At 64.3% G+C, this 115,343-nt stretch carries 85 protein-coding genes, 1 tRNA gene and 1 pseudogene (2 of these 87 only partly in view); 39 read left to right on the top strand and 48 right to left on the bottom strand.

Going from position 1 to position 115,343, the window contains the following annotated elements; genetic code table 11:
* From NFG57_RS09000 to NFG57_RS09015, 4 genes are all read left to right on the top strand, one after another.
* Nucleotides 1-9,371, top strand: the 3' portion of a protein-coding gene (locus NFG57_RS09000) for a tandem-95 repeat protein (protein ID WP_348815989.1). Its footprint begins 1,258 nt before the window's first position; 9,371 of the gene's 10,629 nt are visible here — the last part of the coding sequence; its start codon lies beyond the left edge, outside the window; its stop codon occupies nucleotides 9,369-9,371.
* Nucleotides 9,372-10,005: 634 nt separating this feature from the next.
* The gene (locus tag NFG57_RS09005; RefSeq protein ID WP_348815990.1) at nucleotides 10,006-13,938 is read left to right on the top strand and encodes a retention module-containing protein; all 3,933 of its coding nucleotides are present in this window, start codon (nucleotides 10,006-10,008) and stop codon (nucleotides 13,936-13,938) included.
* Nucleotides 13,939-13,979: 41 nt separating this feature from the next.
* Nucleotides 13,980-14,858 (top strand): hypothetical protein, encoded by an 879-nt coding sequence (locus NFG57_RS09010; protein ID WP_348815991.1) that lies wholly within the window; start codon nucleotides 13,980-13,982, stop codon nucleotides 14,856-14,858.
* Nucleotides 14,859-14,886: 28 nt separating this feature from the next.
* Complete coding sequence (locus NFG57_RS09015; RefSeq protein WP_348815992.1) at nucleotides 14,887-15,552, top strand: type I secretion C-terminal target domain-containing protein; 666 nt, start codon at nucleotides 14,887-14,889, stop codon at nucleotides 15,550-15,552.
* A 209-nt stretch (nucleotides 15,553-15,761) separates the two neighbouring features.
* Here the strand turns inward: NFG57_RS09015 and NFG57_RS09020 are convergent, their stop codons facing one another.
* The 4 genes from NFG57_RS09020 to queC form a co-directional block, all read right to left on the bottom strand.
* The gene (locus NFG57_RS09020) at nucleotides 15,762-16,067 is read right to left on the bottom strand and encodes a YkgJ family cysteine cluster protein (protein ID WP_124804677.1); all 306 of its coding nucleotides are present in this window, start codon (nucleotides 16,065-16,067) and stop codon (nucleotides 15,762-15,764) included.
* Between the two features lie 133 nt (nucleotides 16,068-16,200).
* The gene (locus NFG57_RS09025; RefSeq protein WP_124804678.1) at nucleotides 16,201-17,046 is read right to left on the bottom strand and encodes a 6-carboxytetrahydropterin synthase; all 846 of its coding nucleotides are present in this window, start codon (nucleotides 17,044-17,046) and stop codon (nucleotides 16,201-16,203) included.
* Nucleotides 17,046-17,699: a 7-carboxy-7-deazaguanine synthase gene (gene queE / locus NFG57_RS09030; RefSeq protein ID WP_348815994.1), complete on the bottom strand. Its 654-nt coding sequence runs from the start codon at nucleotides 17,697-17,699 to the stop codon at nucleotides 17,046-17,048. Before queE ends, NFG57_RS09025 begins: the two co-directional genes overlap by 1 nt.
* Complete coding sequence (queC, locus tag NFG57_RS09035; RefSeq protein ID WP_108133779.1) at nucleotides 17,692-18,423, bottom strand: 7-cyano-7-deazaguanine synthase QueC; 732 nt, start codon at nucleotides 18,421-18,423, stop codon at nucleotides 17,692-17,694. The genes queE and queC overlap by 8 nt, the downstream gene beginning before the upstream one ends.
* A 235-nt stretch (nucleotides 18,424-18,658) precedes the next feature.
* Between queC and yegQ the strand changes: the two genes are divergently transcribed.
* Entirely contained in the window at nucleotides 18,659-19,975 is a 1,317-nt protein-coding gene (gene yegQ, locus NFG57_RS09040; protein WP_348815995.1) for a tRNA 5-hydroxyuridine modification protein YegQ, read from the top strand.
* Between the two features lie 98 nt (nucleotides 19,976-20,073).
* On the top strand, nucleotides 20,074-20,484 hold the full coding sequence (locus tag NFG57_RS09045; RefSeq protein WP_045990888.1) for an SRPBCC family protein: 411 nt from the start codon (nucleotides 20,074-20,076) through the stop codon (nucleotides 20,482-20,484).
* Nucleotides 20,485-20,547: 63 nt separating this feature from the next.
* Here the strand turns inward: NFG57_RS09045 and NFG57_RS09050 are convergent, their stop codons facing one another.
* The 9 genes from NFG57_RS09050 to NFG57_RS09090 form a co-directional block, all read right to left on the bottom strand.
* The gene (locus tag NFG57_RS09050; protein ID WP_348815996.1) at nucleotides 20,548-22,053 is read right to left on the bottom strand and encodes a diguanylate cyclase; all 1,506 of its coding nucleotides are present in this window, start codon (nucleotides 22,051-22,053) and stop codon (nucleotides 20,548-20,550) included.
* Nucleotides 22,054-22,363: 310 nt separating this feature from the next.
* Nucleotides 22,364-22,600, bottom strand: a complete 237-nt coding sequence (locus NFG57_RS09055) for a DUF2789 domain-containing protein (RefSeq protein WP_045994332.1) — start codon at nucleotides 22,598-22,600, stop codon at nucleotides 22,364-22,366.
* Nucleotides 22,601-22,698: 98 nt separating this feature from the next.
* On the bottom strand, nucleotides 22,699-23,745 hold the full coding sequence (locus NFG57_RS09060) for an asparaginase (protein ID WP_124804683.1): 1,047 nt from the start codon (nucleotides 23,743-23,745) through the stop codon (nucleotides 22,699-22,701).
* A gap of 43 nt (nucleotides 23,746-23,788) precedes the next feature.
* Entirely contained in the window at nucleotides 23,789-25,018 is a 1,230-nt protein-coding gene (locus NFG57_RS09065; RefSeq protein ID WP_045994330.1) for an MFS transporter, read from the bottom strand.
* Nucleotides 25,019-25,100: 82 nt separating this feature from the next.
* Nucleotides 25,101-25,601, bottom strand: a complete 501-nt coding sequence (locus tag NFG57_RS09070; RefSeq protein ID WP_045994329.1) for a hypothetical protein — start codon at nucleotides 25,599-25,601, stop codon at nucleotides 25,101-25,103.
* Nucleotides 25,602-25,696: 95 nt separating this feature from the next.
* Nucleotides 25,697-27,043, bottom strand: coding sequence for a DEAD/DEAH box helicase (locus tag NFG57_RS09075; RefSeq protein WP_124804684.1), 1,347 nt, complete (start codon nucleotides 27,041-27,043; stop codon nucleotides 25,697-25,699).
* 218 nt (nucleotides 27,044-27,261) lie between these two features.
* Nucleotides 27,262-27,843: an ABC-type transport auxiliary lipoprotein family protein gene (locus NFG57_RS09080; protein ID WP_045994327.1), complete on the bottom strand. Its 582-nt coding sequence runs from the start codon at nucleotides 27,841-27,843 to the stop codon at nucleotides 27,262-27,264.
* 82 nt (nucleotides 27,844-27,925) lie between these two features.
* Complete coding sequence (gene pqiB / locus NFG57_RS09085) at nucleotides 27,926-29,614, bottom strand: intermembrane transport protein PqiB (protein WP_108133774.1); 1,689 nt, start codon at nucleotides 29,612-29,614, stop codon at nucleotides 27,926-27,928.
* Nucleotides 29,611-31,026 carry a paraquat-inducible protein A gene (locus tag NFG57_RS09090; protein WP_348816169.1) on the bottom strand — a complete coding sequence of 472 codons (1,416 nt, stop codon included), beginning with the start codon at nucleotides 31,024-31,026 and terminating at the stop codon, nucleotides 29,611-29,613. Before NFG57_RS09090 ends, pqiB begins: the two co-directional genes overlap by 4 nt.
* Nucleotides 31,027-31,220: 194 nt before the next feature.
* Here NFG57_RS09090 and NFG57_RS09095 point away from each other — a divergent pair, with 194 nt between their 5' ends.
* From NFG57_RS09095 to NFG57_RS09120, 6 genes are all read left to right on the top strand, one after another.
* The gene (locus NFG57_RS09095) at nucleotides 31,221-32,210 is read left to right on the top strand and encodes a calcium/sodium antiporter (protein ID WP_108133773.1); all 990 of its coding nucleotides are present in this window, start codon (nucleotides 31,221-31,223) and stop codon (nucleotides 32,208-32,210) included.
* Nucleotides 32,211-32,516: 306 nt separating this feature from the next.
* On the top strand, nucleotides 32,517-33,926 hold the full coding sequence (locus tag NFG57_RS09100; protein WP_348815997.1) for a cytochrome ubiquinol oxidase subunit I: 1,410 nt from the start codon (nucleotides 32,517-32,519) through the stop codon (nucleotides 33,924-33,926).
* Nucleotides 33,927-33,930: 4 nt separating this feature from the next.
* Nucleotides 33,931-34,929, top strand: a complete 999-nt coding sequence (gene cydB / locus NFG57_RS09105; protein WP_348815999.1) for a cytochrome d ubiquinol oxidase subunit II — start codon at nucleotides 33,931-33,933, stop codon at nucleotides 34,927-34,929.
* 115 nt (nucleotides 34,930-35,044) lie between these two features.
* The gene (gene cydD / locus NFG57_RS09110) at nucleotides 35,045-36,709 is read left to right on the top strand and encodes a thiol reductant ABC exporter subunit CydD (protein ID WP_348816170.1); all 1,665 of its coding nucleotides are present in this window, start codon (nucleotides 35,045-35,047) and stop codon (nucleotides 36,707-36,709) included.
* Nucleotides 36,693-38,498: a thiol reductant ABC exporter subunit CydC gene (gene cydC, locus NFG57_RS09115; RefSeq protein WP_348816001.1), complete on the top strand. Its 1,806-nt coding sequence runs from the start codon at nucleotides 36,693-36,695 to the stop codon at nucleotides 38,496-38,498. The genes cydD and cydC overlap by 17 nt, the downstream gene beginning before the upstream one ends.
* 47 nt (nucleotides 38,499-38,545) lie before the next feature.
* Nucleotides 38,546-39,541, top strand: a complete 996-nt coding sequence (locus NFG57_RS09120) for an adenosine deaminase (protein WP_348816003.1) — start codon at nucleotides 38,546-38,548, stop codon at nucleotides 39,539-39,541.
* Between the two features lie 139 nt (nucleotides 39,542-39,680).
* Here the strand turns inward: NFG57_RS09120 and NFG57_RS09125 are convergent, their stop codons facing one another.
* From NFG57_RS09125 to xdhA, 6 genes are all read right to left on the bottom strand, one after another.
* A complete protein-coding gene (locus tag NFG57_RS09125; protein ID WP_348816004.1) occupies nucleotides 39,681-40,643 on the bottom strand; it encodes a cytochrome-c peroxidase in 963 nt (320 codons plus the stop codon).
* 663 nt (nucleotides 40,644-41,306) lie between these two features.
* Nucleotides 41,307-42,353, bottom strand: a complete 1,047-nt coding sequence (locus NFG57_RS09130) for a rhodanese-related sulfurtransferase (RefSeq protein ID WP_348816006.1) — start codon at nucleotides 42,351-42,353, stop codon at nucleotides 41,307-41,309.
* Nucleotides 42,354-42,505: 152 nt separating this feature from the next.
* Nucleotides 42,506-43,801: a guanine deaminase gene (guaD, locus tag NFG57_RS09135; protein ID WP_253029032.1), complete on the bottom strand. Its 1,296-nt coding sequence runs from the start codon at nucleotides 43,799-43,801 to the stop codon at nucleotides 42,506-42,508.
* Nucleotides 43,802-44,071: 270 nt separating this feature from the next.
* Nucleotides 44,072-44,911 (bottom strand): xanthine dehydrogenase accessory protein XdhC, encoded by an 840-nt coding sequence (xdhC, locus tag NFG57_RS09140; RefSeq protein WP_045994320.1) that lies wholly within the window; start codon nucleotides 44,909-44,911, stop codon nucleotides 44,072-44,074.
* Nucleotides 44,908-47,316, bottom strand: coding sequence for a xanthine dehydrogenase molybdopterin binding subunit (gene xdhB / locus NFG57_RS09145; protein WP_348816008.1), 2,409 nt, complete (start codon nucleotides 47,314-47,316; stop codon nucleotides 44,908-44,910). Before xdhB ends, xdhC begins: the two co-directional genes overlap by 4 nt.
* Nucleotides 47,300-48,778, bottom strand: coding sequence for a xanthine dehydrogenase small subunit (gene xdhA / locus NFG57_RS09150; protein ID WP_348816009.1), 1,479 nt, complete (start codon nucleotides 48,776-48,778; stop codon nucleotides 47,300-47,302). Before xdhA ends, xdhB begins: the two co-directional genes overlap by 17 nt.
* A gap of 364 nt (nucleotides 48,779-49,142) precedes the next feature.
* Between xdhA and NFG57_RS09155 the strand changes: the two genes are divergently transcribed.
* Nucleotides 49,143-49,814, top strand: a complete 672-nt coding sequence (locus tag NFG57_RS09155; protein WP_253556219.1) for a TetR/AcrR family transcriptional regulator — start codon at nucleotides 49,143-49,145, stop codon at nucleotides 49,812-49,814.
* Between the two features lie 266 nt (nucleotides 49,815-50,080).
* On the opposite strand, the gene NFG57_RS09160 is transcribed toward NFG57_RS09155, so the two are convergent.
* Complete coding sequence (locus NFG57_RS09160) at nucleotides 50,081-51,508, bottom strand: NCS2 family permease (protein ID WP_249742876.1); 1,428 nt, start codon at nucleotides 51,506-51,508, stop codon at nucleotides 50,081-50,083.
* Nucleotides 51,509-51,807: 299 nt separating this feature from the next.
* Here NFG57_RS09160 and hrpB point away from each other — a divergent pair, with 299 nt between their 5' ends.
* The 3 genes from hrpB (at nucleotide 51,808) to NFG57_RS09175 (ending at nucleotide 56,017) form a co-directional block, all read left to right on the top strand.
* Nucleotides 51,808-54,387, top strand: a complete 2,580-nt coding sequence (gene hrpB, locus NFG57_RS09165; protein ID WP_348816011.1) for an ATP-dependent helicase HrpB — start codon at nucleotides 51,808-51,810, stop codon at nucleotides 54,385-54,387.
* 121 nt (nucleotides 54,388-54,508) lie between these two features.
* Nucleotides 54,509-55,441 (top strand): glutaminase, encoded by a 933-nt coding sequence (locus NFG57_RS09170; RefSeq protein ID WP_204248984.1) that lies wholly within the window; start codon nucleotides 54,509-54,511, stop codon nucleotides 55,439-55,441.
* A 108-nt stretch (nucleotides 55,442-55,549) separates the two neighbouring features.
* Nucleotides 55,550-56,017, top strand: coding sequence for a YchJ family protein (locus NFG57_RS09175; RefSeq protein ID WP_222516871.1), 468 nt, complete (start codon nucleotides 55,550-55,552; stop codon nucleotides 56,015-56,017).
* 214 nt (nucleotides 56,018-56,231) lie between these two features.
* On the opposite strand, the gene hutU is transcribed toward NFG57_RS09175, so the two are convergent.
* The 3 genes from hutU to hutI form a co-directional block, all read right to left on the bottom strand.
* Nucleotides 56,232-57,923, bottom strand: a complete 1,692-nt coding sequence (gene hutU, locus NFG57_RS09180) for a urocanate hydratase (protein ID WP_108133753.1) — start codon at nucleotides 57,921-57,923, stop codon at nucleotides 56,232-56,234.
* 36 nt (nucleotides 57,924-57,959) lie between these two features.
* The gene (hutG, locus tag NFG57_RS09185; RefSeq protein ID WP_222516870.1) at nucleotides 57,960-58,943 is read right to left on the bottom strand and encodes a formimidoylglutamase; all 984 of its coding nucleotides are present in this window, start codon (nucleotides 58,941-58,943) and stop codon (nucleotides 57,960-57,962) included.
* A 106-nt stretch (nucleotides 58,944-59,049) separates the two neighbouring features.
* Entirely contained in the window at nucleotides 59,050-60,261 is a 1,212-nt protein-coding gene (gene hutI / locus NFG57_RS09190; protein ID WP_348816012.1) for an imidazolonepropionase, read from the bottom strand.
* Nucleotides 60,262-60,967: 706 nt separating this feature from the next.
* Here hutI and NFG57_RS09195 point away from each other — a divergent pair.
* Nucleotides 60,968-62,290 carry a YjiH family protein gene (locus NFG57_RS09195; protein WP_222516868.1) on the top strand — a complete coding sequence of 441 codons (1,323 nt, stop codon included), beginning with the start codon at nucleotides 60,968-60,970 and terminating at the stop codon, nucleotides 62,288-62,290.
* A gap of 85 nt (nucleotides 62,291-62,375) precedes the next feature.
* Here the strand turns inward: NFG57_RS09195 and hutC are convergent, their stop codons facing one another.
* Nucleotides 62,376-63,083 (bottom strand): histidine utilization repressor, encoded by a 708-nt coding sequence (hutC, locus tag NFG57_RS09200; protein ID WP_222516867.1) that lies wholly within the window; start codon nucleotides 63,081-63,083, stop codon nucleotides 62,376-62,378.
* Nucleotides 63,084-63,250: 167 nt separating this feature from the next.
* Here hutC and NFG57_RS09205 point away from each other — a divergent pair, with 167 nt between their 5' ends.
* Nucleotides 63,251-63,952 (top strand): DUF938 domain-containing protein, encoded by a 702-nt coding sequence (locus NFG57_RS09205; protein ID WP_222516866.1) that lies wholly within the window; start codon nucleotides 63,251-63,253, stop codon nucleotides 63,950-63,952.
* 61 nt (nucleotides 63,953-64,013) lie between these two features.
* Here NFG57_RS09205 and NFG57_RS09210 read toward each other — a convergent pair whose 3' ends face one another.
* From NFG57_RS09210 to NFG57_RS09225, 4 genes are all read right to left on the bottom strand, one after another.
* The gene (locus NFG57_RS09210; protein WP_222516865.1) at nucleotides 64,014-64,964 is read right to left on the bottom strand and encodes an NAD(P)-dependent oxidoreductase; all 951 of its coding nucleotides are present in this window, start codon (nucleotides 64,962-64,964) and stop codon (nucleotides 64,014-64,016) included.
* A gap of 61 nt (nucleotides 64,965-65,025) precedes the next feature.
* Complete coding sequence (locus NFG57_RS09215) at nucleotides 65,026-66,318, bottom strand: TRAP transporter large permease (protein ID WP_045994308.1); 1,293 nt, start codon at nucleotides 66,316-66,318, stop codon at nucleotides 65,026-65,028.
* Between the two features lie 6 nt (nucleotides 66,319-66,324).
* The gene (locus NFG57_RS09220; protein WP_348816013.1) at nucleotides 66,325-66,837 is read right to left on the bottom strand and encodes a TRAP transporter small permease; all 513 of its coding nucleotides are present in this window, start codon (nucleotides 66,835-66,837) and stop codon (nucleotides 66,325-66,327) included.
* A 141-nt stretch (nucleotides 66,838-66,978) separates the two neighbouring features.
* Entirely contained in the window at nucleotides 66,979-67,953 is a 975-nt protein-coding gene (locus NFG57_RS09225) for a TRAP transporter substrate-binding protein (protein ID WP_348816014.1), read from the bottom strand.
* Nucleotides 67,954-68,120: 167 nt separating this feature from the next.
* Between NFG57_RS09225 and NFG57_RS09230 the strand changes: the two genes are divergently transcribed.
* The gene (locus NFG57_RS09230) at nucleotides 68,121-69,161 is read left to right on the top strand and encodes a LacI family DNA-binding transcriptional regulator (protein WP_348816015.1); all 1,041 of its coding nucleotides are present in this window, start codon (nucleotides 68,121-68,123) and stop codon (nucleotides 69,159-69,161) included.
* A 60-nt stretch (nucleotides 69,162-69,221) separates the two neighbouring features.
* On the opposite strand, the gene NFG57_RS09235 is transcribed toward NFG57_RS09230, so the two are convergent.
* The 7 genes and pseudogenes from NFG57_RS09235 to NFG57_RS09265 all read right to left on the bottom strand — a co-directional run bounded on the left by NFG57_RS09235 (nucleotide 69,222) and on the right by NFG57_RS09265 (nucleotide 75,107).
* On the bottom strand, nucleotides 69,222-69,491 hold the full coding sequence (locus NFG57_RS09235; protein ID WP_348816016.1) for a hypothetical protein: 270 nt from the start codon (nucleotides 69,489-69,491) through the stop codon (nucleotides 69,222-69,224).
* Nucleotides 69,492-69,653: 162 nt separating this feature from the next.
* On the bottom strand, nucleotides 69,654-70,907 hold the full coding sequence (locus NFG57_RS09240; protein ID WP_108133744.1) for a TRAP transporter large permease: 1,254 nt from the start codon (nucleotides 70,905-70,907) through the stop codon (nucleotides 69,654-69,656).
* Nucleotides 70,904-71,404, bottom strand: a complete 501-nt coding sequence (locus tag NFG57_RS09245) for a TRAP transporter small permease (protein WP_348816017.1) — start codon at nucleotides 71,402-71,404, stop codon at nucleotides 70,904-70,906. Before NFG57_RS09245 ends, NFG57_RS09240 begins: the two co-directional genes overlap by 4 nt.
* Entirely contained in the window at nucleotides 71,405-72,442 is a 1,038-nt protein-coding gene (locus NFG57_RS09250; RefSeq protein WP_108133743.1) for a TRAP transporter substrate-binding protein, read from the bottom strand.
* Between the two features lie 406 nt (nucleotides 72,443-72,848).
* Nucleotides 72,849-73,094 (bottom strand): annotated as a pseudogene (locus tag NFG57_RS09255) (type II toxin-antitoxin system YafQ family toxin); the annotation flags it as partial.
* Nucleotides 73,095-73,121: 27 nt separating this feature from the next.
* Nucleotides 73,122-73,379, bottom strand: coding sequence for a type II toxin-antitoxin system RelB/DinJ family antitoxin (locus NFG57_RS09260; protein WP_045994821.1), 258 nt, complete (start codon nucleotides 73,377-73,379; stop codon nucleotides 73,122-73,124).
* Between the two features lie 108 nt (nucleotides 73,380-73,487).
* A complete protein-coding gene (locus tag NFG57_RS09265) occupies nucleotides 73,488-75,107 on the bottom strand; it encodes a glucan biosynthesis protein D (RefSeq protein ID WP_348816018.1) in 1,620 nt (539 codons plus the stop codon).
* A 268-nt stretch (nucleotides 75,108-75,375) separates the two neighbouring features.
* Between NFG57_RS09265 and NFG57_RS09270 the strand changes: the two genes are divergently transcribed.
* Both NFG57_RS09270 and NFG57_RS09275 read left to right on the top strand, forming a co-directional pair.
* Nucleotides 75,376-76,437, top strand: coding sequence for an HlyD family secretion protein (locus NFG57_RS09270; RefSeq protein ID WP_348816019.1), 1,062 nt, complete (start codon nucleotides 75,376-75,378; stop codon nucleotides 76,435-76,437).
* Nucleotides 76,427-77,554, top strand: a complete 1,128-nt coding sequence (locus tag NFG57_RS09275; protein WP_348816020.1) for a DUF2955 domain-containing protein — start codon at nucleotides 76,427-76,429, stop codon at nucleotides 77,552-77,554. The genes NFG57_RS09270 and NFG57_RS09275 overlap by 11 nt, the downstream gene beginning before the upstream one ends.
* A gap of 184 nt (nucleotides 77,555-77,738) precedes the next feature.
* Here NFG57_RS09275 and NFG57_RS09280 read toward each other — a convergent pair whose 3' ends face one another.
* Entirely contained in the window at nucleotides 77,739-79,004 is a 1,266-nt protein-coding gene (locus tag NFG57_RS09280) for a beta-propeller fold lactonase family protein (RefSeq protein ID WP_348816021.1), read from the bottom strand.
* A 522-nt stretch (nucleotides 79,005-79,526) separates the two neighbouring features.
* Here NFG57_RS09280 and NFG57_RS09285 point away from each other — a divergent pair.
* The 10 genes from NFG57_RS09285 (at nucleotide 79,527) to NFG57_RS09330 (ending at nucleotide 93,005) form a co-directional block, all read left to right on the top strand.
* Entirely contained in the window at nucleotides 79,527-80,558 is a 1,032-nt protein-coding gene (locus NFG57_RS09285; RefSeq protein ID WP_348816022.1) for a LacI family DNA-binding transcriptional regulator, read from the top strand.
* A 660-nt stretch (nucleotides 80,559-81,218) separates the two neighbouring features.
* Nucleotides 81,219-82,472, top strand: a complete 1,254-nt coding sequence (locus tag NFG57_RS09290) for a Gfo/Idh/MocA family oxidoreductase (protein WP_348816023.1) — start codon at nucleotides 81,219-81,221, stop codon at nucleotides 82,470-82,472.
* A gap of 129 nt (nucleotides 82,473-82,601) precedes the next feature.
* Nucleotides 82,602-84,329, top strand: a complete 1,728-nt coding sequence (gene araD, locus NFG57_RS09295) for an L-arabinonate dehydratase (protein WP_348816024.1) — start codon at nucleotides 82,602-82,604, stop codon at nucleotides 84,327-84,329.
* Nucleotides 84,330-84,408: 79 nt separating this feature from the next.
* Nucleotides 84,409-85,338, top strand: coding sequence for an SMP-30/gluconolactonase/LRE family protein (locus NFG57_RS09300; RefSeq protein WP_348816025.1), 930 nt, complete (start codon nucleotides 84,409-84,411; stop codon nucleotides 85,336-85,338).
* Nucleotides 85,339-85,357: 19 nt separating this feature from the next.
* Nucleotides 85,358-86,140: an aldolase/citrate lyase family protein gene (locus NFG57_RS09305; RefSeq protein WP_287164525.1), complete on the top strand. Its 783-nt coding sequence runs from the start codon at nucleotides 85,358-85,360 to the stop codon at nucleotides 86,138-86,140.
* A 61-nt stretch (nucleotides 86,141-86,201) separates the two neighbouring features.
* On the top strand, nucleotides 86,202-86,966 hold the full coding sequence (locus NFG57_RS09310; RefSeq protein ID WP_348816026.1) for an SDR family oxidoreductase: 765 nt from the start codon (nucleotides 86,202-86,204) through the stop codon (nucleotides 86,964-86,966).
* A 351-nt stretch (nucleotides 86,967-87,317) separates the two neighbouring features.
* Nucleotides 87,318-89,168 (top strand): 3D-(3,5/4)-trihydroxycyclohexane-1,2-dione acylhydrolase (decyclizing), encoded by a 1,851-nt coding sequence (gene iolD, locus NFG57_RS09315; RefSeq protein WP_348816027.1) that lies wholly within the window; start codon nucleotides 87,318-87,320, stop codon nucleotides 89,166-89,168.
* A gap of 67 nt (nucleotides 89,169-89,235) precedes the next feature.
* On the top strand, nucleotides 89,236-90,384 hold the full coding sequence (locus NFG57_RS09320) for a Gfo/Idh/MocA family oxidoreductase (RefSeq protein WP_348816029.1): 1,149 nt from the start codon (nucleotides 89,236-89,238) through the stop codon (nucleotides 90,382-90,384).
* A 50-nt stretch (nucleotides 90,385-90,434) separates the two neighbouring features.
* Entirely contained in the window at nucleotides 90,435-91,343 is a 909-nt protein-coding gene (locus NFG57_RS09325) for a TIM barrel protein (RefSeq protein WP_045994832.1), read from the top strand.
* Between the two features lie 156 nt (nucleotides 91,344-91,499).
* On the top strand, nucleotides 91,500-93,005 hold the full coding sequence (locus NFG57_RS09330; RefSeq protein WP_083970647.1) for a sugar porter family MFS transporter: 1,506 nt from the start codon (nucleotides 91,500-91,502) through the stop codon (nucleotides 93,003-93,005).
* A 135-nt stretch (nucleotides 93,006-93,140) separates the two neighbouring features.
* Here the strand turns inward: NFG57_RS09330 and NFG57_RS09335 are convergent, their stop codons facing one another.
* The 11 genes from NFG57_RS09335 to NFG57_RS09385 form a co-directional block, all read right to left on the bottom strand.
* Entirely contained in the window at nucleotides 93,141-94,409 is a 1,269-nt protein-coding gene (locus tag NFG57_RS09335; protein WP_348816030.1) for a Y-family DNA polymerase, read from the bottom strand.
* The gene (gene umuD, locus NFG57_RS09340) at nucleotides 94,406-94,855 is read right to left on the bottom strand and encodes a translesion error-prone DNA polymerase V autoproteolytic subunit (RefSeq protein WP_348816032.1); all 450 of its coding nucleotides are present in this window, start codon (nucleotides 94,853-94,855) and stop codon (nucleotides 94,406-94,408) included. Before umuD ends, NFG57_RS09335 begins: the two co-directional genes overlap by 4 nt.
* A gap of 217 nt (nucleotides 94,856-95,072) precedes the next feature.
* A complete protein-coding gene (locus NFG57_RS09345) occupies nucleotides 95,073-95,462 on the bottom strand; it encodes a DUF2442 domain-containing protein (RefSeq protein WP_348816033.1) in 390 nt (129 codons plus the stop codon).
* 89 nt (nucleotides 95,463-95,551) lie between these two features.
* Nucleotides 95,552-96,547 carry an ion transporter gene (locus NFG57_RS09350; RefSeq protein ID WP_348816034.1) on the bottom strand — a complete coding sequence of 332 codons (996 nt, stop codon included), beginning with the start codon at nucleotides 96,545-96,547 and terminating at the stop codon, nucleotides 95,552-95,554.
* 210 nt (nucleotides 96,548-96,757) lie between these two features.
* On the bottom strand, nucleotides 96,758-98,980 hold the full coding sequence (gene recD, locus NFG57_RS09355) for an exodeoxyribonuclease V subunit alpha (RefSeq protein ID WP_348816035.1): 2,223 nt from the start codon (nucleotides 98,978-98,980) through the stop codon (nucleotides 96,758-96,760).
* Nucleotides 98,977-102,981, bottom strand: coding sequence for an exodeoxyribonuclease V subunit beta (gene recB / locus NFG57_RS09360; protein WP_348816036.1), 4,005 nt, complete (start codon nucleotides 102,979-102,981; stop codon nucleotides 98,977-98,979). Before recB ends, recD begins: the two co-directional genes overlap by 4 nt.
* A complete protein-coding gene (gene recC, locus NFG57_RS09365) occupies nucleotides 102,978-106,703 on the bottom strand; it encodes an exodeoxyribonuclease V subunit gamma (RefSeq protein ID WP_348816037.1) in 3,726 nt (1,241 codons plus the stop codon). Before recC ends, recB begins: the two co-directional genes overlap by 4 nt.
* A 272-nt stretch (nucleotides 106,704-106,975) precedes the next feature.
* The gene (locus NFG57_RS09370) at nucleotides 106,976-107,110 is read right to left on the bottom strand and encodes a hypothetical protein (RefSeq protein ID WP_348816038.1); all 135 of its coding nucleotides are present in this window, start codon (nucleotides 107,108-107,110) and stop codon (nucleotides 106,976-106,978) included.
* Between the two features lie 382 nt (nucleotides 107,111-107,492).
* Nucleotides 107,493-107,714, bottom strand: coding sequence for a hypothetical protein (locus tag NFG57_RS09375; protein WP_124804712.1), 222 nt, complete (start codon nucleotides 107,712-107,714; stop codon nucleotides 107,493-107,495).
* A 220-nt stretch (nucleotides 107,715-107,934) separates the two neighbouring features.
* The gene (locus NFG57_RS09380; RefSeq protein WP_108133728.1) at nucleotides 107,935-108,294 is read right to left on the bottom strand and encodes a hypothetical protein; all 360 of its coding nucleotides are present in this window, start codon (nucleotides 108,292-108,294) and stop codon (nucleotides 107,935-107,937) included.
* Nucleotides 108,295-108,872: 578 nt separating this feature from the next.
* Nucleotides 108,873-108,949: transfer RNA gene (locus tag NFG57_RS09385), tRNA-Pro, on the bottom strand.
* Between the two features lie 205 nt (nucleotides 108,950-109,154).
* Here NFG57_RS09385 and NFG57_RS09390 point away from each other — a divergent pair.
* The 7 genes from NFG57_RS09390 (at nucleotide 109,155) to NFG57_RS09420 (ending at nucleotide 115,087) form a co-directional block, all read left to right on the top strand.
* Entirely contained in the window at nucleotides 109,155-109,508 is a 354-nt protein-coding gene (locus tag NFG57_RS09390; protein ID WP_045991507.1) for a CidA/LrgA family protein, read from the top strand.
* Nucleotides 109,508-110,236, top strand: a complete 729-nt coding sequence (locus NFG57_RS09395) for an LrgB family protein (protein ID WP_045991506.1) — start codon at nucleotides 109,508-109,510, stop codon at nucleotides 110,234-110,236. Before NFG57_RS09390 ends, NFG57_RS09395 begins: the two co-directional genes overlap by 1 nt.
* Before the next feature lie 75 nt (nucleotides 110,237-110,311).
* Nucleotides 110,312-110,485, top strand: coding sequence for a DUF2970 domain-containing protein (locus NFG57_RS09400; protein WP_083970217.1), 174 nt, complete (start codon nucleotides 110,312-110,314; stop codon nucleotides 110,483-110,485).
* 135 nt (nucleotides 110,486-110,620) lie between these two features.
* Nucleotides 110,621-111,733 (top strand): cytochrome c oxidase subunit II, encoded by a 1,113-nt coding sequence (gene coxB, locus NFG57_RS09405; RefSeq protein WP_253556447.1) that lies wholly within the window; start codon nucleotides 110,621-110,623, stop codon nucleotides 111,731-111,733.
* A gap of 211 nt (nucleotides 111,734-111,944) precedes the next feature.
* Nucleotides 111,945-113,576: a cytochrome c oxidase subunit I gene (gene ctaD, locus NFG57_RS09410; RefSeq protein WP_045991505.1), complete on the top strand. Its 1,632-nt coding sequence runs from the start codon at nucleotides 111,945-111,947 to the stop codon at nucleotides 113,574-113,576.
* 15 nt (nucleotides 113,577-113,591) lie between these two features.
* A complete protein-coding gene (locus tag NFG57_RS09415) occupies nucleotides 113,592-114,227 on the top strand; it encodes a cytochrome c oxidase assembly protein (protein WP_083970215.1) in 636 nt (211 codons plus the stop codon).
* Nucleotides 114,224-115,087 (top strand): cytochrome c oxidase subunit 3, encoded by an 864-nt coding sequence (locus NFG57_RS09420; protein WP_045991504.1) that lies wholly within the window; start codon nucleotides 114,224-114,226, stop codon nucleotides 115,085-115,087. The genes NFG57_RS09415 and NFG57_RS09420 overlap by 4 nt, the downstream gene beginning before the upstream one ends.
* A gap of 21 nt (nucleotides 115,088-115,108) precedes the next feature.
* On the opposite strand, the gene NFG57_RS09425 is transcribed toward NFG57_RS09420, so the two are convergent.
* On the bottom strand, nucleotides 115,109-115,300 hold the full coding sequence (locus NFG57_RS09425) for a DUF2909 family protein (protein ID WP_045991503.1): 192 nt from the start codon (nucleotides 115,298-115,300) through the stop codon (nucleotides 115,109-115,111).
* Between NFG57_RS09425 and NFG57_RS09430 the strand changes: the two genes are divergently transcribed.
* On the top strand, nucleotides 115,299-115,343 hold the start of the coding sequence (locus tag NFG57_RS09430; protein WP_348816040.1) for an SURF1 family protein. Its footprint extends 711 nt past the window's final position; 45 of the gene's 756 nt are visible here — the first part of the coding sequence; it begins with the start codon at nucleotides 115,299-115,301; its stop codon lies off the right edge, out of view. The genes NFG57_RS09425 and NFG57_RS09430 overlap by 2 nt on opposite strands.

Genomic DNA, 115,343 nt, shown 5'->3' on the forward strand with positions numbered 1-115,343 from the left:
TCACCGGTGACTACGGCAGCCTGACGGTGAACACCGACGGCAACTGGTCGTACACCCTGACAAGCAGCGCGAGTCAGGACGACAAGGACAAAACGGGTCTGGACGATAGCCTGGCCGAGACCTTCGGCGTGCGGGTGGTGGACAGCGATGGCGATACCTCCGACCCGGCCAATCTCACTATCGACATCGGTGACGATGGCCCGAGTGCGGTGGCCGACACTACCAGCACCGCCGAGGACACGGCGGTCAGCTACAACGTGCTCAACAACAGTGATGACACCAGCGACACTCAGGGTGCCGATGGTGCCACCCTGACCACCGCCGCTCTGCGCAATCCGAGCCAGGGCAGCGTGAGCTTTACCAGCGATGGCAGCGTCACCTTTACCCCGGCGGCGGGCTTCGAAGGCAAGGCGGTCATCGACTACACCCTCACCGATGGCGACGGTGATACCGCGTCCTCGACCCTGACCGTGACGGTGGCGGCCGACTCCACACCGACCATCGACCCGAGCGCCCCGGACGGCGATCCGACGACCGCCGATGGCGCTTATAGCGTGCAGGAAGCGGGGCTGGATGGCGGTGCAGATCAGTCCCCGGGCAGTAACGCCGCCAGCAACAGCGAGACCACCAGCGGCCAGTTCAAGAGCAGCACCGGCAACGATGACCTGGCGCGCTACGAGGTGAAGGACAAGGACGGCGACTGGGTCCCGGTCAATGCGAATGGCACCACGGTCACCGGTGACTACGGCACCCTGACGGTGAACACCGACGGCAACTGGTCGTACACCCTGACAAGCAGCGCGAGTCAGGACGATAAGGACAAAACGGGTCTGGATGACAGCGTGCCGGAGACCTTCGGCGTGCGGGTGGTGGACAGCGATGGCGATACCTCCGACCCGGCCGATCTCACTATCGCCATCGGTGACGATGGCCCGAGTGCGGTGGCCGACACTACCAGCACCGCCGAGGACACGGCGGTCAGCTACAACGTGCTCAACAACAGTGATGACACCAGCGACACTCAGGGTGCCGATGGTGCCACCCTGACCACCGCCGCTCTGCGCAATCCGAGCCAGGGCAGCGTGAGCTTTACCAGCGATGGCAGCGTCACCTTTACCCCGGCGGCGGGCTTCGAAGGTAAGGCGGTGATCGACTACACCCTCACCGATGGCGACGGTGATACCGCGTCCTCGACCCTGACCGTGACGGTGGCGGCCGACTCCACACCGACCATCGACCCGAGCGGCCCGGACGGTGATCCGACGACCGCCGATGGCGCCTATAGCGTGCAGGAAGCGGGGCTGGACGGCGGAACGAATCAGCCTGCCGGCAGTAACGCCGCCAGCAACAGCGAGACCATCAGCGGCCAGTTCAAGAGCAGCACCGGCAACGATGACCTGGCGCGCTATGAGGTAAAGGACAGCGACGGCAACTGGGTCGAGATCAATGCCGATGGCACCACGGTCGCCGGTGATTACGGCACCCTGACGGTGAACACCGACGGCAACTGGTCGTACACCCTGACAAGCAGCGCGAGTCAGGACGACAAGGACAGAACGGGTCTGGATGACAGCGTGCCCGAGACCTTCGGTGTGCGGGTGGTGGACAGCGATGGCGATACCTCCGCTGATGGCACCCTGAGCATCGCCATCGGTGACGATGGCCCGAGTGCGGTGGCTGACACCACCAGCACCGCCGAGGACACGGCGGTCAGCTACAACGTGCTCAACAACAGTGATGACACCAGCGACACCCAGGGTGCCGATGGTGCCACCCTGACCACCGCCGCTCTGCGCAATCCGAGCCAGGGCAGCGTGAGCTTCACCAGCGATGGCAACGTCACCTTCACCCCGGCGGCGGGCTTCGAAGGCCAGGCGGTGATCGACTACACCCTCACCGACGGCGACGGTGATACCGCGTTATCGACCCTGACCGTGACGGTGGCGGCGGACTCCACTCCGACCATCGACCCGAGCGGCCCGGACGGCGATCCGACGACCGCCGATGGCGCCTATAGCGTGCAGGAAGCAGGGCTGGATGGCGGTGCAGATCAGTCCCCGGGCAGTAACGCCACCAGCAACAGCGAGACCACCAGCGGCCAGTTCAAGAGCAGCACCGGCAACGATGACCTTGCGCGCTACGAGGTCCAGAACAGCGATGGCGACTGGGTCGAGATCACCGCCGATGGCACCACGGTCACCGGTGATTACGGTAGTCTGACGGTGAACACCGACGGCAACTGGTCGTACACCCTGACAAGCAGCGCGAGTCAGGACGACAAGGACAAAACGGGTCTGGATGACAGCGTGCCCGAGACCTTCGGTGTGCGGGTAGTGGACAGCGATGGCGATACCTCCGCTGATGGCACCCTGAGCATCGCCATCGGTGACGATGGCCCGAGTGCGGTGGCCGACACCACCAGCACCGCCGAGGACACGGCGGTCAGCTACAACGTGCTGAATAATGATGACGGCACCAGCGACACCCAGGGTGCCGATGGCGCGATCCTGACCGAGGCCAGGGTGCAGGGCGGCGATAGCGTCGGTCGCGTAACCTTCACCAGCGATGGCAGCGTCACCTTTACTCCGGCGGCGGGCTTCGAAGGAAAGGCGGTGATCGACTACACCCTCACCGACGGCGACGGTGATACCGCGTCCTCGACCCTGACCGTGACCGTAGCGGCCGACTCCACACCGACCATCGACCCGAGCGGCCCGGACGATGATCCGACGACCGCCGATGGCGCCTATAGCGTGCAGGAAGCGGGGCTTAATGGCGGTGCAGATCAGTCCCCGGGCAGTAACGCCGCCAGCAACAGCGAGACCACCAGCGGCCAGTTCAAGAGCAGCACCGGCAACGATGCCCTGGCGCGCTACGAGGTGAAGGACAGCGACGGCGACTGGGTCGAGATCAATGGCGATGGCACCACGGTCGCCGGTGATTACGGCACCCTGACGGTGAACACCGACGGCAGCTGGTCGTATACCCTGACAAGCAGCGCGAGTCAGGACGACAAGGGCAAAACGGGTCTGGATGACAGCGTGCCCGAGACCTTCGGTGTGCGGGTGGTGGACAGCGATGGCGATACCTCCGCTGATGGCACCCTGAGCATCGCCATCGGTGACGATGGCCCGAGTGCGGTGGCCGACACCACCAGCATCGATAAAGGTACGTCGAAAACCTACAACGTGCTGAAGAATGATGACGGCACCAGCGACACCCCGGGCGCCGATGGCGCGATCCTGACCGCGGCCAGGGTGCAGGGCGGCGATAGCGTCGGTCGCGTAACCTTCACCAGCGACGGTAACGTCACCTTTACCCCGGCGGCGGGCTTCGAAGGCAAGGCGGTGATCGACTACACCCTCACCGACGGCGACGGTGACACCGCGTCCTCGACCCTGACCGTGACGGTGGAGCCCGACGCCACGCCAACCACACCGTCGACCGACACCGATCCGACCACCCAGAGCCCCGTGGCGATCGTCGATGAGGATGGTTTGTCTGGTGGCAACAAGGGCGGTACTGGCGATGTGGACGGACAGTTCACTGTCGCCACTGGAGATATGGGTTACCGCTTTGGCGACGATGGTGCGGCCAGCACCAAGGCTTTCCAATGGAATCTGACGGATCTGCCCGAGCTCTATACAGCAGAAGGGCGCAAGGTCGCGTTCTCACTTGTCGACGGTGGACATACCGTGGCCGGCAGCGTAGCCGGCGCCAGCGGCGCCGAGTCAGTTATCACCATAAAGCTGACAGATGAGGCCGCCGGCGATTACCAGGTGACGCTGCATCAGGCGCTCGAGCACGCCGAGCGCGAAGACGAGAATGATGTGTCATTTGACGTCGGCTATACCATCACCGATGGCGATGGTAGCAAGGCGATTGGCAAGTTGACGGTAGTGATCGATGACGATACGCCGGTGGCCTTCGATACCGTCGATGGCGTGTTGTCTTCAGGCAACGTTGGCGATATCAACTTCGCAGATGCAGCGGGAGCCGACGGTGTCGGCGCCGTGCAGTTTTCCTCGGCGTTGGATGGCAGCGCTGTGCTGAGCCTGAACGGCGCGACCCTGGTGACCTCAAATGGCGAACGTCTCACCTACCGGCTGAACGATGGAGGAAAGACGCTTGAGGCGACGACTGCCGGTGGCGACGTGGCCTTCGAAATAGCTCTGGCGGCGGATGGCTCCAGCTACGAGGTGAATGTGCTTGATGATGCCATCATGACGCTGGCGGACTCAGGCCAGGTTATCAGTGATGGCAGAACAGAAGTCTTTTATGAAGGCGTCAGAGCCGGTACCGAGGGCCATCGCTATGTGGCGTTTGACGGCAGCGATGGCGGCCCTGACGTGGTGGTATCTGCCTGGTCTTTCAATTTTCCGGGCGAGTCCTGGTTGAGAACGGATGGCGGCACCCAGTTGGCACCAGGCGGTGACGACAGAATCACGTACAACGAAGTGGCGCGTTTCGACTTCGTCGATAACCTGAGCTTTTCCAATGATGAGCCCAATTGGGAGCAACACCGGGGCGTTACTCGTTTTGAACAGGTGGTCGACCTCGCCAACCTGGATGGGCGGACAACACCCGCATCGTTCAAGGTAACCGCCATTGCATTGGCCCCTGACGGTAACAACACCAGCGGTCATCCGCACGAGGTCAGCGGCGATGCGCTTGCCCTGGATGTTGATGAGCTCCGTTTTCTTGATGGCGCAGGAAACGATATTACCGCGTCTGTGACGATCGTGGAGAATTCTGATGGAACCCTTTCGGTGTCTGGGGTTCCCGATGGCGCTCGGCTCGTTCTCGAGACCGAAAGTGCTTTCGAGGCGATCGAAATCCTCGCCACGAATACCAATACGCGAGTCGGTTTTACCCTGGGGGATTTCGAGTACACCTGGCTGAACGGGACCTTCGATGCAGACGACGCCTTGTCCATGGCGCTGCAGGGAACCGACGGGGATGGTGACACCGCCGAGGGGAGTCTGGAGCTTACGCTGCCGGGCAGGGTTCAGTTGGCCGGACTCGACCCTTTCGCTTCCGAACTGGTCGTCAGCGAGGCCAACCTGGCCGATGGTAGTCAGCGCAATAGCAGCGAACTGACACGCGCCGGCAGCTTCGATGTCGATACGCCGGATGGACTCGAGACGCTGAGCATCGGAGGTCGAAGCCTGACGCTTGCCGACCTGCAAGCCTTGTCCGGCGATCCCGTCGCCCTGGATACCCCGTACGGCACTCTGACCTTGACGGGATATAGCGGTGATGCGAGCGGAGGTACGCTCAGCTACGAGTATCTGCTGGAGCGTAAGGTCGACAACGACAGTCAGAGCGGGGCCACGGATACGGAATTCGCGGATACCTTCGCTGTTGAGGTGGTTGATGTCCGGGGCAATACGGCGTCTGGCGAACTGGATGTCGCCATCATCGATGATACGCCGTCTGATTTTGTGGCAGACACCGGGCTCCTGGTGACGGGCTCCAGCGGCCATATCAACTTCGAAGAGGCCGGCGCAGACGGTCTGCGTGATATCGGCTTCGACGCCTCGCTGGATGGCCAGCGAGTCTTTGATCAGGATGGTAACGCGCTTTTCCTGATGACCCGGGCGCTGTTCTGGAAGTTGAGTGCCGACGGCTCGACCCTGCAAGCGGTCGGTGGTGACACAGTGGCCTTTGAGGTGGGCCTGTCCGGCGATGGGTCACAGTATGACGTCACCAGTTTCGAGCGCATCAATACAGGATGGACTCGTTCAGACTTCAAGACGAACGAGACGAGAGCCCTGGGTGGCTCACATCGTGTCTACAGGACTGCGGATGATGATGAGGCTGATGTATTGATCACCGGCTTCGATACAAGCCTGAATCGGCATGTTTCTGTTGAGGCTGAGAATCCTGGCTATGCCAACCGGTTGTACGTTCGCAGCAACGCCCAGTCTCCCCAGAGCACGGGCAACAATGAAATCATTCGCTTTGATTTCGTCGATTCCGCCAGTCTTAAAAGTGGTGAAGGCCTGTCCTGGGGAGACCATCAGGCGGTCTACGCCTTCAGCTTTGGTGCCAATCCGGGAGAGGCGGGACAGCAGTATTCCACTGTCATTCTGGAGGCGATCGCCTATGCCGATGATGACGGCGGTTCGGGGTCTCCTTACCGACAGTCCGGCGATGTTCTCCGGTTGACGGCTGACGATGTCCGGGTGGGTCCTCCAGGGAGCCAGCCTGCTTCTGTCAGGATCCAGGAGCTGGCCGATGGCAGAATAAAGGTCAGCGGTATCTCTTCGGGTGACTTCGTGCACCTGAATACCAGTGGTAGTGCGCCCTTCGAGGCGGTCAATCTCTATGGTGACACTGACGCCAACAGCTTTTACCTGACGGGTGGCCAGTACAACTCGTTGCCTGAGGCCGGCAGCATCGACATTGCCCTGAGTGCGACCGACAACGACGGGGATGCCGCCAGCGGCACGCTGACGCTGGAAAACAGGGAGGCATCCATCCCGTCCACGCCGGAAAGCGATGGCGATCCGAGCAGCCTGAACCCGACGGCCACCCTCGACGAGGATGGCATGGCCGGTGGCAACGCTGGCGGCAGCGGCGATGTGGCGGGTGAGGACACGGTCACGACCGGAACACTGGGCTACAGCTTTGGCAACGATGGCGCTGCGGCGAGCGGGGCCTTTTCCTGGAACGTCGCGAGCCTGCCGGGCGATCTGAAGACGGCTGATGGTCGAGCGGTAAGCTTCCAGTTGAGCAGCGATGGCCACACCCTGACCGGCACGGCGAGCGATGGCAGTGGCGGCAGCGAAGACGTGGTCACCATCGCCTTGACCGATCAGAGCAGTGGAGCCTATCGGGTGACGCTGCACCAGGCGCTGGCTCATGCGGCCGGCAACGACGAAAACGATCTGCTGTTCGATGCCACCTATACCATCGTCGACGCCGATGGCAGCCAGGCCGATGGTGCCCTGTCAGTGGTCATCGATGACGATACCCCGGTGGCCGCGAGCGACACCAACGCCATCATCGAGAACATGGCGCCGGTCTCCGGCAACGTAATCGGTGGTGCGGGGGCGTCCAGCGGTGATCAGGCCGATGCCCCCGGTGCTGACGGGGCCAGCGTCACCGCTGTCAGCCAGGGTTCTACTACGGTGTCTTCGTTGAATGCCGACGGCAAGCTGGTGATTCAGGGGCAGTACGGCACCCTGACCCTCGACGCCCAGGGCGGCTATAGCTACGCGCTGGATAGTGACAATGCCGAGGTCGCGGCGCTCGACAAGGGGCAGACCGTCGATGAGCGCTTTACCTATACGCTGACCGATGGGGACGGCGATGCCAGTGATACCAGCCTGACCATCACCGTTACCGCCACCGACGATGATGCCCTGGTGGTTGGAACCAACAGCGACAACAGCGTTCAGGGAGGGGGTGGCAATGACGTCCTGATCGGCGACACCGGCGGCAAGTACACCGTGGTGGAGCCGGCGCAGAACTATAATTTGTCCTTTATTCTGGATACGTCGGGCAGCATGGCGTTTAAGCTTGGCGATACCGGCAAGACGCGGCTTGAGGTGGCGGTAGAGGCGCTCAAGGCCAAGCTTGATGAGCTCGCGACATTTGAGGGCATCATTAATGTACAACTTGTCGGTTTTGCCCAAGGCGCGAAGTCGGAGCCGTTCTTGAACTTGTCACAGGACAATGTCCAGGATGCCAAGGACTTTCTGGATTCTTTAGTGGCGAAAGATGGCACCAACTACCAAGAGGCCTTTAACGTCGCCAGCGACTGGATGACGGAAACCAGCTCCAATGGCTACAACAATGTGGCTTACTTCCTGAGTGACGGTAGCCCGACACTTCATAACACCACTGCGGGCACTGGTGTGACCGCTTCGCCCAACGATTCCACTGCGCTGGACGTCTCGCAGGCTGTCAAGGCGTACGAGACACTTGCCCAGATTAGTCAAGTAGAAGCCATTGGTATCGGCAACGATGTCAATCGCGAGATACTCAAGGTGGTTGATAATACCGCTGACGGTGGCTTGACAATGGTGCCGTTGCCCTATGCGTCAGGTGAGACGCAATCGGTCGATTATCCAGCAACTTTCGATGCCGGTGACACGGGCAGCCTGGGACAACTGGAGAACTGGCACCAGACAGGTGGCAGCGGGTCGGTCAGCGTCGTGAGAAATGGCAGCAGGACGTATCTACGTATCGCTGACAGCGGCACCAATGATGGAGCTACCACGGTGGTCAGCGACAGCATCACAATGTCTGAGCCGGTTAACGCCAACGACTTCTACAGTCTTGCCTTTACTTACCAGACAAGTGACGGAGGAAGTTCCAACGGAATTGTTCGAGACCACTTTGTCTGGCGAGTGGAAAAGCTGAACGATGATGGCACCTGGGAAGTCGTGTCAAACAATTTCGAGAATGCGGTAGGTACCACCACCACTACCCAGATCATGGCGAATAGTCTTAAAGGGGGGACGTACCGGCTCGCTTTCGATGTGGATAACGGTACCGGTTCGTCCGACTTCGTATTAGCGGTGGGAGGCGTTTCACGCAGTCTCTATCGCTACACCGACGACGAACTGGTGCCAGCCGGTGAAGATTTTATCGTCAATTCCGCCGAGGAGTTCGAGACCGCGCTCGATGGTGGCTCGTCTTCCGATGTGCCGCAGGAGGTGGGTAACGACCATCTGATTGGGGGCGCTGGGGACGACATTCTGTTCGGTGACCAGATCGAACCTGCAGGCGTCGGTGGTGAGGCCGGTAGTGGCTATGACGGTCTGGTCGACCATCTGACTGGCCAGAACGGTGCGGAGCCGACCCAGGAAGAGACGCTCGACTTCATCAAGGCCAACTACGACAAGTTGATCGATAAGACCCGTGCCGATGGCGGCAAGGACCTTCTGGAAGGCGGGCAGGGCGACGATCAATTGTTTGCCAGCGCCAACGATGACATCTTGATCGGCGGCGCCGGTGACGACTTCCTGCTGGGTGGACTGGGGGCCGACACCTTCAAATGGAATCTGGGAGACGCCGGCAGTGCCACCGACCCTGCCCTCGACGTGGTCAGCGATTTCCACGTCAAGGACCAGACACAGAGCATGGATCCGAATGCCGACAAGCTGTCCCTAAAGCATCTGCTCAACGACTTTGACTCCTCGAGCACTGACCCTGACCAGTCGGCGCTGGATAGTTTTGTCTTCGCCCAGGAGGAAGACGGTGGCACCGTGCTCTACATCAAGAGCGATGGCGGGCTCGATGATCAGCACAGCAACGCCGATCAGAAGATCACCCTGAGCGGTGTCAGCATGGACGGTCAGTCGTCGGAGGCGTTCCTGACGATGCTGCGTAATTACGGGCAGCTCGACGTGGAGTAGGCCTGGGTCATCATGACCAGAGTTGCCATAAGAGAGAGCCGGGCCACCTTTGGGTGGCCCGGCATTTTCTTGTTCTTGGATTGCGAACAGGATGTTAAAAGGCAACGTTTATTTCTGCTCGATTCCTTAGGGCTTGTCTGAAAAGTGCCTGCGCTCGGTAATACGGCGTTAAAAATCGGATCAAAATGCTCATTTACACCCCGTAAACTGCGCTTTCTCACCAATTTTTGCCTTGTCTAACCTTCGCTCGTCGACTTTTCGGACAGCGCCTAGTTCTTTGCCCCTTTTCCTTTCGCCTTTAATTGCCTATTAAAGATTCGCCTTTCCTGTATGTTCTCCAGCCGGCGGTCTCTTGCAACGGAGTATCTAGTGACACGCTGTTCTAGATCGGGCACAACAGAAAGGAATGTCCTACAAAATCTGCAATAACAAGCATATCCGTTTACAGCGGAGAGCAGAAAATACCGCAACTGCAAAGAAAAAAGGAAAAATCAGGGCGATACATTTCGAGGTCTAATGTCCTATTGTCCATTGGTACACTGTGTAGCCTCCTGTTACATGGATAGCATTATTCGTATTAGTTTGTGATTATATTATTACTTTTATATACGAATATTGCGAGGTCCATGTGCCTGTGACAAACGTCGTCGTCACTTCTCTGCAAGGTAAGGCCTGGGCTAAACGCCCGGATGGTGAAGTTATCGCTCTGGAAGAAGGAGATAGCCTGAACGCCGGCGATATCATTGTCACTGCCGAGGGTTCGCGTGTGGCTCTTCAGTTCGATGATGGTAGACCCGCGGCCCTCCTCGTAGGAGCCCAACAGGTTTCGTTGCCCGAAGAGCAGGGACAGGGCGATGCAAGCTCCGTCGACTTTCTGGGCCGGGAGGATGTTTCGAAACTGTTGGAATTGATCGCTGAGGGTTCCACCGACATTCTCGAAGCGCTCGAGGAGCCCAGTGCGGGTGGTGGGGAGGGGGCAAGCCATGATGGGTTTGACTTTGTACGTTTGATGAGAATTACCGAAACCTCTGGCTCACAGTCCTACTCCTTCGGTGATCCTTTCATTGTCGAATCGGCTGGGCGCGGGGAGGTGGGTGGTATAGCTGGTGACATGGATGATAGCGAAGCCGGCTCGAGCGCTCCGTCAATAGAGTTTGAAGACAGTGATGGAGGGGCAACTGCCGGGTTCCACAGTGCCGTCGAGGGCAGTCAGGCGTTTGTGGCCGGCCGTTTTACTGTGTCTGCGCCGGCTGGAGTCGCATCGATCAGTGTTGGTAGGCGAGACATCGCAGGTACTTCCGACGAGAGTCCATTGGTGCTGGAAGGGGAGCACGGTACGTTAACCATTACCGGTTTTAATCCGGAAAGCGGAATCGTTACCTACCAGTACACCGAGAATGGACTGGCTGCCAACCACGCGGCTGGTGACGGTAGCGTGTTTGATCGTTTTGACATCGTGGTGACCGATTCTACCGGTGAAACTGTCAGCGAGAGTCTGGACATCAATATCATCGATACCGCCCCCGACGCCAACGATGACAGCGCGGCACTGGGTGAAGAGGCGGTGACGGCCATCAGCGGTAATGTGCTCGACAATGACAGCGCCGGCGCCGACAGCATGACCTTTGATGGTTTCACCGGCAACGCCTCCGCCAGCTATGGCAGCTTCATCCACAATGACGACGGTAGCTGGAGCTACCGCGTGGATCCTGACAACGCCGACGTTCAGGCGTTGAAGGACAACCAGACGCTGAAAGAAACCTTCAGCTACACCCTCACCGATGCCGACGGTGATACCAGCAGCGCGACGCTGACGATCACCATCAACGGCAGCGACGACGACGTGCCGACGATCGAGATTCCCGACGGCAACGAGCCGGGCGGCAACGAGCCTGATGGCAACGAGCCGGACGGCAGTGATCCGAACGGTCCAGAGGTGGTGGCCGGCGATCACAGCGTGGTGGAAGGTAGCGGAGCCACGGTCACTGGCAGCATGACGGTGGCGGCAGATGCCGGCATCAAGCAGGTGAGCCTGACCGACCAGAGCGGCAAGACTGTCGATATCACTGGGGCGAGCACTGGTCCGGGGGCACCCAAGAGCGTTGTGGTGGAAGGCAAGCACGGCAGCGTCACGGTGACCGACTACGATGCGGCTAGCGGCAAGATCACCTACTCCTACACCGAGAATGGCGAGAGGGCTGATCACAGCGATGACGCCACGGTGCTGGACAGCTTTGCGCTGACGGTGACCGACAACGAGGGCGATAGCACGAGCACCAACCTGGAGATCAACATCCTCGATACCTCGCCAGAGGCGGTCGCCGACACCACCGAGACGGCGGAAAACACGGTGAAAACGTACAACGTGTTGACTAATAATGACGGCACAAGCGACACCCAGGGCAATGATGGCGCAATCCTGACCAAGGCCTCGGTCTGGGGTGGGGAAGGCGTCGGTACGGTGGCCATCGCGTCCAACGGTGAGATCACCTTTACTCCGGCAGGGGCCTTCGAAGGCGACGCCGTGATCGACTACACCATCACCGATGGTGACGGAGACAAGTCGTCTTCGACATTGACGGTGAAGGTGGCGCAAGACTCCACGCCCAGCGTTCCCGGAGATGGCGACAACCCGACTACCCAGAGCCCGAAGGCGACCGTCGACGAAGACGGACTGGCCGGTGGCAACGCCGGGGGTAGTGGTGATGTGGCCGGAGAGGCCACCGTCGCGAAAGGGACGCTGGGCTACCGCTTTGGCGACGATGGCGCCGCCGATAGCAACGCCTTCGAGTGGAACCTGGCTGGTCTGCCCGACGACCTCAAGACGGCGGACGGTCGTGAGGTGAGCTTTGAGCGCAGTACCGATGGCCACACGCTCACCGGGACGGTGACCGATAGCAACTCCGAAAAAGAACCGGTGATCACCATCGCCATGGCCGATCAGGCCGAGGGCAAGTACAAGGTGACGCTGCACCAGGCGCTTGAGCATGCAGTGGGCGATGACGAGAACGACCTGACGTTTGACATCGGCTACACCGTGACCGATGCCGATGGCAGCGAGGTCCAGGGCACGCTGTCGGTGCTGATTGACGATGATACGCCTGTTGTCTGGGAGGCGGAGCAAGCGCAGTTAAAATCTGGCCAGACGGGTGAGGTTCGCTTCGAGGCGGGTGCCGATGACATTGGTAAAGTGACATTCAGCGACGTAATGAACGGTACCGAGGTCACGAGTGTCAATGGCGGGACGCTGCTCACGTCGAACGGCGAGGTTCTGACTTACCAATTGAGTGGCGACGGCAAGACGTTGGAGGCGAAGACCGCGAGTGGCGGCGTGGCCTTCAAGGCGAGCCTGTCGGCGGATGGCTCTACCTACGAGGTAGAGGTCATCGATGAGGGGATCAGGGCATTTGATGATGCCAGCAAGGAAATCAGTGAAGGCAGCAAGCACGTTGTGCGTGAGTTTGGCACCGATGGGTCCGGCTCGGGCCATCGTTTCATCGCCTTTGAGGGTGCCGATGGAGCAGCCGATGTCGTGGCGTCCGCCTGGACCTATAAAGGCCCCTGGGCGTCCTGGTTGCGAACTGATGGGGATACACAACTAGCCGCGGGTCACGACAATCTGACGGGACTCGACGAAGCTGTACGCCTCGATTTCGTTGATAACCTGCGTTTTTCTGACACCGCACCAAGCTGGGATAACCATCGAGGCATTACGCACTTCCGTCAGTTTATCAATGCGGAAAACGGGACGTTGACGGATGTCGGGATCAAAGCGATTGCCTCGGCTCCAGATGGTACCGATACCAGTGGCCATCCGGTTGCCGTCAGCGGCCACGTGCTGGAACTTGCGAAAAGTGATGTTCGCTTGGTGAATGGTGCCGGCAAGGATATCACCTCGTTGGTGACGATTGAGGAAAACGCCGATGGCACCCTCAATGTGAGAAACATTCCCGCCGATGCCCAGCTGGTGCTTACAACCGGCGAGGCCTTTGAAGCGATCGAGTTTCGTGGCTTGGACGGCACAAGGCCATTTTCGGTCGGCGACTTCGCCTATTCCGAGGCGGAGAAAGATCCGGCGCTGTCCTTGTCACTGGCCGGAACGGATGGTCACGGCGACACTGTCGATGGCACCCTGACCCTGGCACTGCCGGATGATGACCAGCTACTCGTCGGAGGCGGTGGCGATGACAGCATCACCGGTGGGAGTGGTGATGATGTGGTTCTCGGTGATGCTGGCGGGAAGCATGCCGTGCTTGAACCTGCCAAGGACTATAACCTTTCCTTTATCGTGGATGTTTCGCCAAGCATGGGCGCCGTGTTGGAAAACGGCAATTCACGCTTCAAGGTGGCGATCGAGGCGATACGTGCCAAGCTTACCGAGCTGGCCGATTTCGAGGGGACAATCCATGTCCAGATCGTGGCGTTCGGCGGGAAGTATTCGCCTTCGATCGCATTCAATGATTTCTCACCTGAAGATCTGGGTGACGTCAATGACTTTCTGGATAGTAGAGCGATTATTTCTGGAACCAATTCGAGCAAGCCTTTGTTACCGCTACTGAGTGGATGACGGATGTTAGTCGGAGCGGTTTCAATAACGTTGCCTACTTCATGACGGATGGTCAGCCTAATTCTCACAATGACAACGGTCAAGTTGGTGTCAGTGATGCGGGGAATATTACCACCTATAAGGATGTTACCAATGCGCTTGAAGGATACAAACCGCTGGCCGCCATCAGTCGGGTGGAAGCGATCGGGATAGGTGATGATGTAGGTCGCGATTTTCTGAAGATTTTCGACAACACGGCAGATGGTGAGTTGGAGATGGTGCCGATTCCTCTGGAATCCGGGGCTTCGGTAGGCAGTACCGAAATGCTTGCCACTTTTGACACGGGGGACACGGGAAGACTCGCTTCCATCGATAATTGGGCGGTGGAGACAACCAATGGCCACATAGCCATTGATAGAACCCCGGTCGGCACCTATCTGCGCGTTCGAGACAGTGGTGCTGGCGATGGCAGTACTGTCGCCACCAGCGATGCTATCGTCCTGGATGAGCCTGCTGGTGCCAACCAGTTCTATACCTTGTCATTTGACTACGTGACCGACACCCCAAACGACTTCGAAAAGGAAGGGAATCCAAGCGACAGATTCTCTTGGTCGCTGGAAATGCAAAATGAGGAAGGCGACTGGGATGTTGTTGCCACCTCGCTGCCAATATCGCCGTCGGGCAGTATCAATAGTAGCTCGACTCAGTTTATGGCAAATGGGTTGAAAGGAGGAACATACAGGCTGCAGTTCGAAGTAGAAAACGCTGCTGGGAACTTCTTCTCACTGCTTATTCATGACATTTCACTCGATCTTTACAGCTATACGGACGACCAGCTTGTACCGGCCGGTGAGGTGGCCATCGTCAATTCTGCCGAGGAGTTTGCAACGGCGCTGGAGGGGGGGGGCGTCCTTCGATCAGCCAGCGGACCTTGGCGGTGACACCCTGGACGGTGGCGCGGGTGATGACGTGCTGTTCGGTGATCAGATCGATCCTGCGGGTGTCGGTGGTGAGGCGGGTAGTGGCTATGCTGGGCTCGTCGATTACTTGACCACTCAGAACAGCGGGACAGAGCCGACCCAGAAAGAGATCTTGGCCTTTATCAAGGATAACTATGAAGCCCTGTCGGGTGACAGCCGTAACGACGGTGGTCAGGATCGCATCGCTGGTGGAAAAGGCAACGATCAGCTCTTCGCGGGCAGCGGGGACGACGTGCTGATTGGCGGTGCTGGCGATGACCTGCTGCTGGGTGGGCTCGGTTCCGACACCTTCCAGTGGAGTCTGGGTGATGTCGGTAGTACGACTGACCCCGCCCACGATACGGTAGGTGATTTCCACATCAAGGATGCGGCTCTGAGCATGGATCCAGACGCCGATAAGCTGGCTTTGGGGGATCTGCTCAACGACTTTGACTCCACGAGCACTGACCCCGACCAGTCGGCGCTGGACAGCTTTATCTTTGCCCAGGAGGAGAACGGAGACACCGTGCTCTACATCAAGAGCGATGGCGGGCTCGACGTCCAGCACAGCAACGCCGACCAGAAGATTACCCTGGACGGTGTCAGCATGGAGGGTCAGTCGTCGGAGGCCTTCCTGACGATGCTGCGAAATAACGGGCAGCTCGACGTGGAGTAGAGCATGGGGAACGGCCTTGGTCGTCATGAAGGTCGTCACAAGGAAGACCGGGCCACCTTTGGGTGGCCCGGTCTTTTCTAGTTGGAGGGTCACGGATGGGGCGTCGGTCGAGAGGGCATCAGTAGGGGGCGCAGCAAGAAGGGGTCGAGCTGAGCACACCAGGTGCAGATGATGCTGAGCGACGGCTACTCGGCGCAAGTAAGCCAGACTCAGGTCAGGCGTTCGAGTTCGTCAATATTGGCCAGCGCCTGGTCTCTGTGGCTGCCGCAGATATCGGCGTCGTAGTCGAAGCGCTCGCACACCGCCGGACGCTCGGGTCGGCCGAACAGGCGGCACAGGTTGTCGTCGTCGAGCTGCACGCAGCGGATGCCGGCGGGCTTGCCCGCCGGCATGCCGGGAATCGGGGAGCTGATCGACGGCGCAATGCAGCAGGCGCCGCAGCCGGGGCGGCAGCCCTGTTCGCCGGTCGCTGTGCGGGTCTCTTGCGGCGAGGAGGAGGTGATCAGTTCGCTCATGACGTTGGTTGGCTCATGGCATTCTTCAAATGCGCTTGGTTGTCTCGGTGGTCGGTCTCTCTTGCGGATCTCGAGATGCTATCGAGAAGTTATCGAGAAGTTATCGAGAAGTTATCGAGAAGTTATCGAGACGTTATCGAGATCGTTCACCGGGGCTTCTTGCCGTGGCGCCCTTGTCGACGCCTTCATAGGCGCGCACCGCGGTGTCCTCTCCGGTGTCTCGGGCGACGGTCGCCGCCAGCCACTGGGCGATGCGTTCCACCGTGGTGGCGCCGGGCAGGACATGACAGCGCTCGCGGGGCAGGCGCAGGTGAAACAGGCCCTGGGGCGAGCGGTAGCCGCACTGCAGCATGTCGCCCTGGTGCTGTTCCAGGTCGTGTTCGTCCACCAGGTAGGTATCGTCGAGCCAGCGGGCGTAGCGGCGCTCGAGCTCCGGCTGTCGCACGCCGCGCTGAACGATTTCCAGCCGCGAGCGGTGGCCGTGGGCGATACGCTGGCAGTTGCCGGCGTGGCGGCGAAGGCCGTGGCTGTATGTGTAGGCGGCGCCATCGATGGACTCATCGGCGAGGCTGAGTTCGATGCTGGATACCCGCTCGGGCGGTTGGCGCATCAACTGGCGTGACAGGTGCTCGGCCATGGCCTCGGGGGTGATTCTGCGCCAGGGTAGCAGGGTAAAGGCCTGGCGGGGCCCGCGCACCTCCATCGCGTATGGCGTCGTGGTGCGTACGCAGATACCTTCGCGACATTCGCTGACGCTGACGCCAGGGGCTTCGGTAGGCACCAGCAGGGTGTGATCGGCGCCGCCGTCGAGACGTGCCTTGATCCAGGGTTTGACCTCGCCGAAGTCGAATAGCATGCCGTCTTCACCGAGCTCTCCATCGAGTTCGACGTCGACCAGCCAGCTCGCGCCGATCAGTCCACGATCGGGACACCAAAGCGACACGTCGAGATGTGTCAGTCGTCGTACAAAGAGTGCCATCAGTCGATTCCCGCGATCTTGTGGGTCTGCAGCGACAGCCGCCAGCGTGGATGCGCCATGCAGTGCTCTACCGTGGCACAGAGTGGCTCCTTGCGAGCGTCGCTGGCCATCAGCCCGGAGGTGTCCATCGGCTGCAGCAGAAAATGGTCGAAGTCCAGGCCCTCGAAACGCTCAGGCGGGGCGTCGATCTGGGGATGGACGAGCTTCAGCTCGTCACCGCGGGTCTGCACCAGCGGCGCATTGCCCTTGGGGCTGACACATACCCAGTCGATGCCGTCCGGCGCAGCCAGAGTACCGTTGGTTTCCACGCCAATCTCGAAGCCGGCAGCGTGCACCGCGTCGATCAAGGCGGCATCCAGCTGCAGCAGGGGCTCGCCACCGGTGAACACGACGTAGGGCGTGACACCCTCGTGGGGGTGTGGCCACAAGCGGGTGATGTGCTCGGCCAGGGCGCCGGCGGTGGCAAAGCGTCCGCCGTTCTGACCATCGGTGCCGACGAAGTCGGTGTCGCAGAAGCGACACTGGGCGCTGGCGCGGTCCTGCTCGCGACCCGACCAGAGATTGCAGCCGGCAAAGCGACAGAAGACGCTGGCGCGGCCGGCCTGTACGCCTTCTCCCTGAAGGGTATAGAAGGCTTCCTTGACGCTATACATCCTGGTGCGCTCCGCCCTGGTCTGCCTGTGCAATCGCCGGCTCCTGCCGGGTATTGGCGGCGTAGGCCAACGGATCTTCGACACCCTGGTCGGCGAAGGCGGCGAGCCGCTCCAGACAGCTGCCGCAGCGGCCACAGGCCAGGCGCCGGCCCTCGTAACAGGTCCAGGTGTCGCGGTAGTTCAGTCCCATGGACAGTCCGTCGGCCAGGATCTCGCTCTTGCTGGACCGTAGATAGGGTGCGTGGATCTCTACCGGCGAGAAATTGGCGATGGCGGCCACCGCATTCATCTGCTCGACAAACTCGGGACGACAATCCGGATAGAGCACGTGGTCACCGCCGTGGGCGCCGTAGTCGACGCGACTGGCGCCGATATTCACCGCCTTGGCGATGGCCAGCGACAGCAGCACCATGTTGCGATTGGGGACCACCGTGGCGGCGAGGTTGTCTTCGGCGTAGTCACCGCCTGGGATCTTGCGATTGGCGTCGGTCAGCGCAGAGTTGTCGATCAAGCCATGAATGGCGGTGATGTCGACGACCTGATGAGGGATCTTCAACTCCTGACAGACATGGCGGGCCACCTCGAGTTCGCGGGCGTGGCGCTGGCCATAGTCGAATGACAGGGCGTGAACTTCGAGGCCTTCGTGCAAGGCGCGATGAAGTACGGTGAAAGAGTCCATGCCACCGGAGTAGATCACCACGGTGGAGCGGGAAGTCGTGCTCATGAAGGGGGTCTCGATTCGGAGAATTTGGGGTGGCGACAAGAATCGCCAGCGGCCGGGGTCCGGTCCGGCGCGACAAGGGTAACGAAAGCCGGACGGCAACACCAGTGCGGCGTTGATGCCGGCGACTTGCTCCTTGTCAACGTCCGTTGGTCGCGGTTGTGGCAGGCTGCGCGGTTTACTGCTGTCTGCCCGGACCAAGCCCGGACCAAGCCCGGCCCACGAGAGAGACGCCTGGATGAATGCCCCTGAACTACTGTCACCGGCCGGCACCTACCGGCATATGCGCTTCGCCTTCGCCTATGGCGCCGATGCGGTCTATGCCGGTCAGCCGCGCTACTCACTGCGTGTGCGCAACAATGACTTTGGCCTCGACAACCTGACCCGAGGCATCGCTGAGGCCCAGGCGCGTGGCAAGCGCTTCTACGTGGCTTCCAATATCGCTCCGCACAATGCCAAGCTCAGGACCTACCTGAAGGACATGGCACCGATCGTCGAGGCGGGGCCGGATGCGCTGATCATGTCCGACCCTGGCTTGATCATGATGGTGCGAGAGCGTTGGCCTGACCAGGTGATACATCTATCGGTGCAGGCCAACGTGGTCAATCACGCGGCGGCTCGCTTCTGGCAGTCCCAGGGCATCTCTCGGGTGATCCTGTCGCGTGAGCTGTCGCTTGAGGAAATCGCCGAGATCCGTGCCGAGTGCCCGACCCTGGAGATCGAGACCTTCGTTCACGGTGCCCTGTGCATCGCCTATTCCGGACGCTGTCTGCTGTCGGGCTACTTCAACCGGCGCGACCCCAATCAGGGCACCTGCACCAACGCCTGTCGCTGGAACTACCGGACCCACCCGGCCGGCACTGACGCCTGTGGCGATCTGATCCCGGCGCAGGACGTGGCACAGGGCCGGGAGGAGAGCTCGGCGCTGATCGAGGACCCACAGCGGCCAGGCGAACTGATGCCGGTGTTCGAGGACGAGCACGGCAGCTACATCATGAATTCAAAGGACCTGCGCGCCGTCCAGCACGTGGCGAGGCTCGCCGAGATAGGGGTCAGTTCGCTGAAGATCGAAGGGCGGACCAAGTCCCCCTACTATGTAGCACGTACCGCCCAGGTCTATCGTCGTGCCATCGATGACGCCGTGGCCGGGCGCCCCTTCGACATCGGGCTGATGGATGAGCTCGAAAACCTGGCCAACCGGGGGTATACCGAAGGCTTCTACCGACGCCACGTCCACGACGAGTACCAGAATTACGAGCGTGGGCACTCGGTGGGCGTTCACCAGCAGTTCGTCGGCCAGATCCTGGGACAAGCGCCATCAGGTTGGCTGGATATCGAGGTCAAGAACCGCTTCGAGGTCGGCGATCGCCTCGAGCTGATGCTGCCCTCCGGCAACCGTCGTTTCACCCTTGAGGCGATGGAGGCGGGCAACGGCAGCGCGCTGAAGGTGGCGCCCGGGGACGGTCACCGGGTAAGGCTCAAGCTGCCGGGGGAGTCGCCGTCGCCCGACGAGTTCGAGTTCGCTCTGTTGCTGCGGGACCTGCCGTCAGCCTGACGATAGGCACGGCTTTACAAGGGCCTGGGGAACCGGGATGCTAGGCTCCGTAGCAGCCTTACCTTGGAGCATCCCTCAGGCAAGGAGTCGGTCTGGCCATGCCCACCATCGAACACAGCGCCACGCTTCCCGCGCCTCCCGAGCGCGTCTTCGCCCTGCTCGAAAAGGTCGAGGATTTCGCCGACTATTCGGATCTGATCACCGAGATCGAGCCGCTCGGGGACGATCGCTATCGCTGGCATGTCCACGCGGTCGGCATGGACTGGACCTTCGAGGTGCAGGTGACCGAGAAGTCGCCACCCAGCCGACTGGCCTGGGAGTCGATCGACGGTGTGCGCAATCAGGGCCGCTATGAACTCGAAGCGGTCGATGAAGGTACCGCGGTCAGCCTGATCGTCGACTACCAGATCCGCAATCGGCTGGTCGCCAAGGCGGTCAATCGCGCGGCTCGCCCGCTGGTCGCCAAGGTCAGCGCCCAGATCCTGGAGCGGGTCGAGGCGCGTCTCTAGCGAGTGCCTTGGCGTCTACTGCCGCGGCGTCTGGCAGAGATCTTGTTCTGATCAAGTGCTGCTTCAGGGTGTTTCCCCGGCGCGCTCCTGCAGTTGTTGAGCTTGACTGATGCGGGCACGGCCGGCCTGCTTGGCCTGGTACATCTGCAGGTCCGCCTTTTCCACCAGCGACGCTGCGTCGATGCTGTCCATGCCGGGCTGCCATTGGGCGATGCCGATGGAGGCGCTGACGTAAAGGGGGCGCTGGTCGACCTGGGCCATGGGCTGCTCGGCAAGCCACTGCTGTAGCCGCTGCGCGACCCGCAAAGCTCCTGGCTCCGGCGTGTTCCGCAGGGCGATGACGAACTCCTCTCCGCCGTAGCGGGCCGCCAGGTCCGACTCACGGATGGCGTCACGCAGGGTAGCGGCGACATTGACCAGCACGATGTCGCCGAGTCGGTGGCCGTAGCGGTCGTTGAGCGGCTTGAAGTGATCCAGATCGAGAAACAGCACCGACAGCGGCTTGTCTCGCGCATGGGCGTCCTCGAGCATCTCCTCGAGGCGCCGTTCCAGCGCGGCGCGATTGGCAAGACCGGTGAGGGCATCGGTGCTGGCGCGCACATCCAGCGCCTCGTTGTCGCGTTGGAGCGAAATTAGCTGGTCCTCACGATGGTGCAACCGCTCGGCCAGGCTCATGGTCAGCCCATGCAGGCGCTGCTTGCCGGCGACCAGCAGGCGTTCGATATCCTCATCTGCCGACAGCGTGGTGGCGAGAAAGTCCGGCAAGGTTTCCAGGCGACTCGCGAGCTCATCGACAAGACGTGCCTGGGCATTGCCGTCCATGTTCATGCGTTGCTGAAAGCGATGAAGCACGGCGGGGATGGCGTCGCTGTCGTCGTCCAGACAGCATCCGGCCAGTTCGTCGGCGAGCTCCAGGCAAATGCCGTCGAGCCATTCGTGGTGACGCTGGCCTTCCGGCTCGAGAGGGCGCTGAAGGAACAGGTTGGTGGGCAGCTGCCAGCGCCGTGCCAGCCAGCTCGACGCCTGGTCGCGGTCGCAGCCAAGATGCCGGTGTTCCAGAGCCAGGCGCTGTTCGCGGGTGGCGGCCTGGGCGGTCAGCTCGAAGTAGTTCGGGTCCAATGCGTACAGCAGCAGTACCCCGACCTCGCGAAGCAGGGCGCGCGTCGACAGCTCGCCCGGCTGGCGGGGATTCACCACTTTGGCGATGGCCGGAATCAAGTGCGCGGCTGTGAGGGTACGTCGCCAATAGTCGGCCAGGGGGCCGTGGGTCGCGTCGCGTACCAGGGTGAAACCCAAAAGCGCGGTGAGGGTGCCATCGATACCGAGGCGGGTCACCGCGTGCTCGCAGCAGATGACGGGATCGCAACCGCGGCGATAGTAGGGGCTGTTGGCCAGCCGCAGCAGCTGCAGGCACAGGGCCGGGTCACGGGACAGCAGGGTCTCGAAGTCGGTCAGCGGCGCGTCGTGATTGCTCGCCAGTACCAGCAGCTCGGACACCACGGCAGGCAGAGAGGGAAGACGCGTGGCGGGCTCGAGCCGCGCTTCGATATCAGGGGGAAGACAGGTCACGTCGAAAAGGCCATCGATTGTCGTTGTGCGATTGGTGTCAGGGCCGATCCATCGGCCTGATAGTGGCGCGAGCCGCCGACATCAGCGGCTCGCGCAGCTTGTAAAGGACTTGTCCGAAGAGTCGACGAGCGCAGCTACTTTTCAGACGAGCCCCAGGCTTTATACGAAAAGTCGACGAGCGATGGTTAGACAAGGCAAAAATCGGTGAGAAAGCGCAGTTTACGAGGTGTAAATGAGCATCTTGACCCGATTTTTAACGCCGTATTTCCGAGCGCAGGCACTTTTCGCACAAGCACTTTTCGCACAAGCCCTAGGGTTTGCGCAGTGAAGCGTCCAGATGATCGACCACCTCGGCCCAGTCGGCATCGGCCTCGATGGCTTCGCGCAGAAATTCCGACTGTCCCTCGTTCCAGCAGGCCGCATCGGGCAGTTCGACCCCCTCCGGAATCGGCGAGTTGCGATCGATGAATCGTTTGATGGCTTCCGGCTCGGATGCCAGGCCCAGCTGTTCAAACAACTCGCTGAAGGGGTGATCCGGGTGTTCCATGAGCAACTCCTTGTCATGACGGGGACTCCCTAACCTTACTCCATCATCGCCCCTTGAGTGTCAATAGAGCATAAAATTGCTCCGTGACCTGTGTGATGTCAACCTCGTTCTCCGACCAGCGGAGTTCGAAACAGCCGACGTCTCTGTTCCTGCGAGAGGGGCAGCGACAGCAGATGCACCAGTTTGGTATAGGCCGACTCAGGGGTCATGTCGTCGCCGGATACCACCTCGGCGTCGGCCAGCATCTTGCCGGCAGCGTAGTGTCCGATGTCGATGGTGCCGTGTGGGCATTGGCTGATCGCGACCAGTAGCTTGCCCTGGCCACTGGCCTCTGCCAGCACGGCGCCAAGCTCGGGGTCGTCAGGTACATTGCCGCCGCCCCACACCTCGATCAGGGCGCCCTTGACGCGGTCATCACCCAGCCAGGCCGCCAGCTGCCAGGGTTGAATGCCCGGCCACAGGACCACCCGCACCACCTGCTCTCCCAGGCCATGATAGTCGCCGAGCTCGTAGCGGGGTGCGCCGCGCTGCGTAGCCTCGAGGCTGTGCTCGCGATGCAGCCGGAAGTCGTTGCCGTGGCGCTTCCCCAGCAGGTCAAGGTTGGGGCTTTCGAAGGCATCCGGCTCGCGAGTGTGCCACTTGCGAGCCCGGCTGCCCCGCAGCAGCTTGTCGCCAAAGCTCACCGCCACTTCCTGCAATTCAGGCATGGCGGCGTAGCGCAGCGCGCTCTCGAGATTGTACAGGGCGTCACTGTGCTGCTGGGCCAGCGGCGCCATGGAGCCGGTCACCACCACCGGGCGATCGATGCCCTGAAGCTGGTAGGCCAGGCTCGAGGCGGTCCAGGCCAGGGTGTCGGTGCCGTGCAGCACGACCACGCCGCGATGGCGATTGGCCTGCTCGGCGACAAGCGCGGCCAGCCGGGCCCAGTCCTCGGGACGGGCGCCGCTGGAGTCGATGGGTTGGTCGACCTCGATCCAGGTAAAGGGTGGCAGAGCGGTCCTGCGATCGTCGGGTAGTGTGGCCAGGGCGTCGCGCACCCGGGCTTCCATGTCGGGGCCGGGGGCGAGGCCTGAGGGGGTGTCGATCATGCCGATGGTGCCGCCGGCGTAGATCACCAGCACCGGGTCCAGGGGTGAGTGGGTCATGGGTGGGCTTCCTGCACAAGGAGTGAAGACACGAGTGACAGTATCAGCGTGAGCCTCGGCGAGGCGCGCAGCGGGTGATGACGTTATCGTCGGCGTCGAAGCAGAGCTGACGCTGACGACCGGCGAACCAGGCGAAGCTGGCGGCGGCGGCGGCGATCCCCATCAACAGCCAGGCGATGGCGGTGATCGGTGCCTGCAGGTCAAGCATGATACCGACGCTCAAGGGGCCCAGGGCGGCCAGGGCATAGCCGCCACCCTGGGCCAGTCCGGACAGGCGGCCTGCCAGACGCGAATCGGCGCTGCGCAGCACGATCAGGGTCAGCGCCAGGGAGAAGTTGCCGCCCTGGCCGAGCCCCAGCAGTAGTGCGCCGAGGTAGCGCAGGGAGGTGTCGGCCATCAGCAGGATCCACAGGCCACTGGCGGTGCTGGCAAGGACCAGCAGCAGCGCCGGGCGCTGATCGCGACCGAAGCGGGCCAGCCAGGGTGCCAGTAGCGCAGAAATCAGCTGGACCATCACCGACATGCCCATCAACAGGCCGGCCTCGGCCTCGCCGATGCCGCGCTGCATCAACAGCGTCGGCAGCCAGCCGAAGACGATGTAGGCCAGCGACGATTGGGTGCCCATCAATAGTGCCACCTGCCAGGCCAGGGGCTGGCGCAGCAGGCCACGGGTCATGCCGGTGCCGGGGTCACCCGCCATCCGTGGGGTAGCGGCGGTGCGCGGCATGTAAAGCTCCCAGGCGATCAGCGCTGCCATGGCCAGCAGCGACCAGGCCGCCAGACTGCGTGTCCAGCCACCCAGCAGATCGCTCAGGGGAATCGCCAGGCCGGCGCCCAGGGCGCCACCCAGACACAGGGCCATGGTGTAGACCCCGGTCATCAGGTCGGCGCCCCGGGGCAGCTCGCGCTTGACCAGCGCCGGTAGCAGGGCGCCCGATACACCGATGCCGGCACCCACCAGCAGGGTGCCGGCGTAGAGCGCGAGGGGACTTCCCTGCCAGCGCAGCAGCAGACCGCTGGTGATGACCACCAGACCCAGCGACAAGGCGCGTTCCGGGCCGTACTGGCGCGACAGGCGGGGCGCCAGCGGAGCGAACAGCCCCAGGCACAGCACCGGCAGGGTGGTCAGGGCACCAATGGCGCTGGGGGACAGGCCGGTATCCTGCTGCACACGGGCGAGCAGCGGGGCAAGCGAAGAGAGTGCCGGTCTCAGGTTGAGGCCGACCAGTACCATCAGCACCAGAAAGCGCCAGGGCAGGGACGTGACCTTCATCGGGGGCTCCAGCGGGTGGACCACCGCAGCGGGGAAGGCGCGCCGCCGGAGGCGCAGGCCCCGCGGACGGCGGCCGATACGGTTATTTCAGGAAGCGACGCAGATCGCCACGCACCTGATCATTGAAGGTCAGGAACTGGCTGTGGCGATCGCCGTCGACGCCATCGATGCGCACGGCCGTGGCCATGCCCTTATCGACCAGCAGTTGGTCGTAGATCTCCAGGGTGATCTTTTCGACCGGGGTGTCGCCGGGGGCGCACTGGCCATTCTCCAGGCGGAAGGTCTCGAGCAGGCTGGCGCGTACGCGAGTGGCACCGCCTTCGGCCAGCACGCGACGCACGAACATCCAGCCTTCGCAGGTCAGCGCCACGCCGTCATGGTCGCGCAGGTAGAGGGTGCGATAGCAGGCCCCCTGCTCGGCGCCTTTCTCTGCCATGCTGCGGTAGGCCTCGGTCATGCGAGCGGCACTGACCCGCGCCTCGTCGATCTTGGTCTGGGCGCCGCGATGCTCGTTGTCGAGTTGCGCCTGCTTCTGGAAGGCCCGGAAGCGGCGATATTCCTTGATCAGTTCTGGAGATGCCATATCGCTGTCCTGCTGAGATGGAAGGGGGCGGCAAGCCGCCCCCTGGATTGCTCTTGTCTAGCCGCTCGGGGCTATGCCTGAGGCGATGCTCGAGCTTATGCCTGTCCCTGGCGGTTGCCCTGGCCGGAGCGCCTGCGCCTGCGACGTGCAGGCTGCTCGCCATTGCCGTTGCGGGCATTGCCGCCGCCACCGCCACCGTCACCACGTCGTCCGTTGCCGCGCTGGGAGCTATTGTTGCCACCCTGGCTGCGGCGCTGACCGCCACCGCGCTTGTTGCGGCCGTTCTCGATAGGCTCCGGCTTGGCGTTGGGGTCGGGCTCGAAGCCCGGCTCGATGCGCTTCTCGAGGTCACGCTTGATCATGCGCTCGATGTTCTTCAGAAGGCCATGCTCATCGACGCACACCAGCGAGATGGCCTGGCCTTCGTTGCCGGCACGGCCGGTACGACCGATGCGGTGGACGTAGTCCTCGGCGACGTTGGGCAGCTCGAAGTTGACCACGTGGGGCAGTTCGTCGATGTCGAGACCACGGGCGGCGATGTCGGTGGCCACCAGAACCTGCAGCTCGCCGGCCTTGAACGCCGCCAGGGCGCGGGTACGGGCTGACTGGCTCTTGTTGCCGTGGATCGCCATGGCAGAGATGTCGCGCTTGTCGAGGTGCTCGGCCAGGCGGTTGGCGCCGTGCTTGGTGCGAGTGAACACCAGCACCTGGAACCAGCGCTGGCTGGTGATCAGGTGTGAAAGCAGCTCGCGCTTGCGTTCCCGGTCCACTCGGTAGACGGCCTGGTCGACGGTCTCGGCGGTGGTATTGCGGCGTGCGACCTCGATCATCTCCGGGCGGTCGAGCAGCTTGTCGGCCAGCGCCTGGATCTCGCTGGAGAAGGTCGCCGAGAACAGCAGGTTCTGACGCTTCTCGGGCAACAGCTTCAGCACACGGCGGATGTCGTGGATAAAGCCCATGTCGAGCATGCGGTCGGCTTCGTCGAGCACCAGGATCTCGACGCTCGACAGATCCACGTGGCCCTGCTGGTGCAGGTCGAGCAGGCGGCCAGGCGTTGCCACCAGCACATCGAGACCGGGCCGCAGGGCGTCGATCTGGGGTTGCTGGCCGACGCCACCGAAGATCACGTGGTGACGCAGTGACAGGTGCTGACCGTAGTCGCGCACGCTCTCGCCGACCTGGGCGGCGAGTTCACGGGTGGGCGTGAGCACCAGGGCACGGACCTGGCGCTTGGAGGGGCGAGGGCCATCGGCCAGGCGCTGCAGCATCGGCAGGGTAAAGCCCGCTGTCTTGCCGGTGCCGGTCTGGGCACTGGCCAGCAGGTCACCACCCTTGAGTACCGCGGGGATGGCCTGACGCTGAATCGGAGTCGGGGTGTCATAGCCTTGCGCCGTGACGGCGCGAAGCAATTCGGCACGCAGGCCGAGATCGGAAAAACTCATGCAAACTCCAGCACGCACGCACTCGCTGGACGCCACCGTTCTGATGGCGTCGGTCCCGGACAAGGCGTGGGGAAAAATTCGGTGACCGCTCTAGCGGGGGACCCCCGTCACCGTTGCGGGCATGATGCCAGATTTGCCGGCCCGGCGCATCGGCGGGGGTGAAAAGAAGTCGGGCCGGCAGAACCTTGATGAGGGGCGGGGAGGCGTTGTCGAGACGCTCAGGGGGCGACACGGACCCGGGCGGCGATATCATCGGCCACCTGATCCCAGGTGCGCCCCAGCGCCCGTACCAGTGCCGAATAGCCGTCGCTGTCCAGCGACTCGGTGGCCTCGAAGCTGTCGCTGTCCACCACCTTGCGCTGGCCGTCACGCAACAGCCACTGACCAGAAGCCACGGCGTAGCCGTCGTAGTGGCCCTGGAAGCGGTCGACGCTCAATTCCAGGGTCAGGGCGTTGCCGCTGTCGCCGGACAGCAGCACCCGGCGTCCAGGCAGTCTGGCCTCAAGGCGGTCGCGCAGGCCGCGTTCGAGTTGCTGTGCCAGCGGTGCCGCCCATTGGTGGGACTTGGCCTCGTTCAGCGAGATGTCGTCGAGTTGAAGGACGATGCCTTCGGCCTCGAGGTAGTTGGCGAGCCTGGGTGTGGACACCAGCAACGGCGTTTCGTCGGCGCTGGGGACCCGGGCATCGCTGCTGCCTGCATCCGAGGGCAGCACATAGTGGTTCATGGGGGCGGTGCCGCTGGCGCAGCCGCCCAGCCACAGCGCCAGCAGGGGAACACACAGGCGATGTATCGGCCTCATGGAGAACTCCTTTCCGGTGAGGTCAGTGTTGTCGATGCTTCCGTCTATCCCGCCCGAGTCCGCAGACTCGGGCGGGAGGCGATCAGCGCGGTGCCCGCGGGATCGGGTCCTCGGTCTGGATGCTGTCGAACAGCAGCGCGCGGGGATCGTCGCTGATCTTGCGAGCGGCCGGCTGCAGGTCACGCACCAGACGTTCGACCTCGTTGAGGGTGCGGGTCAGGTCCTGGTAGACGCTGGATTCCGGCGACAGCCCGTCGAGGGTGCGGCGCAGCTCGACCAGGGTCTGGTTGAGGTTGCCGGGCAAGCCCTGGGTCTCGGGGTTGTCGAGCAGGCTGTTCATGCTCTGCACCAGTGAGCGGGCCTGGGTCAGCATCGCCTCTGAGACCTGAAGGTTGCGGTCGAGTCCCGACAGGATAGGCTCGATCTCGAGGCGGTTGAGCTTGTCGAGCAGGGCGGTGACCTGGGCCTGGATCTGGGCAAGGCCAGCCGAGGCGGTGGGGAACACCGGGCGGTCGGCGAAGGTCTCGGCCAGATACTGGCCCTGCAGCTCTTCGTCGATCTTGAGGTCGACGAACAGCGCCCCGGTCAACAGGCTGCCGCTCTTGAGGGTCGCGCGCAGGCCACGCTCGAACAGCCGGTCGAAGCGCTCACGCCACTCCTGCAGATCCAGCTCGTTGGCGCCGATGCCCAGACGCTGGGGTTCGATGCGAATCAGCACCGGGATGGCCAGCTTGTCGCGGTTTTCCGGCTGGGGCGAGGTGAAGTTCCAGGGGACGGCCGCCACGGTGCCGATGCGCACGCCACGGAATTCCACCGGGGCGCCACGAGACAGGCCGCGCACCGTGTCCTCGTTGAGCAGCACGTACTCGAGATAGCGATTGAAGGTACCCTGGCGGGCGGCCTCCTCATCGGCATAGAGTTCGTAGGAGGCGTCCTCTTCCGCCTCCTTGCCGGCGGGAACATCGTCGGGCACGCCAAAGGTGACGCCGCCGCCGAGCAGCGCTTCCAGCGACTCGACCTGCACCTGAAAACCGTCGGAACCGAAGCGCACGTCGATGCCGCTGGTGGCCCAGAAGCGGGTGTTCTCGGTGACCAGGGTGTCGTAGGGGCTCTCGATGAAGATGCGGTGGTGCATGCTCTGGGTGGAGACATCGAAGTCGGCCTCCTCGACGCGTCCGACGCTGACCCCCTGGAAGGTGACGGCGTCGCCGACGCTGAGCGAGTTGCCGACCTGGCTGACCAGGTTGAGACGCAGCCCCTGGGCACCCGGCGGCGCCACCGGAGGCTGGTCGCTGACGTCGAATTCGCGGGCATCCACCTCGCTCTGACCCGGCTCGAGCTGAATATAGGCACCGGAGAGAACGGTGCCGAGTCCGCTGATACCCTCGCGCCCGATGCGCGGCTTGACCACCCAGAAATGGGTGTCCTCGACCAGCATCTTCTCGGCCTGGGGTTCCATCTGAGCGGTGATCTCGACGCCGGAGAGATCGTCGCTGAGTGCTACCGAGGTGACCTTGCCGACCTCCACGTTACGGGTCTTGATCAACGTCTTGCCGGCCTCGATGCCGTCGGCGGACGGCAGATGCAGCGCGATCTGGGGGCCGCGGCTGGCATAGTTGTCGTAGACCAGCCAGGCGCCGATCAGCAGTGCCACAAAGGGCACGATCCACACCGGCGACAGCCGTTTCTGCTGGGTCGGCGCGGCGCGGTGCATGTCCTTGCTGGACGGCGCTGGCGGGTTGTCGGGGTGGCGCTTATCGGCGTCACTCATGGTGTGCTTCCTTGTTCATCCGGCGCAGTGCGATGGGGTGAAGGGGCGGTGTCGGACGCCAGGCCCGAGTGGTCGCCGTGCAACCCGTCATCATCCGGGGAGTCCATCGGGTTGCAGGGATCCTCGCTGCCGTCCCACAGCAGGCGAGGCTCAAAACTCATGGCCGCCAGCATGGTGATGATCACCACGCCACCGAAGGCCAGCGCAGCGGGGCCAGGATCGATCGACATCAGCGCACCGGCGCGGATCAGGGCCACCAGGATGGCTACCACGAAGACGTCGACCATCGACCAGCGTCCGATCAGCTCGGTCAATCGGTAGAGCCGCGCTCGCACCACCGAGCGCATGCCCGGTGCCCGCGGCGCCACCAGGCACAGCCAGACCAGTGCCAGCAGCTTGCCGATGGGCACGATGACGCTGGCCACGAAGATCACCAGCGCCACCGGCCAGGAACCGTGGCTGACCAGGTAGATGACACCGCCGATGATGGTCTGCGGGTCCGAGCTGCCGAGGCTGGTGGTGTACATGATGGGATAGACATTGGCGGGGATATAGAGCACTGCGGCGGTGAACAGCAGCGCCCAGGTGGTCTGCAGGCTGCGCGGCCGGCGGGCGTGCAGCTTCTCGCTGCAGCGCACGCAACGGCCATGGCCCTCGCTGTCCAGGCAGTTGATCAGCCCGCAGGTGGGGCAGCCGGTGAGCCCCTGGGAGGCAGCGGTCTCGCCGGTGCGCGTGCCCTCCGGTGCCAGAGGCTCGCCGCTGAGCGAGAACCACAGCCAGTCCTTGTCCAGTGACAGGGTCGTCGCCAGCAGCAGGATGGCGTAGGCGATAAAGGCCCAGAACGACGGTCCGAGGGAAATTTCGGCAAGTCCTGCCACCTTGATCAGCGCCACCATGGTGCCGACGATAAAGACGTCGGCCATCAGCCAAGGCGCGATATGGGAAAGTCCGCGGGCCAGGGTGCGGCTATAGGGCAGACGGCGGGGCAGCATCAGGCTGATCTGCAGCCACACCACCGTCAGCAGATAGATCGCCGGCAACACGATGATCGACATCAGCACCACCATGGCGACGATGGGCTGGTGGTGCTCGAGCATCTGGGTGGCGGTCTGGGCCACTTCTATTTCGTTGCCGACGCCACGCGTACTGAAGCCGATAAACGGAAAGGACAGGGCCAGCGCCAATGCCACCAGCGATGCCAGCGACAGCGCCAGGCTGCGCTGGGCGGGGAAGGCATGACGCTTGACCAGGTCGTGACCACAGCGGACACAGTCCGCTTCTTCACCGGGACGCAGCGGCGGCAGCGCCATGATCCAGTCGCACTCGTGACAGGCACGCAGGCGCCGGCGCGACCTGATGCGCACCTCGGGGGGAGGATGCTGGGTGACGGAGGCGTTGCGGATCCGTTCCAGGGGGCCACGTACGGGGGTCGTCACAGTGGTAGGGGGACTCCGGTCTTGAAAGAGGGTTCTGTTCGTCTGCATTTCGTCGCGAATCAGGCGCTGATGGCTTAACAAGCTGATCCTGCGAATTAAATAGTGTGGCACGTTGACGTGGGTGACACCATAGACAAAGATGCGACCGATATCATGGGTGAGGAGTTGACATGTTGCTTCCCGTTTTGGCGGTTCTGGGTGGCCTGGTGGTGCTGGTGTGGAGCGCCGAACGCTTTGTCGAGGGCGCCGCGGCCACCGCTGCGCGGCTGGGACTGTCGCCCTTGCTGGTGGGCATGCTGGTGATCGGCTTCGGCACCTCGGCACCGGAATTGACGGTGTCGGCGCTGTCTGCGGCACAGGGCAACCCGGGGCTGGCACTCGGTAACGCCTATGGCTCGAATATCGCCAACATCGGCCTGATCCTGGGGCTGGTGGCGCTGATCTCCCCGCTGGCGGTGCATTCATCGGTGATTCGGCGCGAATTGCCGGTGCTCGGTGCCGCCACCCTGGTGTCGGCGTTGATGATGTGGGGCGGGCTTATCTCCCGGCTGGAGGGCGCGCTGCTGCTGCTGGCGCTGCTGGTGTTCATGGTCGCAAGCGTGATCCAGAGCCGGCGCGAGGAAGCCGCCGCCAGGGCGGACGCCCTGGCCACCGATACCGTGCAGGAACTCGATGCTCATCCCATGTCGCTGGGCAAGGGCATCTTCCTTACCGTGCTGGGCCTGGCCCTGCTGGTCGTCAGTTCCCGGCTGCTGGTGTGGGGCGCGGTGGATATCGCCCAGGGTCTCGGGGTGTCCGACGTCATCATCGGGCTGACCGTGGTCGCCATCGGCACATCGCTGCCGGAACTGGCCTCGTCCATCAGTGCCCTGCGTCGCAAGGAGCATGATCTGGTGCTGGGCAACGTGGTCGGCTCCAACCTGTTCAACACCCTGGGGGTGGTGGGGCTGGCCGCCGTCATCGCGCCGATCGAGGCCGGGCGTGAGGTGCTGATGCGAGACTGGTCGCTGATGACCGCCATGACCCTGATGATGGCGGTGTTCGCGTTGGGCTGGAAGGGCCGGGCGGGGCGCATCAATCGGTTCGAGGGTGGCGTCCTGGTTGCCGTCTACCTGGCCTACACGGCCTATCTGGTATCGCTGGTGCTGGGGCAGTCCTGACCTGACACCTGGCTACGTTCCCTTGCCACGGCAAAGGCAAGGGAGGTGGGCTGACAAGCGGGTAGGTGATCGGCCATGGGTGCGTGCGACAATTGGCCATGGGACAGAGGCCTGCGGGACCTCTATGCTGAGGGCAAGCGGGATCGAAGATGCATGATTGTGCATAGATAGATTGCCAGGCTAGCCGAGCAAGGCTGCGCTCTATCGACTCGATTCCGCTCGGGTTCGATGCTGTCCTGCCAGGGTCGGGTTGTGTTCCCGAGGCAGGGCGGTGCCGTCGGTCATCCCTGCCTCGAGGAGTCGCTCATGGAACTGGATCCCGTGCTTCTGTCACGTATACAGTTCGCCTTCGTCGTATCCTTCCACGCCATCTTCCCCGTCTTTACCATAGGGCTGGCGTCCTATGTCGCTGTCCTGCATGGACTCTTCTACAAGACCGGCAATCCCGCCTGGGATCGACTGGCCGCCTTCTGGGTCAAGGTCTTCGCCGTGGTCTTCGGCATGGGCGTGGTCTCCGGGATCGTCATGGCCTTCCAGTTCGGAACCAACTGGAGCAACTTCAGTCAGGCGACGTCCAATTTCCTCGGCCCCATGCTGAGCTATGAAGTGGTCACCGCCTTCTTCCTGGAAGCCGGCTTCCTCGGGGTGCTGCTGTTTGGACGTGGCAAGGTGGCCGATGGGGTTCACCTGTTCGCCGCCATCATGGTCGCGGTGGGCACCTTCATCTCGGCCTTCTGGATCCTGTCCACCAATAGCTGGATGCAGACCCCCGCCGGGGTGGAAATGATCGACGGCCACTTCAGCGTCACCAGTTGGGGCGAGGCCATGTTCAATGCCTCCTTCCCTTATCGCTTTGCCCACATGGCGCTGGCTTCCTTCCTGACCGGCGGCTTCGTGGTGGCCGGCGTCAGCGCCTGGTATCTGCTGATCGGCCGCGACGTCGAGGCCAACCGCAAGGCCCTGTCCATGTGCATGTGGCTGTTGCTGGTGCTGGCGCCGGTACAGGCGGTGGTCGGCGACGCCCATGGCCTCAATACGCTTGAGCATCAGCCGACCAAGGTGGCGGCGATGGAGGCCAACTGGGAGACCCAGTCCGGGGTGCCGCTGCTGTTGTTCGCCTGGCCGGACAAGGAGGCCCAGGAAAATCACTTCGAGATCGGCATTCCGCGCCTGGCCAGCCTGATCCTGACCCATGACCTGGACGGCGAGGTACCTGGGCTCAAGGAGGTCCCGGTAGAGGAGCAACCACCGGTGTGGTTCGTGTTCTGGTCATTCCGCGCCATGGTCGGCATGGGCATGCTGATGATCGCGGTGGCCTTCACCGGTCTGTGGTTGCGCCGTGGCGGTCGTCTGTACAAGAGTCGCCCCTTCCTGCAGACGCTGAGACTCATGAGCGTGGCGCCCTTTATCGCGGTGCTGGGTGGCTGGTTCGTCACCGAAGCGGGCCGCGCGCCCTGGCTGGTGTACGGCATGATGACCCAGGCCGAGGCGGTGACGCCGTCGCTCAGTGGCTGGATGGTGCTCGCCACCCTGATCGGCTACGTGCTGGTCTACGCGGTGGTGTTCCTGACCGGGGGCTACTACCTCACCCGGGTGGTGCGCCAGGGCATGCTGGCCGAGGAGCCCCACGACGACGAGGTCGAGACGGCCAAGCGACCGCTGTCCGCCGCCCACGCCACCCTCGAGGCCGACGCCGGCCGCCAGTTCGGGAGTTGATGACATGGAATTGATCAACCTTTCTGCCATCTGGGCGCTGATCATCGGGTTCGGCGTGATGATGTACATCCTGATGGATGGCTTCGATCTCGGGGTGGGTATCCTCTACCCCTTCGCCCCGGACGAGCACGCCCGGGATGTGATGATGAACTCGGTAGCGCCGATATGGGACGGCAACGAAACCTGGCTGGTACTCGGCGGGGCGGGACTGCTGGCGGCCTTTCCGCTGGTCTATACCATCCTGCTGCCGGCGCTCTATCTTGGGGTCTTCCTGATGTTGGCCGGCCTGATTTTCCGTGGCATCGCCTTCGAGTTCCGCTTCAAGTCGGTACGTAATCGCTACTGGTGGAACCGTGCCTTCTGCTGGGGCTCGATGGTCGCCACCTTCTGTCAGGGGGTCGTGGTCGGCGCCTACATCGAGGGCTTCGAGGTCGCCAACAATGTCTACGTGGGCGGTCCTTTCGACTGGCTGACGCCTTTCACCGTGATCACTGGCCTTGCGCTGATGGCGGGCTATGCGCTGCTGGGGGCGACCTGGACGATTCTGAAGTCCGAGGGGCAGGTGCAGGAATGGGCCTACCGCATCACGCCCAGGCTGCTGGGACTGGTGCTGGCGGGCTTTGCCGTGATCAGTATCTGGACGCCGTTCGTCGACGACTTCGTGCGTGAGCGCTGGTTCGGCCACCTGACACTGTTCTGGGTGTTCCCGGCACTGGCGTTGCTGTGCGCCGCCATGGTGTGGCGTTCGGTGGCCCGTCGCCGTGAGGGCCAGCCGTTCGTGGCTACCCTGGGACTGTTCTTCTTCACCTACCTGGGGCTGGTGGCCAGCAAGTGGCCCTACCTGATCCCGCCGGACATCACCCTTTGGGACGCCGCCTCGGCTCCGGAGAGCCAGCTGTTTCTGCTGCTCGGGGTGCTGTTCGTGATCCCGGTGGTACTGGGCTACACCGCCTGGTCCTACTGGGTGTTCCGCGGCAAGGTAAGAGGGGGCGGCTATCACTAAGTCGTCTGGTGCTGAGTCGCCTCGTTCTGAGTCGCCTCGTTCTGAGTCGTCTCGCGGCGAGGCCACCAGGGCGCGGCTGTGGCTCGACCAGCACACCAGGGCCCAGCGTCGTCCGCTGACCCTGGCCGCAGCCTTCGCGGTGCTGGCAGGACTCGCGGGTGTGGTCCAATGGGTACTGCTGGCCAAGGTGCTGGTGCTGGCGATCGAGGGTGAGCGTTCCCTGAGCCAGCTTTGGCCCTGGCTTGTCTCTCTACTTGGGCTTCTGGCGCTGCGTGCCGGGGCTGGCTTTGCTCAGGAGTGTCTGGCCCAGCGAGCCAGCCAGCGCCTTCGCCGCGCGGTACGCCACGAGTTGCTCGAGCATCTGTTTGCGCTGGGACCGGTGCGTGCCGGTCGCCATCACAGTGCCGGCCTGGCCCATCGCCTTGTCGAGCAGGTCGAGGCACTGGACGGCTACACCTCACGCTTCTGGGTGCAACTTCGGGTGGTGATGGTGGTGCCGCTGGTCATCTTCGCCATCATCGCCTGGCACAACTGGCTGGCGGCGCTGCTGCTGGCGATCACCGCGCCGCTGATTCCCTTGTTCATGGCGCTGGTGGGCATGGGCGCCGAATCGCTCAATCGCGACCAGTTCGCGGCGGTGACGCGACTGTCCGGGCACTTCGTCGATCGGGTGCGGGGCATCGCCACCATTCGACTGTTCGGTGCCGGCGACAGGGTCACCGACGAGGTTGCCCAGGTCGCCGACGACTATCGCCGGCGCACCCTGAAGCCCTTGCGACTGGCCTTTCTGTCATCGGCGGTGCTCGAATTCTTCTCCTCGGTGGCGATTGCGGCGCTGGCCATCTACATCGGCTTTGGCCTGCTCGGGGACCTGCCGCTGGAGGTGGCCGATTCGCTGACGCTGGCCAGTGGCCTGACCATCCTGCTGCTGGCCCCGGAGTTCTTTCAGCCGCTGCGCACACTGTCACAGCACTACCACGACCGTGCCTCGGCGCTGGCCGCCGCCCAGGCCCTGACGGAACTGCTCGATGAACCCATCGATCCGTCGCGAGTGTCGCCCGTCTCGGCGCCTGGCACTGCCGAAAGTCCCGCTTCTTCAGTGTTGTCCGGTGGCCAGCTTGTGCGGCTCGAAGGCGCCTGCCTGGATCACCCTGGGCGTGGCCGCGTGCTGGGTCCGCTGGACTTTCGGGTGGACGCCGGTGAAGTGGTGGTGATCAGCGGCCCATCGGGTGCCGGCAAGTCGAGCCTGCTGGCGATGCTGGCGGGGTTTGTCGGGCCTGGCGAGGGCTCGCGCCAATCGGCACCGGGCATCGCCTTTGCCTGGATGGACCAGCGCCCGCTGCTGATCCAGGGCAGCCTCGCCGACAATCTTCGCCTGACGGCGCCGAACGCTGGCGATGACGACCTGCGCACTGCGCTCGAGCAGGCGGGCCTTGAGCCGCTGGTCGCGGCTCTGCCCGAGGGACTCGATACCCGGATCGGCGAAAATGGCCTGGGCCTGTCCGGCGGGCAGGCCCAGCGCCTGGCGCTGGCGCGGGTGTTCCTGAGTGATGCCGCGCTGGTGCTGCTGGACGAGCCGACGGCGAGTCTGGATCGAGAGACCGAAGCGGTACTGATTCGCGGCTTTCGGCGTCTGGCCGGCCAGGGCCGGGCGCTGGTCATCGCCAGCCATCACCCGGCCATCCTGGCCATGGGGGACCGGCGTGTGGAGCTGCTCGATGGGCGAGTCACCGCGAGTGGAAGAGAACAGCAAGAGGTGGCCCATGGCGTCGTCGACTGAGCGCACGGATACGGGATTCGCTGCGGGGATTGCCAGTCTGCGTCCGTGGATCGAGGTGCATGCGTCGTTTCGTCGGCGCCTGGTGCTTGGCGTGGTGCTGATGGTGCTGACCGCGCTGTCGGCGCTGGGGCTGCTGGCGGTGTCGGGCTGGTTCATCACTGCCAGCGCCCTGACCGGCGCGGCCTTGGCCGCGGGTATGGCGGCTACCCTGGACGTCTACACCCCCGGGGCGGGCATTCGTCTGTTTGCGGTATCCCGCACCGTGTCACGCTACGTCGAACGCCTCTACAACCACGACACCATCCTGCGACTGCTGGCACGCCTGAGGGCACGCTGTTTCTCGGGCCTGGTGGCGATGGACGGCGCCAGCCTCGGGGCAAGGCGATCCGGCGACTGGCTCAACCGTCTGACCGCCGATATCGATACCCTGGACGCGCTTTACCTGCGGCTGCTGGCGCCGGCGGCGATGGCGCTGGTGCTGGGGGCGGCGCTGGTAGCGTTGGTGGCGGTGTGGCTGCCCCAGGTCGCGCTGGTGCTGGGCGTCTTGCTGCTGTTTGGCTGGAGCTGGCTGACCCTCGGACAGGCCCGCCTGGGTCTTGCGGCCTGTCGTCGCCGCGTCGTCGGGCTGGAGCGACTGCGCTCGGCCATGATCGAAACCCTTGGCGGTCTGAGTGAACTCGAATCCTACGGCGCATTGGCGCGCCGCCGTGGCGAGCTTGAAGCCCTCGAGGACGAGCTGCTGGCGGCTCAGTGGCGACTGTCACTGATCACCGGGTTTGGCAATGTTCTGACGACGCTGGTGATGGGGGGCGCCTGGTGGCTTGTATTGATCGGTGGCCTCGCCGCCTTCGGTGGCGGCCAGTTGGGCGCCGCCGTGCTGGTGATGCTGCCGTTGGCCTCGCTGGCCCTGGCCGAGGGGTTGGCAAGTCTGCCCGCCGCCTTCACCCAGGCCGGCGCAAGCCTCGCCGCCGCCGAGCGGCTCAATGCCATCGACCAGCAGCGTGCAGCGCCTGCAAATGTCTCATCAGACACCACCCGAGCTGTTGCAGTGCACGCTGCGCCTCGAAGCGGGACTGCCGAGTGTGGAGGGCTGGAGGTCTGCGCAACGTCGCTGAGTTTTCGTTATCCGCAGGCGCTCGATCAGGCGCTGTCGCCCCTGAGCTTCCGGCTGGCGCCGGGGGAGAGGGCCGCGATCTGTGGCCCCTCCGGCAGTGGCAAGTCGACGCTGCTGGCGCTGCTTGCCGGGGAGCTGCGAGGCCACCATGGTCGCTTGACCCTGAACGGCCAGGCGGTGGAAGCCCTGGACCCGCAGTGGTTGAGCTGCAAAGTGGGCTGTCTGACCCAGCGGGTGGAGCTGTTTGACGCAAGCCTTGCCGAGAATCTGCGTCTGGGCGCCCCCGAGGCGAGCCCGGAGCGGCTGTGGCAGGCGCTTGTTGCGGTAGACCTGGCCGACTGGGCGCAGGGGCTGCCCGGCGGGCTCGAGACACGCGTGGGGGAAGGGGGGCGACAGCTTTCCGGCGGCCAGGCGCGACGTCTGGGTCTGGCGCGTCTGTGGCTGACCGATCCCGCCCTGGTAGTGCTCGATGAGCCTTTTGCCTCGCTGGATGCGGCCACCGCGCGGCGGGTGGCCGAGGGCATCGGCCCCTGGCTGGCCGGACGCACGGTGCTCATGCTGGTGCACCATCATGATCCCGACTCGCCGTCGCCCGGCATGGAGCACATACCCAGGGTCATCGACATGGCGGCCGGTACGCCATGGCAAGCCCGGGGCGAATGCGTCACCATGTAAACGACGACACCTGATTTCTACGGTTCGATGCCACAGGGCCAGACACCATGACCGACGACTTTCTGACCCGCCTGCCCAAGGCGGAACTGCATCTGCACATCGAGGGTACGCTGGAGCCGGAGCTGATGTTTGCGCTGGCCGAGCGTAACGGGGTCAGCCTGCCTTACGCCGATATCGAGGCGGCCCGACAGGCTTACGACTTCAGCGACCTGCAGTCCTTTCTCGATCTTTACTATCAGGGCATGAGCGTGCTGGTCCGCGCCCGGGACTTCGAGGACCTGGCGATGGACTACTTCCGGCGCGCCGCCGCCGAGGGAGTGGTGCATATCGAGATGCACGTGGACCCCCAGGCCCACCTGTCCCGTGGCGTGGCGCTGTCCGAGGTGATGGAAGGCCTGACGGCCGCTTGTGCCAAGGCCCGCTCCGAGCTGGATATTTCCACCGCCATGATCCTCGCCTTTCTGCGTGATCAGCCCGCCGCCGATGCCATGCAGCTGCTCGAGGACAGCACGCCCTGGCATGACCACTTTAGTGCCGTGGGGCTGGACAGCGCTGAGCGAGGCAATCCGCCGAGCAAGTTCCAGGAGGTCTTTGCCCGGGCGCGGGAGCTGGGCCTTGAGCGCGTGGCCCACGCAGGTGAGGAGGGGCCACCGAGCTATATCCGCGAGGCGCTGGATGAGCTTCAGGTGTGTCGCATCGACCATGGCGTAAGGGCGATCGAGGACATCGAGCTGATGGAGCGGCTGGCCGACGAAGGCACTGTGCTGACGGTGTGTCCGCTGTCCAATGTGCGCCTGAAAGTGGTGGAGCGGCTCGAGGATCACGGCCTGCCGACGCTGATCGACGCAGGTCTGGTGGTGACCATCAACTCCGATGACCCGGCCTACTTCGGCGGTGGCATGCGCGACAACTTCGCCGCCTGTCAGCAGGCCTTCGGCTGGTCCAACGAGACCCTCAAGTGGCTGGCCGGCAACGCCATCGAGGCGGCCTTCATGGATGAGGAGAGGAGGCAGGCGCTGAGACAGCGGCTGGTGGAATCCTAGGCCTTGCCGTAAAAGTGCCTGACGCCGGGACTGGCTCATCAAGCGCCGCCTTGCCCCTTGTCGGGGAGGCGGCGCTGGCGTTTGCAGGGGGCTATTGGTGGCAGTACCGGGTCAGGCCCGGGACTGGATCAGGACTGGATCAGGGCAGAGCAGGCACCGTGACCACCGGTTGCTCTCCTGTCAGGGCATGCAGGAAGCTGACCAGACGTTCGACGGTCGCTTCATCAAGCTCTCGCTTGAGCATCTGCTCGGCCATGATGGGCACGACGTCTTCAAGCGTCTCGGCCGAGCCGTCGTGAAAGTAGGGGTAGGTCAGGGCCACATTGCGCAGTGATGCCGTCCTGAAGGCCTGTCGATCGCTTTCCTCGTTGGTGACCGCGAAGCGCCCGAGATCATCCGATCCCGGCACCTGAATCGGGTGGAACAGGCTGTCGCTGAAGTTGGCGCCGCGGTGACAGGTGATGCACCCGACGTCCACGAAGTCCTTCATGCCTGCCTTCTGCTGATCGGTCAGGGCAGCCTCGTCACCGAGCAGGTAGCGATCGAGCGGAGCGTTCGGCGTATTCAGCGTGCGCTCGAAGCTGGCGATGGCGTCGGCCAGGTTGCCGGAGGACAGCGGGGCCTCGTCGGCGGGAAATGCCGTCTGGAAGTGATCGGAATATCCCTCGACGGCGGAAAGGCGGGCAAGGGCGCCGTCCAGGTCGTGGGCCATCTCGATGCTGTTCTGGATAGGCCCCAGCGCCTGGCCTTCCAGGTCGGGTTCGCGACCATCCCAGAACTGTGAGCCAAGAAAGCCCGAGTTGAGCACGGTGGGGGAGTTGCGTTCGCCTGTCTGTCCATCGTGGCCGACCGCCGTCGGAAGTCGATCCGTCCAGGCCAGGGCCGGGTTGTGACAGGAAGCGCAGCTGATGTTGCTGCTCTTCGACAGCCGGGGTTCGAAGAACAGCATCTTGCCAAGCGCTACCTTCTCAGCGGTGAGGCTGTTGTCGGCGGGGATGGGGGGAAGCGAGGGTAGCGGGGTGAAATACTGTCGATAGTCTTGTTGGTCTGCGGATTCGGTCTCTGATGTGGGTGCCGCCGACGCCTGGGAGGCGACGGCCATGCTGCAGGCCAAAAAAGTGCCGGTTAAAAAAGTGCCGGTTAAAAAATTGCTGGCCAAGAAAGTGCCGGCCAGAGCAGGGGAAAGGTAGTTGGGCCAAGGTCGCATCATGTATTCCCTTCGTTGCGTCACGTCACGGTTTGCCGTTCAGGCGGGCGATCTGAGCCTGTCGTTTTTCGGCGAGCGGCAGGGGGAATCAGTAGCGGCACAGGTGGATGGCGAACCCTGATGCTCAAGGCGTGCTTCATGTCACTAGATGGCACTGCGGCTTGCCCGCGCTGGTGTTAGTAATAGGTGATCCTGTGTGGGCGGCGGCCGCTTTTCAGGCAACGGGCGGGGTGGAAGGTTGCTGAGGCATGATGTCGAAGCGAAAACGTCGGAATCTAAGGTGTTTTTGGCGTGATCGCCGACTGAGGCGAGGAAGAGGTTGAACAGGCCGACGCCGTTTCTTTCAACACAGTTTGGCGCGCTTCGGCGCGCCCTTCGCTATCGGCGAAGTCCTCGGTGACATGCAAAAGAGGCGCCCGTCTCTGGTAAAAAGCCCAGGGCGCCTCTTGTTTGGTCTGGCGGGTGGTCTGGCGGGTGGTCTGGCGGGTGTTGTGGCTGGAGGGCCGGCGTGCACGAGCCGGCATGCATCAACGGGTGTGCAACACCAGAAGCCGTGTATCAGCCCTGTTGGCGATTGACCTCGCGCGCCGCTTCCCTGGCGCGTCGCTTGGCCTCGCGACGCTCTTCCATGCGTGCCACCGCGTCGGCACCCAGGTGGGCCTCGCCGCGCTCCCGGGCGAGGCGCATCTGGCGCTCGCGCTCGGCGAAGCGGGCCTTCTGCTCGTCGCTCAGGCGGTCGTAGCAGCGCGGGCAACAGACGCCTTTTTCATAGTACTCGCTCTGCTTGTCCTGCTCGGTGATCGGCATGCGGCAGGCGTGACACTGGTCATAGCGCCCGGGCTTGAGGTCGTGGTCGACGGTCACCCTGTCGTCGAACACGAAGCACTCGCCACGCCACAGGGTCTTGTCCTTCGGTACGTCCTCCAGGTACTTCAGGATGCCGCCCTTGAGGTGGTAGACGTCCTCGAATCCCTGCTCCTTGAGGTAGGCGGTGGACTTCTCGCAACGGATGCCGCCGGTACAGAACATCGCCACCTTCTTGTGGCGACTCGGGTCCAGGGTCTTCTTCACGTACTCGGGGAAGTCGCGAAAGGCGCTGGTGGTCGGATTGACCGCGCCCTCGAAGGTGCCGACCTCGACCTCGTAGTCGTTGCGGGTGTCGATCAGCAGCACCTCGGGGTCCTGGATCAGCTCGTTCCAGTCCTTGGGGTCCACGTAGGTGCCGACGGTATGGCGCGGGTCGATGCCCTCGACGCCCATGGTCACGATCTCGCGCTTGAGCTTGACCTTGGTACGCATGAAGGGCGCACGTCGGGTCAGCGACTCCTTGGTGTCGAGCTCGGCCAGGCGCGGGTCGGCGCGTAGCCAGGCGAGCACCGCGTCGATGCCCTGGCGGGTGCCGGCGACGGTGCCATTGATGCCTTCACGGGCCAGCAGCAGGGTGCCGCGCACCTGATGCTCGAGCAGGGTGGCGAGCAGCGGCTCGCGCAGCGCCTCGTAGTCGTCGAGGGTGACGAACTTGTACAGGGCGCACACCACCAGGGTGTCTGAACCAGAAGTGGCGGTTTCGGTGGATGTCTCAGGGGGTGAAGTATCGTGACTCATGGTTGTCCTCGTGCGAGCCGGAGCGTAAATCCGGAGCAGCGTTGGCAGCGTGTGGTATTCAAGGCGCGCATTCTAGCGCACTCGCCGAGGAATTTCCCGGCCAGCCATCACCCCGTGCAAGCGCCGGTCGCCGGCGCCTGTCGTCGGGTTCTTCAGGTCTGGCGGCGGTGCTGCAGGCGTCCCCCCGCCCAGGTCTCGTAGATGGCGCGGTCGTCCCCCAGCATCATCAGGGTGAACAGCTCCTCTGCCAGCGACTGGGTGCGCCCCATGCGTCGAGCCAGCAGCGGCGAGGCGAACAGGTCGATGACCACGAAGTCGGCGTCGCGCCCGGGGGTCAGGCTGCCGATCCGATCGTCCAGTGATAGCGATACGGCGTTGCCTCGGGTTAGGTCATGAAAGCCTGCCCAGGCGGTCAGTGGCGTGCCCCTGAGCTGGCCGACCTGATAGGCCGCCTTCAGGGTGGCAAGTCCCGACAGGTCGGTACCGGCGCCGATGTCGCTGGCCAGCGTCAGATTCAGCCCCTGGGCCCGGGCGCCGGCCCGGTCGAACAGGCCACTGCCGAGAAACAGGTTGGAGCTGGGACAGAAGGCGATGTTGGCGCCGCGCTCGGCCAGTCGGGTACGCATCTCGTCGTCCAGGTGGATGCCGTGGGCAAAGGTGCTGCGCGGCCCCACCAGCCCGGATTCCTCGTAGACCGCCAGGTAGTCGCGGCTGCCCGGAAACAGCTCGGCCACCCAGTCGAGCTCGCCCAGGTTCTCCGACAGGTGGGTCTGCAGCCACAGGCTCGGGTCATTGCGCAGAAGGCCACCGGCGGCGTCGAGCTGGGCGCGGGTGGAGGTAGGCGCGAAGCGTGGGGTGACGCTGTAGCCGAGACGCGCGGTGCCGTGCCAGTCACTGATCAGGCGCTCGCTGTCGCGGATGCCGCCGTAGGTGTCGTCGGTGAGCGCGTCGGGGGCATGGCGGTCCATCAGTACCTTGCCGGCCAGCATGCACAGGTCGCGGCGTTGGGCCGCGCTGAAGAAGGCGTCGGTCGAGGCCGGGTGGCTCGAGCAGAACACCTGGGCGGTGGTGGTGCCTACCCGCATCAGTTCGTCGAGGAAGACGTCGGCCATCTGCTCGGCGTGTTCGCGCTGGGCAAAGCGACATTCCTCGGGGAAGGTGTACTCGTTGAGCCAGTCGAGCAGCTGGCGTCCGTAGGAGGCCATGATCTCGAGCTGCACATAGTGCACATGGCTGTCGATGAAGCCTGGCATCACCAGCTTGTCGCGGTGGTCGATGACGCTGGCGTCGGCGGGCAGGTGGGGGGCGAGCTCTGTATAGTCGCCCACCGCCTGAACGACACCCTCGGCCCACCACAGCACGCCGTCGGCGAAGTAGCTGACGCTGCCCTCGAGCGGGGTGTCGCCGTCACCGGGATCGGCGTTGAAGCTGAGGATGCGCGCGCGCATGACCCAGCTCGATGAGCAGGGGCCGCCAGCGGGGCTGGTGGAGGCGCTGGCGGAAGTTCCGGAGAAAGCCTCGGGCGCGGGTGCGGTGCTGGCAGAGGCGTTACGGGTCTCGGTCATGGGGCACTCTTTATCGGGTTGTCGCTTATAGGGTCATCGCGTCATCGCACTATGGCGGTGACGTTGTGGTCAGGGGGCGGCAGGCGCGGCGGCCAGGGAGGCAGACGCCTGGCGCTACCCGGTCAGACGGGTAACGGTCGGGCCAGGACAGGTTCAGGAAAACAGGCGTCGTACCTCTGCGCTTTCCAGGCCGCGCAGCGCGTCGCGACGTGCCCCCTCCGGCCTGGGGCTTGCCAGTGGCAGCAGCTCGGCCAGGGCGGCCAGGGCGACGGCGTAGGGCGTCTTGTCGCCGCCGGAGTCGCCGATCGGGCAGCGCACGGTGTCGATGCGATCGTGCGGGATGCCGGCACGCTCCAGTCGCCCGCGGAAGCTGGCCCACTTGCTGCGCGAGCCGATCAGCCCGATCGAGGCCATGTCGCCGCGCCTGAGCAGTGCCTCGACCAGGGCGTAGTCCTCGGCGTGGTCGTGGGTCAGCACCAGCACGTGGCTGCCGGCAGGCAGCGACTCGGCGCTGGCGTTGCAGTCGTCAAGCCGGTGGTGGTGCTGGCCTGGGGCCGGGTCGAGCCCGCTGAAGGCGTCCTCGCGGCTATCGTACCAGTCGAGTCGCCAGCCAAGCGGCGCCGCCAATGAGGCTACCGCGCGGCCCACGTGGCCGGCGCCGAACAGCGCCAGGCGCGTGGCCGTACCGAGATCCGTTTCGAGCAACACGTTGACGAAGCCGCCGCAGCACTGGCCACTGCGGCCACCCAGCGAAAAGGCCTCGAGGCTGAGGCCGGCCTCACCGCGCTCGAGGCGTTCCCGGGCGCAGGCGATCAGCTGCCATTCGAAGGTGCCGCCGCCCAGGGTGTCGATGATGGCGTCGGCGGTGATCACCATCCTGGCGCCAGGCTCACGTGGGGTCGACCCCTGGCTGGTCACCTGGGTGGCCAGCACATGGGGCAGGCCGGCGCGTCGGAGGCGGGCCAGTGCGTCGTACCAGCGCTCGCCGCTCATGGGGTGCCCCCTGCGCGACTCTCGTGTAGCTTTCGTGCCTGGCGTGCCGCCGCCATGACCCGCTCTGGTGTCGCCGGGGTGTCCAGCCGTACCGCCTGGCGGTAGTCGGTGAGGCTCGCCAGGGCGTCGCGCAGCGCGCACCACACCGACATCCCCAGCATGAAGGGCGGCTCACCCACCGCCTTGGAGCGGTAGATGCTGGCCATGGAGTTGGGGTGGCCCTGCATCAGCTCGACGTTGAAGGTGGCCGGCAGATCGCCGTAGGCGGGGATCTTGTAGGTGGCCGGGCCGAACGAGGTCAACTGGCCCCGCTCGTTCCACTTCAGTTCCTCGCTGGTCAGCCACCCCATGCCCTGGATAAAGCCGCCTTCCACCTGGCCCACGTCGATGGCCGGATTGAGCGAGTCGCCCACGTCGTGGAGGATGTCGACCCGATCCACCTGGTACTCACCGGTGAGGGTGTCCAGTGCCACCTCGGCGACGGCGGCGCCATAGGCGAAGTAGTAGAAGGGGCGTCCGCTGCCGCTGGCCCGATCGTAGTGGATCAACGGTGTTGCATAGAAGCCTTTCTCGGACAGCGACACCCGACCCAGGTAAGCGTCCTGGATGAGCTCGCCCCAGGCGATACGTCGTTCGCTGCCACCGATGCCGGCGATCAGCTCGCCCTGTTCCAGACGCATGTCCTGACGGTCGAGCTGGTAGCGTTCGGCGGCGAAGTCGAACAGCCGCGACTTCAGCTTGCTGGCCGCGTCGCGGGCCGCCTGGCCGTTCAGGTCGGCCCCGCTGGAGGCCGCCGTGGGTGAGGTGTTGGGTACCTTGTCGGTACGGCTGGCGCTGATGCGTACCGCTTCGAGATCGAGCCCCAGCTCGCGGGCGACCACCTGGCACACCTTGGTGTGCAGGCCCTGGCCCATCTCGATGCCGCCGTGATTGATCATCACGCTGCCGTCGGTGTAGACGTGCAGCAGGGCACCGGCCTGGTTGAGATGCTGGGCGGTGAAGGAGATGCCGAACTTCACCGGGGTCAGCGCCAGGCCCCTGCGGATGACCAGGCTGTCGGCGTTGAACTCGGTGATCGCCTGGCGCCGGGACCAGTAGTCGCTCGAGGTCTCGAGCCGCTCGATCAGGTCATGCAGCAGCGTGATCTGGTCCACCGTCTGGCCATAGTGGGTCTGGTCGCGGCCTTGGCGATACAGGTTGCGCTTGCGCACCGTCAGGGGATCCTCGCCCACGCGGCGGGCGATGTCCTCCATGGCGGCTTCGATCACCATCATGCCCTGGGGACCACCGAAGCCACGAAAGGCGGTGTTTGACGCGGTGCTGGTACGGGCGCGATGACCGGTGACCCGAGCCTGGCCCAGTGAATAGGCGTTGTCGGCGTGGAACATGGCGCGGTCGACGATGGCTTCGGACAGATCCGGCGAGTAGCCGCAGTCGCCGATGACGGTGATGTCACCGCCCTGGATCACGCCCTGTTCATCGACACCGAGCCGATAGCGGTTGTGGAAGGGGTGGCGCTTGCCGGTGACCTTCATGTCCTCGGCCCGGGGCAGGCGAACACGGCAGCTCTTGCCGGTGCGGCGGGCGATTAGCGCCGCCAGGCAGGCCCAGGGCGAGGCCTGGGTCTCCTTGCCACCGAAGCCGCCACCCATGCGGCGCACCTCCACGGTGACCGCGTGGAAGGGGATGCCCAGCACCTCGGCGATCAGCTTCTGGGTCTCGCTGGGGTGCTGATTGGAGGTGTGGACCATCACGCCTTCGTCTTCGGTTGGGTGGACCACGCAGGCCTGCCCTTCCAGATAGAAGTGCTCCTGGCCGCCGACGAACTGCTCGTCCTCGATGACGTGCGCCGCCCCGGCCAGGGCGGCCTCCCAGTCACCGCTCTGCTGGCGGTGGGTCGGGCGCACCACGTCGCCGGCCTCGGCGGCGGCCACCGGGTCGAGGCTAGCCTCGACCTCGTCGATCTCCAGGCGCGCCTTCTTGACCGCCTGACGCGCCGCACGATGGCTGGTGGCGGCGACGCAGAAGATCACCTGACCGGCGTAGAGTACCTCGCCGTCGGCCATGATCGGATCGCCGGGAAAGACCGGGCCGATATCGGTGTGGCCCGGGACGTCGGCGACGCTGATCACGTCGACCACGCCCGGGGCGCTGCGCACGGCGGACAGGTCCAGCCCGGTGATGCGTCCGCTGGCGATCGGCGAGAGACCCACCGCCAGGTGCAGCGCGTCCGCCGGCAGCGCCAGGTCGTCGATGTAGGCGGCGCGCCCGGTGACGTGCTTGACCGCGCTTTCGTGGCGTGCGGCGCTGCCCGAGAAGCCCTTGGTCGCCGGCGCGTGACGGGTGGTATCGGCAGTATCGCTGGCCGCGGAGGCAGGTGTGGTCAGATCAGTGAGCGTACGCATGGAGCATCACCTCCTGGGTCGGGTGCTGAGAGTCCTGGGATGCCGCGTCGGCGACGACCAGGCGCAGGCGTTCGATCAGTGCGGCGGCGGCGTGCCGACGATAGTCGCTGCTGCCACGCACATCGCTCATGGGCTGAAAGTCTTCGGCCAGGGCATCGATGGCGGCGGCGAACCGCTCAGGAGAAGGGGCATGGCCTTCCAGTGCCGCCTCGGCGCCGGTTGCCCGGGCCGGGATCGCGGCCATGCCGCCGAAGGCCAGGCGGACCTCGGCCAGGGCGCCGTCCTTCAGTGCCCAGCTAAAGGCACCGAGTACCGCCGAGATGTCGTCCTCACGCCGTTTGGACAGCTTCCATACCTTGAGCTGGCGGTCAGCTGCCAGCGTCGGCAGGAAGATCGCTTCCAGGCACTCGTCCGGCGCCAGGGCGGTCTTCTTGTAGTCGATAAAGAAGTCAGCCGCGGCGAGTTCACGACTGCCGCCGGGTCCGGTCAGGCGCAGGCAGGCGTCGAGTGCCAGCAGTACCGGTGGGGTGTCGCCGATGGGCGAGGCGTTGGCCACGTTGCCACCCAGGGTGCCGCGGTTGCGTACCTGTCCAGAGCCGAGTCGATGCAAGAGATGATGAAAGGCGGGATAGCGCTCGGCGAACAGCGGCTCCAGTTGCGTGTAGGTAACCGCGGCGCCGACCCACACCCCTGGACGACCGCTGGCGTCGTGGCCCGCTTCCAGCACCTTGAGCTGTTCTACCCGGGTGACGTCGATGACCTCGGCGAAGTCCGCCAGATTCTGGGTGACTTCGAGCCAGAGATCGGTGCCGCCGGCCACCAGGCGGGCGTCGGGGTGGCGGGCGCGCAGTTCGACCAGTTCATCGAGGCGGCGCGGCTGGTAGAAGCCGGTGCGGGTGGCAGACTCTCCCACATTGGTGGCAAGCGCTCGGGCAAGGGCGTCATCGTCGAGCCATTCGGGCCGGAAGCCCGGGGTGTCGCCCATGGCCAGGGCGGCGTCGCGGATCGGGCGATAGCCGGTGCAGCGACACAGGTTGCCGCCCAGCGCCGCTTCCAGTCGCTCAGGCGTCAGTGGCGCGGGCCGCGCGCGGTCATCTTCATGAAGGGTGAACAGCGACATGACGATACCCGGGGTGCAGAAGCCGCATTGGCTGCCGTGGTGTTCCACCATGGCGGCCTGGCAAGGGTGCAGCTCGTCCCCCCGGGACAACCCCTCGACGGTGACCAGGTGGCGTCCATTGAGCTGGTGGGCCGGCATGATGCAGGCGTTGGCGCTGTGGTAGCGCAGGTTGCCGTCGGCATCGGGCTCGCCGATCGCCACGGTGCAGGCACCGCAGTCGCCGGAGGCGCAGCCTTCCTTGGTGCCGGTCTGGTTGAGGCGCTCGCGCAGCAGGTCGAGCACGCTGAGGTGGGCCTCGGCGTCGACGCGCCGTGGCCGCCCGTTGAGGAAGAACTCGATCATGGTCAGGTCCGCTTATGTTGTCGTTGTCGTCGTTGATGTCCTGGTCGATGTCCTGGTTGCTGTCTGAGCCGAGTGGTTGTCAGCGAGTCGGTACCAAGGGGCATCGCCATGGCAAGGGGGTAACTTCATTCTTGACCAATCGGTCAGCTTCTTCAAGTCACGCCGTCGAGTTTTTTTCGGTGCCCGCCGCGTGTTCCTGTCGGCGACCACGGCAGAGGCCGCAAAAGCTGCCCCTCACAGCCGCTGTCGCGCCAGGCTAGCCGCTTTGCCCAATTGCCAGAGCGGTGGGGTTCAGGCACTCTTTTCCTCCTTGCCGACCCACCTGCAACCGGCGGTGGCGGGCGATTCGACGATCGGGATAACCATGGGCTCACAGCTTGATGACACGGCGCTGAAGGCGCCGCTGGAGGCGGAGGCTGGTGCCATTCGCCAGCGTAACGAACGCGACATACTCGACGCCGCCGAGCGAGTGTTTTCGCGTCACGGCTATCGGGGCGCCAGCCTGAAGCTGATTGCCGAGGAAGCCGGGCTGCCCAAGTCCAATGTGCTCTACTACATGGGCAGCAAGAAGGCGCTGTACGTTCGCCTGCTGGAAGGGGTGATGGAGCGCTGGAACATGATGCTCGACGATATCTCGGTGGATGATGATCCCGCCGAGGTGCTCAGTGCCTTTATCCGCTCGAAGATGGAGATGTCTCGCCGCCACCCCGAGGCCTCGCGCCTGTTTGCCGGCGAGATCCTTCAGGGCGCTCCCTTTCTGCAGGACTATCTGCGTGGCGAGCTGCGCGACTGGGTCGAAAGCCGTGCCGAGGTGTTTCGTCAGTGGGCCGAGCGCGGCCTGATGGACCCGGTGGACCCGGTATCGTTGATCTTCCTGATCTGGTCGGCGACCCAGCACTATGCAGACTTTCAATCTCAGGTCGCCGGCATCACCGGCCACGACGACTTCACCGATGACGATATGCAGCGTGTCACCGATTTTCTGACCCAGGTGGTATTGAAGGGCTGTGGGGTAAGATCTTCCTCCGCGCCATAGCAGGGTACGTCGCCAGCACTACGCTGCTCTTTACCTGCCAAAGCCAGGTCGCCGGCATCACCGGCCACGACGACTTCACCGATGACGATATGCAGCGTGTCACCGACTTTCTGACCCAGGTGGTATTGAAGGGCTGTGGGGTAAGATCTTCCTCCGCGCCATAGCAGGGGACGTCGCCAGCACTACGCAGCTCTTTACAAGGCCAGGTTGCTTAACTGTCACTGATGCCTTGCCCCGGCGGCGGGCGCCCCGGGGCTCGCGCGCTTTTATTGCGCCGTCACCAGCATGATCGCGGACAGCACCGCGGACACCCACATGGCGGGTTTGATCTCGGTGAACTTGCCGGTGGCCAGCTTGATCAGCACGAAGCTCATGAAGCCGAAGGCGATGCCCAGGGTGATCGAGTAGGTCAATGGCATCAGGATGATCGCCAGAAAGGCAGGAAAGGCCTCCTCGAAGCGTCCCCAGTCGATCTTGCCCACCGGGGCCATCATGAACAGCCCCACCAGCACCAGCGCCGGCGAGGTGGCGATGCCCGGCACCAGCGACAGCAGCGGCGACAGGAACAGAAACGGCAGGAACAGCAGCGCGATCACCAGCGCGGTCAGGCCGGTGCGCCCGCCCTGGGCGACCCCTGCGCCGGACTCGATAAAGGTCTGGGCGGCGCTGGTGCCCAGCGGGGCGGCGATCATCGAGGCGAAGGCGTCCACCGTCATCGAGCGCTTGAGATTGCGCGGGTTGCCCTTGGCGTCCTTGAGTCCCGCGGATTCCGACAGCGCCATGAAGCACGACAGCGCATCGAAGAAGTTGGTGAACAGCATCACGAAGATAAAGGGCAGGTAGGCGACCTTGAGAGCCCCCAGCACGTCGACCTGACCCAGCGCCGAGAAGTCCGGCCAGGCGGCCAGTCCCTGCCATGCCACGACCACCTCGTCACCCCACAGACGCCCCATCGGTGCGGCCAGCAGGGTAGTGGTGGCGATGCCGAGGATCAGGGCACCGTTGAAGCCGCGGATGACCAGCACCGCGGTCACGATCAGCCCGATGAAGAAGGTGGCGAGACTTGCGTCCAGGCTGCCCAGGCTGACCAGGGTGGCGGGGCTTGCCACGATGAAACCGGCGTTCTTGAGGCCGATAAAGGTGATGAACAGGCCGATACCGCAGGTGATGGCGTAGCGCAGCGACGGCGGAATGGCGTCGATGATCGCCTCGCGGACGTTGAACATGGCCAGTACGGCGAACATCACACCGGACCAGAACACGCACCCGAGTGCGACCTCCCAGGACAGACCTGCCCCCAGTACCAGGGTGTAGGTGAACAGGGCGTTCATGCCCATGCCGGGCGCCACCAGGATGGGGTTGCGCGCGTACAGCGCCATGGCCAGGCTGCTCAGAAAGCTGATGACCACCGTGGCCGACAGCGCCGCCGAGAAGGGAATGCCGGCGTCCGACAACACCGCTGGATTGACCACGATGATGTACATGCCCGCCAGAAAGGTGGCGATCCCGGCCAGCAGTTCGGTCTTCAGCGAACTGCCCCGGCGGCTGACGTTGAAGTAGCGATCCAGCCAGGCAAGCCGGCCGACGGCGTCCTGGCTGGTTTGATCCGCAGTGCCGTCGTCGCCGTCTGGGCGACTCGCGCTGGCTGCCGGATGACGGTCGCGCGGTGAAAGCGTGGACGTGGTCTCGCTCATCTCAGGGTCCTCTTGTCGTTGTAGTGGCCGCTGTCGATTGTCTGGGTGATGCCGCGACGGGCGTCGCGCTAAAAAAACCTGACCTTTCGGTCAGTTTGAAGAGCGTAGACAAAAACGTCATCTACTGGCAACAAAATGTTGTTGCTGTTGTATACAAGTCAGGCCTCGAGCGGGGTCGTTGCCGCCGGGCCATGGGGCAGCGGCGTGCTATCATCGGCGGCGCATTGCTGCCTTGCTTGTCTTGTCTTGTCTTGTCTTGTCTTGTCTTGTCCCGTCCCGCGCCAGGAGCCCCCGAGCCGATGTCTTCACCGCCCAGCCTGCCCATCGACGCCCGACTGCCTCAGCTCACCGCAGCGCTCGAACAGCACAACCGGGCGCTGCTGGTGGCCGAGCCCGGGGCCGGCAAGACCACCCGGGTACCGCTGGCCCTGCTGGACTGTGACTGGTGCGGTGGCGACGATGGTCGTGGGCGTCTGCTGCTGTTGGAGCCTCGTCGGGTGGCGGCGCGTCTGGCGGCGGGCCATATGGCCGATCTGCTGGGCGAGCGGCCGGGCGAGACGGTGGGATACCGCATGCGTGGCGAGAGCCGGGTCGGCCCGACGACTCGCCTCGAAGTCGTCACCCAGGGCGTGCTGTCGCGCATGCTGCAGCATGACCCCATGCTGGAGGGCGTCACCGGCATCCTCTTCGACGAGTTCCATGAACGCAGTCTGGAGGCCGACCTGGGGCTGGCGCTGGCCCTCGACGTCCAGCAGGGGCTGCGCGAGGACCTGCGCCTGGTGGTGATGTCCGCCACCCTGGACGTGGCCGCCATGCAAGGCGTGCTGGGGCAGGACGTGGCGGTGATCGAGTGCCCGGGGCGGCAGTATCCGGTCCAGACGCTGTATCGGCCGCTGTCCCAGCGCGCCTCGGCGGAGGAGCAGCAGGGCCGGGTGGTCATAGAGGCGCTGCAGGCGTCCGATCCTGTCTCCAATGGCGGAGATGACGATGCCAGGGGTGGTGGTGATCCTGCTGGCGACGTGCTGGTGATCCTGCCTGGGGTTGCCGAAATCGAACGTCTCGGGCGCTGGCTGGGCGAGCGGCTGGAGGATATCGCGGTACTGCCGCTGCATGGACGCTTGCCGCTCGAGCAGCAGCGCGCTGCCCTTCGTCCTGACCCGAATGGCCGGCGTCGGGTGGTGCTGGCCACCGCCATCGCCGAGTCCAGTGTCACCGTGGATGGCGTGCGCAGCGTGGTCGATGCCGGAATGGAGCGGGTGCCGGTGTTCAGCCCGCGTACCGGGCTTTCGCGTCTCGAGACCCGCCGTGTCAACCGAGCCAGCGCCGATCAGCGGCGTGGGCGGGCAGGGCGCCAGGGGCCCGGACGCTGCTATCGGCTGTGGGCGGAAGAGCAGCCGCTGCCGCCCCACGCCGAGCCGGAGATACACCAGGCAGACCTATCCGGCCTGGCCTTCGAACTCGCGCGCTGGGGTGTCAAGGACGCGTCCGCGCTTGTCTGGGTGACTTCGCCAGGGACAGCGGCCCTGGATAGCGGGCGTCGGCTGTTGCAGTCCCTCGGGCTGGTCGAGCCTGATGGCGGCTTGAGTTCGCTGGGCCGGGCAGCCGGACGCTGGCCGGTGCATCCCCGGCTCGCCGCCATGCTGGAGCGAGCCAGCCGCGCCGGCGAGGCGTCGCTGGCCCTGGCCTGCGCCCTGTCCGCCTGGCTCGAGGGTCGTCAGGGCGCCTCGCGGGAGCCGGATCTGGAGCGGGTGTTTTCGCAGCTGTTGTCGTCGCCAAGGCCTGATCCCGCCTGGCAGCGGGAGGCCCGGCGACTGTGCAAGCGCGCCGGGGTGGCGCTGGACAAGGCCCATCGGAGTGAGTCCCGTGTGGGCGAGCCGGGCGCCTCAATAACCCTGGGCGAGCTTCTGCTCTGCGCCTACCCCGACCGTGTCGCTCAGCACCTTTCACCCGGACGCTTTCGCCTGCGTGGCGGTGGCCTGGTGACGCTGGCAAGCGATCACCCCCTGGCCCATGCGCCCCTGCTGGTCGCGGTGGACCTGGACGGTCGCCAGCGTGAGGCCAGACTCTATCGCGGCGTACGGATCGAGGAGGCGGCGCTGCTGGCGCATTTTCCTGAACTTGGCGACTGGACCGAGCGGGTCGCCTGGAACGCATCGGCGGGACGCTTGGAAGGCGAGCGAGTACGCGCCCTCGATGCCGTGGTGCTGGAGCGCAAGCCCCTGGCAGGACCGCCGAGTCGAGAGGCCAGGCATAGGGCGCTGCTCGACGCCCTGGGGCAGCGCGAGGCGCTGCCGCTGGACGAGGCGGCAGAACAGCTCAGAAGACGGGTAGCGCTGTTGCGACGGACGCATGATCCCCATTGGCCGGAGCTTGACGACGCCAGCCTGATGGCCGAGCTCGAGGACTGGCTCGGTCCGCATCTGGACGGCCTGTCGCGGCTCGATCAGGTGCTGGCGCTGCCCTGGGAACGGCTGTTGCGCGAACGTCTGCCGTGGCCGTTGGCGGGCAAGCTGGACGAGCTGGCACCGCGACGGCTGGCGCTGCCAAGCGGTGACAGCGCGGCCTTGCGCTATGAGCGTGAGGTCGACGACGGCGACGAGCACGGCACGCGTATCGTGCCGGTGCTGGCCGCCAAATTGCAGGCCCTGTTCGGTTGCGAAGCCACACCCTGTATCGTCGACGGGCGGGTGCCGGTACGCCTGGAATTGCTGTCCCCGGCGCGGCGGCCGCTGGCGACGACCATGGACCTTCGAAGCTTCTGGCACAACGTCTACCCCGAGGTGCGCAAGGAGAACCGCGGCCGCTACCCCAAGCACCCCTGGCCAGAAGATCCGCTTGCCGCCGAGGCGACCATGCGCACCAAGCGGCGCGGGCGCTGAGCGGGCCCTGAGCGGGCGCTGTCGCCCTGGCGATTGTCCCCGGCCGGGAACCGGCGTTGACAGCCACGAAGGAGGGGGCGACCATCGCCAGCCTTGTCAGGCTCCTGGAAGAATCACGCTCATGGGAAAGACCCTTACGCCGGAACAACTGCAGGCGCTGGTCGAGAGGCTGGATCGCGAGGCTCGTCAGGCTGGCGAGTGGGGCCAGGTGGCAAGCTATATCCCCGAACTTGCCTGTGTTGATCCCCGCCAGTTCGCCATCAGTGTGTGCACCGTGGATGGACAGGAGTTTCATGCCGGCGACGCCGCCAAGGCCTTTTCGATCCAGAGCGTGTCGAAGGTCTTCACCCTGGCGCTGGCGCTGGGGCGCCACGGCGATGGCCTGTGGCAGCGGGTCGGGCGCGAGCCATCGGGCCGGGCCTTCAACTCCATCGTCCAGCTGGAGGTGGAAGACGGCATTCCCCGCAATCCCTTCATCAACGCCGGGGCGATTGTCACCACCGACGCGGTGCTCGGGTGCAATGCGCCACGCGACACCCTCGGCGAGATTCTGCGGTTTCTGCGGGAGGCCTCCGGCGACGAGGACATCCACATCAACGAGCAGGTGGCGCGCTCCGAGCATGCCACCGGGGATCGCAACTTCTCCCTGGCCTACTTCCTGCGTTCCTGCGGCAACCTGACCAACGACTGTGACCGGGTGCTGGGCACCTACTTCCATCACTGCGCCATCGAGATGTCCACCGCCCAGCTCGCCAGGGCCACACGCTTTCTGTGTGGTGGCTTCGAGGGCCAGCGCATGATCGGGCTCGAGCGGGTACGGGCGATCAATGCGTTGATGATGACCTGCGGTCACTACGATGGCTCGGGAGACTTTGCCTATCGGGTCGGCTTCCCTGGCAAGAGCGGTGTCGGGGGCGGGATCATGGCGGTGGTGCCCAACGTGGCCTCGATTGCAGTGTGGTCGCCGGGCCTGGATCGCTACGGCAATTCGCTCAAGGGCACCGCTGCCCTGGAAGGGCTGTCCAAGGCCACAGGCTGGTCGGTATTTGCGTGAGGCCGGTACAGGTCGGCAGTCTGTTTAAAGCGTTGCCACCCACGTCGGGTGTTCGTACAAGGCCCGCGCTGTGGCAAAGCGCAAGGTAGATAAGAGGAGTGCCGTACCTTGACTACAACGTCATCCACCCGCTGCCCCTGCGGCAGTGGTCTGGTCCTCGAGCACTGCTGCGGTCTGCTGCACCAGGGCGAGAACGCAGGTTCGCCTGAGGCGCTGATGCGCTCGCGCTTTGCGGCCTTCGCCCTCGGGCTCGAGGACTACCTTCGCCATAGCTGGCACCCGGACAGTTGCCCGGCGCAACTGGGCGGTGACGACGATACCCGCTGGAAGCGTCTCGAGATACTCGATAGCGGTGAAACAGGCGACCAGGGCTGGGTGCAGTTTCGTGCGACCTTTGCCGAGGGCACGCCGGGGCGGCAGCGCTGGGGCGTGCTGGAAGAGCGCTCGCGCTTTGTGCGCCACCAGGGACGCTGGGTCTATCTGGATGGCGAGGCCCGGGTGTCTCGACTCAAGCCGGGACGCAACGATCCCTGTCCCTGTGGCAGTGCGCGCAAGTTCAAGCAGTGCTGCGCCTGACCCGTCGCCGGCCGCTTCAGGGGCGTCGGCGCACGTTTCAAGTGGCATCGAAGTGAACCAGGGTTGTAAACGATAAAGGCCGCCCCGAGGGGCGGCCTTTGTGCAGGCGTCTGCGCTTTTTGCATGGCGCTCCCGGGCAGGAGGCGCCCTCAGGGGCAAGGCGCCTCGATGCCAGGGTCGGGCGCGCCAGCGGCTGGCCGCGCCCGGGACGACATCAGTCCTTGAGCATCGGCAGGTCGAGGCCGTTGTCGCGGGCACACTGGCTGGCGATGTCGTAGCCGGCGTCGGCATGGCGCATCACGCCGCTTGCCGGGTCGTTGCGCAGGACGCGGGCCAGGCGGGCATCGGCCTCGTCGGTACCGTCGGCGACGATGACTACACCGGCGTGCTGTGAGAAGCCCATGCCGACACCCCCGCCGTGGTGCAGCGAGACCCAGGTAGCGCCGCCTGCGGTGTTGGCCAGGGCGTTGAGCAGCGGCCAGTCGGACACGGCGTCGCTGCCGTCCAGCATGGACTCGGTCTCGCGGTTGGGGCTGGCCACGGAACCGGAGTCGAGGTGGTCACGGCCGATGACGATGGGTGCCTTGAGTTCGCCGTTCTTGACCATCTCGTTGAAGGCGCGGCCGAGGCGCGCGCGATCCTTCAGACCGACCCAGCAGATACGCGCCGGCAGACCCTGGAAGCTGATGCGCTCCTTGGCCATGTCGAGCCAGTGGTGCAGGTGCTCGTCGTCGGGGATCAGCTCCTTGACCTTGGCGTCGGTCTTGTAGATGTCCTCCGGATCGCCGGACAGCGCCACCCAGCGGAACGGGCCGATGCCCTGGCAGAACAGCGGACGAATGTAGGCCGGGACGAAGCCGGGGAAGTCGAAGGCATTCTCGACGCCTTCTTCCTGGGCCATCTGGCGGATGTTGTTGCCGTAGTCGAAGGTGGGCACGCCCATCTTCTGGAACTCGAGCATGGCGCGCACATGCACCGCCATGGACGCCTTGGCGGCCTTGACCACTGTGTCGGGCTCGCTCTTGGCGCGGGCCACGTACTCGTCCCAGGTCCAGCCAGAGGGCAGGTAGCCGTGCAGCGGATCGTGGGCACTGGTCTGGTCGGTGACCATGTCCGGCTTGACGCCGCGCTTGACCAGTTCCGGCAGGACGTCGGCGGCGTTGGCGCAAAGACCGATGGAGATGGCCTTGCCTTCACTGGTGTAGCGCGCAAGACGCTCGAGCGCGTCGTCCAGGTCGTTGGCCTGCTCGTCCAGATAGCGGGTACGCAGACGGAAGTCGATGCTCGTCTGCTGGCACTCGATGTTCAGCGAGCAGGCGCCGGCCAGGGTCGCCGCCAGCGGCTGGGCGCCGCCCATGCCGCCGAGGCCGGCGGTCAGTACCCAGCGGCCCTTGAGGTCGCCGTTGAAGTGCTGACGGCCAGCCTCGACGAAGGTCTCGTAGGTGCCCTGGACGATGCCCTGGGAGCCGATGTAGATCCAGGACCCGGCGGTCATCTGGCCGTACATCATCAGTCCCTTCTTGTCGAGCTCGTTGAAGTGCTCCCAGTTGGCCCAGGCCGGCACCAGGTTGGAGTTGGCGATCAGTACCCGCGGCGCGTCCTTGTGGGTCGGGATCACCGCTACCGGCTTGCCGGACTGGATCAGCAGGGTCTGGTCGTCCTCCAGGCGCTTGAGCACCTCGACGATCTTGTCGAAGCATTCCCAGGTGCGGGCAGCGCGACCGATGCCGCCGTACACCACCAGATCCTCGGGACGCTCGGCGACGTCAGGGTGGAGGTTGTTCATCAGCATGCGCAGGGCGGCTTCGGTCAGCCAGCTCTTGCACGACAGCTCGGTGCCGGTGGGGGCGGCGATCTTGCGCGAAGGATCGTGACGGTCGTTCAGCGAGGGCGTGATCTGGTTCATGTCGGTACCTGTAGTGAAAGGGAATAAAAGGCTCGGTCAGGCGTTGGACCGGGTCAGTTGATGGACCAGGCGGGCGGCGAGACGCGCCGTGCGTTGGTCGATGTCATACGCCGGGTTGACCTCGGCGATGTCGATCAGGCGTAGCTTGCGCGAGCGACGCAGGAACTCGAGGATCGGCTCGAAGTGGGTCAGAATCACGCCCCGCGAGGCGGGAGCGCTGACGCCAGGGGCATCGCTTGCAGGGAAGACATCCATGTCGATGGTCAGGTAGACGTGATCGCAGTCGGCTACCAGACGCTGCACGTCGCGCTTGATGTACGCGATGCGGCTATCGCGAAACTCGCGATCCTCGACCACCAGCGACTTGAGCCGCTTGGCGGTGTGAAACAGGGCACGGGTGTTGGCCGCCTGGCTGACTCCGAGGCAGGCGTAGCGGAACGGCCAGCGACGCCTGGCGCAGTCGGCGGCGATCTGGGCGAAGGGCGTGCCGGAAGACGTCTGTTCGCTGGGGTCGCGCAGGTCGAAGTGGGCGTCCAGGTTGATGATCGCCACGGTGGGCCTGCGGTGGCCCTTGTCCAGATGCTCGGAGAGGCCGCGCCAGCTGGCGTAGGCGACTTCGTGACCGCCGCCCAGCACCACCGGCTGGTGGCCCTGGTCGAGGATCTCGGTCACCCGCGCGCCCAGCGCCTCCTGGGCATCCTCGAGGCCATTGCCGACGCAGTGCACGTCGCCGGCATCGTAGGCCGGGGCGTCGCGGTGCCAGGCCATGGGGGCGAGGGCGCGGCGAATGGCGGCGGGGCCATCGGCGGCTCCGACCCGCCCCTTGTTGCGGGCGACACCGGCATCGCTGGCAAAGCCCGTCACCACGACGCCAGGCTCGGCGCCGGAACGGTAGGCGGCGATGCGCTGGTGCCAGCGCTCGCTGTTGGGCTCGGGGTCGGTACGCCCCTGCCAGATGCCCATGTCCGCTTCGGTCAGCGGCGCGGTGGGAGACGAGGGGGAAGCGAGCTGCTCATCCATGGGTCAATACGCCCTCCAGCAGGCGATGCTTGAGCCGTCCCGGCTGGACGGCATGGTGTCTGGGTCAGCCGCCGGGGTCATGGATGACCAGGGGGAAGATAGCTGCTCATCCATGGGTCAATACGCCCTCCAGCAGGCGGTGCTTGAGCCGTCCCGGCTGGACGGCATAGGCCAGTTCGGCCGGGCTATCGATGTTCCAGACGCACAGATCGGCGGGAGCGCCGACGGCGATGCGTCCAAGGTCTGGCTGGCCGATGGCCTGGGCGGCGTGGCGGGTCATGCCGGCCAGTGCCTCCTGGGGCGTCAGGCGCAGCAGGGTGCAGGCCATGTTCAGCATCAGGGTCGGCAGCACGATGGGCGAGGTGCCCGGATTGGCGTCCGAGGCCACCGCCATGGCGACGCCGGCACGACGCATGGCGTCGATCGGTGGGTACTGCGTTTCACGCAGGGTGTAGAAGGCACCGGGCAGCAGGACGCCGACGGTCCCGGCACCGGCCATCGCCGTGATGCCGTCGTCGTCCAGGTACTCGATATGGTCGGCGGATAACCCTCGGAACTGGGCCACCAGGGCGGCACCACCGGACAGTGAAAGCTGCTCGGCGTGGGCCTTGACCGGCAGGTCAAGCGCCCTGGCCGCCTCGAACACGCGTCGGGACTGTTCGCTCGAGAAGGCGATGCGCTCGCAGAACACGTCGACCGCATCGACCAGGCCCTCGGCGTGGGCCGCCGGCAGGATCTGGTTGCACACCAGCTCGATGTAGCCATCGGCGTCGCCTGCATACTCCGGTGGCAGGGCATGGGCGGCCAGCAGGGTGGTAGTGACGCGCACGGGCAGTTGCTCGCCGAGACGTCGCGCCACCCGCAGCATCTTCAGTTCGTCGGCCAGGGTCAGGCCGTAGCCGGACTTGATCTCGACGCTGGTCACGCCGTCCTCGATCATCGACGTGAGACGCTTTGCCGCGGCGTCGAACAGGGCCGATTCGTCGGCTTCCCTGGTCGCAGTGACGGTGCCCAGGATGCCGCCACCGCGACGCGCGATCTCTTCGTAGGAGGCGCCTTGCAGGCGCAGCTCGAATTCGTCGCTGCGCTGCCCGCCGAAGACCAGGTGGGTATGGCAGTCGATCAGGCCCGGCGTCATGACGCCGCCTTTCCCCATGTCGACGGCGTCGCGATGTTGACTCGGGTCAAGGGTCTGCATGGTGCCCAGGGCGCAGATCCGACCCTCCTCGACCGCTACCCAGTGACGCTCGGGCAGGGTGGTCAGTCCGTCGAAGATCGCCAGATCGCGCCACAGCAGGCGCTTGGGTTGCTCGGACATGGGGATGCTCCGTGTCGGGTAATGTATATACAAATAATGCCTTCAAGCCGTTTCGTCAAGCCGCCGAGTCGCCAGTGATGCATCGCCCGAACCATGGGCCGGGGCTGAAGGATGGTTGTTGAAACAGCGGCTTGCAGGCGTTTTTTTGGGCTGGGTTCCAGGCCGTGACGTATCAATAGACCATAGTCGTAGTGCGCGGATAGGCGTGAAATCCCGACAGATTGCTTCGGTAAACGTATATACATGGTCGCGGATGCATCAGGCCTGTTTTCTCTGAAGCATCGCCCCGAGGGGAGCGCAGGTCGGCTAGGCGCAGTGCTCTCCGTCTTGGCCGCGGGATCGTTACCGGCTTTTCTGAACCTCGAGTCGTCGAGAGACCCGAGAGCGTTTCGAGCACGCGCGGGAGGCGTCGGGTGCCCATAGGGTCGCTCGACAGTATTATGTATATACAGGAAAGTGTGGTTCTGGAGTCCTTGCCGGTTCGTCCGATGCCCTGACCGGCGGCCTGTCTGCGACGCTGCAGGAAAGAGCTGTGGTGGAGCGTGATAACGCCGTTTAACGAACGAATCTGAGGAGAAGTTTGTGGCGTATTAGACCATCGTCTAAAGGCGCTGTGGGGGAGTGCTTTGCCACTATAGCGGTTGAAATGTATATACAAACAAGATGACACTTACGAGTTGGTTCACACTTCGACGAGGTTCCCTTCATGGCGACGACTCCTGGTTCCTCGGTAGGCCAGACACCCCTCGGCCTGCTGTTGTTCAAGCTGTTGGTGCCCAGCGCCATCGGCATCTTCATCTTCTTTGTTCCGGTTGCCTGGGAAGGTCGAACCACGATTCCGCTGGATCATCTGGTGACCGCGGCACGGGCCGGGCTCGGTGACTGGGCGAGGTTCTACGCCCTGGCGCTGATCATCGCCGGCGCAGCCTATCCGTTGATCAAGGGAGACTGGCGACGCAGTCTCACCGACAAGATCTTCACCGTGCTCAAGCTTCTGGGGGTGGTGGCGGCGCTGTTGACCATGACCTCCGCCGGTCCGGCACTGCTGCATCAGCCGGACATGCTGCCCTTTCTCTACGACAAGCTGGTGATTCCGGTGGGGCTGATCGTGCCGATCGGTGCCATTTTCCTGGCGCTGCTGTTGAGCTATGGGCTACTCGAGCTGATCGGCATCCTGGTTCAGCCCGTCATGCGCCCGCTGTGGCGTACCCCGGGTCGAAGCGCCATCGACGCGGTGGCCTCCTTCGTCGGCAGCTACTCGATCGGACTGTTGATCACCAGCCGGGCCTACGCCGGTGGCCAGTACTCGGCCCGAGAAGCGGCCATCATTGCCACCGGTTTCTCTACCGTCTCCGCGCCGTTCATGATCATCGTCGCCAAGACCCTGGGGCTGATGGACTACTGGAACGCCTACTTCTGGATCACCCTGGTGATCACTTTCGTTGTCTCGGCGGTGACCGCGCGGTTGTGGCCGCTGTCAGGCATGGACAACACCGCGACCGACGGCGAACCTGAAGCGCGGAAGGGGGATCGCCTGGCGCTGGCGTGGCGCACCGGTATCAAGGTGGCCGAGCAGGCGCCGCGGCTGGGATCCAGCGTACGCAAGAATCTGACCGAAGGGCTGGTGATGGCGATCAGCATCCTGCCGTCGATCATGTCGGTGGGGCTGCTGGGACTGCTGGTGGCCAAGTACACGCCGGTGTTCGAGTGGCTGGGCTGGCTGTTCTATCCGGTGGTGGCGATCTTCGGCATCGACAATGCCCAGGAACTGGCCCAGGCCAGCGCCGCGGGCCTGGCCGAGATGTTCCTGCCGGCGCTGCTGCTCGGTGGCGACGCGGGAATCGACTTCGTGGCGCGCTTTGCCGCCGGCGTGGTGTCGGTGTCGTCCATCCTGTTCTTCTCGGCGTCCATTCCCTGCGTGCTGGCTACCCGGATTCCCATCACGATATGGCAGATGCTGGTGGTATGGGCGGTGCGGGTGGCACTCACCCTGGTAATGGCGATCCCGGCGGCCATGCTGCTGCAGTAACCTTGTCGATCGCTGTAGCCGTAAGCACGAGGGCCGGACAATCACTGTCCGGCCCTCGTGCATTGGTGGAGGCTGTGTCCGTCGCTCAGTCCTTCCACGCCGAGCGCAGCTTGTAGCGATCTCCCGGGTGGATCAGCACGGCGTAGCTGATGAGCAGGTCATTTGACCAGGTGCGCCGCCGCAACTGTAGACAAGGTAGGGAGGTGGAGATGGCCAGCTCCTCGGCCTGTTGCGTGTCTGCCGAAACGGCCTCGACCACGTGTTCGATATCGGTGATCGGCCAGGTTTGGATCAGCACCTGATGGGGCGTGGTGAGCGTGAAGTCGGCGTCCAGATAGTCGGGCACGTGGCGGGGATTGACGTAGCGCATCTCGAGCTGGATGGGCTCGTCGTTTTCGTGGTGAACGATGCGGGTATGGAAGACCTTGCTGCCTCGCTTGACCCCCAGTTGCAACGCGATGTCCTCACTGGCGTCGATCGCTTCGGCACGCTGTACTCTGGCACGGTAGTGATGGCCGCGGCCGCGGACCTCTTCGGCGATATTGTGGACCTCCATCAGCGAGGATTCCGCCTTGCGTTCGGTGACGAAGGTTCCGGCACCTGGCTGGCGGGTAAGGTAGCCGCGCTGAACCAGTTCGCGGATGGCCTTGTTGGCGGTCATGCGACTGACGTTGAAGTCGAGCGCCAGCTGCTCCTCACCCGGAATGCGATGGTCGGTGGGCCATTCCCCCCGCTGGATCTTGGCCAGGATGTGCTGTTGAATCTCGAGGTAGCGAGGCGCGGGTCGAGCCATGGGCCGTCCTTGGTGAAGATGAAGGGTATCTTTTGCTAGTGTACCGGGACGATCATCGCTTGGCATCGTTGCGCCAGCCGTTGATGCCAGACGTTACCATGCTTCCGTTATATCCGTTTGGCCATTGCCGCTCTTGTTACTCCCCTTGTTTACCGTGAGGTTTTCCCATGTCCGACGCGAGACTCTCCAGTCCAGCGGCGCTTCGCAATCGCGAGCCTATCCACGCGGTGCTGCGCCAGTGCCTGGGACGCCATGCCCGCGTACTGGAGCTCGCCAGCGGCAGTGGTGAGCACGGACTGTATATGACGCAGTGCCAGCCGGGCTGGCGATGGCAGCCGAGTGACGTTTCCGAGGCGGCGCTGGCGTCCATCGCTGCCTGGCGCGCGCTTGCAGCAGCAGAAGATGGGCAAGGGGAAGCGGAGGGTGACAGGCAAGGCGAAAGCGAAGCGCAACGGGCAGGGCCATCGGGGCGAGAGCCGGAGCAAGCGACGCAAGGCGGCGGCAATCTGCTGGCGCCGGTACGCCGCGACGTGCTGGAACCCTGGCCGGATGATACCTTTGACGCCCTGGTGGCGATCAATCTGATCCATATCTCGCCGTGGGAAGTGACGCCTGCGCTGATGGCAAAGGCCCAGGCCCACCTCGAGCCGGGTGGCGTGCTGTTGCTGTACGGCCCTTACCGACGTGGTGGTGAGCATACCGCGCCGTCCAATGCGGCCTTCGACGCCGAATTGAGGCGCCGTGACCCGCGCTGGGGTGTGCGGGACCTGGAGCAGGTAACCGAGGTCGCCGCCGAGCACGGCCTGAGCCGCGAGGCCATCCACGAGCTGCCGGCCAACAATCTGGCGCTGGTGTTCCGTCGGCAGTGATGGCGGGAGCGGATCGGCCCGTCTGCGAGCGGCCGGCCTTTGACAGGCCGGCCATGTCGGCTCAAGCGTTCTTTTTTAGCCAGCGATGGTAGTCCTCGAGTCCCTCGCGGATATCGGTGAATCGTGGCTCGAAGCCCAGATCCGTGCGCGCGCGGGTGATGTCCAGGGGGCTGCCCCGCACCACGAAGGGGCCAGGGCCCAGACGCATGCCGCTGTCATGGCCGAGTAGGTCGGTGACGCTGTCGACGATGTCCTGATGGGCGATCGGCACACCGCAGGAAATGTTGTAGTGGCGGTGAGGCACGCTGTCGGCATCGAACAGCGCAAGGATGCCCCTCGCGGTGTCCTCGACGTGGGTCCAGTCAGTGGTCTGGTCGCGTCCGTTGTCCGGGTGCACATCGCGTAGCCCTTCGAGTGGCCCGAACATCGCCTGGTAGACCGCGTGCATGTGGGACGGGCGCTTGCCGGGGCCATACACGAAGAACAGTCGGGCCTGACGGATATCCATGCCGTAGGTCGCCGTGTACTGGTCGCCGTAGAGCTCGCCGGAAATCTTGGTGGCGCCGTAAAGGTCGGTGGCCTTGTAGGGCATGGTCTCGACCTGTGGACCGGCGGCGTCGCCGTAGACCGCGCCGGAGCTCATGTTGACCACCTTGTCGATGCCCAGCAGCCGGCAGGTCTCGTAGACGTTCAGGGTGCCCATGGCGTTGATCGACAGGTGCTTGAACGGGCGGGTCTGGAAGCTTGGCCCGGCGATCACCGAGACGCCGTGTATGACCCCTTCCAGCTCGTCGCGATAGCGCAGAAATGTCTCGAACAGGGTGTGGGTGTCGAGCACATCCACCGCTTCGAAGTGGACGTTGTCGCGCACTTCCTCGAGATAGTCGAGGCCCATGCGGTCGACGTGGGGGGCGGCCATATCGCAGATGATGACTTTCTTGCCCTGGCGGGCGAGCAGGGTGGCGACCCAGGAACCGACGTGGCCGAGGCCACCGGTGATCAGTACAGCCATGGCATGACTCCTTAAGATAAGCCCGCCGGGCAAGGACCTGGAGCCTTGCCCGGTCGCGGCGTCATTTGAGCAAGAGGTTGGGGAGGAACATCACGATGGACGGAAACAGCGTGATCACGATCAGCACCGCCACCAGCGGGATGTAGAACGGCAGGGTGGCCCGCACCAAGGTGTTGAAGGGCAGGTCGGTGATCTTCTGGATGGCGAACAGCACCGTGCCCACCGGTGGCGTGATCAGCCCGATCATCAGGTTGAAGATCATCAGCACGCCGAAGTGCACCGGATCGATGCCGTACTGCACCACCACCGGCACCAGCAGCGGCGTCAGCAGAAACAGCGCCGGCACCGAATCGATGAACAGCCCGATCAGCAGGATGAACAGGCTCAACAGCAGAAGCAGCAGCATTGGATCGCTGACAGTGGCGAGCAGGAAGTCGGCGACCAGGGCGGTGACCTGGTAGCGCGCCAGGATCCAGCTATAGAGCGCGCTGCCGGCGATGATCAGCAGCAGCACCGAGGTGTCGATGGCGGTATCACGCAGGATCTGGACGAACTCGCGCAGGGTGATCGAGCGATAGACGCAGAACGAGATGATCATGCAGTAGAGCAGCGCCACCACCGAGGCCTCGGTGGGGGTGAATAGCCCCGACAGGATGCCGACCAGGATGATCACCGGGGTCAGCATGGGCAGCAGGCCCCGCGACAGTGCACGGGTGAATTCGGCCATGGTGGCGCGGGCCCGGGTCGGGTAGCCGCGACGATGGGAGATCACCGCTACCATCACCATCAGGCCAGCACCCATGAACAGGCCCGGCAGGATGGAGCCGAGAAAGATCGCGGCGATGGAGGCGTTGGCCAGGGCGCCATAGATGACCGCCGGAATGCTGGGCGGGATGATCGGCCCGATGGTGGCGGAACTGGCGGTGACCGCGGCGCTGAAGTCGGTGGGAAAGCCATCGTCTTCCATGGCCTTGATCTCCACCGCGCCAAGCCCGCCAGCATCGGCCACCGCTGAGCCCGACATGCCGGCAAACAGCATGCTCGCCAGCACGTTGACGTGGCCGAGCCCGCCCTTGAGGTGACCCACGGCGCAGCGCGCCACGTCGAACACTCGATCAGAGATGCCGGCGGAGTTCATCAGTCGGCCGATCAGCAGAAAGGCGGGAATCGCCAGCAGGGTGAAGCTGTTGACGCCGTACAGGGTGCGCTGGGCGATCATCTCCAGCGGGATCTCGGCGAAGCCACGGGTATAGGCCAGCACCGCCGCCGATGAGGCGATCATCGCAAAGGCGACCGGCACCCCCAGCATCAGCAGCACGATCAGGCCGACGAACATGATGGCAAAGATTTCCATGGTGTCTTACTCCTTGGGTTCGTCAGGCAAGGTGGGAGGCTTGCCGCGCAGACGAACGACGAGGTCCTCCACCAGCAGCAGTGCCATCAGGCCGGCAGCGACCAGCTGCATCAGGTACAGGTAGGAAAAGCTCATGTCGAAGGTGCTGGCGAAGATGCCGGCGGTGCGCTCCATCATGTTGAAGGCGCCCCCCATGATCATCAGAAGCACCAGGATGCTGATGGCGTCGGCGGCGACCGCCGCCCAGCGCTGGGCGCGCGCTGGCAGCAGGTCGGTGACGACGGTGATGCGGATGTGTTCCTGGTAGCGCAGTGCCAGCACCGAACCGAGAAAGATCTCCGCCAGGAACAGATAGCGGGAAACCTCGTCGGTCCAGGGCACCGCGACGCCGAGGGCATAGCGTGCGATTACCTGAATGGCCATGACCAGCAGCATCAGGCCGAAGGCACCGACTACCACGGTGGTCAACAACCACCAGAAAGCACCCAGTGCCCGGGACAGGGTAGGAGAAGAGGTCATCGGACACTCCGTTGCCCCCGCCGGGTGGCGGGGACTTGACTCAAGGGAGGGAGGCCTCGGTCAGCGAGGCCCCGTGGGACGGTCAGATGCTGTGCAAACCCTCGAGGCAACAACGCCTTCGGGGTTAGCGCCGCCTCGGACTTACTGGATCAGTGACAGCACATAGTCACGAACGGCCGGGTCGTAGTCCTGGGCGATCTCTTCCACGGCGGGGCGCGCGGCCTGACGGAAGGCGGCGACATCGGGCTCGACCACCTCCATGCCTTCTTCCTTGAGTTTTTCAAACAGCTCCGCCTGACCATCGCTGACCAGTTGATCGCCCCAAGTGGTGGCGTCGTCGATGGCGGACAGTACGATGTCACGGTGTTCGTCGGACAGCTCCTGATAGACGTCTTCGTTCATCAGCCAGTGGAAGAACGAGTAGACGTGCTCGGTGCGGCTGACATAGTCCTGCACCTCGAACAGCTTGCCGGCGTAGATGTTGTCCACCGGGTTTTCCTGCATGTCGATGACGCCGGTCTGCAGCGAGGTGTAGACCTCCGGCCAGGCGATCGGGCTCGGCAGTGCGCCGATCTCGCCCCATACCGCGACCCAAGGCGCGATCTCCGGCACGCGCATGCGCACCTCGCTGACGTCCTCCGGGGTCTTGACCGGGGTCTTTGAGGTCAGGTTGCGGGGGTTACGTGCCGACAGGCCCACCAGGCGCATGTTGCCCTTGGCGATCAGGCTCTGATTCAGCGCCTCGCCGATCTCGCCTTCGTAGATCTTGCGCGCCTGGTCACTGGAGTCGTAGACGAAGGGCAGGTCGGCGGCGGCAAACTCGGGGGCATACAGGGTCATCGGCATGGAGCCACCGAGGGCGATCGCGTACTCGCCGTAGCTGGCGCCTTCCAGGTGGTCGCGCTCGCCACCGACCTCGGTGCCTAGCAGGGTCACCGTCAGCTCGCCATCGGACTCGCTCTCGATGGTGTCCTTGAGGCGCTCGCCGATCTTGAACATGGCGTGGGCCGGGTCGGTGTGGATGGCGATGGCCAGGTCTTCGGCGGCGGCGGTGCCGGCGGCGCCGAGCGAGATGGCGGTGACCAGGGCAAGGGGGGTGAGGCTGCGTGCGTTCATTGTCGTTGTCTCCTCGGGGCGTATCGTCCGACGACGCTGTTGCGTCGAGGCGTAGTCGAAAGGTAGCCGACATTGCATGGGTAGCGCTACCATTAAGATGGTAGCGCTACCCATACTTTGGTCTTGGGTTACACTGTGGCCAAAGGAATCTTCGAGGAAGGACGCTAATGGACAGCCAGGAAATTCGCTCACGCAAGCGCCACCGGGGCAAGGGCCGAGTGACCCTGGCCGACGTGGCCCGGCAGGCCGGGGTCGCGCCGATCACCGTATCGCGGGCGCTGAATACGCCGGGGCGAGTCTCCGCCAAGGTCAAGCAGCGTGTCGACGCGGCGGTGGAGGCGCTTGGCTATGTGCCCAACCTGATCGCCGGGGGGCTTGCCGCAGCGGGCACTCGGGTGATCCCGGTGATCGTGCCGTCACTGGCGATCCTGACCTTTATCGAGGTCATCGACGCCATCCAGAAGCGACTGGAGGCGGCGGGCTATCAGATGTTGTTGGCCACCACCGACTGGGATCTGGACCGCGAGGCCAGTCTGGTCGATACGGTGCTCGGCTACTCGCCGTCCGGGGTGATCCTGACCGGTCTGCGCCACCGGCCCCGAGTGATCTCGCGACTCAGGGACTGGGGGCGCCCGGTGGTAGAGATCATGGAGGTGGGCGACGACCCCATCGACATGAACGTGGGGGTGGATGGCGTCGCCCTGGGTCACGCTATGGCGTCCCATCTGCTTGAGCAGGGCTATCGGCGTATCGCCTTCGTCGGCTCTCACCTGGGCCATGACTACCGGGCGGCTCAACGCCTGGAGGGACACCAGCGGGCGCTGGAGGAGGCGGGCGCGGCCTGTGGCGGGGTGCTGGAGTACCACGAGCCGGCGTCCTACGAGGTCGGGGTGCGGGCGCTGGAGGATGTGATGGCGATGACACCGCGACCGGACGCCATCCACTGCTCCAACGATATCGTCGCCAGCGGCGTGCTGCTGGCGGCCAGCCGCCAGGGCATCAGGATTCCCGAGGAGCTGGCGGTCGGTGGCTATCTGGGGTTGCCGCTGGCGGAGCACCTGACGCCGAAGCTGACCACCCTGGCGGTGGCCCGCAGCGAGATGGGCACCCAGGCGGCGGAACTGCTGCTCGAGCGTCTGTCCGGCAAGACCCCGGAACGGCCGATCCGGGATCTGGGATTCACCCTGGTGAAGGGCGGCAGCACCTGAGCATCAGCAGGTCCTGGCGAGGCCTGTACCACCGGTGAAATGAGGGAGCAAATCGGACGATCATTCTTCCGGGATAACGCCCGGTTCACGATACTTGACGCCTTCGTTCTGGCGCTCCTGTTCGGTCTTGTGCTCATCCACCGGGGGAACGCCCCAGACCGTCTCCTTGTGTCCGTCATCGTAGGTGTAGGTGGTGCAGCCGGCGAGGCTGGCCAGCAGCAGGGCGGCGATCATGGCGGTGATCATGGCGCGGCTCGGCAGGCCGACCCTTGCTTGGTGCAGGAAGGCGCGAAGGCCGGGGCGGGCAACGACAGGCAGGCGAAGGGACATGAAGGCTCCGGATGTCAGGGTACGGTGAAGCTGCGAAGGAGTCGCCGATGAAGCGGTCCATCGCCAGTATGGCGCTGTGGCAGCAAAGAAAAAACCGCGGATCCTGATGACAGCATCCGCGGCTCGCTGGTTGGCGCTAAACAGGCTCTTTCGCCTCCGGCGTCAGGACGATAGCCACAGGGGCACGTAGACCACCAGCAAAAGCACGCCGATCAGCCCCAGCAGGTAGGGCAGGATGGCACGGGTGATACGCTCGAGCGGCAGCTGGGTCACCGAAGAGGCCACGTACAGGTTGATCGCCACCGGGGGGGTGATCATGCCGATCGCCAGCCCCACCACGATGATCAGGCCAAAGTGCACCGGGTCGATGCCGAGCTGGGTCACCAGCGGCAGCAATACTGGGGTCAGGATGATCAGGGCGCTGGCGGTCTCGATGAACACCCCGGTCAGCAGGATCACCGCCACCACCAGCAGCAGGATGACGTAGGGATCGGTGGACAGCGACAGCACCGACTGGGCGATCTGGGCCGGCACCTGGGCGCTGGACAATGTCCAGCTCAGCACCGCCGAGGTGGCGATCACCAGCATGATCACCGAGGTGGTGATCGCCGAGCGGATCATCACGGCGTAGACGTCCCGATAGGTCAGGTCGCGATAGACGAACAGCGACACCAGCAGGGCGTAGACCACCGCCACCACCGCCGCCTCGCTGGGGGTGAACACCCCCGAGAAGATCCCGCCGAGGATGATGACCGGCGTCATCAGCCCCCAGCTTGCTGCACGCAGGGTCCGCCAGATGGTCGCTAGCGACAGCGGGCTGCCGTGGGGGTACTGGCGGCGGTGGGCCTGGACCAGGGCGATGGCGCCGAGGCCAAGCCCCATGGCCAGCCCCGGCAGAAAGCCCGCCAGAAACAGGTCCGACACCGACTCCTGGGCGATGACCGCGTAGATGATCATCGGCACCGAGGGTGGGATCACCACGCCGATGGTGCCGCTGGCGGCGATCAGGCTGGCGGCGGAGGCCGGGTCATAGCCCTTGCGCTTGAGTTCCGGCACCAGGCTCGAGCCCACCGCAGCGGTGGTGGCCGCACCGGAGCCGGAGATGGCGGCAAAGAACATCCCGGCCAGTACCGACACCAGCGAAAGCCCGCCCTTGAGAAAGCCGAACAGGCTGTCGGCGAAGTCGACCAGCTTGCGGCTGACCGCGCCCTGGGCCATCAGATCACCGGTCAGGATAAACATCGGCACCGCGACCAGGGCGAAGGTGTTGATGCCCTGGAACATCTGCTGGGGCACCACCGCGAGCGGTGTGCCCTGGACCACCAGCGTCGCCAGGGTGCTGGCGCCGATGGTAAAGGCGATGGGCACGCCGATCAGCATCAGCACCACGAAGGAGATGAACAGCAACAGCATCACGCCACCTCCTGCGGGCTCGCTGGTGTCTGGCCGGTGAGCTCTCGCACGATCGCCACCAGGGTGGTGAAGGCCATCAAGGCGCCCGCCAGGGGCATCACCGCGTAGACCCAGGTCATCGACAGGCGCAGTGACGCCGACTTCTGGAAACTCTGCAACTGCATGTAGTTCCAGCCGATGATGATCAGCGCCAGCAGAAAGGCCAGCACCACCAGGTGGGCGATGATCCTGGCGATTCGTCCACCAAGGCTGGGCAGGGCGTCGACCACGAAGGTCACGGCGATATGACGACCGGCGCGGTAGGCCAAGGTAGCGGCCAGGAAGGTGATCCAGACCAGCAGAAAGCGTGCGACCTCTTCGGTCCAGCCCACCGCGGTGAAGGCTACCCGGGAGATGATCTGCAGGGAGATGACGCCGATCAACGCCGCCATGGCGGCGAACACCACCGGGCGTGTCACGGCGTCGAGTCCCCGCTCAAGGCGTTCGAGCAGGGACAGCACTTACTTGGACTCCCCGGCCTTAAGCGCTTCCTGGATACGCGGCAGGTAGTCGCCGAACTGCTCGCCGTAGGTCTCGTAGACCGGAGCGACGGCGTCCTGGAAGGCGGCGATGTCGGGAGACTCCTCGATCTGCATGCCGGCTTCCTTGAGTTCGGCAAGCTGCTGTTCGGCCATGGCGGCGTTCTGCTCACGCTCGTACTCGGCGGCTTCCTGGGCGGCGGCCTCGACGACCTCCTGGGCAGCCTCGGGCAGCTTCTGCCAGGACGGCATGCCCATCACGAAGATCGCCGGGGCGTAGGTGTGACGCGACAGCGTCATGTAGTCCTGGGTCTCGTTGAGCTTGAACGAGTGGATCACGTTGATCGGGTTTTCCTGGCCGTCGATGGTGCCCTGCTGCATGGCGGTCAGCGCCTCGGTCCAGGCCATTGGCACGGCGTTGGCGCCGAGTTCGCGGAAGGTGTCGACGTAGACCGGGTTTTCCATGACCCGGATGCGCAGGCCGTCGATGTCCTCGGGGCTTGCCACCGGGCGTTCGGAGTTGGTCAGGTTGCGGAACCCGCGCTCGGCGTAGGCCAGGCCCTTGAGGTTGACGTCGGCCAGCCTGTCGAGCAGTTCCTGGCCGATGGGGCCGTCGAGTACCGAGTAGGCCTCCTCGGGCGAGGCGAACAGGAACGGCAGTTCGAATACCGCCATGGGCTCGACGAAGTTGGCCACCGGGCCGTTGGTGATCACGCCCATGTCGACGGTGCCGATCTGCATGCCTTCGAGCAGGGTGCGTTCATCACCCAGGGTGGCGTTGGGGAAGATCTCGACGTCGACCTTGCCTTCGGTACGGGCTTCGACCAGTTCCTCGAACTTGGTGGCGGCGATATGGAAGCCGTCCTGCTCGTTGACCACGTGGGCCAGGCGCAGCTTGACCGGGTCCATGTCGGCGAAGTCGTTGGCCTGGGCGGCGGACGTGGCAAGCGCAGTGGACAGAGCGATGCCGGCGGCCAGGGTGGTCAGGGCAAGGGGGCGGGGCGCGATGTGGCGTGTCATGGGGGTTCCTTGGTGGTGTTCAGCGAAATGGCGTCTTCTCGGCGGGCCGTCACTTTACGATGGTAGCCGCCTAGCGCCTTGTTTTTGTTGAGAGGTTGGAGTGATCTAGCAGCCACGATCATGCCGGAAGCGGCGCCACGCGGTCAATTCGGCTGGGTTGAGGGGGAAGAGCAAAGGATGAGAGCAGGGGAATTACCCTGTGTCGTGGTGTCGGGAACCGCCATGCGGGGAAGGGTTTCAGGCTAGGCGCTGTCCGAAAAGTCGACGAGCGAAGGTTAGACAAGGCAAAAATCGGTGAGACAGCGCAGTTTACGGGGTGTAAATGAGCATTTTGACCGGGCTGGCGCACCAGCCGATTTTTAACGCCGTATTACCGAGCGCAGGCACTTTTCAGACAAGCCCTAGCCTACTCGCGGAAGAGATCTGCGTGGCTACCTGTCCGGGCCAATTGCAGTTGGTCATCCACGACGCGATACAGCAACAGCCAATCGGGCTCGATATGGGCATCTCGGTAACCCTTCCAGTTTCCCTGCAATGCATGATCCTGGTAGGTATCCGGCAAGGGCGCTTGCTCAAGCAGCAGGCCCAGCAGTCGGCGTAGCTTGTCCATGTCCTTGCCGCGCTTCTGGACCCGCTTTACGTCTCGCTTGAACTGGCTTGAGCGAACTGGGGGTCAGCATTAGATGCCTAGATCGTCGAACAGCGCATCCGCACTATCGAAGCGCTTGCCCTTTCCGGCTTCCAGCTCTTCCAGCGCCTTGGTCGTGGTGGCGCTTGGTACCTGCACCGCAAACGGCAGGCGCTTTTCGTCGGCGATCCGCAGCATCAGCAGGCGGATGGCGTCGGACACGGTCAGGCCCATGGCATCGAGGGCGGCGGTGGCGCGCTCTTTGGTCTCGCTGTCGATGCGAGCTCGGACCACGGTATCGGTACCCATGAATGTCTCCTTCTCATTGGTAGCCACTGTGTAGCTACATTGTGGCCTGGCCCTGGCAACTTGTCATCAAGGAAGGAGGGCGCCTCGCATCATCGGTGGGTGGGGCGACTACAAGTGATCGGGGTTATGTAGCTCGCGCTCATCGCCGGGAGGCGGCGTCCACTGGTAGATCCAGGTCTCCGACAGCGGCTTGCCTTCGCTATCGCGCAGATACAGGCGCAGATTGATCGGCTCGGTGCCCTCGTCCGGTGGCACCACATCGAACATGGCCCGGTAGCCCTGAATGGCGTCCAGTGGTCGGGCCGAGGTGATCTCGATACGCCCGGCGCTGGTCTCGATGACCGGCTCCACCTCGACCTCGCTTGCGTCATCGAAGGGAAAGGGACCGCCGCGGAAGTCCACGGCGAAGCGCCAGCTGAAGTACTCGCGACGTTGGCCGACGACGCCACCCAGTCCGGTACGGGTCGCCACACAGCGCGACAGGCTGGGTTGCTGTGGCGGCAGGTCGTACCAGCTCAGACGATAGGCGTAGCGCAGCTCCTGGCCGGCCTCCACCGGAGTCTTGGGTTGCCAGTAGGCCACGATATTGTCGAAGGTCTCGTCCTTGGCAGGCAGCTCGACCAGGTCCACGCTGCCTTCGCCCCAGCCCTCGGTAGGTTCGACCCACACGCTGGGTCGGCGATCGTAGTAGACGCCATCGTCCTGGTAGTGGTCGAAGTCGTGGTCGCGCTGGGCCAGGCCGAAGCCCTGAACATTGGTGGCGGAATAGGCGTTGTAGCGAAGCTGGGGCGGGTTCACCAGCGGGCGCCACAACCATTCGCCGCTTTCGGTGTGGATCGACAGCCCATCCGAGTCATGGATCTCCGGGCGCCAGTCATAGTTGACGTCACGATCGTTCTCGCCGACCAGGTACATGCTGGTCAGTGGCGCGATGCCCAGACGCTCGATCGTCTTGCGCGGATAGAGGGTGGCGGCCACGTCCATGACCACGCCTTCGACGTCGCGACGAATATCGAAGCGGTAGGCCCCGGTGGTGCTCTCCGACTCGAGCAGGGCGTAGACGATGACCTTGTCTTCACCCTCGGGCTGTTCCAGCCAGAAGCGGGTGAAGTCGGGGAATTCCTCGGGTTCGCTGCCGGCGGTGTCGATGGCCAGGCCCCTGGCCGACATGCCGTACTGCATGCTCTGACTGACCGCACGGAAGTAGCTGGCGCCCAGGAAGGACGCGATATCGCGCTTGGGGTCCTGATGATGGTGCAGGCGGAAGCCGGCGAAGCCGAGGCGTTCGGACAGCGTATCGGTATCGACCACGCTATCCCCATCGGCGTTGGAAAAGTTGAATAGCGCCGGGTCGTAGGCCAGTTCCTGCGCCTGTCCCTGGCTGACCTGGTAGATCCTGACCGGGGTGGTGAAGCCACGACCCAGGTGAAACAGCTGGGCCGTATAGGGCGCGTCGCTGTTGCTCCACAGAGCATGGTCGGCGCGGTAGCCGATGGCCTGGTAGTCGTCCCAGGAAAGGGACTTGAGCTGGTCGGGCAGTTCACCTTCGTGGTCCTGGTGAGGTTGCCCCGACAGATGGCGGGCGAAGCCCTTCAGCCAGGCGTAGTCGAAGGAGACCTTTTCTCCGGTGGTCATGAGCCGCTGGTCCAGCGCGGCCAGCAGCGGGGAGATTGGCAGGGCGTAGGCGCTGAGGGCGGTGGCCGCCTTGAGGAAGTCACGTCGCTGCATATCCATCATCCTTGTGGGTCGAGCATGTCGGGTGTCGGGCGACTGCCTGGGTAAGCAGTCGCTACGCCTGGTCGAGCACGTCGAAGGGTACGACTGCCCGAATCAGCAAAGGTTCAGGAAGTGTGCATGAAGGGTCGTAATATTGTTAACAGGCTAACAAAGTGCTAGTCTACGCGGCCGGTCGACGGGGGACGCCTTCGTCAAATACCGAGCGGCTCCGTCACGTGAGCCCGTCAAGTCAGCCCGTCGTGTAACCAAGAGGAATACCATGACCCCCGACCAGCGCTTCAGGTGGATCGTTCGCCTGGCCTTGGGCATGTTCGTCCTGATGTTTGCCTATTTTGTGGTGGCAGATACCTACATGCCGATGACCCCGGAGGCGCGGGTCATGCGCCCGGTGGTGCGTATCGCCCCGGAAGTCAGCGGCCCCGTCGAGCGGGTCCACGTCAGCAATAACGACCATGTCGAGGCGGGTGATCCGCTGTTTCGTATTGACCCCGCACCCTTCGAGCTGGCGCTCGAGCAGGCGCGACTGGAACTGGAGGCGGCGCGTCAGCAGAATGCGACCCTGAGCGCCAGCATCGCATCAGCCCGCGCCGCCCTCGAAGCGGCCCGCGCCAGGGCCCAGGAGAGCGGCCAGGAGCGCCGGCGAGGTGAGCGCTTGATCAGCCAGAACAGCATCTCGCGCCAGCGCCTCGATGGCCTGGTAGCCACCGACCGTCAGGCCCAGGCCGAGGTCAAGTCCGCCGAGGCCGAAGTGGCGCGCCTGGAGGCCGAACTGGGTGCCGAAGGGGAGGCCAACTTGCGTTTGCGTCAGGCCCGCAACGCCCTGGAGCAGGCCGAGCTCGATCTCGACCACACCCTGGTGCGGGCCCAGCATTCCGGCACGCTGAGCAACCTGCAACTCGAGGTGGGTGACTACGCCACCCAGGGACAGCCAGCGCTGGCGCTGATCACCGATGAGGTCGAACTGATCGCGGACTTCCGTGAGAAGAGCCTGCGCAAGGTCGCCGCCGGCGACGAGGCCCGCGTGGTGTTCGACGCCATGCCCGGCCAGGTCTTTGCCGCCCGGGTAGAGAAGCGCGACGCTGGGGTCTACGACGGACAGATCAGCGCCGACGGTAACCTGGCCGACATCCCCACCACCGACCGCTGGCTGCGCGATGCCCAGCGCCTTCGCCTGCACCTTTCGCTGGCCGGGGACGCACCGACGAGTCTTCCCACCGGCTCCCGCGCCACGGTGCAGCTGTTTCCCGGGGAGCACCCGCTGGCCCATCCGCTGGGGGCGCTGCAGATTCGGCTGATGTCCTGGCTGCATTATGTTTACTAAGCAGCCACGGGCGTCGTCTACCAAGCAGCCACGGGCCTTGTTTGCCAAGAGGCTACGGGCGTCGTCAGGGCAGCAGCAACCGAAGGCCTCGAAGCTCAGCGACAACGGCTTGCGCCAGTGTCTGCGTATCGCGGTGGGGGCCTGGCTCGGCTTTCTGATCAGCCAGCTTATGCACTGGAACTATGGTGTCTTCTTCACCGTCTTTCCGATGTTTCTGCTGGGGATCATTCCGGTGTTCAACGCCCATGTGGTGCGCCAGTTCCTGGGTAACGCCTGCCTCAATGTGGTCGAGATCAGCCTGGTGGTGGGGTTGACCCAGCATCTGCCGGTGGTGATGACGGGACTGGTGTTCCTGATGTTCCTGGGACGCTTCACGCTGATGGCCAGGGGGCCGTTGTTCGTGTTCGGCGCCAACGGCGTGCTGACCCTGAGCATCATGCTGCATTTCGCCAGCTACCCCGACCTCGACCTGTTCGACCTGCTGGCCAGCAACAGCGTGGCGAGTTTTCTGGCGGTGGCCATCGCCGCCCTGATGCACTGGCTGTTTCCCGATGTCACGCCGCGACAGCCGCCACCACGTCAGGCCAAGACGGCGGCGCTGAAGCGCCATCAGGCGTTGATCGGGGCGCTGACCGCGACCCTGTCCTTTCTGGTGTTTCAATTGCTCGATCTGCGCGACTCCCTGTCCGCGCAGATGGCGACCATCCTGATCCTGTTTGCCCTCGGCTACCATGGCGCCCGGATGTCGGCCTGGCGTCGTGCCATCGGCACTCTGTTGGGCTGCAACCTGGCACTGGTGCTGCAACTGGTGCTGTTCACCAAGAGCGATCATCTGCTGCTGGTGCTGCTGGCCTACGCCATCGGTCTTTTGCTGTTCGCACGGGAGCACGTCATCGAGAACGCCGGCTCCGGCATCGGCTTCGGCGGGCTGACGACCCTGGGTATCCTGTTTGGCCAGTACCTGAGACCCGATCAGGATCTGGTCGTCGACGCCGTCTATCGGTTCAGCTCGATGTGCGTGGCACTGCTGGCCACCCTGGCGGTGATGGCGGTACTGCATCGGCTGCTGGATCTATGGCCTGCGGTCTCGAGCCGGGAAGCACCGCGCACGAGCTGAGTTTTCTTATGCTGCTTGCAACAGATAAGGGGGCCGTGTCAGCACGGCCCCCTTTTTAGCTACTTTACCTACCCGCCTGATCTGGCGATTTTGGTCAGCTCTCTGGTGAAGCTTTGTGGCATAGCTTTGTGGCCCAGCGTCGTGGCTCTGGTCGCCGACCCCTAGGCCTGCTCCGAAAAGTCGCCTAGCCGCCCTGGGGCAGCGGGATGGTCACCAGTCCGTAGGAGTGGACTTCGGCACTGCCCGGATAGGCATCGACCACGCTCAGGCTGCCGTCGTCGTGCTGGATCTCGAACACCCAGGTCTTGCCGGTGTTGCCGCTGATGATGTTGACGTAGTTGCCGTCGGCGCTCAGGTCCATGTCGGCGAAATACTCGTTGTAATCCTCGGCGCGGTAGGCGGCTTCTTCCAGCAGAGCGATGCTGCCGTCCTCGGGATCGACGCTGAAGGTCGACAGGCTCGAGGTATGGGAGTTGGTGGTCCAGGCGTACTTGCCGTCCTCCGAGGTGGTGACCCAGCAGGCGGCCTGCTCGCCACCCCAGATGTCGTCGCCGGTCATCACATCCGCCGACACCAGGGTCAGCTTGCCGTTCTCGTCAATGTCGTAGGACGACATGGAGCCGGTCTGGCCCTCGTATTCCTGCAGGAAGGGATACTTGGCCTTCGATTCCTCGGAGGACGGGTGGAACTGGTAGCCCTGGGTGATATAGCGGGTTTCGGTCACCAGCAGGGTGCTGTGGCCGTCCGGGCGAGTGACCAGCTTGGTGCCGATGGGCAGGGCGAAGAAGCGCTCCTCGCTCAGGTGCGGCGACTCGAGGCTCGAGATCGGCTCCTGCGACAGGAGGCCTTCGTTGTCCACTGCATAGACATGCACCATGCCGGTAAGAAAGCCGACAAGCGTCAGGTGCTTGCCGTCCTCGGTGAACTCCATGCTGACCGGAGAATCATCCAGCGGCCGAACGGAGTCGGGGATCTCGGTCAGGTTGCCATCGCCATCGATGGTAAAGCCCTTGATCACCCCCGGCTCATCGTTGGCACCATCGGTGCTGGCGACGTAGACGATGTCGCCATGGCCGTCGATGGCCTTGGGTTTGGCGCCGCCGGCATCCACCACATTGTTGAGCGTCAGCGTCAGGTCGTCTTCGACGTGAAGCGACGACAGGGTGCCGTCGCCGACGTTGGCCACCAGTACGTTGCGGTTGTCTGCCGAACGCCACACGCCGTAGGCCGAACCGAGCGGGTCGAGGCCGCCATCCATGCCGTTGCCCGTGCCGCCGGTGGTGTACTCGCCGACCTTTTCCAGGGTGCCATCGTCAAACTGGCGCCAGGCGATCAGCGAGTTCTCGTCGGCGTTGTTGGTGGCGACGTAGACACCACCCGTCACGTCCTTGGCCATGGCAGGCAGGGAAACCGAAAGCAGGACGAGGCCCATCAAGACTGGATTTTTCATAGCGTACCTTGGTCAGTTTTTGCTTTTCTTGTGCCGCGATGCCGGCAGATCCAGGCATTCAGGCTAGTCGTGGTTTACGTAGGTGCTCGCCAGTGAGTCCTTACACCAACCAGAGCAAGGAGCCCAGGTCAGCTGGCTCGCGCCATGGCCTCGACGGCGTCGCCGGGATCAGCGTGCACGTCATTCAATTGCCATCGTTGAAGTTACCGGAGTGAGAGCATCTAGCAGAAACTGTGCTTTAAAGAATCGTTGTTGAGATAAAGCTTAGGCAAGATTGCGCCGCAATGATGCAGGTGACTGTCGTCAAACGCGCGTGCAACAATCGTATTTTCTGCTGGCAAGCCAGGCTGCTGGTATTCACGACGAGCCAAGGTGTCCATCACGAGTTTCGCCAGTGCAACAAGGCGGTGCGCAGTTCGGCGACGGTGTGCGACGCTCGAGACGCTGTAGAATGTCGCGAGGGGCCTGAAGGCGACGCGGTTGGGTGATCCGAGGAAGCGAGCCCGCAAAGGAGTAGTTGGCATGACGAAAACGAGCGACCGGTCGCCGTCGGGGCGCGTCACCATCACCGACGTGGCGCGCGAGGCCAGGGTGTCGATCGCGGCCGTGTCACGCGCCATGAATCCCAACGGCAGCAGCTCCCCCGAGATGCGCAGCAGAATCCTCGCGGTGGCAGACAGTCTTGGCTACAAGCCGAACCGCCTGGCGCGTGGCATCAAGTCGCGCTCCAGTCTGATCGGCATCCTTGTCACCAACTTCGAGAACCCTGCCTATCTCGCCATTCTCAGCGAGTTTTCTTCCGCCATTCAGCGCTACAACTGCCACACCTTGTTGATCAACGTGAATACCGCCAAGAGCATCGAGGAGGCCGTCTCCCTGGTGATGGAGTATCACGTGGATGCGCTGATCGTGACGTCCGCCTCGGTGCCTGCCGAACTGGTCGAAGCCTGCGAGCAGCACAGGACCCCGGTGGCGGTCTTCGGGCACGATGCGCCGGATTCCGGCGCTCTGGTGGTGACCTGTGATGACGAGGAGATGGGGAGGATGGCGGCGGATCACCTCCTGGACAGCGGCTATTGTCGACCGGCCTATGTCGGAGCCTCTTCCAACGAGCAGGCCACCCAGGATCGCCTGCGTGGTTTCTCGCAGCGACTCGAGCAGCGTGGACAGCGTCTGCATGGCCATGCCGAAGGCCTGAGGCACAGTTACGAGGCAGGCTACACGGCCACCTGCGAGCTGCTGAACAGCACCCCCGGTATGCCCGACAGCATCTTCTACTTCGATGACATCATGGCCTGTGGTGGGCTGGATGCGATCCGCCATGACTTTTCGTTAAGGGTCCCCGATGACGTCGGCGTGGTCGGCATCGATGATATTCAGTTTGCCTCCAGTCGGTCGTTTGACCTGACGACCATTCGCCAGCCGTTCAGTGACATGGTGGAACGGACGGTGGCGGGGCTTTTCGAGCGTGTGCAGCGGCCCGCCGTGTCAGCCGATCGCGTCCTGTTGCCCTGTCATATTGTCCAGCGCAGCACGACGCGTCGCATCACCTGAGGATGCCGTCTTTCCCGGTTGTCCGTGGGCAGGCGGGATGGCTGATCGAGTGTCCGTCGATGGCTAGGTCAGTTGGCGATATCTCTGAGTAAGGTCTTCGCTTTTTCTCGCTTCTGGTATTTGCAGCCAATCCCGTCATTTCTTGAACTCTCCTTTTTGCCGCCCCTGAATAGGGCGGTGTCTCGGCAGTGAGCCCTCAGCCTGTACGCAATGGGGGATCGCACCGAATCATGTGGCGTCGAGGGGAGGGTGTTGCACGCTCCGCATCGACGATATTGGTGTCCTTGTGTCTGGGTATCGCCTATCCAGGTGTAAATATAACCGCAATATTCTTCGAAGAGATTTCTTTGTTATGTAAGAGATCGCTTGGTCAGGTCCGTATTAATCGAGGATAAACGAATCGATACGATGAGTTTTTCGTGAATTAATCCTTGGTATAAATCGAGATGAAAACGTTTTCAAAAGAGTTTTTGATGCGCTAGCCTCGGTCCACATGAAGGAGGGCGCCGATACCAGTTCCATCGATACCAGGTGTCGTCCACTCCAAGCTCCAAGGCTCGAGTGTCTGCCATTCAGCATCGATAAAGTTGATCGATAAAGTTAAGCGATAGCGGCGCTCGATAAAGGCTTTCGGTAAAGGTTCTTGAAAAGGTTCAACACATGACACAGCGACCGATGTCTGACGCCTGCGATACCTCAGCCCAATCTTCCTTGCCGATGGCAGGGCAAGCCTCGCCGCAGGCATCCGGCGAAGCCGGGGCAGCCCGTCCACTGCGACTGGCGATGATCGGTGGTGGCGTTGCGTCGTTTATCGGTCAGGTTCACCGGGCGGCGGCGCAGATGGATGGGCGCTACCAGCTGGTGGCAGCGGCGCTGTCGTCGAACGCCGACCGTTCGCTACAACAGGCACGGCAGCTGGGCGTTGCGCGTGGCTATGGCGACGGCGACACGCTGTTGCGCGAGGAAGCCGCCCGTGAGGACGGCGCCGAGGTCGTCGCCATCCTGACCCCCAATGACTCGCACTTTGCGCTGGCAAGGCTGGCGCTGGAACTGGGCTTTCACGTGGTGTGTGAAAAGCCGCTGACCAATAGCCTGGCGCAAGCGCGGGCACTCGAAGCCTTGGCGAAACGAGGCGAGCGATGCTTCTGTGTGGCCTACGGCTACACCGGCTACCCGATGGTGCGTCAGGCCAGGGCCATGATCGAGGCGGGGGAACTGGGCGAGATTCGACAGCTCCAGTGCGACTACGTCCAGGGTCATCTGGCCAGGATGAGCGATGCCGAAGTGGCGGGGGAAGACTGGCATATGCAAGCCGCCATCGCGGGCGAATCGTTGATCCTGGGTGACATCGCCACCCATGCCTTCCACATGCTCGAGTACGTCTCGGGGCTCAGTACCCGTGAAGTCAGCGCCGATGTGGTCGCCGTGGTGCCCGAGCGCACGGCCCATGACAACGCCAACCTGATGTTGCGTTACACCAATGGCGCCAGGGGCATGATGTGGATCACCCAGGCGGCTGCCGGCGCCGAGCATGGCCTTTGCTTTCGCGTTTTCGGCAGCAAGGGCGGCCTCGAGTGGCACCAGGAAAATCCCGACAAGCTGCTGTTCCGACGCCTGGACGACGCCCCCCAATGGTTGTCCAAGGGCGCGCCAGGACTGCACCCGGCCTCCCGGCGGGTATCGAGTGTGGCCTTTGGTCACCCGGAGGGCTACCGAGAAGCCTTTGCCAGCCTGTACAGCGACCTGTTCGAGGTGATTGATGCCGCGCGTCATGGGACCAGAGCAGCCGACCCCCTGGCGTACTGGTATCCGGACCTCCGTGCGGGGGTGCGCGGGGTGGAGTTCGTGGCGACAGCCTTGGCATCGACCAATGCCAATGGGGAGTGGGTGGCGATGCCAGCAACATCCCCCTAGGCATTTGGCTTCGATACCCCATCAGGGGCTGGATGTAACGCCGCCCCATACGGGATGGCGGTGGTGACACAACAATAACCGGCAGGACGGCCAAAGTGGAGAGGCTGAAGTGCGGCTCAGGAGAACCCCATGCACGCGAAAAATGTGGATGATCTGCGCAGTAATCGCTGGTTCAAGCGGGATGACCTTCGTTCATTCGGACATCGTTCCCGAGTGAAGCAGATGGGCTATTGGGATGAGGAGTTCGTCGGCAAGCCGGTAATCGCCATCATCAATACCTGGAATGATCTCAATACCTGCCACTCCCACTTTCCCGAGCGGGTCAAGGATATCAAGCGCGGGATTACCGCCGCCGGGGGCTTTGCGGTGGAATTGCCGGCGATGTCGTTGGGCGAACAGCTGATGAAGCCCAGCGCCATGATGTATCGCAACATGCTGGCCATGGAAGTAGAGGAGCTCTTGAGAAGCTACCCGGTGGATGGCGCCGTGGTCATGGGCGGCTGTGACAAGACCACCCCTGGCGTGCTGATGGGCGCCATTTCGATGAATCTGCCGACCATCTACGTACCGGCCGGTGCCATGCTGCGTGGCAACTTTCGCGGGCAGGTGCTGGGTAGCGGTACCGATGTCTGGAAGTACTGGGACGAGCGTCGCATCGGCAACATCAGCCAGGCCGACTGGAACGACATCGAGAACGGTATCGCCCGATCGGCGGGGACCTGCATGACGATGGGGACCGCGGCGACCCTGATGTCGATCGGCGAGGCCCTGGGCATGAGCCTGCCGGGCGCCTCGAGCATCCCGGCGGTGGACGCCAACCATTCACGGATGTGCTTCGCCAGCGGCAAGCGGGCGGTGGACATGGTGTGGGAAGACCTCAAGCCCACCGACGTGATGAGCGAGGCATCCTTTGACAATGCCATCGCCGTGGATATGGCAATCGGTGGTTCCACCAACGCCATCATTCATCTCGTCGCCATGGCGGGGCGCCTCGGCATTCACCTGCCGATGGAGCGCTTCAACGAGATATCGCGACGCGTGCCTCTGGTGCTGAACCTCAAGCCATCCGGGGGGTTTCTGATGGAGGACTTCTTCTATGCCGGGGGACTGCCGGCGCTGATGTCGACGATCGGCGAGGAGCTGGCGCTCGACGCCATGACCGTCACAGGCCGCCGCCTCGGCGACAATATCGAAGGGGCAAGGGTCTGGCGACCGGAGGTCATTCACTCGCTTGAGGAACCGGTCAACAGTTCCGGCGGGACCGCCGTGCTCAGCGGCAGCCTGGCGCCCAAGGGCGCCATCATCAAGCCGACCGCGGCCGATCCGCGGCTGCATGTTCACCAGGGGCCGGCCTTCGTGTTCGAGACCATCGCCGAGCTCAAGGCACACATCGACGACGAGGATCTCCCGGTGACGGCCGACAGCGTCATCGTGCTCAAGAACGGCGGGCCGGTGGGCGGCCCTGGCATGCCGGAGTGGGGGATGATGCCGATCCCCGGCAAGCTGCTCAAGCAGGGGGTGCGTGACATGTTGCGCATCTCGGACTCCCGCATGAGCGGCACCAGCTACGGAAGCTGCATTCTGCACGTGACGCCGGAGTCGGCGGTCGGCGGCCCCCTGGCGGTGGTCAGGACCGGAGACATCATCTCGGTGGACGTGCCCAATCGGCGCCTCGACCTGCTGGTCGAGGAGGCGGAAATCCGCCGTCGACTGGAAGACTGGCAGCCGCCGGCAGATCGCCATCCGCATGGCTATGCCGCGCTGTACAAGGCGCACGTGACCCAGGCGGATGAAGGCTGCGACTTCGACTTCGCCAAAGGGGCGCCCGGCAGCATTCCAGAGCCGGACATCTACTGAGCATGGGACAGCGTTCTTTACGTCGCCCGGTACGTCGCCCGGCATGGCCGGAGGCGTTGCCAACAGAGGAGCAGGGGATATGACCAGCGTCGAAGTGCTGATCGAAAGTCGTGCCGAGCTCGGCGAATCGCCGGTCTGGGACGCCGAGACGGGGTGCCTGCTGTGGGCCGACCTCTACGCCCCGGCGATCGAGTCCTGGCGGCTTGCGGATGGTCATCGCCAGCGCTGGGTGTTGCCGGAAACCCTGGGCTCCTTCGGTCGTTGCGACGATGGCCGCCTGGTGGTGGCGATGCGCTCGGGCATCCATCTTTTCGAAGCGGCCAGCGGGGCGCTTGAATTTCTCTGCTGTCCTCCCGGCGAGCCGCTGGCCGGCACACGCTTCAATGACGGCAAGGTAGGCCCCGACGGGCGTCTGCTGGTGGGGACCATGGACGAGCAGTGCAGGTCGCGCCCGCTTGGTTCTCTATACAGCGTGTCCCGTTCGGGCGAGACCACACGCCTGCACCAGGGATTCATCGTTGCCAACGGATTGGCCTGGAGCGCCGACGGCCGCCGTCTCTACTTCAGCGATACGCGCCGCGACACCTTGTATGTCGCCGACTATTGCCTGGAGAGCGGCGCCATGGGGGCGCCCCGGGTCATGACGGTGACCGATCCCGCCGTGCACGGACGTCCCGACGGTGGCGCCACCGACGTCGCAGGAGGGTACTGGAGCGCCGGTGTGTTCGGCGGCGTGCTCAACTACTGGGACGATCGCGGGCGTCTGGCGCGACAGGTATCGCTGCCATGCACGGGGCCGACCATGCCGTGCTTTGGCGGCCCGAACATGAAGACCCTGTTTGTCACCACCCTGCGCAAGGGACTGTCCGAGGCCGATCTGGCGGCGTTTCCGCTGTCCGGCAGCGTCCTTGCGCTGGAGGTCGAGGTACCGGGTGTGCCGGTCTCGACCTTCGGTGGCGCGAGCCGTCACGCCGAGCTGGCGCCGTCTTCCCCTCCGGCATTGTTGTGAGCCCTTTACGGAGCAGAACATGAGAACCAATCGAATTCTGTCGCACATCAAGGAAGGCACGGGCGTGGTCAATGGTTGGCTGTCGTTGCCCTGCGGTTTTTCTGCCGAGGTCATGGCCCACCAGGGCTGGGATAGCCTGACCATCGACATGCAGCACGGGTTGATCGACTACCCCCAGCTGGTGGAGATGTTGACGGCCATTTCGACCACCCCGACGGTTCCGCTGGTCAGGGTGCCGAGCCTCGAGTCGGGGCTGATCATGAAGGTACTGGACGCCGGGGCCTACGGTGTCATTGCCCCGCTGATCAACAGTGCCGAGGATGCGCGGGCACTGGTGGCGGCCTGCCGCTATCCGCCCCTGGGAGTGCGCAGCTTCGGTCCCCACCGCGCCATGCTCTATGCCGGAAATGACTATGTCACCCATGCCAACCACGAGCTGCTGGTGCTGGCGATGATCGAGACCCGGGAAGGCGTGGCGAATCTCGAGGAGATCCTCGCGGTGGAAGGCCTCGACGGTATCTATATCGGTCCCGCGGATCTGGCACTGTCCCACGGCAAGACGCCGGGCTTCGACCATGACGATGGCGAGCTTGACGCCATCATCCAGCGGTTGGTCGATGGCTGTCGCCAGCAGGGAAAGATCGTCGGTATCCATAACGGCAGCGCGGCACACGCCCGCGCAATGCTGGCCCGTGGATGCGATTTGGTGACGGTGTCGTCGGACGCGCGAATGCTGGTGGCAGGTTCGAGCAGCATTCTGCAGGAGATGCAGCGCGAGGCGACAGGAAAGGCAGGTTATTGAGAGCCTTAGGTGTCGCAGATGAAGCAGGACAGAACATCCAGGTGATGTGGAGGGTTTTCGATTGGACAGCTATGCACGGTATCCAAGCCTCGAGGGGCGCCATGTGTTCATCAGCGGTGGGGCGTCCGGTATCGGTGCCAGCCTGGTCGAGCATTTCTGCAAGCAGAAGGCCTGCGTCAGTTTCATCGATATCGACGAGCAGGCGGGCTCACTACTGGGGCAACGACTGCAGCGCCAGGGCGGCCAGGTGGCGTTTACCCGCTGCGACGTGACCGACATCGAAGCGCTGCGGGCGTCGATCGCGCAGGCGGCTGGCGCGTTCGGCCCGGTCGAGGTGCTGGTCAACAATGCGGCGCGAGACACCCGTGTGCCCTTGAGTGAACTGGACGTCGACACCTGGGACGACCTGCAGGCGACCAACCTGCGCCACGCGGTGTTTGCCTGCCAGGCCGTCTTCGCCGGCATGAAGGCGGCCGGGGGCGGGTCGATCGTCAACTTCAGCTCCCCCAGCTTCATGCGGCGTTCACGGGATATCTGTGCCTACTCCAGTGCCAAGGCGGCAACGATTGGGCTGACCAGAACCTTGTCCCGGGACATGGGCGACGCCGGCATCCGCGTCAATACGGTGCTGCCAGGCTGGGTGATCACGGAGCGGCAGAAGGCCCTGTGGTGGAGTGCGGAGCTTGAGCAGCAGGTGCTCGAGAATCAGAGCCTCCACCAGCGCGTCAAGCCAGAGGATATTGCGCGAATGGTGCTGTTTCTTGCCGCAGACGACAGCCAGATGATCAGCGCCCAGACCTTTATCGTCGATGGTGGACTGGTCTAGCCCAGGAGCACCTGGCACGGGTAGCGGGTCAGCCACCGGCTGACGGATTCGCGCAGGGCGCCAGGGCCAGCACGCAGAGGGCAAGTGTCAGCCTCTCTTTTTTGACGACGAATGAAAACGTTTTCACATAGTGCGGCAAGCAGTGCGGCAAGCAGCGCGGCAAGCAGCGCGGCAAGACATGGTGCGGGGAACGTCTGCAGCGGGTTTGCGCTGTCGGTGACAGCAGCGAGCGATATCTGCGAGCGATCACAGTGAACAGAGCATTTATGGGCCAGTCGCCAGCGTCCGGAAGACGGAATTGGTCCGTTCGCCGGTACTTCGATGCAGCCTTCGGGATGACGGGAGAAAGAAATGAAGACGACAAGATTGACGGTGTCCGAGGCCATTGCCAATTTTCTGGCGGCCCAGAAAGTCGAGCGGGACGGCCAGATCGATAGGCTGTTTGGCTGCGGCTTTGCCATCTTTGGTCACGGTAATGTGACCTGCCTCGGCCAGCAGCTCAACCGCATCCAGGACGTGATTCCGTTGTGGCGGGGGCAGAACGAACAGTCGATGGCGATGGCTGCGGTGGCCTATGCCAAGGCCAATCGGCGCGAGCGGATCGGCATCGCCACCACCTCGATCGGGCCGGGCGCGACCAATATGATCACCGCCGCCGGCATCGCCCACACCAACCGGCTGCCGCTGTTGATGCTGGCCGGTGATGCCCATACAAGCCGTCTGCCGGACCCCGTGCTGCAGCAGGTGGAGCACCCTCATCAGCCAGGCTTGAGCGTCAATGACGCCTTCAAGCCCGTCACCCGCTACTGGGATCGCATCACCCACCCGGCGCAGATCATCCAGTCGTTGCCGGCGGCGGTGGCAACCCTGCTGGACCCCGCCAACTGCGGGCCGGTGCTGATCTCGCTGCCCCAGGACGTGCAGGGGCTGGTGTATGACTACCCCGAGGCGCTGTTCGAGGAGCGCGTGCACCGGATTCGCCGCCCGGAAGCCGATAGCCGCAGCATCGACGAGGCCATCGCCTTGCTGAAGAAGGCCGAACGGCCGCTGATTCTGGCCGGTGGCGGAGTGCACTACTCGAAGGCCAACGAGCGCCTGGCGGACTTTGCCGTGCGCCACCGCATCCCGGTGGTGGAGACCATCGCCGGTCGCGCCTCGCTGCTGCAGTCACACCCCTGCAACGCGGGACCTGTCGGCGTCACCGGCAGCGACTCGGCCAACGCCCTGGCACGCGACTGCGATCTGCTGCTGGCCGTGGGTACCAGGCTTCAGGATTTCACCACCGGGTCATGGTCGCTGTTTCGGCATCCGGACCTTGCCATGGTGTCGCTCAACGTGGCACCCACCGATGCGCATAAGCATCGGGCGCTGGCGGTCGTCGGTGATGCCCGACATAGCCTGGCGCGGCTCGATGACGCTCTGGGCGGCTGGCAGGCAGACGCCGCCTGGCTGGACAGCGCACAGGCGCTGGCGGCCGAGTGGAAGGCGCTATGCGCCCGGCGCGGCGAGATCACGCCCGGCCAGGTGGCGTCCTACGCCCAGGTGGTCGCCGCGGTCAATGCGGTGCAGCAGCCGGGGGACACCGTGCTGACCGCCGCCGGCGGTCTGCCGGCAGAGCTCAACATGAACTGGCAGAGCCGTCAGCTTGGCAAGTTCGACATCGAGTTTGGCTATTCGTGCATGGGCTACGAAATCGCCGGCGGCTGGGGTGCCAAGATCGCCAACCCCGACAGCGAGGTGGTGGTGCTGGTCGGTGACGGCTCCTACATGATGCTGAACTCCGATATCTACAGCTCGGTGCTGACCGGCCACAAGATGATCGTGGTGGTGTGCGACAACGCCGGTTACGCGGTGATCGACAAGCTGCAGAACAACAGCGGCAATCCCTCCTTCAACAACATGCTGGCCGACTGTCGCAGTCAGGCAGATGAACTGGTGCGCGTCGACTTTCTCCAGCATGCCCGTGCCCAGGGCGCCCATGGCGAGCACCTTGGCGACATCGCCGACTTCCGCGCCGCCTACGAGCGTGCCCAGGAGAGCCCGCGTACCTACGTCATCGTGGTCGATATCGATCCCACCAAGTGGTCCTCCTGCGACTGCTGGTGGGACGTGGGACTGCCGCAACAGGTGCCCGATGGGGTCGACGCCGAGCGCGTCGCTGCCATGGACGCCGGGCGTGTCCACCAGCGTCGCGGTATCTAGCCACGCCACCGAGCCAGGGCGTGGCCCTGGCTCGGTGACCTGCCACTGACTCACCGGAGAACAACCAATGTTCAACGAGGAACACCAACTCACCCCGCTGCGCTGGGCCATGGTCGGCGGAGGCAGGGGCAGCGAGATCGGCCATGCCCATCGGGCCGCGGCACAGCGCGACGGCCTGTTTCAGCTGGTGGCCGGCGCCTTCGACCTGGACGCCGAGCGCGGGCGCGACTTCGGCAGTCGTCTGGGTGTCGACGCCCAGCGCTGCTACCCGGACTACGCCAGCATGCTGCGTGCCGAAGCGGTACGCGACGATGGCATCCAGGCGGTCAGCATTGCCACCCCCAACAGCACGCATTTCGCGATCGGTCTTGCTGCACTCAAGGCCGGACTGCACGTCATCTGCGAGAAGCCGGTGACCTTCACCGTCGCCGAAGCGCAGCAACTCAAGGCCGAAGCCCAGGCGCGGGGCCTGGTGTTCGGCGTCATGTATGGCTACAGCGGCTATCCCATGCTGCACCAGGCCCGGGCCATGGTGCAGGCCGGCGAGCTGGGCGACATACGCCTGGTCAACATGCAGTTTGCCCACGGCTTTCACAGTCAGCCGGTAGAGCAGACCAGCAGTGGCGCCAAATGGCGCACCAGTCCCGCAGTGTCAGGCCCGACCTACGTTCTGGGGGATCTTGGCACCCACACCTTCCACCTTGGCCAGTTCATCACTGGGCTCAAGGTCGAACGGCTGCTGTGTCATCGCCAGAGCTTCGTGGCGACCCGGGCACCGCTGGAGGACAACGCCCAGGTGTTGTTGCAGTACCAGAGCGGCGCCGTGGGGTCGCTGTGGGCCAGTGCCGTCAATGCCGGCTCCATGCATCAGCAGAAGATTCGCATCGTCGGGGAGAAGGCCAGCCTCGAATGGTGGGACGAATATCCCAACCAGTTGCGCCACGAAGTGCAGAACCAGCCGGTGCGCATTCTCGAGCGTGGCATGGGCTATCTGGCGACCGACGACCCTGGCGTGGCCTGCAATCGTATCGGCGGCGGCCATGCCGAGGGCTTCTTTGAATCCTGGGCCAACCTCTACCACCGCTACGCCATTGCGATGCACGGCGCCGCTGGCGGCCTGTGGTATCCGGACATCGACGACGGCATCGAAGGCGTGCGCCTGCTCGAGTGCTGCGTCGAGTCCGCCGACAACGATGGCGCCTGGGTGGCGTTCTAGCCCTTCGTTGCATCGCCAAGCACGCCACCAACAACCTGAGGACCACCAAGATGCAGATCAAGCTTGCCAATGCCCCCTGTTCCTGGGGCATCGAATTTGCCGACAACCCGGCCAATCCCCCCTGGTTCACGGTGCTGGACGAACTGTCCGGGGCCGGCTTCAACGCCACCGAACTGGGCCCTTTGGGCTACCTGCCCACGTCTTCGGACACGCTGGCCGAGGCGCTTGAGCAGCGGGGGCTTTCGCTGGTGGCCGGCACCATCTTCAAGCACCTGCACGATCCCGAGCAGCGACAGCAGATCCTCGATTACACCCGGGCGACCTGCGAGGTGCTTAAACCCCAGCAGGGTAGCTACATGGTGATCATCGATCACGTCAGCTCGCCACGTACCGATCAGGCGGGGCAGCAGGCCTCGGCCACCCGACTGAGCGACGTCCAGTGGGCGGAAATGATGTGCACCATTCGTCAGGTGGCCGAGATCTGTCACCAGTATCAGGTGATACCGGTGCTCCATCCTCACGCCGGCAGCTACATCGAGTACCGCGATGAGGTCGACCGTGCCATGGCGGAGCTCGATCAGGACCTGGTCAAGCTGTGTGTCGATACCGGCCACAGCCTGTATGCCGGCATCGATCCCGCCGAGCTGATTCGCCACTACGGAGAGCGGGTCGTCTACATCCACTTCAAGGATGTCCAGGCCACAGTGCTTGAGGATGTGGTGGCCCAGGGCACCGACTTCTACCGCGCCATCGGTCAGGGCGTGTTCTGCCCACTGGGCCAGGGCAGTGTCGACTTCGATGCTGTGCGCGAAAGCCTGGCCGCCATCGGCTATCAGGGCTGGATCACCGTCGAACAGGACGTGGATCCGACCAGGGACAACGATGCCCTGGATAACGCCCGCGAGAGTCGCGAGTTCATCGAGCGCCACATTCTGCAACAGGGTTTGGCCGAGGCCTGATGGACAGACTCCTCCCCGTGGCCTGGGCGGCCTCGGTGGGGGGCAGGGGCTCAGCCGTGTGTACGTCATCCGCCAGCGAGATCGGGGTGTGACGTCTTGTCATGCCTGCGCAAGCAGGACTCTTGGTACTACAACAACCTTCAACGAGAGGTCACCATGCCCACGTCACACGATGGCAGCGCCAGCGCTGCCCCTTCACCGGCCGGCGTGTCACCACCGGCCAGTCAGCAGCAACAACTGACATCCACCCAGCTGGTCTATCTGGTCAAGATCATCCTGGTCGCCGCCCTTGGCGGCATGCTGTTCGGCTATGACACCGGGGTCATTTCCGGCGCCATCGGTCCCATCGCCGAGTACTTCGATCTTTCACCCGCCGCCAAGGGCTGGGCGGTATCGTCGGTGGTCATCGGCTGCATCGGCGGTGCCCTCATCGCCGGTTGGCTTTCGACCCTGTACGGCCGCCGAGCGGTCTTTCTGCTGTCTGCTCTGATGTTCACCGCCTCGGCCTTCGGTTCTGGTCTTGCCGGCACCTTTGAGAGCTACATCTGGTGGCGCATGGTCGGTGGCGTGGCCGTCGGCATGGCCAGCGTCATCGCGCCCATGTACATCTCCGAGATGTCACCGGGTTACCTGCGCGGGCGTACCGTGAGTCTGTTCCAGCAGTCGGTGGTGTTCGGCCAGATGGTGGTGTTCTTCGTCAATTACTTCATCGCCAAGGGGATGGCCGAAACCTGGATACTGAATTTCGGCTGGCGCTGGATGCTGGGTTCGGAAGCGGTGATTTCGATTCTTTTCGCGGTGCTGGTTCCCTTCGTGCCCGAGTCACCACGCTGGCTGGTGCTGAAAGGGCGGATCGACGAGGCGCGACGGGTGCTGGGACGCTTCTATCGTCCCGAGGCCATCGAGCAGACCCTCGGTGATATCCAGAAGTCGTTCGAGCGTGGCCAGACGAAACGCAAGGTGTCGCTGCGCGCCAAGGGCACCTTCGGTCTGGTGATGATCGGTGTCTTCATCGCCGCCGCTCAGCAGCTGACGGGCATCAACGTGGTGATGTACTACGCGCCTGACGTGCTGTCGTCGGTGACCGCCAGCAACGAGGATGCGCTGCTGCAGACGTCGATCATGGGGGTCACCTTTGTCGGCGGCAACCTGTTGGGCATGCTGTTGATCGACAAGGTCGGCCGTCGTCCACTGCTGGTGGCGGGTAGCCTCGGCAGCATGGTGGCCATGACCTTCCTCGGCGTTGTGATCGCCGGAGGCGAGGCCGGGCCGGGCGCACTTATCGCGCTGATCGTCTATGTAGTCTCCTTCGCCATCTCCTGGGGCTGCGTGTGCTGGACGCTGATCTCGGAGATCTTCCCCAACGCCATCCGCGCGCGGGCCATGTCGTTGGCGGTGGCAGCGCAGTGGTTCATGGGCTTCATGGTCACCCAGACCTTCCCCATGCTGCGCGAGAATGCCTTCCTCAATGAGCTGACGGGGGGTGGCTTCAGCTTCTGGCTGTATGCGGTGCTGACGCTGATCAGCCTGCTGGTGGTCCTGCGCTACGTGCCGGAAACCAAGGGCAAGACGCTGGAGGAGCTGGAAGACATCACCGCCACACGGTTGAGCAAGCGGCGTCGCGAGCTGACCAGACAAGGCAAGAGTGTCACCTCGGAGTAGTCATCCTTTCACCAGGCAGTAATGGCTGATCGTCACCGCTGCCCCTGCCCCCGTGATAACGGGGCCAGGGGCAGCGTCGTGTTGGCGGGGTTGCCCGGCAGGGATGGGGGCATGGCGTGACGCTATCGTGTGTGGCTATAGCCTGGCGATCGGCAGTTCATCCCAGCGGGTGGTGTAGCCTGAGGTGCGGTGTTCGCACTTGAGCTGCCAGGCCGCGTCCACGCTGGTCTTGCCAAGGCTCAAGGCGCCGCGACCGTGCTTCCGGTTGATCGCGTCCAGGGTGTCCATCAGGCGTTGATTGCGCGCTTGTCTGGCGTCGTCGACGGCAAACAGATCCTGCTGCAGGCTTGTCTTGTCGGCGAGGTCGAGCAGCATCACGCCGGCCTTCATGTACTGGTGTCCTGGGCGATAGATACGCGCAAGCGCCCGGGTCGCGGTTGCCACGATCTCGAGGCTGTCGTCGCTGGGACGCTCCAGCGGAACCACCAGCGAAGGATGGTGCTGGGGCAGATCCTGACGATGCTTGTTGGTCTTCAGAAACACCAGCAGCGCCCGCGCCACGCTGCCCTGACCACGCAGCTTTTCAGCACCGCGGCCGGCGTGGGCGCGCACTGCCTGGCGCAACTGCGCGATATCGTCGGTGGGCCGACCAAAGGAGCGGCTGGTCATGATCCGTTCGCGCGGGGCGCCGACGTCGTCGAGGCGGATGCAGGATTCGCCGCGAAGCTCGCGTACCGTGCGTTCCAGCACCACGCTGAAATGGCGGCGAATATGCTTGGGGTCGGCTTCACGTAGCTGCCAGGCGGACTCGATGCCGAGCTGCCCAAGCCGGGCGGCGGTGCGCCCGGCAACGCCCCAGACCTCGGTGACCGGCAGGCGTTGCAGCAGCGCCCGGGTTGCCGCCGAATCGGCCTCGAGTACGTGGACGCCGTCTGCGCGGGGATCCTTCTTGGCCTGGTGGTTGGCGATCTTTGCCAGGGTTCGGCTGGTCGCCACGCCGACGCCGACGGGAATGCCGGTGTGGCGCATCACCGTATGTCGCAAGCGCCGGCAGTGGGCGTCCAGCCCGGCGGGCGCCATGCCCGCCAGGTCGAGAAAGCACTCGTCGATGCTGTATACCTCGACGGCGGGAGCAAACTCCCGCAGCGTATCGACCACCCGACGTGACATGTCGCCGTAGAGCGCATAGTTGCTCGACAGCAGGATGCACTGCCTGCGCAGCGCGCCCTCGATCTTGAAGGCAGGCATGCCCATGGCAACGCCGAGGTCCTTGATCTCCTGGCTACGGGCGATGACGCAGCCGTCGTTGTTGGACAGCACCCCCACCGGCTTGCCGCGCAGTGAAGGATCGAAGACCCGCTCACAGCTGACGTAGAAGTTGTTGCAGTCGACCAGCGCGATCACCGCGCGACTCCCGCTGCCAGGGCGTGGATATTGTGGGTGACCACGCCCCACAGGTCGCAGTCGCGACCGATGAGTGGGATCGGCGCGAAGGCCTCGTTGGCCGCCAGCAGGTAGGGGCGATTTCCGATATAGCCAAGCTGCTTGCAGGTCAGCTCACCGTCGACGCTGGCGATCAGCACCGAGCCGCTGCGCGGCTCCAGCGAGCGATCCACGATCAGCAGATCCCCGTCGAAGATGCCGAGGCCCTTCATCGACTCGCCCTTGGCGCGCAGGTAGAAGGTGGCGCTGGGGTGGGGCACCAGATGCGCCACCAGATCGAGCTGTCCCTCCAGGTAGTCATCGGCCGGTGACGGAAAGCCCGCGCGAACCTCGGTCGCCGCCAGCGGCAAGGCGGTTGCGGGCGCGTGGGGGTCGACCTTCCCCAGCACCTCCACCTCAAGACTCATGGCACAGGCTCCCGTCGTTGCCATAGGCGCTACACGAAAGGGTTCGCCAAACAAGGGGATGGTCGTCGCGCATGGGGGCCTCCTGAATCGCACATACTGTTTGGATATACAGTATCAGGAGGTGCATGGCTGCGCCAGCACAGGAGGGCGGGGGCAAAGTTGGCTTGGCTACGACCTGGGCCACAGGCAGAGCCCTGTCGGCGTGCGATCCTTTAGCTTAGGAGGGGGAGCCAAATTGGCCTTGCAGGAGGGCGGGGACGTAGAGGTCAGCATCGAGTTGGGGCCAATGAAGGCCAAGCCCGGTGGGAGAAACCTCTATGTCGGCCAGGGCTACTGGCGTAGCGTCGGTGAGACCTTCCACGAGGTGCGACGGGATCGCAAGCTCAAGCCCTGAGTTCAGGTGCATGATGACGCGATGGTTGCGACCGTCGTATCGCGCGGAAACGACGTGGGCGTGATCGCGTTTACAGGCCATGCGGGCCTCTGTCTGCCGGACGTCATCTTCAGTAATGGCCACGTGTCTCTCCTCGTTCGCAGGCGTCTCCCTCCGTGCAGTCATCGATTGTGCCACCATCGCATTCCACAGCATTAGCCGTGGTTGTGCCATCTAGCTTAGCGACCGCAGATCCATCGCAAAGAATATGCGAGACCTGAATGCCCAGTGGGCCACAGGGCTCACCCTGTGGCCCGCTCCCTTCACGCGTACTTGTCGTGCCAGCGCTTGACCGCGATACGTTCCTTGAGCAACTCCAGCATGTCGACCAGCACCTGTTCGGTGATCTGTTCGGTCTCGGGGTCGGTACGCAGCCAGGCGTCGAAGCCGCTGTCGGCCATATGTTCGACCAGCGAGGAGAACTCCCTGGACTTGAGACCGTTCAGGGCTTCATCGACCAGGTGGCAGGCGAGGTCGGACATCGATGACTCCAGGCCCTGGGTGAGCTGGGAGCCCATGGGCAGGCGCTTGAGTCGCTGAAGCTCCGGCGTTTCGGCCAGGGTGCGGGCGACCAGGCCGCGCACGTAGGCCAGCGTCGCGAAACGGTTGTGGTGGGCGATGTCGCCGACCATGGTCTCGAGGCGTTGGCTGACTTCCCGCACCAGGGCTTCCTTGCGCGGCGTGACGATCTTCTCGATGGCCGGTGAGGCCAGGCCGTCGCCGCTGGTGAGTTCCTCCTGGACGTTGTCGAGCAGGCGGATGGCGATACGATCGGTGAGTTCCTCCATCAGGATATCGGCGTACTTGGCGACAACCGAGTAGAGATACCAGCGACGCACGTCGATCAGTCCCAGGCGGTGCAGGCGGTGCAGCAGCGAGATCACACGCAGGATACGCAGCAGGCGGAAGCCGGCGAGGGGAATACACCCCAGCACGTCGTACCAGTGCACGAAGGGGTAGAAGAACCAGCGGTGGTAGCGCCGTTGGTAGATGGCGACGGCCCAGCCAAGCAGTACGTCGAACAGGAAGACGGCGACGAAGGCCAGGTCGATGCTGAAGAAGTTGGCATGGATATGCCGGTCGTAGGCGCCGTGAAGGCCGGGGGCCGCCGCCTCGAAGGCGGCGTTGAGCGGTGGCAGCAGAAACAGGCTGTCGAACAGCAACAGCGCCAGGTTGGCGATCACCAGCGCGATGATGAACAGGTCCCACACCAGATGAGCCCGCTCCAGGGCGGGCGAGGTCGTGCGGGTGGCGGGCATGAGTCCTCCTTGGATGCGTGTGACACTCCATTCTCCACCAGCCTAGAGCGTCCTGGCGTTGGTCGCATCCCCACTTCGCCTTGTGCCAAAGCGTCGTTGGCGCTGTGAGGATGCGGCTTTCTGTCGATGGGCAGCATCTCCGGGCTGCTGAACCGGATAAATGCGCCGGGCTACTGAACCGGAACAATATGCCGGGCGATTTTGCAGGGCCTATGTTTCGGGCGACTGAAACAGCCGACTCTGACGCGCAATCCGTCGTTCGATGGCCTTGGCCAGCACCACGTCGCTTGCGCTGAGCAGAGTGAAGGTCTTCTTGGCGCGGGTGACGGCGGTGTAGACCAGTTCGCGGGTCAGGATCGGCGACAGGGTGTCCGGCATCACCAGGGCGGTATGGACGAACTCCGAGCCCTGGGACTTGTGCACCGTCATCGCGAATACCGTCTCGACCCGCTGCAGCCGGCTGGGCAGCACCCAGCGGATGCCGCCCTGGCCGTCACCGGCAGGAAAGGCCACGCGCAGGGTGGTACCGGCCTCGGGGTTGGCGAACTCCACCGGCACCTTGAGGGCAATGCCGATATCTCCGTTCATCAGCTTGAGCGCGTAGTCGTTGCCGGTGACCAGCACCGGGCGGCCTTCGTACCAGTGGGTGCTGTGATCCGGCTTGTCGATCAGTCCGGCCCGCGCCAGCGCCTGCTCGATGCGCTGATTGAGCGATTCGACCCCGTAGTGGCCGGCGCGCAGCGGCGTCAGCAACTGGAACTGGGCGTGGGCCTCGAGGATGGCAGAGGCCCAGCGGTCCCACTCGGCTCGCTCGGATGACAGCGACGGGCGTGGCCGCAGCAGGCCGCTTTGCTCGAGTGCGCCAGCTTCCGGGGTGCCGGGACGCGGGGTGATGGCGCCCAGATAGAAGCGATAGCCCCAGGCCGCGTCCTGGCCTCGGCCATCCAGCGCCAGGGTCATCAGGCGCCGTTCGTTGGCGCGGGGCAGGGCCTGGCGCTGGGCCTGGGGAAAGGCGGTGTCGTCCAGCACCGCGAGCGCCCGCCGGCTGTCGCCTGCGTTGATGGCGCGGGCGAGCTGGCCGATACCGCTGGCGTCATCGAAGCGAAAGGAGTGGCGCAGCATGGCGACGGATTGATCTAGCGCCCGGCCGTCGCCGTCGTGCAGGGCCTCGGGCAACGACAGCCCGGTAGCCGCTTCGAGCCAGTCGCTGACGTCGTTGCGATAGTGGCCCTGTTCGGCCCGGGCGCACAGGTTGCCGAGGACCGCGCCGGCTTCCACCGAGGCGAGCTGATCCTTGTCGCCGAGCAGCACCAGGCGTGCATGGGGCGGCAGGGCGTCGAGCAGCGCCGCCATCATGTCGATGTCAACCATCGACGCCTCGTCCACCGCCACCATGTCCAGCGGCAGAGGGTTGAGGCGATGATGATGGAAGTGACGGGTATCGGGTCGGGCGCCGAGCAGCCGGTGCAGGGTCGAGACCTCGTGGGGAATCGAGGCGCGTACCTGGGCGGCGTCCGGCAGCGGCAGTTCGTCGAGGGCGGCGATCTGGTCGCGAATGGATTCGCTGAGTCGCGCCGCCGCCTTGCCGGTGGGGGCGGCCAGGCGTATCGCCAGGGGGGCGCCGCGCTCAGCGATGGCCTGGGTCTGCAACAGCGCCAGCAGACGGATGACGGTGGTGGTCTTGCCGGTGCCGGGGCCGCCGGTGATCACCGCGAAGGGGGCGCGTGCGCCCAGCGCACAGGCGAGCTTCTGGGAGGCGGCCTGGTCGGCACGCGGATCGGACGGGGGAAACAGCGTATCCAGCACCGGACGCAGGCGGGCGGCGTCACCGTCGGCGGTCGGATGATCCTCGGTTGGAGTGTCCTGAGTTGGAGTGCCGGGCGTCGACAGCCGCGCGGCGATGGCGCTGGCGACCCGCTGTTCGTTGCGCCAGTAGCGGCGTAGATAGAGGCGCTCTGCCTCGAGAACCAGGGGGCTGGCGCCTGGGCCTTGCGCCACCGCCGACCAGCGCTGAAGCCGGTTTACCCAGTCGTCGCCGAGACGGCCGAGCAGGGCCTCCGGCGGGGGCGGGGCGGTGTCGTCACGCGCCACGTCCCGAGCGACGGCGATCAGTGTCTCGGGCTGGCGGCGGGCCTGATTCAGATCCAGCAGCAGATGGCCCTGGCCGGCCTGGTGGCTGACCAGCATGGCCGCCAGCAGGCAGCTGGCGTCGCCATCCGGGGCGAGCCTCGCCAGGCGGTGGGGCAGCGCCGCGTCCAGATCACGGATCCAGCCGTGCTCGGCCCAGGCAAACAGCAGCGACAGCAGCGCCTCGGGGTCGGCCAGCGCCTGCTCCGGGGTGGCAAAGGGCGAGGACGGCAGGGCGGTCGAGGCGGCATCGCCCGGTGTCTCGCCGTTCCCCTCGCGGTGTACCTCAGGGTTAGCCTCACTCATGCCATTGCCTCCCCGCTGGTGTCATTGTCATGGCCGGTGGCGCTTTCGTGGGTTGTTGTCGCGGTTGCGGTTGCGGCGTGGCCCGCCTGTCCTGCCAGGATATCGTCGAGTGCCTCGATAAAGGCTCGGGGCGGCTTGATCGCGGCGACGCCGCGCGAGGGCGCGGTAATACCGCGCAGAAAGACCAGCATGGCCCCTCCTACGTGGCGGTCATAGTCATAGTCCGGCAGGCTCTGGCGCAGGTGGCGATGCAGTGCCACCAGGTAGAGCGCAAGCTGCATGTCGTAGCGCTTGTCGAGCATGGCGGCGCGCATGGCGTCCTGGTGGTAGGCGTCATCGTCCGGACCCAGCCAGTTGGATTTCCAGTCGATGATATAGAAGCGCCCCTGATGCTCGGCCAGGAGGTCGATAAAGCCCTTGAGCAGGCCGTTGAGGCGCTGATAGCCCAGTTGGGGCCTGGGCTCTCCGGGAAACAGATGCTGGCGGGTGAGCTTGTCCATGGCCGGGGTGATGGCGTCATGGGTGGCGAACCAGAAGTCGGGCTCGGCGCGGTAGCGCTCAAGGCTCGCCAGCAGCGGCCCATGGTCGGCATCCTCGCCGTCGGGGCGCTCTTGTGTGGTCGTGGTCAGCGGCGTGGTCAGCCAGCGACGGATGCCATCGGTCAGCGCCTGGGTGTGTTCTTCCCAGCCGCGGCGGCGGCAGCGTTGGGCCAGGCGGGCAAGCAGGCCTGCATCGTCAAGCGCGCTGCTAAAGCCGTGCTCGGCCAGCGCTTCCAGCACGCCGTGCAGGAAGGTGCCAGGGCCAGGGCCCCGCGGGAAGGCGTGCAGGGTGCCGTGCTCGGGGGCGCCGGCTTCCCGCACCGCGGGCACCAGGCGGGCGTCCAGGTGCTCTTCCTCGAGCACTTCGGCCTCGGGGGTCTCGGGGGCGGTGGCTCCCTTCTGGGCCAGCGAGGAGTAACTCGCGATCCACCAGGGGGCAAAGGGGCGGTGGCTGGGCGTGCGCGCGCCCTTGGTGGCGAGCTCGGTGGTGACCGGGTGGTACTGGATCTGGGGGGTATCACTGCTGGCGTCGATGGCGTCCAGGGCGATGGCGTCGAAGCCCCCGCTCATGGTCTCCCAGCGCTCGCGCAGGTTTGTCAGGTCAGGGATCGCCTCACCGCCGGCCAGCAGGTAGCCCAGCGCTGACTTGTGCAGGGTGGCGCTCCTGGCGTTGCCGAGCTTGAGGGGCGCAAGGCCAACGAAGGTGGCGTGGCGCGCTCGGGTCAAGGCGACGTACAGAAGCCGTACCTCCTCGGATAGCCGTTCGTCGTCGGCAAGCTCAAAGCCCTCCTTGGCCATCTCCTTCTTGGCCGCCAGTTCGAGCAGCGGCTGGTCGTCGACGTGGTACAGAGGCGTGCCGGACTGGCCGCTGATCTCCTTGTAGGTGCACAGGAACGGCAGGCACACCAGCGGATACTCGAGCCCCTTGGACTTGAAGATGGTCACCACCTGGATCAGGTCGGCGTCGCTTTCCAGGCGCAGGATCTGCTCGTCGTGGCCGGGGTCGTCCAGGTGTTCGGCGAGCACGCGAATCAGGGCGTGGTCGCCGTCCAGGGTGTCGCTGGCCTGCTGGGCCCATTCGGCCAGATGCAGCAGGTTGGTCAGGCGACGCTGGCCCTGGTGGGCGCCGAGCAGGCGCTCGGGGATCCGGTAGTCGTGCAGCAGCTGGCGCAGCGCCGGTAATACGCCCCGACGCTGCCAGCGCAGGCGGTAGCCAAGAAAGCGCTCCTGTACCCGCTCCCAGGCGGTCTCGTCGCGTTGCAGCCGGTCGAGCTCCGCCAGTCCCAGGCCCAGGGTGGCGGTGGCCAGGGCCGTGCGCAGGGTCGACACCGACTCCGGGTTGGCCATGGCCTTGAGCCAGTGATGCAGGTCGCGGGCCTCGGCGGTGGCGAAGACGCTGTCACGATCCGACAGGTAGACGCTGGCCAGGCCGCGCTCGCTCAAGGCGTTGCGTATGGCGCTGGCCTCGCTGCGATCACGCACCAGGATGGCGATATCGCCGGCCTTCAGCGGTGTGAGCTTGCCGTCACCGGCGTTCGTTGAGGTGGCGAAACCGGCGCTTGGAGAGCCGTCGCCAGGACTGGCCTGATTGAGCCAGTCGGCAATGCGGTCGGCGCAGTGGCGGGAGGCCTCGCGCAGGTAGCCTTCCTTGTTAAGACAGCCGTTGTCCTTGTTGCCGTCGGCGATCAGCCAGCCGGTAAGCGCAGCGGCGGGCTTGCCATCCAGGCACAGGGTTTCCTTGCGACCGTTGGCGCCGACGGATTGAAAGGGCAATGGATTGTGGTCGTCGGCGGCGAAGCGGAAGGCCGCGCGGGGGTGGCTACGTTCGGCAAACGCGAACAGCCGATTGACTGCCGCCACGGCGGCCTGGCTCGAGCGGAAGTTGGTGTCGAGGCTGTGGTGATGCCCGCGGGTGGCGTGACGGGCGCCCAGGTAGGTGTAGATGTCGCCGCCGCGAAAGCCGTAGATCGCCTGCTTGGGGTCGCCGATCAGGATCAGCGCCGTGGCGTCATGGTCAGGAGCGCGTGGCCCATCCAGGTCGTGCTGGGCGTCTGGCTCAGCGGTGGGCGCATCGCCGATACGATAGACCCGCTCGAAGATGCGGTACTGGGCCGGATCGGTGTCCTGGAACTCGTCGATCATGGCCACCGGGAACTGCTGGCGAATGCGCCGTGCCAGGGTCTCGCCGCCGTCGCCGTCCAGGGCGCCGGCCAGTCCGGTGATCATGTCATTGAAGCCCATCTGGGCGTTGGCCTCGAGCTGCTCGGACAGCCGCCGGCTGACCCAGTCGCGCGCATCCGCCAGCACCTGCGGGTAGAGCTCGCGCTGTAGGGTCTCGACCTGCTCGTCGTTATCGCGACACGCCTCCAGGGCCTCGAACAGGCCAAGCTCGGGCACCTCGGTGCCCTTTTTTACCCGCAGCTTGGAGCGCGCGAGCTTCTGCACGAAGCTCGCCTCGGCAAGGGACAGCTTGCCGATTGCCCAGTTGTCGAGCTGTTCCAGCCAGCCGTCGAAGGTGTCGTCGTCATCCTTGCCGCGAAAGCTGCCGCCGTGCATCGCCGGGCGCAGCGCGTGCAGGCAGTCATGCACTGCCTCCTTCTCGTCCAGATAGGCGCGGCGGGCGGCGTCTTCCAGCTTGTCGGCGCTCCCACGGGCGTCGCTGAACTGGGCGAGATGGGCACCGAAATCACCAGCGGCCAATGGCTCGCCACAGAAGACCAGGCTGGCATCCTCGCGGCTCAGCAGGTTGCGCAGCGCCTTGTTCAGCCCCTGGGGCGAGCCGAACAGCTCGACCATGGACGCGGCCAGGGGCTCGTCGAGGGGGTAGACGCGGGTGCGCCAGTAGTCGGTAACCGCCTCCTGGGTCATCTCGCCGAGATCCTTGACCACCTCCTGGCGAAACAGCTTGCCGCTGTCGAAGGCGTGCTCCTTGAGCATCCGCTGACACCAGCTGTGGATGGTCGAGATGGCGGCGTCGTCCATCCATTCGGCGGCAAGCATCAGTCGCCGGGCGCAGGCGGGCCAGGCGTCGCGCTCGAAGTCGTCGCGCAGCGCGGCCAGCAGCGGGTCGCGTTCGGCGAGGCCGTCGTCCGGGGCCGTGGTCGAGCCGTCGTCCCTGTCGCCGGCGCGAAAGGCCTCGGCGGCCTGGACCAGGCGCGCCCGGATACGATCGCGCAGCTCCTGGCTTGCGGCCTCGGTAAAGGTCACCACCAGGATATCCGGCGGCACCAGCGGCTGACTGAAGCCATTGTCGCGTCTGCTGGCCGGGTTGTCCGGCTGGCCGTGGCCCAGCACCAGACGCACGTAGAGCAGCGCGATGGTGAAGGTCTTGCCGGTGCCGGCGCTGGCCTCGATCAACTGGCTGCCCTGCAGCGGCAGCGCCAGTGGCAGCGGTGTCTGGCCGGCGTTGTCCGGGGAAGGCGGTTGGTCGTCGGTGGAAAAAAGGTCGGACGGTAGGCTCATGCGGATTCCTTCCCGGTGGTGGCGTTACTCTTGCCCGATGCTTTGTCAGAGCCCTTGTCTGAACCCTTGTGAGAGCCCTTGCGAGCGCTGCTGATCCAGCCATGCAGGTCGGCGTAGAGCTCACGGCAGGCCTCGGCAAAGCCCTCGGCGCCGATCAACTCATCCAGGCTTGGAAATTCGCGCAGCAGCAGCGGGCTTCGCTCCGGCAGTTTTTCCCAGGCCTGCTCCCAGGCCTTGCGTAGTGTGGCTGACGTCTGGGCGTCTGCCGGTGGCCAGGCTGCATCCTCTGCCACGGGGTATTCCTCGAGCAGAGCAAAGGCGATGTCGGGGTGGCAAGGCGTGGCGCCCTGCATGGCGGCAAGCCAACGCCGCATCAACGCATCCAGGCGTCTTGCGGCCTGTTCGCGGGGCATGCCGGGGATCTCCAGCACGCCGCTGGGCGATACCAGATGGCTCGGAGAATTCGGGTAGAGGCACTGCAGCGCCAGGTGCGCCGGCCAGTGACGCAGGATCTGGCTCCAGTGAAAATGCTCGCCCTGGTGGATCTGGCTGGTCAACAGCACGATGCGGGCGACCTCACTTGCGTCCGCGTCGCCCTCGTCGCTGGTCCCGGAGGAGGGGGCAGAGTCGGTCGCGTGCAGGTGGGACAGGGCGTCTTCCAGTACCAGGGTCTCATTCGAGTCGGACAAGGGGAGGCGACTGTCGTGGCGAAGCTGCGGCGCCCGCTCCAGCGAGCGCGGGTAGCGCTCGAGCAGTTCGCGGTAATGGTCGAGAGCGTCGGGGATTCGCTCAAGCAACTGGCGGCGGATCACCGGGCCCACCGGTGGCGGCGGGTAGTGGCCGGCGCGTTGCTGGCGCTGGACCTGGCGTTCGATCAACAGGGCCGGGTCGCAGGCGCGGTCGTGGGCCAGACGCTGGCCAAGCGGCTGCACCAGGGCCTCGCGCTGCTGCCATCTGGCAAGGCCGGCGAAGGCGAAGGGTTCGTCGTCGTCGCTCAGCGTCTGTTCGTCGCGCATGCTGGTGGACAGGCGCTGCTGGAACAGGGCGCTGACGGGATCGCGCAGCAGGCCTGAAAGCTGCGACAGGCCGATGGCGCCCTCGGGGCGCCAGGGTGGTAACGCCTCATCGGCTGAGGTGGCCGCCATGGGGTCCGGGTGACGAGAATCACGCTGGTGCAGGGTCTGCCACTCGTCTGCGTAGGTATAAAGCGGCGAGTCGGCCAGGAAGTAGCCGGCGCCGAAGGGCTGCAGCGGGTGCTCGGTGGTCAGGGCGGTGAGCAGGGCCTCGGTCATCTGCTGTTCTTCGGCCAGCGAGCGCTCATCGTGGGGCGGTTGGTCGGGAAGGCGCCAGCCCTTGCCGAGGTGGTCGCGAAGCTGGCCGACCAGCACGCTGGGCGGCTTCTCGCCGTTGTCCTGGGGGCTGCGTCCGCACCAGCTGATGGTCAGTCGGTCCCGCGCCGACAGCAGCGCCTCGAGGAACAGGTAGCGGTCGTCGTCACGCCGGGAGCGGTCGCCGGCGCGATAGTGCCCGCGCATGGCCATCAGGTCGAAGTCCATGGCCTCGGCGCGGCGCGGGTAGGCGCCGTCGCTCATGCCCAGCAGCACGACGTGGCGGAAGGGGATCGCGCGCATTGGCATCAGGGTGGCGAAGGTGATGCGGCCCATCATGAAGCTCTGGGACAGCTGGGGCTGGTCGATGCGCGAAAGCCAGCTTTCGCGCACCACCGCCAGCGGCAGGCGGATGCCGACCTCGGCCGAATCGACCTCGTCGTGCCAGGTCTCGAGCGCCGCCTGGATGCGCCCGAGCAATGCCTCCTCGGCACTGGTGCCGGGGGCCAGGGTGTGCTCCAGCATGGTTCCCAGAACCTGGTCCCATTGGCTGGCGGTCTTGGGTTCGAGCAGGCTCTGACGAACCTCGTCGAGGGTCATGATCAACCGGTACAGCGGTCCCACGAGGGTGGCGTCGAGGCCGGCGACTTCGTCGTAGGGCACGATGTCGCCCCAGTCCTCGCCGTCGTCGCTGGCCTCGCCCACGGCGTAGCCCATCAGCATGCGCTCGAGGCCGAAGCGCCAGGTGTGCAGCTCGTCGTGTTCCGGCAGGCCGAGTTCGGCTCGCTGGGAGGCATCGAGGCCCCAGCGTACGTTGGCCTCGCGAATCCAGCGCTGCAGGGTGGATAGGTCCCCCTCGCCAAAGCCAAAGCGCGTGCGGATGGCCGGGATGTCCAGCAGGTCGAGGATCTCGCTGGCGCGAAAACGCAGACGCGGCAGCGACAGCAGGGTCTCCAGTGCCACCAGCATGGGTTCGCGATGGCGTTCCTGCTGGTCGGCCACGTGGTAGGGCAGGTGGCGCTTCTCGCCCGGGGCGAACTGGCCGAATACCGCGTCGATATAGGGCGCGTAGTCGTTGATGTCCGGCACCATCACCATCACGTCCCTGGGTTCGAGCGTCGCATCCTCGGCGAAGGCCTCGAGCAGCTGGTCGTGCAGAACCTCCAGTTCACGCTGAGGGCTGTGGCAGATGTGAAAACGGATCGAGTGGTCCTGCTCGGGATCAAGCGCTGGCCACTCGGCCTGGGTTTCCGCCAGCGGGCGCAGGTTGAGGATGTCGTCCTGCAGCTGGCCCAGCAGGGTGTCGGTGGCCGGCGCCAGGAACAGATCCACCGAGTCGTCGAGCAGGGCGCTCAACGCCTCCACGTCGGTGTGGTCATGTTCGCTGAGTAGCTGCAGGTAGTCGCGGCCCTGCTTGCCCCATGCCGCCAGCAGCGGATGGGCGTGTAGATGCAGCTGTTCGAGCGAGTGGTGAAGCTCCGCCGGCATGCCCTGGCGACGGCGCTGGCGCACGTGGCGGCGCAGGACCTCCTGGGTCTCGATGATCTCGCCCCAGTAGAACTGGCAGGGGTTGAGCAGACACAGCACCACCTCGCTGATGCTGGACAGGGCGGCCAGCACCTCCAGGGTCTGCTGGGGCAGCGACGAAATGCCGAACACCACGATACGCGGCGGTATTTCCGGGGGGCAGGCGGTCTCGCCCCGTTCGACCTCGTGGGTCAGCTGCTCGGCGGCCCGCTTGAAACGCTGGTGCACGGCGCCGCGGTGACTGTGGCGCTGGTCGGCAGGCAGGGCGTCGCTGATCCTGCGCCACAGTGCCGGCTGCCAGCGCTGGTCATCGGGGACCTCTGTGACACGGTTACCGGGCAGGGTGAGCACATCGTTGCCGGCCTCCCAGGCGGTGAGCCAGTCGGCGCGATAGACCTGGTACTGATCGAACAGGTCAGCCAGGCGCTCGGCCAGCTGGTAACGCTTGCGCTGCTCATCGTCCTCGCGCAGGTAGCGCGCCAGCGGCTCGAACAGCGGGTCGTCCAGGGCTTCGGGCAGCAGCTTCATCAGGTGCCAGCGCAGGCGGCTCTTGTCCCAGGGGGAGGTGGTCGGCACCTGCCCCGAGCCTTCCACCGCCTCGATCACCGCGCGGTAGGCCTGCCACTGAAAGCGCGCGGGCAGGGCAACGTCGGTGCCGAGGCAGACGCCGTAGCCCGGTTCGCCCTGGCGCTCGGCGATGGAGGTCTTGAGCCACTGGGCGATACCGTTGCTTTGCACCAGAAAAAGGGTGCGCGCCAGCGGATGCAGCGGGCGTCGCCCCAGCCACTTCAGGGTCAGATCACGCAGATCCTCCATACGGTTGCCCTGCAGGACGATCAAGCCCGAGGCGGCGGTGGTATCGGTCATGGCGAGTTCTCTGTACTGCGTGAAGGCGTGGCAGCCCGAGGCGGTGACGGCGCTTGCTTGAACAGCACAGGCTTCGGCATCGTCGGGACGTCTCGGCATAGCCTAATGGATGCGGCGGCGGGGATCACCATCACCGGATGACCACCGTGTCTGGTCGTAGACGGGCATCATCTATAGACCAACATCGCAAGGCAGGCTTCGTCTGTGATGAAGAGGCGGTTCGATGGGGGTGAGCAAGTGTCGGCCTCGGCCAGGCGGTGTCTTGCCGAGCACTACCGAGATGGCAACAGCTCATCGACCGGGGCGATATAGCGGCGAGCCGGCTCGTAGCGCTTTATCAGGCCATCGGCGGGCAACCATTCAGTCGGCCAGCGCCAAAGATCGATAGTGAGCAGGTAGCGCTTCATGGATGATTTCCATCAAACAACGCTTCGATGACGTCCTCTTTCGGCGGAGCATCCCAGCCAGCCTCCGCCTCGATACGACCCTTGGTCAGACCATAGAGCTCATTCAGGCCAAATCCTCGATCTTTCAAGGATTCAATGCGTGCAACCGGCTTCCCGTTCTTGCAGATCAGTACCTCCTGCCCGCGCTGAGCGGCAGCGGTCAGCTGGGATAGATGGGCTTGGCCTCGTGCATGTTGGTCTTGAGACAAATTTTTGCAGACATTTGAGCAGCCACGATGAGCTTCCTGTTAGCTAACCACTTGGTTAAGGATAGTCTGCAACAGAGAGGGCCGTCGTGTGCGCGAAGCACCTTGGGCACCGTGATCCACGCGCCCCGGAGTCCTTATCGAGAGTCTCGGTTTCTGACCACGAACCACAGCCAGATAGCGACACTCAGCGACAGATAGACCACCAGCGGAAGGGCGAGAAACAGCGCCAGCACCTTGATCGAGAAACCTTCCTTGAAAAAGTAGACGATCAGCAGCAGCGGGAAGATGCTGGCAACCAGCAGCGGCCCAGCCTCACGCCGTATCCACTGGACGACCGCGGTGGTCTTGTTGCGCATAAGCGTCCTCTGGTGGTCGTGGTTGGTGTTGCAGGAACAGCCGGAGCCCTGCTGACGACATCTTCCTGCCGGTGATGTCGGCGACGTTGTGCCGGTGCTCTTCGCAGGGACTGCAACGAGATGGTGACTCGCCTGGCTGCGCGCCTTCAGGGCTTCGAAGAAAGGCCGTCGGCGCACGTGCAATCCTGCAGGCGCTGCCGACGGCCTGCTGCATCGCAGATCAGAGCATCTCTTCGATGTTGTTGATGGTGGGTTCGAGAATCAGCTCGCCTGTGCCCTGTTGCACCACGCGATTGGGTTCGATGAAGCAGGTCACCAGGCACCTGGCGCTTTCACCACCATCAGAGATGGTGAAGGTCTTCTTGGTGGAGACAACCCTGCCCTGCACAAAGACCAGGCTGGTTTTTTCGCCTTCCTCCGCCGTGAAGGGAAGCTCGATTAGATCATCGGTAGCTGGAACTTCCTGCAAGGAGTCGATCTGGTGCTCCGGCATTTCCAGTGGCGTGGGTTTCAGCAACAGTGGCTCGAGGGACTTGGTGTTCAGGGAGTCCGTAAGCTGAAACATCAGTCGGTAGTTCATGTCAGTTCCTGATTGGTGTCGTGAGACGCAGCCACTGCTGTGCGTCGATTTCCTGCCGGCCATTCCTGCTCGCCCTGGCGGCTGCTCGAGACGAGCAGGTCTACCCCGTCTGCTGCCTTGTATCCGTTGGCCGGCAGATGTCGGGTATGAAACGCCAGAGAATTCAACCATTTGTCGAATAAGAGCAGGCTAATATATAGCATTGGTAGTATCCGATCGCCAGCACTTTACGGTGACCGTTCGATGCGGCGGCTGGCGGTATAGAGGCACTGAGCGCAGGTCGCGGTAGCAGCCTGGGTCCCGCAGGGGTATCGGCTCCAGACAGCGCGATGTAGCGACGCCACGAGGAGGACAAAGCGAGAAGGGTGAAAGTAGCAAGTGGGCCGAGTGGATAGTGCAGGAGGTAGTGCTGTCGATAGCGGAGTAAAAAGAGGAGTGGATAACGGTGTAAAAAGCGGAGTGGGGTCAGTTCAGGCGGTGTCCACGTGTGAACTCGACGCGACAAGAAGGGGGTGGCGAACACAACGAAAAACGGCCACCGCTCTGATGAGCAAGGTGACCGTCATTCTTGAATTCAGTGGTCGGAGCGACAGGATTCGAACCTGCGACCTTTGCAACCCCATTGCAACGCGCTACCAAGCTGCGCCACGCTCCGACTTGGCCTATGGGTTGTGTGACCGTCTGGCCTGTCCCCCGAAGACGAGGCGTATACTAGCGCGTTCGTTTTAAAATGAAAAGCCCCTTTTGCGCTTTTATTTCAATTGGTTGGAAATTGACCAGCCCCGGGCGTCAGCGCTGCCCACTTTGTCCGTGCTCTGACACACTATTGGTAGGCAATGGGACATGAGGAGGACCAGGGAATGCCGCTGATTCTGGGAATGAGTCTACTGCTGGCGTGTCAGTTCGCTGGTGAGTTGATCGCGCGGGGGCTGACGTTACCGATACCCGGGCCGGTGATCGGAATGGTGATTCTGCTGATCGGCCTGTCGATTCGCGGCAAGGTGCCGAAGAGCCTGCGTACGACAGGGGAAGGTTTGCTGCGCTACCTGACGCTGTTGTTCGTGCCTGCGGGTGTCGGGTTGATGGTGCATGGCCGCCTGATCGCCGATGACTGGCTCGCCATCGCGGCGACGCTGGTGCTGTCCACGGCCCTGACCCTGGCGGTCACCGCCTGGGTCATGGCAAGGCTGGCCGCTCGCCGGGGAGGTCAGTGATGGATGTGGCCGAACTCGATGAGCTGTGGGTCTATCTGTCCGGCAATCCGCTGTTGTCGCTGCTGGTCACGCTGTTGGCCTTCGCCTTGGCGGTGCGCATCAACAAGTGGCTGGGCGGCACGCCGCTGCTTCACGCGGTAACCCTGAGTATTGCCTTGATCATTTCCTTCCTGCTGGTCACCGGGATCGACTACGCCACCTACTTCGAGGGCGCCCAGTTCATCCACTTTTTGCTGGGGCCAGCCACGGTGGCGCTGGCCATCCCGCTGTATGACCATCGCGAGCGGGTGCGTCAGCTACTGCTGCCGCTGTTGGTAGCTTGCGGCGCGGGTATCGTGACCGCGGTGGCCTCGACCCTTGGTATTGCCCTGTTGTTCGGGGCGGCACCAGAAACCGTGCTGTCGTTGGCGCCGCGCTCGGTAACGTCGCCCATCGCCATGGGGGTGGCGGAGAAGATAGGCGGTATTCCGTCGCTGGCGGCGGGGCTTGTGTTGATTACCGGCTCCATCGGCTGTGCGCTGGGGCCGTTCATCTTTCGTCTACTCGGCATCAAGGACCCGGTGATCCAGGGCTTTACCATGGGACTCTCCGCCCACGGCTTTGGTACGGCCCAGGCGTTCGCCAAGCTGGGGGCCATGGCCGGCGCCTTCTCTGGTCTTGCCATGGGTCTGACGGGCTTGATCACCGCCTTTTTGCTGCCGCTGATTGTGGCGATATTCGGACTCTGACCTTCGTCTAATGCGCAACGCAAATTGTCTCCGGCTGAACTATGGTCAAGCGAAGGGATTGGGCCGGAGGTCAAGATGTGGAAGACCATCAAGTCGGTACTCGCCGCGTTTTTCGGCGTGCAACGCGAGTCCCGGCGTCAGGAAGACTTCACCACCGGCAAGGCGTCCAGCTTTATCGTCGTAGGCATCCTCATGGGGGTGCTGTTTGTCGTGATTCTGATCGTGATCGCCACCCTGGCGGCGGGTTGAGTGACCCGTTGGCAGGGTGGCGTCTTGCGTTGACGGCTCGGCCCGCTACAGGCGGGGCAGTGACCAGGCTCTTCTATACTCGAGCCATTGGCGAGCGAACAAGATAACAACGAGCTCCAGGAGGCATCGATGCGCATGCGGCATGTGTGGATGACTGCGGGAACGCTGTTCGCAGGACTCGGAGGGCACCTCCAGGCGTCCGACTGGAACATGCCGGTCGGGGTGACGGACGTCAGTCGTGAGGTGTATTCGCTGCACATGACGATCTTCTGGATCTGCGTGATCATTGGCGTGGTGGTCTTCGGCGCCATGTTCTACTCGCTGTTCCGCTATCGTCACTCCCAGGGCGCAAAGGCCGCCAAGTTCCATGAGCACACCACCGTCGAGGTGATCTGGACGGCCCTGCCGTTGCTCATTCTGGTCGGCATGGCAGTGCCGGCTACCGCCACGCTCAAGAAGATGTACGACGCCTCCGACGCCGACCTGGATGTGATGGTGACCGGCCAGCAATGGCGCTGGCACTACAGCTACCTGGGTGAAGATGTCGACTTTACCTCCAACCTTGCGACCCCCCGCGAGCAGATCTCCGGCGAGAGCGAGAAGGGGGAAAACTATCTACTCGAAGTCGATGAACCACTGGTGCTGCCGGTGGGCAAGAAGGTACGCCTGCTGCTGACCGCCGACGACGTCATCCACTCATGGTGGGTGCCCGAACTGGCGGTCAAGCAGGACGCGGTGCCAGGCTTCGTCAACGAAAACTGGGTGCGCATCAACGAGCCCGGCATCTATCGCGGCCAGTGCGCGGAACTCTGCGGCAAGGATCACGGTTTCATGCCGGTGGTGGTCGAGGCGGTCGAGCAGGAGCAGTTCGATACCTGGTTGGCCGAGCGCAAGGCCGCTGCTGCCCAGGAGGCCCAGGGGGTGGATCGCGAGTGGTCCATGGACGAACTGATGGAGCGTGGCGAGCAGGTCTACGGCTCCATCTGCGCCTCCTGTCACCAGGCCGATGGTAGTGGCCTGCCGCCTGCCTTCCCGGCGCTGGCGGGCAACCAGGCATTGCTGGACGAGCCGGAGCGCCATCTGGATACCGTCGTCAATGGTGTCTCGGGTACCGCCATGCCGGCCTTCCGCACCACCCTGAATCCGGTGGAGATCGCCGCCGTCATCACCTACGAACGCAACGCCTGGGGTAATGAGACAGGCGAGGTGACCCAGCCGGCCGATATCGCCGACATGCTGTCCGAGTAGCCGGACGAACGGCTGTCGGGATCGCGATTGGAGCAGCCGTTCAGGTGCCGGGAAATGCAAGCACAAGAGATGAACGAGCAAGGGAATAGCGAACAAGGGATGGTCGACGAACGACCAGTCCGAGCAACCGGGGGCTCTCAGGAGTCACGTTGAACGCACCATCGACGCCCGCCAAGAGTCAGGCAGGCGGCCAACAGGGGAGATCTTCGCCATGGCGTCACTGCCTCCCAAGCATCGACTCGAGTCGTCGGCCTCCGAGGCCAGTTCGGCGGGACACGACGAGCATCACTATCGCCCAGGCGGTCTGATGCGCTGGGTACTGACCACCAATCACAAGGAGATCGGTACCCTTTATCTGATCTTCTCCTTGACCATGTTTCTGATCGGTGGGGTCTTCGCGCTGGTGGTGCGGGCCGAATTGTTCCAGCCCGGTCTTCAGCTGGTGCAGCCCGAGTTCTTCAACCAGATGACCACCATGCATGGCCTGATCATGGTGTTCGGCGCGGTGATGCCGGCCTTCGTCGGGCTGGCCAACTGGATGGTGCCGCTGCAGATCGGGGCGCCGGACATGGCGCTGCCGAGGCTCAACAACTTCAGCTTCTGGCTGCTGCCGATCGCCTTTACCCTGATGTTGAGTACGCTATTCATGCCGGGTGGGGCACCGAATTTCGGCTGGACCTTCTATGCGCCGCTGTCCACCACCTACGCGCCGCCGTCCACTACCTTCTTTATATTGTCGCTGCACATCGCCGGTATCAGCTCGATCCTGGGGGCGATCAATATCATCGCCACCATCCTGAACCTGCGCGCGCCGGGCATGCGCCTGATGGACATGACCCTGTTCGTCTGGACCTGGTTGATCACCGCCTTCCTGCTGATCGCGGTAATGCCGGTGCTGGCCGGGGTGGTCACCATGATGCTGATGGACATCAACTTCGGCACCAGCTTCTTCAATGCCGGTGGCGGTGGTGATCCGGTGCTGTTCCAGCATCTGTTCTGGTTCTTCGGGCATCCCGAGGTCTACATCATGATCCTGCCGGCCTTCGGCATCGTTTCGGTGATCATTCCGACGTTCGCCCGCAAGCGGCTGTTCGGCTATGCCTCCATGGTCTACGCCACAGCTTCCATCGCCATCCTGTCGTTTTTGGTGTGGGCGCACCACATGTTTGTGGTGGGGTTACCGTTGGTGGCGGAGCTGTTCTTCATGTACAGCACCATGCTGATCGCAGTGCCGACCGGGGTGAAGGTGTTCAACTGGATCACCACCCTGTTCCGGGGTTCGATCAGCTTCGAGCCGGCGATGCTGTTCGCCATCGCCTTTGTGGTGCTGTTTACCATCGGTGGCTTCTCGGGGCTGATGCTGGCGATCTCGCCGGCGGACTTCCAGTACCACGACACCTACTTCGTGGTGGCTCACTTCCACTACGTGCTGGTGCCCGGCGCGGTGTTCTCGATCATGGCGGGGGTCTACTACTGGCTGCCCAAGTGGACCGGCCACTACCCGCACCTGCGGCTGTCCCAGTGGCACTTCTGGCTGTCGATGATCGGGGTCAATCTGACCTTCTTCCCGATGCATTTTTCCGGGCTTGCCGGCATGCCGCGAAGAATTCCCGACTACTCGTTGCAGTTTGCCGACTTCAACATGCTCTCCAGTATCGGTGCCTTCATGTTCGGCTTCTCGCAGCTGTTGTTCGTGGTCATCGTGATCATGTGCGTGCGGGGCGGCAAGAAGGCGCCGGCCAAGGCCTGGGATGGCGCCGAGGATCTTGAGTGGACGGTGCCGAGCCCGGCGCCTCTGCATACCTTCGAGCACCCGCCTCAGTATCGGCCGGTGGAGCACTGAGTCGGGAGTGTCGCCATGACGGACGTCGTCGAGGATCGCAGTCCCCAGGTTCGACGAACCGTGGTGAAGACTCTGGTGGTGCTGGCGGGGATGTTTGGCTTCGCGTTTGCCCTGGTCCCGCTGTATGACGTCTTCTGCCAGGTGACGGGTCTCAACGGCAAGACCTCGACCAGCGCTCAGACGCTGGTGCACGAAGAGGTCGATACCGAACGCACGGTGACGATGCAGTTCGTGACTCGTGGCAGTGCGGGACTGCCGTGGAAGCTGGAGGCCCACAGTCGCCAGGTTCGGGTTCACCCAGGGCAGAGCACGGAGGTGTATTTCACCTTTCGCAATCTGGGTGACCAGGCGCTGGTGGCAAGGGCGGTGCCCAGCGTGACCCCGTCTCCGGCGTCGTTACATCTGCGCAAGCTGGCCTGTTTCTGTTTCGACAATCAACGGCTGGCGCCGGGGGAGAGCTTCGAGGCGCCACTGGTGTTTCAACTGACCCGCGATCTCCCCGAAGAGATCAAGACCGTGACCCTGGTGTACACGCTCTACCCGCAGGACCAGGGACCGGACGTGGCGGTGGCGACGGTGGCCGACGGCGCACCGGGCAGTGACAAGGGACGCCGACCGGCGTCTGGCGAAGATCCAGGAGGTGAAGCATGAGTGGTGGCAGCTACTACGTACCCGCGACCAGCAAGTGGCCGATCCTCGGTTCCCTGGCCATGGGCGTGATGATGGTCGGCGGGGGCACCTGGCTGGTGCACGGGGCGGCGGGGTCGCCGATCATGCTGGCGGGGCTGGTGGGCATCCTGGCGGTGATGGTGCTGTGGTTCAGGGATGTCATCAAGGAGTCCATGTCAGGGCTCTATGACGCCCAGATGGATCGGTCCTTCCGCTGGGGCATGGGTTGGTTCATCTTCTCGGAAGTGATGTTCTTCGGCGCCTTCTTCGGTGCGCTGTTCTATGTGCGGACTTTGGCGCTGCCATGGCTCGATGGTGAAGGTGCCAAGGGCGTGTCGGCATTGCTGTGGCCCGACTTCACCGCCAGTTGGCCGCTGGAGAACCCACCGGACAGCGCCATCTCGGGGCCGACCGAGACCCTGAGCCCTTGGCAGCTGCCGCTGGTCAACACCCTGCTGCTGGTGTCCTCGAGCATTACCCTGACGGTCGCCCACGAAGCGTTGAAGATGGGGGAGCGTCGCGCTACCCACAACTGGTTGTTCGGTACGGTGCTGCTGGGCACCTTCTTCATCATCATCCAGGGGGTCGAGTACTACGAAGCCTACCATCACCTGGGCCTGACTCTGGAGGCGGGCATCTACGGCTCGACCTTCTTCATGCTGACGGGCTTCCATGGCCTTCACGTCATCATCGGCACCATCATCCTGGCCAGCATCCTGATGCGTATCCGCAAGGGCCATTTCAGTGGCGACAACCACTTCGGTTTCGAGGCGGCGGCCTGGTACTGGCACTTTGTCGACGTGGTCTGGCTGGGGCTGTTCATCTTTGTCTACGTGTTCTGAGGCAGGCGGCGTGGGGGCCGCTCAGCCGATGGTACCGGTGGCGAAGCCATAGGCCAGCAACGCCAGCAGCAGGGCGGCCAGGGCTACCCGGATCTTTAGCGAGACCAGCAGGCGGCGTGAGTGGCTGTCGTCCTTGAGCAGGAAGCCGACCCCGGCCGCGAGACTGGCCAGCATGGCCACGAACACGATCAGAATCAGGATCTTGAGCAGCATGGTGAGAGTCCGTTCGAGTGAGGGGAAAAGGCGTGGTCCGGGT

Source organism: Halomonas sp. H10-59, from assembly GCF_040070555.1.
GTDB classification, from domain to species: domain Bacteria; phylum Pseudomonadota; class Gammaproteobacteria; order Pseudomonadales; family Halomonadaceae; genus Halomonas; species Halomonas litopenaei.

What these genes read in the sequence shown, in the direction of transcription:
- NFG57_RS09250 (WP_108133743.1), bottom strand. Translation starts at nt 72,442, where the DNA reads ATGACACGCCACATCGCGCCCCGCCCCCTTGCCCTGACCACCCTGGCC.
- queC (WP_108133779.1), bottom strand. Translation starts at nt 18,423, where the DNA reads ATGAGCACGACTTCCCGCTCCACCGTGGTGATCTACTCCGGTGGCATG.
- NFG57_RS09370 (WP_348816038.1), bottom strand. Translation starts at nt 107,110, where the DNA reads ATGAAGCGCTACCTGCTCACTATCGATCTTTGGCGCTGGCCGACTGAA.
- NFG57_RS09215 (WP_045994308.1), bottom strand. Translation starts at nt 66,318, where the DNA reads ATGGAAATCTTTGCCATCATGTTCGTCGGCCTGATCGTGCTGCTGATG.
- NFG57_RS09415 (WP_083970215.1), top strand. Translation starts at nt 113,592, where the DNA reads ATGACGGACGTCGTCGAGGATCGCAGTCCCCAGGTTCGACGAACCGTG.
- hutC (WP_222516867.1), bottom strand. Translation starts at nt 63,083, where the DNA reads ATGGCTCGACCCGCGCCTCGCTACCTCGAGATTCAACAGCACATCCTG.
- NFG57_RS09275 (WP_348816020.1), top strand. Translation starts at nt 76,427, where the DNA reads ATGTTTACTAAGCAGCCACGGGCGTCGTCTACCAAGCAGCCACGGGCC.
- NFG57_RS09300 (WP_348816025.1), top strand. Translation starts at nt 84,409, where the DNA reads ATGACCAGCGTCGAAGTGCTGATCGAAAGTCGTGCCGAGCTCGGCGAA.
- xdhB (WP_348816008.1), bottom strand. Translation starts at nt 47,316, where the DNA reads ATGCGTACGCTCACTGATCTGACCACACCTGCCTCCGCGGCCAGCGAT.
- NFG57_RS09400 (WP_083970217.1), top strand. Translation starts at nt 110,312, where the DNA reads ATGTGGAAGACCATCAAGTCGGTACTCGCCGCGTTTTTCGGCGTGCAA.
- NFG57_RS09065 (WP_045994330.1), bottom strand. Translation starts at nt 25,018, where the DNA reads ATGAAGGTCACGTCCCTGCCCTGGCGCTTTCTGGTGCTGATGGTACTG.
- NFG57_RS09060 (WP_124804683.1), bottom strand. Translation starts at nt 23,745, where the DNA reads ATGACCCACTCACCCCTGGACCCGGTGCTGGTGATCTACGCCGGCGGC.
- NFG57_RS09080 (WP_045994327.1), bottom strand. Translation starts at nt 27,843, where the DNA reads ATGAGGCCGATACATCGCCTGTGTGTTCCCCTGCTGGCGCTGTGGCTG.
- xdhC (WP_045994320.1), bottom strand. Translation starts at nt 44,911, where the DNA reads ATGAGCGGCGAGCGCTGGTACGACGCACTGGCCCGCCTCCGACGCGCC.
- NFG57_RS09290 (WP_348816023.1), top strand. Translation starts at nt 81,219, where the DNA reads ATGACACAGCGACCGATGTCTGACGCCTGCGATACCTCAGCCCAATCT.
- NFG57_RS09155 (WP_253556219.1), top strand. Translation starts at nt 49,143, where the DNA reads ATGGGCTCACAGCTTGATGACACGGCGCTGAAGGCGCCGCTGGAGGCG.
- hutU (WP_108133753.1), bottom strand. Translation starts at nt 57,923, where the DNA reads ATGAACCAGATCACGCCCTCGCTGAACGACCGTCACGATCCTTCGCGC.
- NFG57_RS09220 (WP_348816013.1), bottom strand. Translation starts at nt 66,837, where the DNA reads ATGACCTCTTCTCCTACCCTGTCCCGGGCACTGGGTGCTTTCTGGTGG.
- hutI (WP_348816012.1), bottom strand. Translation starts at nt 60,261, where the DNA reads ATGTCCGAGCAACCCAAGCGCCTGCTGTGGCGCGATCTGGCGATCTTC.
- NFG57_RS09125 (WP_348816004.1), bottom strand. Translation starts at nt 40,643, where the DNA reads ATGGCCGTCGCCTCCCAGGCGTCGGCGGCACCCACATCAGAGACCGAA.
- queE (WP_348815994.1), bottom strand. Translation starts at nt 17,699, where the DNA reads ATGTATAGCGTCAAGGAAGCCTTCTATACCCTTCAGGGAGAAGGCGTA.
- NFG57_RS09205 (WP_222516866.1), top strand. Translation starts at nt 63,251, where the DNA reads ATGTCCGACGCGAGACTCTCCAGTCCAGCGGCGCTTCGCAATCGCGAG.
- NFG57_RS09170 (WP_204248984.1), top strand. Translation starts at nt 54,509, where the DNA reads ATGGGAAAGACCCTTACGCCGGAACAACTGCAGGCGCTGGTCGAGAGG.
- NFG57_RS09095 (WP_108133773.1), top strand. Translation starts at nt 31,221, where the DNA reads ATGTTGCTTCCCGTTTTGGCGGTTCTGGGTGGCCTGGTGGTGCTGGTG.
- NFG57_RS09070 (WP_045994329.1), bottom strand. Translation starts at nt 25,601, where the DNA reads ATGGCATCTCCAGAACTGATCAAGGAATATCGCCGCTTCCGGGCCTTC.
- NFG57_RS09260 (WP_045994821.1), bottom strand. Translation starts at nt 73,379, where the DNA reads ATGGGTACCGATACCGTGGTCCGAGCTCGCATCGACAGCGAGACCAAA.
- NFG57_RS09055 (WP_045994332.1), bottom strand. Translation starts at nt 22,600, where the DNA reads ATGGAACACCCGGATCACCCCTTCAGCGAGTTGTTTGAACAGCTGGGC.
- NFG57_RS09100 (WP_348815997.1), top strand. Translation starts at nt 32,517, where the DNA reads ATGGAACTGGATCCCGTGCTTCTGTCACGTATACAGTTCGCCTTCGTC.
- NFG57_RS09345 (WP_348816033.1), bottom strand. Translation starts at nt 95,462, where the DNA reads ATGGCACAACCACGGCTAATGCTGTGGAATGCGATGGTGGCACAATCG.
- NFG57_RS09120 (WP_348816003.1), top strand. Translation starts at nt 38,546, where the DNA reads ATGACCGACGACTTTCTGACCCGCCTGCCCAAGGCGGAACTGCATCTG.
- NFG57_RS09420 (WP_045991504.1), top strand. Translation starts at nt 114,224, where the DNA reads ATGAGTGGTGGCAGCTACTACGTACCCGCGACCAGCAAGTGGCCGATC.
- NFG57_RS09285 (WP_348816022.1), top strand. Translation starts at nt 79,527, where the DNA reads ATGACGAAAACGAGCGACCGGTCGCCGTCGGGGCGCGTCACCATCACC.
- NFG57_RS09305 (WP_287164525.1), top strand. Translation starts at nt 85,358, where the DNA reads ATGAGAACCAATCGAATTCTGTCGCACATCAAGGAAGGCACGGGCGTG.
- NFG57_RS09010 (WP_348815991.1), top strand. Translation starts at nt 13,980, where the DNA reads ATGACGGATGGTCAGCCTAATTCTCACAATGACAACGGTCAAGTTGGT.
- NFG57_RS09075 (WP_124804684.1), bottom strand. Translation starts at nt 27,043, where the DNA reads ATGAGTTTTTCCGATCTCGGCCTGCGTGCCGAATTGCTTCGCGCCGTC.
- iolD (WP_348816027.1), top strand. Translation starts at nt 87,318, where the DNA reads ATGAAGACGACAAGATTGACGGTGTCCGAGGCCATTGCCAATTTTCTG.
- NFG57_RS09130 (WP_348816006.1), bottom strand. Translation starts at nt 42,353, where the DNA reads ATGAGTCACGATACTTCACCCCCTGAGACATCCACCGAAACCGCCACT.
- NFG57_RS09380 (WP_108133728.1), bottom strand. Translation starts at nt 108,294, where the DNA reads ATGAACTACCGACTGATGTTTCAGCTTACGGACTCCCTGAACACCAAG.
- pqiB (WP_108133774.1), bottom strand. Translation starts at nt 29,614, where the DNA reads ATGAGTGACGCCGATAAGCGCCACCCCGACAACCCGCCAGCGCCGTCC.
- cydC (WP_348816001.1), top strand. Translation starts at nt 36,693, where the DNA reads ATGGCGTCGTCGACTGAGCGCACGGATACGGGATTCGCTGCGGGGATT.
- NFG57_RS09265 (WP_348816018.1), bottom strand. Translation starts at nt 75,107, where the DNA reads ATGCAGCGACGTGACTTCCTCAAGGCGGCCACCGCCCTCAGCGCCTAC.
- NFG57_RS09210 (WP_222516865.1), bottom strand. Translation starts at nt 64,964, where the DNA reads ATGGCTGTACTGATCACCGGTGGCCTCGGCCACGTCGGTTCCTGGGTC.
- NFG57_RS09325 (WP_045994832.1), top strand. Translation starts at nt 90,435, where the DNA reads ATGCAGATCAAGCTTGCCAATGCCCCCTGTTCCTGGGGCATCGAATTT.
- coxB (WP_253556447.1), top strand. Translation starts at nt 110,621, where the DNA reads ATGCGGCATGTGTGGATGACTGCGGGAACGCTGTTCGCAGGACTCGGA.
- NFG57_RS09020 (WP_124804677.1), bottom strand. Translation starts at nt 16,067, where the DNA reads ATGAGCGAACTGATCACCTCCTCCTCGCCGCAAGAGACCCGCACAGCG.
- NFG57_RS09045 (WP_045990888.1), top strand. Translation starts at nt 20,074, where the DNA reads ATGCCCACCATCGAACACAGCGCCACGCTTCCCGCGCCTCCCGAGCGC.
- recC (WP_348816037.1), bottom strand. Translation starts at nt 106,703, where the DNA reads ATGACCGATACCACCGCCGCCTCGGGCTTGATCGTCCTGCAGGGCAAC.
- recB (WP_348816036.1), bottom strand. Translation starts at nt 102,981, where the DNA reads ATGAGCCTACCGTCCGACCTTTTTTCCACCGACGACCAACCGCCTTCC.
- NFG57_RS09390 (WP_045991507.1), top strand. Translation starts at nt 109,155, where the DNA reads ATGCCGCTGATTCTGGGAATGAGTCTACTGCTGGCGTGTCAGTTCGCT.
- NFG57_RS09320 (WP_348816029.1), top strand. Translation starts at nt 89,236, where the DNA reads ATGTTCAACGAGGAACACCAACTCACCCCGCTGCGCTGGGCCATGGTC.
- NFG57_RS09225 (WP_348816014.1), bottom strand. Translation starts at nt 67,953, where the DNA reads ATGAACGCACGCAGCCTCACCCCCCTTGCCCTGGTCACCGCCATCTCG.
- NFG57_RS09270 (WP_348816019.1), top strand. Translation starts at nt 75,376, where the DNA reads ATGACCCCCGACCAGCGCTTCAGGTGGATCGTTCGCCTGGCCTTGGGC.
- araD (WP_348816024.1), top strand. Translation starts at nt 82,602, where the DNA reads ATGCACGCGAAAAATGTGGATGATCTGCGCAGTAATCGCTGGTTCAAG.
- NFG57_RS09330 (WP_083970647.1), top strand. Translation starts at nt 91,500, where the DNA reads ATGCCCACGTCACACGATGGCAGCGCCAGCGCTGCCCCTTCACCGGCC.
- NFG57_RS09375 (WP_124804712.1), bottom strand. Translation starts at nt 107,714, where the DNA reads ATGCGCAACAAGACCACCGCGGTCGTCCAGTGGATACGGCGTGAGGCT.
- yegQ (WP_348815995.1), top strand. Translation starts at nt 18,659, where the DNA reads ATGAATGCCCCTGAACTACTGTCACCGGCCGGCACCTACCGGCATATG.
- NFG57_RS09195 (WP_222516868.1), top strand. Translation starts at nt 60,968, where the DNA reads ATGGCGACGACTCCTGGTTCCTCGGTAGGCCAGACACCCCTCGGCCTG.
- NFG57_RS09230 (WP_348816015.1), top strand. Translation starts at nt 68,121, where the DNA reads ATGGACAGCCAGGAAATTCGCTCACGCAAGCGCCACCGGGGCAAGGGC.
- NFG57_RS09160 (WP_249742876.1), bottom strand. Translation starts at nt 51,508, where the DNA reads ATGAGCGAGACCACGTCCACGCTTTCACCGCGCGACCGTCATCCGGCA.
- ctaD (WP_045991505.1), top strand. Translation starts at nt 111,945, where the DNA reads ATGGCGTCACTGCCTCCCAAGCATCGACTCGAGTCGTCGGCCTCCGAG.
- NFG57_RS09395 (WP_045991506.1), top strand. Translation starts at nt 109,508, where the DNA reads ATGGATGTGGCCGAACTCGATGAGCTGTGGGTCTATCTGTCCGGCAAT.
- cydB (WP_348815999.1), top strand. Translation starts at nt 33,931, where the DNA reads ATGGAATTGATCAACCTTTCTGCCATCTGGGCGCTGATCATCGGGTTC.
- NFG57_RS09350 (WP_348816034.1), bottom strand. Translation starts at nt 96,547, where the DNA reads ATGCCCGCCACCCGCACGACCTCGCCCGCCCTGGAGCGGGCTCATCTG.
- NFG57_RS09025 (WP_124804678.1), bottom strand. Translation starts at nt 17,046, where the DNA reads ATGGCACTCTTTGTACGACGACTGACACATCTCGACGTGTCGCTTTGG.
- guaD (WP_253029032.1), bottom strand. Translation starts at nt 43,801, where the DNA reads ATGCGCGCGCGCATCCTCAGCTTCAACGCCGATCCCGGTGACGGCGAC.
- NFG57_RS09280 (WP_348816021.1), bottom strand. Translation starts at nt 79,004, where the DNA reads ATGAAAAATCCAGTCTTGATGGGCCTCGTCCTGCTTTCGGTTTCCCTG.
- recD (WP_348816035.1), bottom strand. Translation starts at nt 98,980, where the DNA reads ATGAGTGAGGCTAACCCTGAGGTACACCGCGAGGGGAACGGCGAGACA.
- hrpB (WP_348816011.1), top strand. Translation starts at nt 51,808, where the DNA reads ATGTCTTCACCGCCCAGCCTGCCCATCGACGCCCGACTGCCTCAGCTC.
- xdhA (WP_348816009.1), bottom strand. Translation starts at nt 48,778, where the DNA reads ATGATCGAGTTCTTCCTCAACGGGCGGCCACGGCGCGTCGACGCCGAG.
- NFG57_RS09425 (WP_045991503.1), bottom strand. Translation starts at nt 115,300, where the DNA reads ATGCTGCTCAAGATCCTGATTCTGATCGTGTTCGTGGCCATGCTGGCC.
- umuD (WP_348816032.1), bottom strand. Translation starts at nt 94,855, where the DNA reads ATGAGTCTTGAGGTGGAGGTGCTGGGGAAGGTCGACCCCCACGCGCCC.
- hutG (WP_222516870.1), bottom strand. Translation starts at nt 58,943, where the DNA reads ATGGATGAGCAGCTCGCTTCCCCCTCGTCTCCCACCGCGCCGCTGACC.
- NFG57_RS09235 (WP_348816016.1), bottom strand. Translation starts at nt 69,491, where the DNA reads ATGTCCCTTCGCCTGCCTGTCGTTGCCCGCCCCGGCCTTCGCGCCTTC.